This is a genomic window from Paenibacillus solisilvae (assembly GCF_042656405.1).
Classification (GTDB): Bacteria; Bacillota; Bacilli; order Paenibacillales; family Paenibacillaceae; genus Paenibacillus_Z; species Paenibacillus_Z solisilvae.
Map to the genome: position 1 here is coordinate 1 of NZ_JBHSOW010000127.1, position 93,501 is coordinate 93,501.

The window sequence follows — 93,501 nt, forward strand, 5'->3', positions numbered from 1 at the left end:
CACCTCTCCTCGTTAACGTAATTATCTATCTACACTTAACAGGTGTCCACTTTTTATTCTAGCTCCATCCATACAGTTATATCGCCCCAAATAAGCTTATGGAGCTCATTTGGGCTTTTTTAACTGGAAATTTCCAGTATAGCGCTATTTTGAACGTCTAAAGCCCGAAATAGATGTAAAAATCCAGTATAGATGCAGCACGCGTCGCTCGGTTGACTGCGAACACGGTTCGCTCCGCCAAGTGTGCGGTTGATTACGAACACGATATCGCCCGGCCAAGTGTGCGGTTGACTGCGAACACGGTATCGCTCCGCCAAGTGTGCGGTTGATTGCGAACACGGTATCGCTCCGCCAAGTGTGCGGTTGATTACGAACACGATATCGCCCGGCCAAGTGTGCGGTTGACTGCGAACACGGTAGCGTTCCGCCAATCGTGCGGTTTGACTGCGAACATAGTATCGCCCGGCCAGTCGTGCGGTTGATTGCGAACACGGTAGCGTTCCGCCAATCGTGCGGTTTGACTGCGAACACAGTATCGCCCGGCCAGTCGTGCGGTTGACTGCGAACACGGCATCGCTCCGCCAAGTGTGCGGTTGATTGCGAACACGGTATCGCTCCGCCAATCGTGCGGTTTGACTGCGAACACAGTATCGCTCCGCCAATCGTGCGGTCGATTGCGAACAAGGTATCGTTCTGCCAATCATGCGGTTGATTAGCTTCTGCCGAGCCCATATCTCGATTCTAATATATTGCGGTGATGCTTCTCATGGCCGGCAATAACATAGGCGGCCGCATTTACGGTCAGCTTCGTGTCATACAATGTACCCTTCCGATACCAGGCTTCTTCCTTCAGGCCCTTTAGCAGCAGGATCGTAGAGCGTCTTACCAAGGTGAATTCCTCTATCAGGCTGCTGATTGGCTGAAGGTTAAATGCAGCTTCGGCGACAAACTGATTCTCATCATAGCTCACACAATTGTATTGGTCCCCGCGCGCGATGCGCAGCATCCGGTAAGACCAGATCCGCTCATTATCCGTAATATGACCCAGAACCTCTTTAATGCTCCATTTGCCCTCCGCATATCGGTAGTCCGCTTGCTCTTCCGTTAATTGCCCGAGCAGGGTGACCGTTTCACTTAGATGATCAGTCAGCAGCCCGATAATGCTGCCATCAGGTACGAGATTAATATATTGGCCAAAATACGGGGCAAATTCATTTTGCTGCGGTCTAGCGCTCATCGTCAGCACCTCCGGTTTATCGTTTTTTACCATTTTATACGAGAGCTGCCAGGGTGTAAACTGTAAGGAAGAAGGAATGAAGAAGGCATGAGAAGAATGATTAAAGGATCAATCAAGACGATAAATATAGGGAGCGTATGAACATGAGTGAATTTAGCGAAAGCTATCACCTGAAATCGGATAATCAGCAGGAAGTGATAGAGCTTCTTAACCGTGCAAAGGTCGGCGGGTATGTGTTTCCAGTAACAAACGGCTGGGTTACCTTCGTTATAGATGGAGGTACATATCAGTCTGTGCCTTCTTTGTTCGAAGCGAACACAGGTCTGCTCTTCCATTACGAGTATGCGGAGGATCACGGGTGGGGATTCGGCCTCTGGGCAGGCCAAAGCTGTCTGAGCCAGTATTCCTGTGATTGGAATGAAGATCTGGTCATTGATGACAGTAAACTGAATCTCGAACAGCTGTCACAATCAACGGGAGCGGCTCTTGATGAACTTAAAGAACTGCTGTATCCGGCAGACATCGATTTCATCTTCGAGAGCACTCCCGCTTATGCAGCAGCCGAACGAATAGGCCTCGTAAACTTTGAATGGTTATCCGGTGATTATATGGATAGTGATGAACGCCTGGAAGGTGTTACAAGGGTGTAAGCTCCGGCTGGAGACATCCCAAAAATAGGCTGCCCCGCGAAGATTTCTGATCAACTTGCCGCGGGAGCAGCCATGTCGTGCATGCAGCTATTCGTTTAGATACGTGTTCAACCGGTTGCCAAGCGATTTGGCGACGGCATCGGCCGATTTGCTGCCGGAGAAATAAGCTTCGGATTCCTCGGTGATCATGATGAGCACTTTCGGATCCTGGTTGCTGTACTTGCCGACAGAAGGGATCAGGTCCGACAGCTTGCTCAGGTCCTCTTCGGTTAGCGTAGGTTGAGTGGTTTCGCCGTCCGGACCCCTTAACATGATTTTCGCTCCCTTGCCTTCGCCGCTGCCTTTACCCTCTAAGATTTGCTTCGTCTGCTCGAGCCCGGCTTTAAGCGCAGCTTTGTTGACGGGAAAACTCATCATGCTTCTGGCTTTGTTCTACTCCCGGGACGGCGGCGAATGGCGCTTCTGCGTCCATAATGAAGGAGAGCCGATCCCGGAGGAGGAGCTCCCGCGCATATGGGGCCAATTTTACCGTGTCGACAAAGCGCGCACCCGTGAAAGCGGCGGAACCGGTATCGGGCTCGCCATCGTGAAGCAAATTCTCGAATTGCACGGCAGCCGTTTCGAGGCGCACAATGAACGGGGAGGCGTGTCGTTCACGTTCACGCTTCCGGCGGCGGAATAGAAGGATTCAACTGAACCCGCGTCAAACACGGCTTTTTTATTCGGGAGCACTCCAGCTTATGCGGCGACTGAACGAATGAGCCTCGCAAACGTTGAATGGTTATCCTGCGATTATATGAATATTGACGAACGCTTGGAAGGCGTTACAAGGGTCTAAGCCTCCGGCTGTCATCTTTCAATGAGCTGCTCCCGTCTTGGACCGACTGAAATCCAGCGGACGGGCACCCCGATTCTTTCCTCGATATAACGGACATAGTGCTGCGCATTCGGCGGAAGCTCGTCAAACTGTCGAATATGCGAAATATCCTCCAGCCAGCCAGGCAGCATCTCCAGAATCGGCTTTGCTTTCGCAAGCTCTGGAGTCGCCGGGAATCGGGTAACACGGGCACCCTCTATCTCATAGGCGGTGCAAACCGGAATAGACGCCAGGTAGCCAAGTACATCCAGGTTGGTCAAAGCAGCCTCGGTCGCGCCTTGCAGCTGGCAGCCATATGCGGTTGCGGCTGCATCGAACCACCCCATGCGTCTTGGACGGCCTGTTGTCACCCCGAATTCTCCCGCATCTCCTCCAAGCCTCCGCAGCTCAGCGGCCTCATCACCTTCAATTTGAGAAACAAAGGGACCTTCACCGACAGCGCTGGAATAAGCCTTCGTTACGGCAATGATGCGATTGATGGCATGCGGGGGAACGCCCGCCCCAACCGAAGCGTAACCAGCAAGCGTGGAAGATGAAGTGGAGTAGGGATAGATGCCGTGATCGGGATCTCTCAGAGCGCCGAGCTGTCCTTCGACAAGGACAGAATCTCCTCTTCGCAGCGCATCCTGAAGGAGCTGCGAGGTATCGCATACATAGGGATGAAGCCGTTTGCCAGCTTCGAGCAGACCGTCTACGAGCTCATCAGCATCAATTGGAGGCCTGTCGTATAAATGCTCGAGCAGCACGTTCTTCGCTGCCAGCGAAGCTTTCAGCCGTTCTCTAAGACGCCGCTCCACGTATAGATCGGCTACCTGAATACCGAGCTTGGCGGCTTTATCCGCATAGAATGGCGCTATTCCTGACCGGGTTGAGCCGAATTGATGCTCCCCGAGACGCTCCTCCTCAAGCACATCGAACAGCTTATGATAAGGAAGCAGCAGCTGGGCGCGATCGGATACGCGTAAATTCGGTTCTGGAACACCTCTGGCCAGCAAGCTGTCCCATTCGCTGAACAGGTCCTCCATATTGAGGGCGACTCCCGTGCCGATCACATTCGTAGTCTCCGGATAAAAGACGCCGGAGGGCAGCAGGTGAAGCGCGAACTTCCCATACTCATTAATAATGGTATGACCGGCGTTGCTGCCGCCCTGATACCGGACGACATAGCGCGCATTCCCTGCCAGAGCATCCGTTATTTTGCCCTTGCCCTCATCTCCCCAGTTCGCACCCACAATAGCTGTTATTGTCATGTCATTCGTCCTTTCTATTGGAAATCTTTTGATAACTCCATTATAATTCGCTTAAATGTCATTAATAAAATGAATAATAGTTATACCTCATATAAAGGTGGTTAATGGATGGCGGAGAACTTGGATTGGTATCGCGTTTTTTATTACACAGCTGTCACCGGGAGTTTATCCACAGCGGCAGAGGCGTTATTCATTACTCAGCCCGCGGTTACGCATACGTTAAAGCAGCTGGAATCGAAGCTTGGCGGGCAATTATTCTTCCGGACTTCAAAGGGGGTCAAGCTGACAGCTGAGGGCGAGGCTCTCTTTCCTTATATTGAGCAGGCGTATCATTTTATTGAAAATGGCGAGCGGAAAATAGCTGACATGCATCAGCTTCTGGGCGGCGACATCAAAATCGGGGCAGGCGATACGCTTTCCAGGCACTATCTGCTGCCGTATCTGGCTGCTTTCCACGACAAGTACCCCGCTATCAAAATCCAGGTCACGAACCGCACCACGCTGGAGACGCTGGCATTGCTGAAGCAGGGCAGAATCGATCTTGGAATCGTGAATTTACCTGTCACGGATCCGGATATTGAAGTCCAGGAAACGCTTGTCATCGAAGATTGCTTCATAGCAGGGCCGGAATTCAAGCACTTGTCGGAGCGTCCGGTCTCTTGGGGGGAGCTGATGGAATATCCTATCATTTTGCTGGAGAAAGGAAGCGTTACTCGGGCTTATATCGATGGGGTTGCGAAGAAACAGGGGGTGAGGATAAACCCGGAAATCGAGCTTGGGAGTATTGATTTATTGGTAGAGTTCACCCGGACCGGGCTCGGAATCGCTTGCGTGATCAAGAATTTTATTAAGGCAGAGCTTCTTCACCATGATCTCTATGAAATCGAATTAGAGCAGCCGATCCCCTCTCGGAGAGTCGGCATTGCCAAGCTGAAAAAATTGCCTTTGACCGCAGCTGCGCATGCCTTTATCGCTTCAATGCTTACAGAGCTTGAGCCTGATTAGGACAACTAGTTGCCTGCTGCCGTGTGACGATGCTAAGGAAGCCATGATAATTCTCCTTTTGACTCTTTGGTCGGTATTGCGAATCGGCTCAAAAAAACGCTTTGCTGGATGCTCTACGGATTAATTTTAACGTTGAACCGCATAAAAAGGAGGTAAAGAATCTATTACAAACCTATAAAAATAAAATAAAAATGCTTACCCTCTCATTCATCAAAAAAGTCGTTGAAAAATCGGAAGGGCACTACAAATGACTAAAACGGAAGTAAGCCTAAGCATTTATATTGAAAATGAATGTGTTCTCTAATTGGATCCGCTTTCATCTCGAAAAATAAGTAAAAAAAACCGAAATAAGTCTCTCCACAGCGTTTTACAACCCTTGCTAGAAAGCGTAACATTCGGTGCAACAACTTCACATCAGGAATCAAAACGTTGAGTCCCCGCAAGGGGAACGGGGGAACCAACCAAAAGCCGTTTGAATGTAAAAAACGGTTCTCGGGGTGAATCCAGAGCAAGCGCTGCTTGCCGAGGTAGGGCACTTCCAAGCCCGAATCCGACAGCTAACCTCGTAAGCGTATTGGGAGAGAACCACCTTCGATCGTGCCTTGAACAGCTCGTTTATTGACGCTGCAAAGAAGCCCGGGAGCAGAGATTCTCTGCTCGTAGGCTTCTTTTTGTTTTCCAAAAATTGAGGAGAGTGAATCTATTATGCACCAACCCCTGTCTCTATTAAAAGAAGCTGATGAATGTACCAAGGAATGTAAGGTCACCCGAATTGAATGTTTTCAATTTGACTGTGAGCTATCAGATAAGCTGATGCCTGGACATGGCGCCGATTGTCATTGCGGCATACTTACGATCTCAACAAATCTCGGAACATGCGGTTTAGGGGAGTTCGTCATTCCATGCGGGAGCTTGAAGGGGGATTTCGTTCAATGGGCATCTGTTTTTCAGCGGATCAAAGGCCTCACCCTTACGGAAGGTTTGCATTACGTTCATCAGAAACAAGAGGCATGGGGAGACGTAAGAACCCATTTAATTGAATCGGCTTTAACGGATCTAGCTGGAAAATTTGAATACTCATCTGCAGGCAAACAAGAACTAAGCTTCCTATTGGATCGCACTTATTTATTTGACCATTCTCAAGCCTATATCACTTTCTAGGATAAAGCATTTTTATGTTTTTTTTATACAGTTGCTATAGATTCTTTACCCCCTTTTTATACGGTTCGGCGTTACAATAGCTCAGGGAAGGAGGGCGGTGTTCCTCATGCAAAGTGATTTTTTGCTGATAGCTGCGCCGACCAAGGCAGGCGATGACTTTATGCAGCAAGCAAAGTTGAGTGGGTTACCTTTTATTGCATTAATCAACAACAAGATGGAAAGACTCAGGCTAGAAGGGCGAGGTGTGAAACAAATTATCCAAGTGAATACGTCGGAACCGGGAACAGCGGCCATTCCCGAGTATCCGATCGGAAACGTAATTCTGTTCGAGGAGAGCCTGCCATTATGCTGCCGGGTTATCCAGATATGCCGCAGCTGGACTTCCAAGCCCATTTATGTCGTCACCCAAAGCTTCAATCCAAGATTAATTTACAAAGGGCTGGGCGCTGACTATGTCATTTATTCTAAAAATGGGGATGTCAGGTTTCTGCTGCCATCCTTTAATAACGACATATAGGTTCTGCCCTGAGTTGAAGGAGGTGTGTTATGAACAACGATGTAACCATGGTCTTTTTATTCGCCGTATCATTTCTGGCGTTTTGGGGATTTTCTAAATATTGCGAAAAAGCGTAAATGATGCTTTCGAAGTTTTTGATAAGACTTATAGGAGGCAACCTCATGATTGTTATTGGACTGATTGCATGTGCCATTGTGGTGTATCTCGGTTTTGTATTAGTGAAGCCAGAGAAATTTTAATTGCAGCAATTGAACTTAAGTATGCAAGGGGAGAACTGGCTATGGGTATGGGATTGTTACAAGTAGTCATCACACTGGTCATTATCATGCTTTTGGTTAAGCCTGTGGGTAGTTACTTGGTGAAAGTATTTGGGCATGAAAAGAGTGGTCTTGATCGTGTTTTTGCTCCATTTGAGCGTGTAACCTATCGCATAATGGGTGTGCGAGAAGATGAAGCGATGGGCTGGAAGAAGTATTTAGGATCCGTTTTGTTAGTCAATTTTGTTATGATGCTTCTGATTTATCTTGTATTTCGTCTTCAAAAATTTCTGCCTCTAAATCCGGATGGTATTGGTAATATGCCGCCTGCTTTAGCTTTTAATACGGCTGTTTCCTTTATTACCAATACGAATTGGCAAGCATACAGCGGTGAAAATACATTGTCTTACTTCTCTCAGATGGTGGCCATTACCTTCCCGATGTTTACATCGGCTGCAACCGGATTCGCTGTGGCGGTAGCTTTTATCCGCGGGTTGGTTGGCCGTCAAGATAATCTCGGAAACTTTTACGTAGATATGACCAGGGCGATTACACGCGTATTTCTGCCGCTTAGCTTCATTATTGCCCTATTTTTAGTCTTTCAAGGTATTCCGCAAACCTTGCTGGGAGCCGTGGAAGCTTCAACGCTTGATGGAGCCAAGCAAACCATTACGCGCGGGTTAGTTGCTTCGCTGGAATCAATTAAGCATATAGGCACGAACGGTGGCGGATGGTTCGGTACAAATGCTGCGCATCCTTTTGAGAATCCGACACCCCTGTCCAATCTCATCCATATTATTTGTATGATGCTGCTGCCTACATCTCTGGTGTACGCATTCGGTCTAATGATTAAGAATAAAAAGCAGGGTTGGACCCTATTTGCCGCAATGGGAATGATCTTCTTAGTGATGGTCGCTACAGTTTTCTATGCGGAGTATCGCGGTGTTCCTGCGTTAGATGCAATGGGCGTGCATGGCAACATGGAAGGCAAGGAAGTCAGATTCGGACTGTCCGAGACGGCTCTATTTACAGCAGTAACCACTGCTGCAACAACCGGCAGCGTCAATGCGATGCATGAATCGCTAACACCGCTCGGAAGCATCGTTCCTTTTGCAGAAATGATGCTGAACAATGTGTTTGGCGGCAAAGGGGTCGGTTTATTAAATGGCTTACTTTACCTCATTTTATCGGTATTCATTTGTGGACTTATGGTTGGTCGTACGCCTGAGTTTTTGGGGAAAAAGATCGAAGGCAAAGAAGTGAAATTAGCTGCCATCGCCATTCTGATTCATCCGCTCATCATTTTGGCACCGACGGCTCTGGCGTTGTCACGTCCCGAATCCATTGCTTCGATATCCAATCAAGGACTTCACGGGCTTTCTGAAGTGCTTTATGCTTTCACTTCGGGTGCGGCTAATAATGGCTCTGCATTTGGTGGTTTAAGTGCCAATACGAACTTCTATAACGTGAGCATCGGTATCGTAATGCTGGTTGGGCGTTACATTTCAATGATCGCGATGATGGCTATTGCCGGTTCTCTTGCTGTGAAGCGTGTAGTTCCTGTAACGTCAGGTACACTTCGGACGAATACACCTTTATTTATGGGGATTTTAATTATGATTATTCTAGTTATCGGTGCTCTAACGTTCTTCCCGGCGCTGGCATTGGGGCCGATTGCTGAACATTTGGCGGCGCAATAAGGTGAGGCGTAGAGAGGGAGGATTTGAATGGCTGTGGAACGTAAAAAAACAATGACAAAAGAAATTATGAATCAAGCTATCGTTGATTCGTTTAAAAAATTAAATCCTTTGAGCATGATTAAGAATCCGGTTATGTTTGTTGTCGAAGTAGGTACGGTCATTACGTTACTTCTATCACTTTCACTTGATCTATTTGGCACCACGAACGTAGGCCGGGGTTATAATATCACTGTTTTCTTGATCCTGCTCTTCACGCTGCTGTTTGCTAACTTCGCAGAAGCATTGGCTGAAGGGCGGGGTAAGGCACAGGCGGACTCCCTTCGGAAGACGAAATCGGATACGAAGGCTCGATTGGTTCAAAAGGATGGTTCTTATAAGGAAGTGTCTTCAACTTCGCTGCGTAAGGGTGATTTGGTTCGCATTGAAATTGGAGAGATCATCCCGTCTGACGGCGAAATCATTGAAGGTTTAGCATCGATTGATGAATCAGCCATTACAGGTGAATCCGCCCCGGTTATTAAGGAAGCAGGCGGCGACTTTTCTTCGGTAACAGGCGGTACACGGGTAGCTTCTGACTATATCGTTGTCAAAGTGACGACCGATCCAGGCGAATCGTTCTTGGATCGCATGATCGCTCTCGTTGAAGGCGCCAAACGGCAGAAAACGCCGAATGAAATTGCTTTAACAACGCTGCTTGCTGTTTTGACACTGATTTTCTTAATCGTCATTATGACCATGGTACCGATGGCACAGTATTTGGATGTGAAATTGGAGATTTCCACACTGATCGCGCTGCTCGTCTGTCTCATTCCGACGACAATCGGCGGTCTCTTATCAGCAATTGGTATCGCTGGCATGGATCGTGTGACACAGTTTAACGTGCTTGCCATGTCGGGTAAGGCTGTTGAGGCTGCTGGTGACATTGATACCATGATTCTCGATAAAACGGGGACGATCACATTCGGGAATCGGATGGCTTCGGAGTTTGTACCTGTAAACGGCGCAGCCGCCAAAGAGATTATTTTTACAGCTCTGCAAGCATCCGTGAAAGACGAAACGCCTGAAGGACGCTCTATTGTGGAGCTTGCCAATAAACTTGGTGAGACGTGGCAAGCCGAAGCGTATGATGGAGCGGAAGTGGTTGAGTTCTCAGCTGACACGCGTATGTCTGGTCTTAATTTAGCGGGTGGCATACAAGTCCGCAAAGGTGCGGTTGATGCGATCAAAAAATATGCGGCTGCTTTGGGCGGCAAAATTCCTAATGATTTGGAGACGATAACCAGCCGAATCGCAAAAGCCGGAGGCACTCCGCTTGCTGTAGCAGTAGGCGGTCGAATTTATGGCGTTATTTACCTCAAGGATACGGTAAAACCGGGCTTGAAGGAACGATTTGCCGAATTGCGGGCTATGGGTATCAAGACAGTCATGTGTACAGGAGATAATCCACTTACAGCAGCGACTATTGCCCTTGAGGCCGGTGTAGACGAGTTTATTGCCGAGGCGAAGCCGGAAGATAAAATCGCAGCCATTAAAAAAGAACAGCAAGAAGGTAAACTCGTCGCTATGACAGGCGACGGCACGAATGACGCTCCTGCACTTGCTCAGGCTGATGTAGGGCTCGCGATGAACTCAGGAACGATGGCTGCAAAAGAAGCTGCCAACATGATCGATCTTGATTCCGATCCGACCAAGCTGCTCTCGGTGATCTCTATTGGTAAACAACTGCTGATCACCCGCGGAGCCCTAACGACGTTTTCCATCGCGAACGACATTGCCAAATATTTTGCGATCATTCCGGCGATGTTTATTATTGCTATGCCGCAGCTGCAAGCCATGAATATTATGAATCTGGCTTCGCCGGAATCGGCCATCTTATCAGCGCTGATTTTCAATGCCATCATCATACCACTGCTGATTCCAATTGCGATGAAGGGTGTTAAGTACCGGGCGATGTCGGCTGATAAATTATTGTCACGTAATGTTCTGCTGTATGGTCTAGGCGGTGTGGCCGTGCCATTCTTTGGTATTAAAATCATCGATATGGTGCTTCATGGATTAAACATCGTATAAAGAGAAGGAGAAACGAGGAGATAGCGTTATGAAATCGGTTATTACAGCTGTTCGAGTGTCTTTATTGTTCATGATCCTCTGCGGGATCATCTATCCTTTGGCAACGACAGGCGTTGCTCAAGTTTTATTCCCTAAACAAGCGAATGGAAGTCTCATAGAATCGGCCGGTGTCGTGATTGGATCGGAATTGCTGGCTCAAAATGTAGAGTCACCGAAGCTGTTTCATCCAAGAGCATCGGCAGCCAAATATGATCCAACTGCTTCATCAGGCTCCAATGTGGCGGTTGCTTCCAGTGATTATGCGCAAGGAATTGCGGATAAGATTGACGCCTTGAAAAAGTTAAATCCAGAGCTAACAGATATCCCTGCTGATTTGATAACCGTTTCCGGCTCCGGTTTCGATCCTGATTTGTCCCCGGAAGGGGCCAAAGCGCAGGTACCGAGAATTAGCAAGGAAACGGGGATTTCTGAGAAGTCCCTAGGCGATCTCATTGACCGGTTTACAAAAACCAGGCAGCTCGGGGTTTTCGGTGAGCCCAGGGTGAATGTAACCGAATTAAATATGGAGCTGCTAAAGCAAATCAAATTGTAAGAAGCAGACAACCACTCTCGTTTATAATGAGAGTGGTTTCTGCGTCATATTAGGGATTAGGAGAATGATGCCATTTGGATGGTTTCAAAAGAAAAACCCCGGAAGAGATCCTATTTTCGATCTCCAAACTGCACCGCGGCAGCTTGAAAATTTATATCGGTGCAGTCAGCGGATCAGGTAAAACCTATCACATGCTTCGGGAAGGGCATAATCTCAAGCAGCAGGGGATCGATGTGGTCATTTGTGCCGTATCGACGCTCCAAAGACCGGAAACCGTAGAACAATTGGGGGATTTGGAAAGGGTACCGAGCATTCATTGGATCAAAGACGGGGTCGCGCAAAAAGATTTAAATTTGGATGCGATAATCGAAAGAAATCCGGAGGTTGTCCTCGTAGACGGTCTAGCCCATCTTAATCGTTCCAGCGCCAGCTTTCCAACTCGGTTGGAAGATATCAAGTTTTTACTTTCCAACAACATTAGTGTAATTACCACAGTGAATGTGTATGAGCTGGAAGAGGCGATGGAGGTTGCCCATAAGCTAACAGGCATTGAAGTGGAACACTGTGTTCCCTCGGATACGCTAGAATTGGCCGATGAGGTAAGATTAATTGATGCAACGCCGGAAATGATATTAAATCGACTGGAAGAAGGCCACTTAAAGGGAAATAAAGATTCAGCTTTATTCAAGAGAGGCAATTTAGGAGTGCTGAGAGAATTGGCACTCCGCCTTGTTGCAGAGGACGTTAACGATTCATTGGAAGAACATCGGGAACAAATGGGCTTTATGGGTCCATCTGGGGCGACCGAGCGTATTCTAGTAACGACGCAGTATCATTGGAACGGTTCTATTTATGTGCGCAGAGGACAACAGATTGCTAAGCGATTGAACGGTGATCTTCATGTTGTAACGCTGCGTAAATTCAATAAAACACTTACGAAAGAAGCAGCTGCTTTTCGCAGATCCATCATGAAGCTTGTTGAAAAAGTCGGCGGCAAATTTGAAGAGCTGCCTCTCAGGTGGCGTCGCTCTATCGCTCAAACAATAGTCAACTATGCGATCGATCATAAAGTAACACGCATTGTTATGGGTCATTCGAAACAAACCAAATGGCAAACCTTTTTACAAGGCTCTGTCATCAATGGTTTATTAAAACGAACCAAAAAAATCGATGTGTTCTTGCTTGCCGATCGTGCTTCTCAGGAGGGTGAGCGCATTCTTCCCGCCCATATGCATCCGCTGAAGGAACCTTACAAATATAAGCGTCTGAGCAAGCAAGAAGTCCAAGCGAAAATCGAAAAAATCAAACGCGGCAGATTTAAAGTCTACATTGGAGCTGCCCCTGGCGTTGGTAAAACCTATACGATGCTCCGGGAAGGCAATGATCTGCTCAAAAAGAGGATCGATGTGAAGATTGGACTACTCGAAACGCATGGTAGAAAAGAGACACTCGAACAGATAGGTGAACTCGAAATCATTCCGCGGTCAGAGATTCAGTATCAAGGTGTAAGGCTTGAGGAAATGGATACAGAAAGCATCATCCGTCTGAGACCTGAAGTGATTTTGGTTGATGAATTAGCGCATTCGAATGTACCCGGCAGTAAGAATAAAAAGCGGTATGAAGATGTGCTGGAAATTTTGGAAGCGGGTATATCGGTGATTGCAACGGTTAACGTTCAACACTTGGAGAGCTTAAATGATGCCGTGGAACAGATTACAGGTATTCGAGTTCGGGAAACCGTTCCAGACAGTATTCTTCGTGCTGCGGATGAAGTACAGTTAATCGACGTTGCACCTATAGCCTTGCAGCTTCGCATGAGGGAAGGTAAGATCTATGCGATGGCAAAGGTAGATCAAGCGTTGAATAATTTCTTTAAAACTGGAAATCTGATCGCCTTACGGGAGCTCGCATTACGCGAAATTGCTGATGATGTAGATGAACGTTTGGAATCTATGGAGCGCAAAAGCTCGCTTCGCGGCCCATGGCGAAGACAAGAGGTTATTTACGTATGCGTCACGGAAATCTCACAAGCAGATCGCTTAATACGTCGGGGCTTTCGGATCGCGCATCGGCTTAAAGCCACTTGGCACGTAAGCTTTATTGCGATGGGAAGTGCAGATGAGTGGAGTCAAAAGCTGGATGCTTTAGAGACGCTGACCGTTAGGCTCGGAGGCGAGTTTTCGTATCAAGAAGTTGCGGGCCGCAGGCAAATCCCCTATGTTTTTGCTTCCAAAGCAAGTGAGGCTGGAGCTACGCAAATTATCGTATGGAAAGACGCCGGTGTTAAAAAACTTTTGCAGCTTGCCAATCATATGGATGTACTCATTGTTGCAGACTATGATTCGTGGAAATCTTCGGGAAATAAGGTAAAATAAAAACATGGAGACTCAAAAAAATGAATTTGTAAGCTGGAAGTCGTATTTGATTACAGCTCTGTTTATTGTCCTACTGACGATACTGTTAAAAGCTTTCGGTCTTTTTTTTGATTTGATAAATATTTCGCTTCTTTACTTATTTCCTGTTCTGTTTAGTGCTGTACGTTTAGGGAGGGGGCCTTCCTTTTTTGCTGCGGGAATTGGTGTGTTGGCTTTTGATTTCTTTTTTATTCCTCCTACCTTAAGCCTAACGGTTTCAGATTTGCGTTATTTGATTTCTTTTATTGTGTTTCTATCTGTCGCGGCCCTTACGGCAAGCTTGGCTGACAAACTGCGGAATCAATTCCATCAAGCGCAGCAAAGAGAAGCCAGTACGGCTGCTCTGTACGCGCTAAGTCGTAAGATTACAGCCATTTCAGACTTAGACGTCTTATTGAATCAGATTGTCCAGCATGTTTCAGATACGCTTGATGCGAAGGCAGCTATTATTTTGCCAAACCTGATGGGTGAACAGCAGTTAGAAGCCTATTCGAAGGATGCTGAAGGATGGGCCAGTGATGAATCCCACCTGTCTATTGCAGCATGGGTGAACAAACATAATACGATTGCAGGTCGAGGGACTCAGACATTGGGTGAGTCATCGGATCTGCATGTCCCCTTAGATACAGATCAACAGGTACATGGCGTGCTTGCTGTTTATGTAGGCGATAGAAGGTTGTCGGATATGCCGGAGCTTATTCGGATCATCGAAGCTCTTTCCGATCTTGCAGCCGTTGCGATATCTCGCGTTAAACTCGCTAATGATGCCAAGGTGGCGCAATTGACTGCGGAATCGGAGAAGCTGCGGACCGCGCTGCTGGACTCACTCTCACATGAATTACGAACGCCGCTAGCAGCGATCATAGGCTCAGTGACGGGACTCCTGGAAGGTGAGAATGTCTTTAGTCCTGAAGATCGACGAGAGCTGCTGCTTACGACGCGCGAGGGAGCTACGCGGATGAACAGGCTCGTAGGAAATTTACTGGGCATGGTTCGGATCGAGAGCGGCATGCTGCGGCTGAACAAGCAATGGTGCGGCATAGAGGATATTGTGGGTGTTGCGCTTGCGCATCTGAAGGACTCTTTGCAGCATAGAAAAGTAAGCATACGTCTTGATCAAGAACTTCCATCCGTTCCCTTGGATGATGTGCTTATCGAACAAGTGCTGATTAATGTAATCAGCAATGCCATCAAGTATTCGCCTGAAGGAAGCGAAATCGTGATCGAAGCCGAGCAAAACCGACAAATGCTTGTTTTGACCATTAAGGATGAAGGAACAGGCATTGCTCCAGGCGATTTGGAACGGGTATTTGAAAAGTTTTATAGAGGGCATTTAACCAAGCATATCCCAGGAACAGGACTAGGGCTTGCCATCTGCAAGAGTATTGTGGAAGCGCATGGCGGGCATATAACAGCGATGAAGAACGGAAATCGGGGAACGGCTATTATAATCAACTTACCTTTACAATTCGCTGAGAAAGATGGGGATGGAAATGACAACTTCTGGGGCGAAAATATTAATTATTGATGACGAACCGCAAATTCGTAAATTATTGCGAGTTACCTTAAACGCGCATGGCTTTGAAGCGGCTGAAGCCGCCACCGGACAAGAGGGCTTGCTGCAGGCAACGATGGTACGTCCTGATCTTATCGTACTAGACCTGGGGCTGCCTGATATGACCGGTATGGAAGTCCTTCAACATATTCGTGAATGGTCGCAGGTTCCGATCATTATTCTTACCGCCCAAGATCAAGAACAGGATAAGGTGGCCGCTTTAGACCGCGGTGCTGACGATTATGTTACGAAGCCGTTTGGCATGGGGGAATTTATGGCCCGCATGCGTGTTGCTTTACGGCATATCGCCAAAACGCAGGACGAACCGGTGTTGAAACTCGGTCATCTAGTCATTGATTTATCCCAGCGCAATGTAGAGCTCAGTGGTGAGAAACTCAAATTGACACCCACCGAATATGATTTGTTAAAAGTGCTCGCACTAAATGCCGGACGTGTAATGACACATAAACAATTACTCAAACAAGTTTGGGGCGGCCAGCAGTATGAATCAGACAGCCAATATCTTAGAGTGTACGTCGGTCATTTGAGGAAAAAGATCGAGGTGGACCCGACAAGACCAATGTATATTCTTACGGAGCCAGGGATTGGATATCGATTTGCTTGGCAGGAGTGAGAAGGATAGGACTGTCTGCATATGCGCTCTGTGGGCCCGGAAGTGCGCCACATCAATAAAAATCAAGTTGAGATGCATGAAACTCTTTTGGACCTTCCTCTTGGAGGTCTCTTTTTTTTGAAGGGCTAATGGTCCAAGCATCTCTATCGAACAAGCATATGTTGATAAAAAAGTGAGGAGTGGTCCCACTGGCCGTTTATTCAACAGGTGTGATACAAAACGTAGAAAATCCGAGAACAACCAAGGTGACTATCCATCTTGCAAATGATGGAAAGCTGCCGGCGCTTGCCGCAATCATACTATTTTCCTTGGTTCCGGGTGCGGGAGGGTTCAGCAGCGAGGCGGTTAATTTTACTACTCAGGTGGGGTTAGCTCCGCAGGGAACGTCGAACAGTGTCTTCTCTGTCGTCGACCTATTCGCGAATTTCGATCGATATGGGGTTCGTGTCATTACTGGAGGGCGCGGAGGCTCCAATGTTTCGGTAACGGTAATGGAAAAAGATGCCTCCAATCAGGTTATTAACAAACATATCCTAAGCGGGGAAATGGCGCAGCTTCCCGATCGGCTGAATGTGTATACGGCCAATGTGACGGGAAGAAGTGTTTCCGTTATTGATAAATCCACACAGTCGGTCCTGGCCGAATCCATCATTGTCGGGAATATACCGGCGGAAATCGCGATAACTCCCGATGGCAGAAGAGCGTACGTCACGGTGTCCGGCGACAATAAAGTCGTTGTTCTTAATACGTCGACGAATGCGATACTGAGTACGATAACGACGGGAATTTTCAATCCACAAGGGATTGCCGTTACCCCGGACGGATTGCTTGTCTATGTAGTGAACTTCGGGACCCCGAGCTCCATAGCGGTCATCAGCACCTTTTCCAATACGGTCGTCGCCTTGTTTGCCATCGGTAATCTGGCAGTGGGCACTGCCATAACGCCGGACGGAATGAGGATTTACGCAGCCAATTCGGGCTCGAATACGGTGTCTGTCATCAATCGGGCTACGAATACGGTCATTGCGACGATTCCGGTGGGCGCTGAACCGCAAAATATTGTGTTCACGCCGGACGGCAAGAATGCTTATGTCACGAATTTGGCCAGCAACACGATATCCACCATCAGCACGACTAGCTTATCCGTAGTCGGTACCCTATTCACTGCGGCATCCCCGAATGGAATAGCGATTACACCTGACGGCTCAAGATTGCTCGTAGCTAATCAGGACGCGGGTGTGGTCACGGTCATCAGTACATCGAATGGGATCAGCGTCGGCACCATCCCGGTTCCAAGCCCAATCCGTATTGCCGTAACGCCGGACGGGAAGCTTGCCTATATCACGAATGTTAATGATAATCTGATCACGGTTGTCAGCTTATTAAACAACTCGATCATTGCAAGAATCCCTACGGGGCTGGTGCATCGGGGGGTTGCCATTACACCGATATTATTGGCATAACCGCTTACAAAGCCGCTAACCGGTCATGAGCGCCATGCATATAATGAGTCTTAGCAGGGCAATGTGCAAATGATTGGAGTGTTGACATATGGCACAAGGAGATGCAGCTCATGTTGAAGGTTATCATACAGCAGCCAGCGGGGATGCTTCCCATGCGGAAGGAGGAGGAAGCCGGGCATTTGGCCTATACGCTCATGCCGAAGGCCAGGATACGACGGCGGCTAGCGCAGCATCGCACGCTGAAGGCTATACCACAATAGCCGAAGGGCCGTACTCCCATGCGGAAGGACAAGAAACTCAAGCAAAAGGACATGGCTCCCATGCCGAGGGATTTAAATCCGAAAGCGATGCAAGCGCATCACACGCGGAGGGAGACAGCACGGCCGCCCGGGGCAATGCCTCGCATGCCGAAGGGGGATTCACTTTAGCTGAAGGCGATTATTCACATAGCGAGGGTTTTGAAAGTGCGGCCAAAGGCTTTGCCTCGCATGCCGAGGGGGATACCACGACTGCTGCAGGAGCATACTCCCATGCCGAGGGATCGGGTACGACTGCAAAGGGGGATGCTTCACATGCACAAGGCGAAGGTACTCATGCACAAGGCAAAGCTTCCCATGCGGAAGGGAAGGGGACTTCTGCTCATCAGTTAGCAGCACATGCCGAAGGGATACAAACGGTTGCAAGCGGAGTCGGAGCCCGGGCGGAAGGGTATCAAACAACCGCCAGCGGACATTTGTCAACCGCCGGAGGAAAAAAAACAAATACATCGAAATTATCCGGAGCCAGCATCGTCGGCAAGTTTGGGAATGCACTGGAGAGCTATGCATGGCATCTTGCGAATGGAATTGATGAAGCAAATCCTGGACTTGCAGCTAAAATTAATCAATCGGGCGAAGCGGCAATCGACCGCGCCTGGCTCGCCGGAGGACAGCATTATGCAGAAATGTTCGAAACGGCCAATAAAGAGGCAATCGATTACGGGTTTTTTGTAACCTTTGAAGGAACAGAGGGGAAAATTCGCAAAGCTGGAAAAGACGACCGTTATATCTTAGGGATCACCAGTAAAAGCCCTTCGCTTATCGGTAACGCCATGGAGCTCAGATGGTCGCAGAAATATGTGACCGACGAATGGGGCGGCATCCGGTATCAGCAGGTGACTGTTCCGCCTCTATATGATCGTACCGGTTCTCTTATTGAGCCGGGACATGTAGAGGATCAGCCCGTTCTCAATCCCAAATGGAATCCCAAACAACCCTATCTGCCTAGAAGGCTTAGACCGGAATGGGCCGCTGTGAGTTTATTAGGTCAAGTGTTAATTCGGGATGACGGAAGCTGTGTGCCGGGCAGATCCTGCAGGCCGAGTGCGGCTGGAGTCGCTACAAATGCGGCTGACGGTTACCGGGTGATGACAAGAACGGGGAAGAATCAAGTCTTGATATTGTTCCGCTGATTCTTGGTTTTTCAGAAAAAAGTCTTCTGAGTCATCGGATGGATGACAGAAGACTTTTCTGCTTTTACTTCCGTTTTTTATAAATTTGCTCCAGGGTGTCCACCAGTTTTTGCTCGAAATCATGCTTTCTGAACCGGCTGGCTGATTTAAGTCCGCCGGCAGCCAGCTTCTGGTACAAAGCTTCATTGGTCAAAACGGCCTTTAGCGCACCCGCTAATTCACTTGGGCGGCGCGGCTTCGTAATAAAGGCACTTTGCATATGTTCGGCAAAATCCCGGATTCCCCCTGAATCGGTTGTTACGACCGGTGTCCCGCAGGCCATTGCTTCAAGCGGCGGGAAACCGTAAGCCTCTATCCACGAAGAAGAGACAAAAACATCGGCCTCCCGGTAAAGCTCGGCAAACTGCTTGTCGCTGATGGCCCCGTATGTGCGGTACGGAATTCCGGAGGGCAGCTTCAGTATCTTTTCGGGGCAGACCATATGAACAATGTATTTTCCCTGGTAGGCGCTGTTAAATAAAACCATGCACCGAATGAAGTCATGGAACCCTTTAATCTCATAGCCCGAATCCGGGTCCCGCGCCAAATAGAGGATGATTTTGCGTTTTCCAGGGATGAGTTTTTTGGGGATAGGCGAAGGATAGAAGACTTTAGGATCGATACCGGGATTAATGACATGGGTTCTTTGTCTAACATCCTTATAAATTTGTTCATCAAGCCAAGAGGACAGCGTAATAACGGGGACACCCTGAGAATACGTCCATACAGCGAAGTCCCGGTTCCACACCCATGAGGGCTCATAGGCCTGGGAGAAACGTATGACTTGTTTGGGCCAAGCCTCGTAACAGGCGCTGAACGTCGTGTAGAAATTGGCAATGACAATATCGCCATAAGGGATATAAGAGGCACGCAGAGAAGGAATTCTAGTTAATTTGCAATGAATATCATAGACGACCGGTGCCTCTTCCGGTACGAGAACTTCAGTATCATGACCTCTGGCATGCAGCGCATTTGCCAGATCGGCCAAATTCTTACATCCCCCACCAAGATGCAGGGCACCTACTGGAATAACAACCTTCATGTTTGTCCCCCTTCAGTGAAATTCCCAACCATACCTACATCAGTATATAAAGCGAGGCTTCCAAAAGTAAGGGACAGGAGTTGAGATCTGCAATTATCATGACAAGCGTCTATACCTCTTTTATCAGCGTGAATAACCTAGTAGGACATAAAGAAGAGGTGACGTTCTATGCCGGATGTCGGAATTGTAATGCCCGTATATAAGCAAAAGCCGTCTTACCTGCGTGCAGCCATTCAATCCATCCTGAAGCAGTCTTATTCAAACTTCAAATTCATCATTGTTATCGACGGCGCGCCGGAAGTACGCAGTATTATCCAGCAGGAAACGCAGCATGACAAGCGGGTAACGATTATTATGAATGAACGAAATCAGGGTGTGGCCAAAACGTTGAACTGCGGGTTTGAACACCTCTATGCGGATACCGGAATTCAATATTTGACCTGGGTTTCCAGTGATAATATTTATTACCCCGATTACATCCGGCTTCAGCGCAGGCATCTGAGGAATGGACCGGAGCAGCTGGGGTTAATTTATACCTGTTTTCGCGAAATTGACGATAATGACCGCCCCGTTTATGACGATTTTCATACCGAAGAGATGAAAGTCTATCAAAAGAAACCGAAAGAAGAGCTTCTGGATTTCTGTCTGATCGGGCCTTCATTCATGTATAAGAGCATGTATGCGAAAGCCATCGACGGTTATGGCACGGAGCCTGTTGAAGATTACGAATACTGGCTCCGCCTGACGGAGCTTTGCGACATTGAGTACATTCCCCAAGTGCTTATGGATTATCGGGTGAATTCTGCTTTTAGCGTTTCTGCGCAGCTGCAGTCCAATCAGCAGCACCGCCGGTGGAGAAATGCCTATCAGATGGCCAAATTATCAGCCCGGCAGCGAAGGAATATACCTCTGGAGACTACGGTTTTGCATCCGGTAACAGACGGTTCGTCGAAATCTATCGATTTCATCGAACATTTGCTGGAGCAGTACTACAGCAACTTCCGTTTCATTGTGCTCGATTTGACTCCGGGTCGTCTTATCAAGAAGCCGCTTTCCGACATACCGGATCCGAAAATTCAGTATAAAACGATGCCGGGAATGAGTGAAAGGGAGGCGATCCTGCAAACCCTCCGTACCGTTCAGACTCCATTTACGATGGTATATGGCAAAGAGAAGCTGAGCATGTTTGATTTGCAGCGGTTAGCCATCCAATTGAGAAAATCGTCTGTCCCGTTCCTATCCGCTTATTTCACGCTAGGCGGTGATGCGATCGAATGCCGAATAAAGCCGAAGCCTGTGCCCTTAGAACCTGTTTTCAATGAGCTTTACAAAACGATAGTACTGAAAAAAGTGCTGGGCCTTAAATCATACTAACGAATAAATGAGGATTGCAAATGGCGAATTATCAAGTTACTCCAGGCGGTAATACGAAATTCGAACCGAGTGTGGCCGTTCATTTGCTTAGCCCCAATATCATTGTTGCAACAGCCACCGATAACACAACCGGCAGTCCGCTGGTAGGCTTATACAGGTCCATTGACGGGGGCGTCAACTGGGTAAATACGCTGCTGCCTATTCCCGCCGGATTTGCCGGCGCGGAAGCGGCGTTTGTCGCCTATGGCTTCGGCGATCTATTTATTGTCGTGGCACATGCTTTCCCCGTTGGCGCAGCAGGGACGGTAATCGTATATCGGTCGACGGACAGCGGAGCCACCTTCTCTGCTCCGGTGATCGTAAATCAAGGTTATGGAACGTTTATCAATAACGATGCGACCAGCATCAGGATAGACCGTGCGCAAAAGAGTCCCTACCAGGGGAATGTTTATCTTAATTATACCCGACAGACCAATATCGATTTTAACGGAAAATCCCTCGCCTTTTACCAGCGGTCTACGGATCAAGGCGTATCCTGGGATAACCCGAAGCTGATGTCGAATCCGGATGACACGGTGACGGAACGCCCGTTTACGGCAGTCGATTTGAACGGGAACGTCTACTTCTCGTGGATCGACGCTCCGCCCTCTGCACCGAGTTTCTACATCCGCCGGTCGTTTGATGGCGGAGGCTCTTTCGGACCGCAGATTTTGGTTTCGCCGGTGTCGTTTGTCCCGAGCCCGCTGCCGGTTTCGGGCTACGCCTTTCGCTGCCTGACCTGGCCGGCCATTGCGGTGGATACTTCCTTGAATCCCCTGACAAGCAACACGATCTATGCAGTTTGGCAGGATAACCGGCAGGGATATGCGGATATTTTCATGTCCAAGTCGCAGGACCTCGGAACGACCTGGAGTACGCCAAGGAGCGTAACCAATGCTACGTCCGGTTCGCAAAACTTCTTCCCGGCGATCGACGTATCCTCCCAGACGGGTGCGGTCAGAATCATCTACTACACGAACAAGCTGGACGGTTTTTTGCTGAATGTGTTTGTGGCCGAATCCAATGACGGCGGCGCTACGTTTACGAACAGGCAGGTAACGACTGCATCCTCTAACCCGAACGCGGGAAGTCCGACGCCGGTCGTGCTCATCGGGGATTATATCGATGTCAGCATCGTTCCGACGGAAAGATTTATTGCGGTTTGGATGGATACGCGAACAGGCACCCAAACGATATTCGCCGGAAATTTGGATCCGTAATGGGAGAAGAGGTGATGAAATAAATGGTCAATGTTTTAGTAACCCCAAGCGCAAATATTAAGCAGGAACCGAGCGTGGCTGTCAATTATTTATCCCCGAACATCATGGTTGCCACCGCCACCGATTTTCTCAATGGTCCTCCGGCAACTGGCGTGTATCGCTCCTTAGACGGGGGAATGACTTGGAACAGCACGATTCTCCCGTTCCCGGCCGGGTTTACCGGAGCGACTTCGAACGTTGTCGCCTACGCTTTTCCTACTACGTTCATTGTAGCTGCTTATGTATTCTCGCCGGCGCTCAACGGTTCGGCCGTCATTTACCGGTCTACGGACAATGGCGCGACCTACTCGGCGCCCACCATCGCGGCACCGGGCTACGGGACGTTTACCAATAACGCGGAAGTGAATCTCACGATCGATAAAGCGCAGGCCAGCTCCTTCCTGGGATTCGTTTATTTAACGTACACCCATCAAGTGAATATCGACATCGTCGGAGGGAGTGTGATCTTCTTCCAGCGATCGGTAAATGCAGGAGTCACCTGGCAGACGCCGGTCCTTATCTCGAATGAAGCGGACTATGTCTCAAGATCGCAAACGGCTGTCGGCTTTACGGGAATCGTCTACGTCGCTTATATTACGTTAAGTCCGACCGTGACCTTTAAAGTGCGCCGTTCGCTTAACGGCGGCGTCAGCTTCGAACCTACTGTATCGGTGTCGCAAGTCGATCTTGTTCCGACTACGCTGCCCGTTCCCGGATACGCCTTCCTGGTGCTGACGTCGGCCAACATCGCGACGGATACGTCGTCGATGCCAACCAACGGTAACGTCTACGCCGTATGGCAGGACAACCGCCTCGGTTATGCCGACATCTTCCTGTCGAGATCCGTCAATGACGGACTTACCTGGAGCACGCCGATTAGAGTGACGAACGCTCCTGCGGGATCGCAAAATTTCTTCCCGTCCATCGACGTATCGCCGAAAACCGGAGAAATCAATATCATCTATTACTCCAACCAGTTAAACGGGTTTCTGCTGGATGTCTTTCTCTCCCAATCTACCGACGGCGGGCTAAACTTTATTAACACCCGGATTACGACGACCTCATTCGATCCTAATGCAGGCAGTGCGATCCCCACGGCATCCATCGGAAACTATATAACGGTGTCCGTCATTCCCCCCAGCCAGCGTGTGGCGGTATGGACAGACACCAGAACGGGTCAACAGAAAATCTTTGCGGGACCATGAAAAAGGCGATCGAACCGGGGCCGGCACCGGAGCTCGATCGCCGCTTCATTCGCCTTAATTGGGACAAGCGAGCAAGGCTTGTCTCTTTTTAGAACAAAGCTTGACTGGTGTGATTAGGAAGGTGAAAGCGCGGAAATCGTGTTAAGCTCGGAATGAAGTACCCGCTGTTCTTGAACGATATTGCCGAATTCATCCAATCCGTACGATGATAGGATAACATCATTTGGTGTCGCGCTCGATACATTGTACTGAACTTCGTATGCCAGAACCCCCTGTACGAAGAATACAGCCCGTCTGATGGAATTGACAGGAAGGGTAAATGCGTTGACATACAGCGGAATTTTCACATCCGGTGATTGCGAGTAAAAAATTTTAACCAGCACCGTAGCTGCGTTGGACTGGTTTTCGTTGACAAGATTGAGTACAACGTTCGTAGCCGCGGTACCGGTATTTCTTGTATTTGTAATATAGCCTGTTGTTAATGCCATTTTGTCTCACCTCCTTTACCGGTTAGTGTCCGATTGTTAGTCGGAGAATACTTGGATGTTGAAACTTTCAGGACCGACACGAATCGTGCCAAGAGCACTAGATTCAGATTCTGCGCTTCGGAAAAAATAATAAGGTCAGAAGGCGTGGTTCCTCTTACTGCCGTTATAGTAGGGATGTTTTTGCGTATCCTCCTTTCTGCTATAGCATATGAGAGAAAGAGGGGAAAGTGTGGGTAAGCGCGGTGAATCCAGACCTATTTATAGTAAAATTTGCTATTTTACAAGACGGTTTGCCGAAATGTCCAAGCGCATGGGGAGAAACGGGGATGACCGACTTCGGCGAAAGGGAGTGAGATTGTTTTCTCCTATCGGACGGTCGGCACTTGATGGATCAGCCAGCCCCGATCTATTGTCAACGATGAGGTAATCTGGCATATTGAGAGTGACGGATGCGCTCAAATGCCATAGGCCATCCGCTTACTCCGAATGACTGCAGAATTAGGAAAGGGGATGAGAACCCATGCTCAAGGGGAATCCACAAGTGCTTCCGGCGGTTCGGAAAATAAAGGATATGGAGGCACTGCTAGACTCGCCTTTTGAGTATATGGTGCTGCTAGGCGGCCATTTGGGCCAGCTCAAAAGCATGGTTGATTTGGCCCGGCAGAACGGGAAACACATACTGCTCCATGCGGATCTTATCGATGGCTTAAAAAATGATGAGTATGCTGCCGAATTTCTGTGCCAGTCCATCAGACCGGCGGGGCTAATCTCCACTAGAGCCAGCGTTATGAAACGCACGAAGCAGAACAAGCTGATTGCGATACAGCGGCTGTTTCTCATTGATTCCGATGCGATTGAGCATAGCTATGCTCTTCTTGAGAAAACGCAGCCTGACTATATTGAAGTGCTCCCGGGCATTATGCCGACTATGATACAAGAGGTTAAGGAGAGAACCGGAATTCCCGTCATTGCGGGCGGACTGATTCGTACCCAGCAGCATATTCACGATGCGCTTGGTGCAGGAGCATCGGCGATAACGACCTCCCGCAGAGAACTGTGGACAGAATGGCTGAAGGCAGATAAAACGGTAAAATAACGTACTCTGAACATGGAGAGGGGATCGATGATTTGGAAACCTATATGCTGGCGCTGGATCAAGGAACGACCAGCACACGCGCTATGCTGGTGGATCGCCAAGGACTTATCGCATGCATGGTTCAGGAGGAGCTTAAGCTTCAATATCCCGAACCTGGCTGGGTAGAGGTTGATGCGGATGTTATATGGGAGTCGGCCCAGAGCGTCATAAGGAAACTGCTTGCAGAATCGGGCGTCGACGCCAGCCGGATCATGGGCCTTGGCATCACCAATCAGCGTGAGACGACTGTGATTTGGGACCGGGCAACAGGCAAGCCCATTCATCCTGCGGTTGTATGGCAGTCAAGACAATCGTCGGGTATTTGCGACCAGTTGAAGGCGCAGGGGCATGAGCAGACCTTTACCGAGCGGACTGGTCTGCTCATCGACGCTTATTTCTCGGGTACGAAGGTGACCTGGCTGCTGGATCAAGTACAAGGCGCCCGGGAACGAGCGCAGCGGGGCGAGCTGTTATTCGGCACGATCGATACCTGGCTCATCTGGAAGCTCACGGGCGGAAACGTTCACGTAACGGATGTGTCGAATGCCTCGCGCACGCTGATGTATAACATTCATGAGCGGCAGTGGGATGTAGAGCTGCTTCGTCTGCTTGACGTTCCGGCGGCTGTACTGCCGAAGGTATCCTCCTCCTCTGAAGTGTACGGATATACAGAGCCGAGCTTATTCGGTCATCCGATACCGATTTCCGGAGCAGCAGGCGATCAGCAGGCGGCGCTGTTCGGACAGAACTGCTTTTCCGCCGGAAGCGCCAAGAATACGTATGGCACCGGCTGTTTTATGCTTATGAATACGGGGACAACCGCAATCGCATCGAAGCGCGGGCTGCTGACGACTATTGCCTGGGAGCTGGACGGACGCTTGGAATATGCGCTTGAGGGGAGCGTATTTATTGCGGGGGCAGCCATTCAATGGCTCCGGGACGGGCTGGAAATTATTGATTCAGCCGCAGAGTCGGAGAGCGTTGCTGCAGAGGCTGCCTCGTCGGAAGGCGTATACGTCGTACCGGCCTTCGTAGGGCTGGGCACCCCTTATTGGAACAGTGACGTTCGCGGTTCAGTATTCGGCTTGACCCGCGGCACGACGAAGGCGCATTTTGTCCGTGCGGTGCTTGAGTCGCTTGCCTATCAGACGAAGGATTTGCTCGTTGTTATGGAGGAAGAGGCAGGGATTACGCTGGAGGCGCTCGCAGTCGACGGCGGTGCAGTTGAGAATAATCTGCTCATGCAGTTCCAGAGTGACATGCTTGAAGTACCGGTGGTGCGGCCAGTGATTGGCGAATCGACCGCGCTGGGAGCAGCTTTCCTCGCAGGGCTTGCAGTCGGATATTGGGAGAGCAAGGAAGAAATCGCCAAGCTGCGCCAGGTCGACAGGGTGTTTCAGCCGGCGATGGACCAAGCACAGCGGCAAGCCCTTTATGGCGGATGGAAGCGAGCGGTGCAGGCGGCCATAGCTTTTGCTTAATACAGGTGTTATACTACTTATAAGTTAATACGGGTTGGAGACATGGAGAAACCACGAAGACCGCTTTCGCGCCTGCCAAGGTGACGATAGCCGTTTTTGTGGTTTTTTTGTTTGTTGACACATTCACCAATGCGTTACAGGAGGCAAATGATGACCGTTACGAAGATTAAAGCAACTTCTTTTACTGCAAAGGAAAGATTGGGGCTGCTTGCTGAGATGGAGCGGGAGCCTGTTGATGTACTTATTATTGGAGGCGGCATAACCGGCGCTGGAATTGCGCTTGATGCGGCGAACCGCGGGCTGCGTACGGCGCTCGTGGACATGCAGGATTTTGCAGCGGGCACTTCAAGTCGTTCGACGAAGCTGGTGCATGGCGGGCTCCGTTATTTGAAGCAGCTTGAAATAGGCGTTGTAGCTGAGGTTGGCAAAGAAAGGGCGATCGTATACGAGAACGGTCCGCATGTCACGACACCGGAATGGATGCTGCTCCCTCTGTATGCAGGCGGGACATTTGGGCCGTTATCCACATCGGTCGGGCTGCGGCTGTATGATTTTCTTGCAGGTGTCAAACGCAAAGAACGGCGCTCGATGCTGAGCCCTAAGGAGACGTTATCCAAAGAGCCGCTGCTGAAGAAGGAGGGCTTGAAGGGCGGGGGGTATTATGTCGAATACCGGACCGATGATGCGCGTCTGACCATTGAGGTGATGAAGAAAGCAGCGGAATGCGGAGCCCTTGCCGTCAATTATGCAAAGGTGGAATCCTTCATCTACGAGCAGAGCGGCCGACTAACAGGCGCGGTCATTCGCGACGAAATCAGCGGCAGCACCTGCCGGATTACAGCGGCCAAGATCGTGAATGCGACGGGACCTTGGGTCGATAATCTGCGTGAGCTTGACCGCTCCAAGCAGGGGAAGACGCTGCGCTTGACCAAGGGTGTTCATCTCGTATTCGACGGCAGGCGGTTCCCGCTTCAGCAGGCTGTCTATTTTGACACACCTGACGGACGCATGGTGTTCGCGGTTCCACGCGGGGGCAAGACTTATTTTGGCACGACGGATACGAATTATAAAGGCGATACGGCTAATCCGCGGATGACTATAACAGATCGAACATACTTGCTGGAGGCAGCTAATTTCATGTTTCCAGGTCTGAAACTGGATGAGAAGGATGTGGAGTCCAGCTGGGCGGGACTTCGTCCTCTGATTCAGCAGGAGGGAAAGTCGCCCTCGGAGATTTCCCGAAGAGATGAGATATTTGTATCCGAATCCGGGCTGATTTCCATTGCAGGCGGGAAGCTGACCGGGTATCGCAAAATGGCTCAGACCGTCGTCGATAAGGTATCTGAGCTGCTTGCTCAGGAAGGCCGTATTCCGGCTCAAGCTGAAGCTGGCACAAAAGATTTACGGATCTCCGGCGGTGATGTCGGAGGATCGGAAGGCTATGAAGCATTCGTCAAAGCGAAGATGCAAAGTGGTGCCAGCCGGGGGTTTGCAGAAGAGGAAGCAAGGTTTCTGGCCGCCCGTTACGGCTCGAATGTCGATCAGCTGTTCGAACTGGCTGATCAGGTTCGCCAGGAGGAAGCGGCCTATGGGCTTCCGCTCGTGCTGGCGGTTCAACTGCGCTACTCGCTGGAATATGAGATGGTGGTGAAACCAGTCGATTTCTTCATCCGGCGGACGGGTGATATGTTTTTCCATATTGATCATGTGAAGCAGTGGAAGGAGCCTATTCTTGCCGCGATGGCGGACCGGTTAGGCTGGACAGCAGAGCAGCAAACGCTGTATGCCCGGGAGCTTGAAGAGAAGCTCACAGAAGCGGTTGAACCGCTGGCTGAATAAATAAGGCAATAAAGAGATGGAGCAGCAATTTTGCGTTTTTTCGGGGCAATATCCATAATGGATGATGACCTCGAATATAGCTACAAAGCAACTTTGCAACTGAGCAACTTAGCAACTGGGCAACTCAGTAACTCAGTAACTCAGTAACTCTGGAACAAAGTAACCTAGCAATTCGGCAACTTAAGAACTCAGCAATATAGTAACCTAGCAATTCGGCAACCCAGCAACTTAGCAACTTAGCAACTTAGCAACCTAGCAACCTAGCAACCCAGCAACTTAGCAACTCAGCAGCTCAGCAACTCAGCAACTCAGCAGCTCAGCAACCCAGCAAACCAACAAACCAACAAACCAACAAACCAACAAACCCAATAACGCAGCAGCTCGGCTTCCACGTCTGCTGCAAGAACAGCTCCATACTGGATATATACAGTTATTTTGCCCTTTAATTGATTGGAAAGAGCCCTATACTGGATTTTCGCAGTTAAAATGCCGTAATTTGCCTCAGAAAGCGACAATGGTCTGAAATAACTGTATGCAATGCAGTATAGCTGCCTAAAGGTGTTCAATATGGCTCTCTATACTGTACGGAATCCAGTTTAGATTTCCATCACGCAAGGACAAAGAGTGCAGGGGGTTGTTAACATAGAAACAAAAGAATCTAAAAGAATCGGAAACAAAAGCGGCTGCGCAGGATATCCTGTGCAGCCGCTTTTTGTTGAAAATAAATGTTCAGTTTGTAAGGTCCAGGTATGTCGGCAAACGGAGTTTTTTCGCTAGTCTGACACCTTTTCTTTTGCCTGCTGTCAATCTTATTGAAATCCTCGTTTGGTCCCGTTGGTGAGAATCGGGAGCGTTTTAATTCCGCTAATCATGCTTGAGCTGCAAATAGGACAGGAAGGCTGCTCCCCGAATGAGAAATCATCCCTCATCCAGCACGTACACCCATCATTACTGCATGTCCATATGGACGTATCTTCCTCGGGAATTGGCTCAATATGCTTCTTAGAGAAATGGATGATCATGACCTCCTTAAAGTTTTACGAAGTAAAGCGACTCCGTAAGCATGGGCTTAGTTTCTGCGGGGCAACCGCCTGCTGATGCCGCGCCGGATTTTCAGAAACATCCAGCAAAAACTCGCACCGAAAGACAGCGCTCACCCCGCATGCATCAGCTTCTTTCTAATATGTGTTCAGCTTGCCATAATTATGCATCCCATGCATCCGCCTTAGGGTTAAACGCCAATTTTTTTACTCTGACGGACAAGTGACCATGAGCCTTGCCTGTCACTAGCATATATATGAAGACAGAAAGTAGATAAGGCAGGGGAGTGTGCGATGTTAGTAAAGAAACAAGCTTTCTCCGCTGCGGCGGAAAAAGGATATCTCTTAGGCTATGAGCAGGGACTGCGGGATGGGGCATGCGAGTCGCTTGTTCGCCTCATTCAGCCCGCTGCGCCTATTAAACATGATGTGTGTATCCTCTATATTCCGCAAGGCTTCGAGGCTATTGATCAAGGGATTTTGGAGGCCCTCCGGCAATCTGTGCGGGAGGTTCATGTGGCGGATTCGAAACAGATGGCAGAGCAGGCATCGCTCATTCGCCCGGATTGGATGCTTGTATTGAATGGGCTGCATGTTTTTCCAGAGAATCATCTGGAACAAATTGATCAGATTCGTGCAATGGGCATTCAAACCGCAATATGGTTTGCAGACGACCCCTATGTAACGGAAGAAACGATTACCATTGCCCCTCGCTATGATGCGGTGCTCACCCATGAGCTAAGCACCGTTCAATTATATCTGGATCTCGGCTGCCGATCCGTACATTACATGCCCCTCGCCGTTCATCCGGGCTGGTTTAAGCCGATGAGAGTTGAGGAGAAATACCGCAGTGATATTTGTTTTATTGGGCAAGCATTCTGGAACCGCGTGGAATTATTCGACGCTCTGGCTCCTTACTTGGCAGGTAAACGCGTATTCATCGCTGGCGGGCTGTGGGACAGGATGAAGAACTACTCCATGCTAAAGCCATTCATTCGGATGGGATGGCTGCCTGTGGAGGAATCGATTCGCTATTACAACGGCGCCAAAATCGTCATTAATCTGCATCGAACGACGGAAGCGGGGAGCGATAACCGCAATACATTGAATTTGCCGGGAAGGTCCATTAATCCAAGAACCTATGAAATTGCCGCCTGCGGCACGCTTCAATTAACTGATCAGCGCGAAGATTTACCTCATTATTATCGAGTGGGCTTAGAGCTGGATACCTTCAAGACAGCAGAGGAGCTTCAATCGAAAATGGCCTATTACCTGAAGCATGAAGATGAGCGCAGAGCAATGGCGCTGCGCGGACTGAGAAGAACGCTGCAGGAGCATACGTTCACGACCAGGGTGCAGCAGCTTGCTGCAGTGCTTTCCTGGTGAAGGTACGGATTCGTAATAAGAGCAGGAAAGGAGTGAAGGTAATGGCAGCATCAACACAAAAACGCCGCCATGTTGTTCCGGTTTCCAAACCAAGCTCCAGGCTTAGAGACGTAGCCAAAGGCAGAGCGGATGGTTACCGGCTTGGCTGGGAACACGGTCATTGGTATGGGAAATGCGAGTCCGTCCTCATACCTGCATTGTCACAGCAGCCAGCGCAAATGCGGCCTATACATGTGCTCTTCGTCGCTACAGGCAAGGGATTTCCTTACTCGCCGCTCGATGAGGCCATATCCTCCACATTGAGAGGACTCGTTACACAATTAACCATTACTGATTCCAAACAGCCGGTGGCTGAGATCGCAATACGCATTCGCCCTGACATCGTCATTGTTCTTGACGGACTTATGTTCGATGTGGCGCAAATCAGTGCCATTCGGAGCCATGGCATTCGGACCGCAATCTGGTTTACGGATGATCCCTATTATACGGATATGACCTCGTCAATTGCTCTCCACTATGACGATGTATTTACGCTGGAGCTGAATTGCGTGGATTTTTACCGCAATCTTGGCTGCAATCGCGTCCATTATTTACCCCTCGGGACTTATCCGGCGGAATTCAGACCGCGTAATCCGGAGCGCAAACTTCGCCATGATGTTTGCTTTATTGGATCGGCGTATTGGAATCGTGTTGGCTTCTTTGATCAAGTGACGCCCTATTTGGCCACAAAGGACACTCATATATCGGGTATTTGGTGGGAGCGGCTGCGTGATTTTAACCTGTTGAAAAATAAAATTGAGCTCGGCCGCTGGATGGGACCGCAGGAAACGGCAGGCATGTATAACGGGGCGAAAATCGTCATCAACATGCACCGGTCGCATGATGATGAAACGTTCAACAATAACAGCGCGGGGATTATGGCTGTTTCGCCAAATCCGCGAACCTTTGAAATTGCCTCCTGCGGAACTTTGCAGCTAACGGACGTTCGGGATGATCTCGTATCCTTCTATACGCCTGGGGTGGATATCGTAACCTATTCATCGCCGCAGGAAATGATAGAGAAGATTGAATATTACCTGAATCATGAAGACGAGCGGCGTGAAATCGCAATTCGCGGGATGGAACGGACACTGCGCCAGCATACCTATGCAAACCGGCTGGATATGATGCTCAATCTGCTGTATCCGGGTTAGGCAATATCACTCCGGTGTTTGATGCGGATGGGGGCAATGGCGACATTTGTGCGCTTGTAAAGGGTTCATCTGTCGTGCCGATTCAATTGCCCTCGCAATATATTGTAAGAAGTAGTTTGCTTACGCAAACGAAGCTGATGCTTCCGAAGTATTCTGATTTTGCAAACCAAGCTTATGCTTTCGAAGTCGTTTGCTCCGCAAACTTTTAGGAGGTGAGAGCCAGCTCGTTGATCACGGGTGTGGCGAGCCGCTTGAAATCGATAAAGCCCAAGGTGCTTGTATTCTCGCATATTTGCAGTCCGCAATTCGTTACGGGTGCTGAGAAGCTTCTGCTGTTCATGCTGCGTGAGATGCTGCCCTCCTTCTCGTGTACGCTCATCGTTCCGAATGAAGGAATTATTGCGGAGCAGGCCAGAAAGCTGGGCATCCGTGTTATCGTTCAGAATATTCCTCTAGTTGTGTCCCTCTATCTAGCACTCTCTCATATGAACGACGAAGTTTCTAAGAACACACAAGGCCCGGAATGGGCGGAGCTCCTCTTCCTGATTCACAGAGAGCGGCCGGATGCCATCATTACGAATACCTGTGTTCATCCGCTGCCGGCGATGGCTGCCAAATCACTCGGCGTCCCGGTTATCTGGACCGTGATGGAGGCCCTTCGCGAAACGCCTTATACATCGATGGCTGTGGCCATCTTCGAACAATATGCCGATTACGTCATCGGTATTTCTGAAGCGACACTCGCCTCGCTCCGAACCCCGGTCTTACTGCCCAAAACGACCTTAATTCCCCCCTCTTGGGACCATGCGGAGCTCAGGCCGGATACTTGGACCGAGCAGCGGCATTTACGCAGAAGCAGGCTTGGGATTTCGGAGGGGCATAAGCTGATCGGTTATATCTCCTCTTCTATTTTCGAGGCGAAAGGCCTTGAGCATTTTATGCAGATGGCGGTGCCAGTTGCTGAACGGTTTCCGCAAGCGATGTTTCTCATCGTCGGTAACCCTGTAGACAGCGGCTACTTCGAACGGTGCTTGGATCACGCCCGGGCGAAGAATGTATTGGAACGGTTCAGATGGATTCGGTTTGAAGAGCAGGTCGAGACCATTTATCCGGCTATGGATATATTGGTTGTTCCCAGCCTGACCGTCGAAGGTTTCGGCATGACGGCGCTTGAAGGCATGGTCTTCGGAAAGCCAGTCGTCGTATACGGCTCAGGAGGTTTGACTGAAATTGGAGCGGCGACTGGTAATATGGCTTACGTTGTTCCGGTAGGTGAGACGGACGGATTGTTCGGCAAAGTCAGTGAACTGCTTGGGGATGAGGCGCTGTTCTTGTCAATCGGAGCCCGGAATGCGCAGATGTCGATCGCAGCATTCGGTGTCGATGTATATCGCAAGCGATTGCGTAAGTTTATCGAATCGTTGAAGCTTCAGGGCTATAATCCGCCGCGTATCGTGCGGGGCAGTACGCCGAACGTCTATCTATTCGAGAACGGAGTGCTTCGTCCGTTTAATTCCGAGCGCGCTTTTCTGCTTAAAGGCTACAGCTTTGATCAGGTGTATCAAACAATGGATGCTTTCATCGCGGCGTTTCCGCACGGTGCCCCGATCGGGAAGCTACTGCACCGGGCTGCGAGGGGGAAAAGAAGTAAACTCCGAAAAGGCTCCCGGACCCGAAGAAGGCGCTTATCAGCCAAACGCAGCTCAAGACGGGTCGCCAGACGCATTACCAGATCCTCACCCGGGCGAAAGCAGGCAGGACATAAGCGGGCAGGACGCAAGTCACGATAAATTTCTACAGGCAGGAGGGAGCTTTCATGCGCGTTGTAACAATCTTGGGCACGCGCCCAGAAATTATTCGACTGAGTCTTATCCTTCAGAAGCTGGATACGCTTGCCTCTGAGCATGTGCTCGTGCATACAGGGCAGAATTTCTCGCCTGCACTTAGTGATATTTTTTTCCAGGAGCTCGGATTGAGGCAGCCTGATTATCTGCTCAGCGGGTCCAGACAAACGCTTGGCGGCCAGCTGTCTATCATGTTTGGTGAGGTCGAACGGATTCTATTGACCCATAAGCCGGATGTCGTGCTGCTGCTCGGCGATACCAACAGTGCGCTCTGTGCCATAATCGCAGAGCGAATGGGGATTCCGGTGGCGCATATGGAGGCCGGGAACCGCTGCTTCGATCTCTCGGTACCGGAGGAGAAGAACAGACGCATTATCGACGCAGTATCTTCAATCAATATGCCTTACACCGCGTACAGCAAGAACAATCTGCTCCGCGAAGGATTCCCGAGCAATCGAATTATCCTTACCGGTAATCCGATTCATGAGGTGATAACCCATTATAAGTCCCATATTGACAGCAGTGACGTGCTGGGCAGACTGGGGCTTGAACCGGGCCGGTATATGATCGTAACCGCACACAGAGCTGAGAATGTGGATGATCCGGAGCGGTTAACCGGTATTCTGGATGGGCTTAATCGATTGGCCAGGCGTTTCGATGTTCGGATGATATGCAGTGTTCATCCGCGCACCCGTTCACGAATCGAAAGCGGCAGCGTACAGGTGGAGATGGACAGCAGGGTTGAATTTTACGAGCCATTCGGATTTTTTGATTTTGTCAAACTGGAGCAGCATGCCGTATGTGCAATTACGGACAGCGGGACGGTTCAGGAGGAATGCTGCCTCTTCGGCGTTCCGACAGTGACGATCCGCCAGACGACGGAACGTCCGGAAACCATTGATTGCGGCAGTAATGTGGTATGCGGCCTGAAGGCGCAGCGGATTGAAGAAGCGGCTGCTGTCATGATGGCAGTTCCTGCTCATTGGAAGTGTCCGGATGGTTATTTGGATACGAATGTGTCGGATAAAGTGGTTAAATTTGTGCTTGGAGGGAAATGGGATGTTTACTAATCAGCGGATTTTAGTAACGGGCGGTACCGGTTCATGGGGGTATGAACTGATCCGGCAGCTGCTTCAACTGCAGCCGAAGCAGATTATCATATTCTCACGCAATGAATCCAGTCAGGTGACGATGAGCCGGACATTTGAGGATCCGAGGCTTAGCTTCTGCATCGGTGATATCCGCGACAAGGAAGCGTTAATGAGAGCATGTGAGCGTGTCGATTATGTGTTCCATCTGGCTGCGCTTAAACATGTGCCTGTCTGCGAGGATCAGCCTTACGAGGCGCTTAAAACAAATGTCATCGGCACGCAGAACGTTATCGAGGCAGCAATTGCCAACCACGTGAAACGCGTCATCTATATCTCGACTGATAAAGCAGCCAATCCTTCTAACTTCTACGGAATGACCAAAGCCATCGGCGAGAAGCTGATCGTCTATGCGAACCTGCTTCATTCGGATACCACCTTTGTCTGTGTGCGCGGCGGCAATGTGCTTGGCACGAACGGAAGCGTGATTCACCTGTTCATGAATCAGATTAAGACCAAGCAGCAGGTCAGCATTACAGATATGAAAATGACCCGCTTCTTCTTGACCCTTCAGGATGCGATCGGTCTGCTCTTCAAAGCGTCGGAGGAAAGCCGGGGCGGTGAGATCTTCGTCATGACGATGCCGACCTGCCGGATTGTGGATCTGGCTGAGGTGCTGATGGATGCGATGGGTGTACAGGCGGCTATGGTCGAGAGCGGCATTCGGCCAGGTGAGAAAATACATGAAATTCTGCTGACCGATCATGAGAGCACGACGACGATTGTGTACGACGAGGAATACTTGGTCATACTGCCGACCATTGACATCCCGGGCCTTCGCCAGCATTACAGCAGCTATCCGAAGGTGGACTTCGAAAGCTACAGCTCCAGCCAGTCTCTGCTCAGCAAAGAAGAAATCCATTCCATGCTCGTTCGCGGAGGGTTCTTGGTATGAAACTCCTGATTATCGGTGGGCGCGGAATGGCGGGTCATGTGCTGGTCCGGTATTTTCAATCCGAACCGGGCTGGACGGTAGATTACACGACAAGGTCGCCGGAGGATCGCGACGGTCACTTTCTTGAAGCGACAGACAGCGAAGCGGTGGCTGTCCTTCTAAACGAGCTGAGGCCGAATATTATCATCAATGCAGCCGGAGTACTCAACCAAGATGCCGAAGATCATCCGCTGCTGGCGTACCAGGTGAACGGTTTGCTGCCGCACTGGCTGCGCCATCAGGCCGATCAGATCGGTGCGCGTCTTATTCACATCAGCTCTGACTGCGTGTTCAATGGAATACGCGGTCAGTATTGCGAGGACGACCGTCCGGACGGAACGAGCGTATATGCGCGTTCGAAGTCGCTTGGCGAAATCCATGACCAGCGCCATTTGACGATTCGGACTTCTATTATCGGTCCGGAGATCCGCATGTACGGAATCGGACTGCTGCAGTGGTTCCTCAGTCAGAGGGACACGGTTAACGGTTACGGCCGGGTATGGTGGAATGGGGTAACTACGCTCGAGCTGGCCAAAGCCATTGAGTATGCAATTGAAAGGCCGAAGATCGGCGGCCTTATCCATCTGACAGCTTCGGAAACCGTCACGAAGCTGGAGCTGTTAACTTTATTCCGTGATGTGTTTAATCGTTTCTCTGTGATCATCAAGCCGGATTATCGCGTGAATATTGATCGTACCCTTCAATGCACGCGTCAAGACTGGCATTATGAAACGCCGAGGTACAGAGTTATGCTGGAAGAGTTGGCTCGATGGATGAAGAAAGCATGAGCCGCCCGCGCCTCGTCATTACGGGCGCTGGCGGCTTTAGCGGCGAGCATGCTTGCCGTCATTTCTCTTCGCAGGGCTGGGAGGTAACGGCTGTACTTAGGGAGCAGGCATCGGATCAGGCGCCGGCCTGGCTTCAGCAGGTAGAGACTGTTGCTTACTGTGATTTGTCCTCGCGTCAGGAGACGGAGACGCTGATCCAACTCACGCGTCCTGAATATGTTCTGCATCTGGCAGGCATGAATGCCGTCGCTTCCTCCTGGAAGGATCCGATTGCCGCCCTTCAGAGTAATGTTATGGGAACCGTTCATCTATTGGAAGCTGTAAGGCAGCTGAATGAATCCCTTCATCAGAAGAGTTCCAGCGGTAACGGCAGTCAGGCTTCACAAGCGTGCCGAATATTGGTCATCGGCTCGATGCTGCGGTTCAAATTGCCTTTGACGGCAGACTCGGAAGGTCCGCCGCATCCCTACAGCCTGAGTAAAACCATGCAGGTATTGGCTGCCCAGAGCTGGGCTTCCCTATACGGGCTGGAGGTTATCGCCGCAGAACCGGCTAATCTCATCGGCCCGGGCCGATCCACCGGCTTATGCACGCTGCTTGCCCGTTTCGCTGCGGAGACGGAGCGTGCCGCAGCAGGCGGCATGCAGCAGCCCGGACCGTTTAAACTCTCATCGCGAACCGAAACACGGGATCTGCTTGATGTTCGCGATGCCGTCCGTGCTTACGAGCTGCTGCTCCGATCGGGTGTTCGCGGCCGCGTTTATCCGGTTACATCCGGAAGGCTGCGGACGATCGGCGAGCTGGCGGACCGATTCGATCAGATTGCAGCGGTTCCCCTTCACTGGGAGGTGGGACAGTCGCAGGCCCCGTCACCGGTTCCCGATTCGCCTGCTGCGATCCGGGAGCTTGGCTGGCATCCGCAAATTACCATTGAGCAATCGATCAGCGATGTGCTGGAATACGCAAGAAGTCGTCATTAACTAACTTTAAGGGGGCTCGTGAATGGGAGCACATCACCCGAAAGTAACGATCGTCATTCCTTTTTATAATGATCCTTATATACGGGAAGCCGTAGAAAGCGCGCTGTCACAAACCTATCAGAATGTGGAGATCATTGTGGTGGATGACGGTTCCACCCTTCATGCGGATAAGCTGGACAATTACAAGCAGCATATTTATTATTTGGGGAAATCCAATGGCGGTACGGCAAGTGCGCTCAATTACGGTTTTCGATATGCATCCGGAGAATATATCGCATGGCTTAGCTCGGATGACCGCTTCTATCCAGGCAAAATAAAACGTCAGGTTGAAGCTATGCAGCAGCAGGGAGCGCTGATTTCCCATACAGGCTTTGACATTATAGACGCAGGCGGGAAAATGACGCAGCTTAATGTGATTCCACCCAGAAGTGAAAGCGGCGACTTCTACCGGGCACTGCTCAGCAGCAATCCGATTAACGGTTGTACCGTCATGATGAGCAAAGCCTTATTTCGTAAGGTAGGAGATTTCGATGAATCGCTGCCTTTTACGCATGATCTGGATTATTGGTATCGCGTGCTGCTCAGCGGCGTTCCGTTTCTTCGGATAGCCGAGCCGCTCAGCGCGTACCGCCGGCATACGGAGATGGGGTCCGTGCGTCACAAGGATGCAATCGGGCTTGAAGTGAAAATGACGTTTGCTAAATATGAGAAGCGATGGCAGGCTTACACGAAGCAGCTTGGCTTTCTGCAGGAGCCTGCACGAGCCTTGTCCCAAAAAAGAAAACGGTAAAAGAAAGCTGCAGCGATCGAGGCATAGGAAGCCGGGTATGCCCTTCGATGCGCTGCAGCTTTTTTTGGCCGATTAAGGCTGTTCACCGGGTTTCCCGCTGACTCCGGAGCGGGAGGGACAAGCTCAACTTATCAGGCATCCAGGAATGCCCAGGCTCTTTTGCGCCGCTCAGAAGCTCATCTAAGCCCCTGAATCATAAAGAGAACCGGATCGCTGTCATCAATCTCCGGAGCTGCCGCAGCGCGCAGAAGGAAGTGATGACGGCCTTATCGCAGGGTTCCGCCCCGCCTCCGATCACGCCCCTGCTGCACATCCCCCCGCAGCCGCTTACCCCAGCTTCATCATCCAGGCAGCTGTGCCAGCAGGGCATTCATCTGAAATGCATACTGTTGGCTGACATTCTGAGCTTCTAACAGAATAGTGTTGAAATGCTTAGCTGTCCCCATCTGTGTATGGCGGCGATAAACGGTAAGCGGCTCATTGATATAATGAAAATCAACCTGTGACAGCACCACTCGAACCCATAGCTCATAGTCATGCGTGTAAGGAAGCGATTGGTTGAACCAGCCAATCGATTCGATGAGATGTTTAGTCATCATTACCGTACAGCCGTTTACAGGACAGCCATTCTTCAGGGAGTTGATAAAGGCTTTGGCTGTCGGGTATTTCATCGCTGCCGCTCTTTGCGTAACCGTGCCATGCTCATTCATTATATCGTAATCGGTATGGCTGATTTGCGCATTCATCTGTTCCATATAAGCGACCTGCTTCGTAACCTTATCCGGCATGAAGCGGTCATCTGAGCTCAGCCAGGCGACGTATTTGCCGCTTGCCATCTGGATACCGTAGTTGAGTGCACTTGCGGTGCCCCCGTTAGCTTTGCCTAAGTAAATAATGCGGGAACGATAAGGATCGAGCCTGCTTTGATGCTCGGTCGAACCGTCATCTACGACAATAATTTCAATGTTCGGATACGTCTGATAGAGTGCGCTGACAACCGCTTGATCGATAAAAGGATCGTTATAAAAAGGGATAATAATAGACACTTTAGGCAGCATGACTTTTCACCTCGTGAATTCATTTCTTCTCTTCTCTTACTATATGGGGACAGGGCATTTAGAGACACGTCAAATGCTCGCATGCAGATGACTATTTTGAGCGAAATGGCGCAAAGCATAGGCAGAATCCAGTACATTTGCAATCCGTTTTCATAGAATAGGGTAAATCAAAGTGAGGAGAGGGGATATGCATGAAAGCAGTAGTGACGGGCGGCGCTGGTTTTATTGGATCACGATTATCTGCGGCTTTACATAAAGAAGGCCACGAGGTCATCGTAATCGACGATTTATCCAGCGGTTCACCTAAGGATCTGCCAAACGGTCTAAGGCTGGTGAAAATGAATATCTGTGATACCGCTCTTCCGGCGATTCTAGCGGATGAGCACCCTGATATTGTTTACCATTTGGCATCACAAGGAGAAATGAGCCGGACTATTCTTGATCCGATCGCGGATCTGACGACGAATATAGTCGGTACGCTGAGAGTTCTGGAAGGATGCCGCCAAGCCTCAAGCTGCAAAATTGTACTAGCCTCCACAGCAGCGGTATTTGGAGAGGTTAAGCCATTTCGGGTAAGTGAAGATACACCTGTCTGTCCGGTATCACCCTATGGCCTGTCGAAGCGCGCAGCTGAGCGGTACACGAGCTGGTATTACCAGCTTTACGGCGTCCCGTTCACGATTCTGCGATTTGCCAATGTGTATGGGCCGGGTCAGAAGCCTAAAGGGGAAGTTGGCGTCATTGCCGTTTTCATGGAGCGGCTCAAGCTCGGGCAGCCGCTTCCGATTCATGGGAACGGTGAGCAGCACCGAGATTTTGTCCATGTCGATGATGCCGTACAAGCCTGCCTTGCTTCAAAAGGCCGGGGTGATAATGAAATCGTGCATATCGGAACGGGGGTTTCCCATTCCATAGCCATGATTGCCGAGGTACTGACGGACCTGCATGATGCCCCTATTGAGATTTGCTATACGGAGGTACGGGAAGACGATCCATGGAGCAGCGCGTTTATTCCGGATAAGGCATCCAATGTACTCGGATGGACGCCTAGAATCCCGTTTCTGGAAGGGCTTCGCTCGACTTATGAGGAGCAGTTCGGAAGCCGCCCGCCCGTTAATGATAGGGACGAAGACCAAGAGCAACCATAATGTTCACCATATCGGCTGCATAGCGGCTGAACGAGAAATGAACCTGAATATGCTGTTTCGCCTGAGCGCGGATTTGATCGGTGGCCAATCGGTTATCGAGAAACGCGCCCGCTTCCCTGACACCCTCTTCAACCGTTCCTGTTCTGAAGAATTTGCCGGTCCGGTTATGGTCGATAAAGGATCTAACCCCATCAGAGTCCGTGGATAGGACGGGACAACCGCAGCTCATCGCTTCTGCGACGGCATAACCAAAGCCCTCCACATAGGAAGTCGACAGCAGCATGCCGCCGGAATCCCCGATCACGGATAAATAATGCGGCATATGGTCATGCGGAACGTTAGAACGAAGCGTCAGAATAGGGAGCAGATTCCGTTCATTCACGAGATGGTTGAATTTCTCCCGCTCTCCAGGCTCCGATATATTGGCGTCCTCAAACATCCAAATCCGTAAATTGTTCCGCTTGCGTGACAGTGCAGCGGCGATCTCCAGGAACAGCGGCCAGTTTTTATTATGCTCCAGTCGGCCAATCCATCCGAGTATGAGGTTTCCGGCGGGGTTGAGCCAATGGGCATCCTGGTAGGTGAACCGATCGGTGTCGATCAGATTTTGCACGAAGAATGGATGAATGCCAGATAGATAGGTTTGAAACAGCTCCATTAAATGAGAGGTTGGCGGGCTGATGGCAGCTTGAGCATATAATTTAATGAATAGTGATGCGGCTTGGAGCGTTCCTCTGGCTTGTTCGCGGGTGCCGAGCCCTTGCGTTTCGTAAATGAGCACGCCTGAATAACCCAGACCCCTTATGCGCTGAAGCATCAAATGGTCACAGGTAACGATGATCGCGTCATAGTGATTTGCCGTTAATATAGTACGGATTTCATTATCGTCATTCGTGATGAAATGGCTGATATCGGACATGTTTTGCCTGCCCGCGCCATCCCATAAATAAAGTACATGAGCGTCAATGCCGACTTGTCTAAGCGCTCGGCAGCGAAGCCGATTCAGCGTCTCAATGCCGCCGCTTGCGATAAAATAAGTAAATAGAATCTTCATCTTTTGTTTCTCCCTTTCTATAGAGCCGCTTCGTGTTAGTTTATGTTCAGAGAGCGGCTCCCGATTGGGTACTTGTCTTTCGGGGAGAGGATGGATCCATTCGTCTATAAATAGAGTAAAGGCGCAGTCATAGAGTATAGGGAACTCTGACTGCGCCTTTATTTGTTGATTCTATTTGGCAGCTGCGTATTTTTCGATCAAATGAAGCGCACTGTCAAGCTTCTTGGTATCGAAACGGACACCAGCTATATATTCTTTACCGTGAATCGGCAGATCTTTAAAGAGCGGACTTGCGGTAATATCGTACCCATAGACATGTTCCTCTGAAGGATTGTCTTTCGTTGCTGTTTTCATTAATTTATTCTTATCCAACGCCTGGAGCTTGTCATCCAGCGGAAGCAGCCCTCCATCCATCGCAAGTTTCATAAAGTTAACCTTGTCCAAGATATAGATATCCGGTTTGTTCGTGATCAAGTCCAGCATGCTTTTCTGAAGGAGGGCCGAATCCTGCTGACTCTTCATCTCCGACGGTACATAGGTCATGAAGACGACAACGCGTTTCCATTCCGGGAACTGAGCGAGCAGTTTATTCTGCATCGGCTCGATGTCATCACTGGATGGATAAGAACCCTGATCACTGATATAGTCGCCAAAAAAAGAGACGGTTACATCAGCAGGAGGCAGCTTGGCAAGCTCGGCTTGCTCATGGCGGTGATCGACATAGGCCTTGATTCCGAATACCAGAATGAGAATAACGGCTATGGCGCCAAGCAGGTGAAATTTATAATAGCTGAAGAAATGATCGACCTTTTCTGCGGAACCAGCCATTTTCTTATACTTCCCATAGGCAGTTTCATTAAAGGCTTCTTGTGTCTTCTGATCCTCTGCGGCAAGAATGAGCTTGTAAGCGTGATTAACATCTTCCAGATTAGGGGCTGAAGAAGACAGATCTGCCTCAGCATCAGACTCTACGCGCTGTTTGCTGCTTCTTGCACGCCGAATTAATAAAAAATAACGTTTCTCGACATCTTCTCTGGCGGCGCCTTCCTCCAGACCAAGTAACTCATAGGCTTGTTTTAAGTCTTCCATGGCATGTCCCTCATATTCTGTAAGTTCTTACACCCTAGTATAAACGGTCTGAACTCAAATCACTAGTTTTTGCAAAGAAACATTTACTGCTACAAGGTCCAGCGCAGGAGAAGCGCCGCTTCCGTTAATCCGCCCCCAAAGCCGTAAAGCAGGACGAGGTCATCGGTTTTTATGCGGGAATCCTGCATGGCCAGATTAATGGCTAGCGGAATGGATGCCGCTGATGTATTCCCGTATTGTGCCATGCTCGTTAACGTCCGCTCAAGCGGGATGCCTGTTTTCTCACATATGGATTCGACAATGCGCATATTAGCGCTGTGCGGAATAAACCAGTCAATGTCCGCTCCCGTTAATCCGTTCTTCTCCAGGATGGCTTTAATTCCTTTTGGGACATTGCTGACAGCCCAGCGATATACTTCACGTCCGTTCTGAACGATTTTACCATGTGTCAAAATGGGCTGGCCGTCGATAGAGGAAGCCAGACTCGAACGGTACAAATGATGACCGCTGCCGCCGTTTGTTGACACATAGGAGCCGACAAAGGAGCCTTCGTTGCTGCGTTCAAGTAAAGCAGCCCCCGCACCGTCACCAAACAAAATACAAGTCGAGCGGTCCGTATAATCGGTTGCCTTAGACAGGGTTTCGGCTCCGATGACTAAGATCTTCTGATGAACACCTGAGAGGAGAAGTCCGTTTGCCAGCTGGAGAGCGGCTACGAAACCCGAACAAGCAGCTTGGATATCGATCGCGCCGCAGGTCAGAATTCCGAATTCCGCCTGGACTCTTGCAGACATGCTGGGGAAGAAGGTGTCAGGAGTCGTAGTTGCGACGATTATATAATCGACATCCGTTAGATCAACTGTATATCTGGATTGAAGGTTCCGAACCGCCTCGAAGCATAGATCACTGCAAAATTGCTCGTCAGATGCGATTCGGCGCTCTACAATCCCTGTTCGCTGCACAATCCACTCATGATTGGTGTCCACCATCTGCTCCAAATCTTCGTTAGTAAGAACAGTTTCAGGCACATAGGCGCCAAAAGCGGTGATTTTGGATTGAGAATGCAAAGTTGGATGATTCAAGCTATTCATCTCCTTATGATCAGGTATTAGTACCAGATACTAATACATTCACTCTACCTAAAAAGATTGGTACTGTCAACGTTCATGAGGTAAATCTGCCTTATATGGCTGCCTGCATTAGGGAACAACTGCCCGTTCATATTTAAAATCCAGCTGCCAAGGTCATAAAAAGTTGCCAGCATAACCGGGTCCCGTTCAGCAAACGCTATAAGCGAATCGCCGACTTTAACAAGATGAACGGAGGATGGGAACATGCAGCGCAAATGGCTATTGCTGGCAGCTGGCGCACTGGTAGGTACCATGCTTACCGGCTGTATGGAGAATCACGGGGAGCTGGGTAACCGCAATATTCGTGAGCAGAGCGTTCGGTATGATGGAAACGGGAATGCCATTGTGAACAAACGGTTCGCGAATGATCAGATGAATGAAATGAACCGCATGAACGGCATGAGACTGAACAGCAACAATATTATCGGCCTGCATAAGAATTATCGCCTCGAAATGAGCAAGGATATTGCGGATCGTTTGGCGTCAATGAAAGAAATTAACAAAGCTTATGTCATGATGACGGATAACAATGCTTACGTGGCGGTTTCCTTAGATTCAGCGACGATTCAAGGCGGCGCCAAGGGGACTTTAAAATCCGCCTCGATGGATTCAACGGTACCGATTAGCCGGACGAATCAAGCCTACATGCGGCCGTCCAGTCATGCGCTGAATGACGGCAGGTACGAATCCCATAACATCGGTACGGGAATGGGCATGACCCGCGGCATGAACAGAGGAAGAACGGCTGCCGAATACGACATGTACGGCGCGCCGGGCGGCAGCATCTCCATGAAAGAGATCAATCGTTTCAATACGGATGAAGTAACGGCGGAGCTCAAGGAACGCATTGCAGCTGAGGTGAAAAAAATGGCTCCTCAGATCGATCATGTATATGTCTCTGCTAACCCGGATTTCGTAAGTCGAATGACGTCCTACATGGAGGATGTACGGCTCGGGCATCCCATTCAAGGCTTTATCGTTGAATTTAATGCTCTAGTTGAGCGCATCTTTCCAGCCAAAGCCGGCTGATCAACATGGCCGGCAGTTGTTAATATCCGCTAAACTGGAACAACTGATTCGCAAACCTGCGAAATCAGTTGTTCTTTTCGTTAGCACCAGTTAATCCGCTACAAGCGATGAGCAGAACTGGCTGAAGCTGGTGCCCATTTTATTCTTGAACATCCGGCCGAAAGTGTGGACATCCGCATAACCCACTGTGCTTGCAATTTCCCCGATCGACATATTCGTTTGTACAGCCAGCTCCTTTGCACGTTCGATACGGACGCGTGTTAAATATTCAAAGGGTGTCATGCCGAATGCTTTTCGGAACTTCACGATGATGTAGTTGCGGCTTAATCCCGATAAAGATTCCAGCTCCAGGTGGCGGATATTCCGGTTGTAATGGCTCGCGATATGGTTGCGGATTAGGACGATTTTGGTTTTGATTTTTTGCTGTCCTTCTGTTTTGGTTTCCCGTTCCTGTTTACTGCCGGATAACGAGGCCAGAATCTGCATGAGCAGGCCCTGGCACTGCGCATGGTGCATAAGTCCAGGCTGGTGATAGTGGCTGATCAGCTGTGTGAGCATTTTCTCTATGGATTGGCCTGCAAAATTACCTAAATAGCGGTCAGCGCCAAGCAGCTGCTCGACGGGATATTGGGTTTCGCCAAAGTGGAACAGAATCGAGATGCAAATATAGGGTTCACCTTCAACCGTCCGAACCTGATGGGGCTGCATCGGCGAATGGTAGATGAGGTCCCCTCGTTTGGTAACGATCAATCTGCCGTCGATTTCATATTCCGCAACTCCCTCTACGACATACTGGAGCTGGTAATTATTCAGCATTCGGGGAGCGATAGACCATTGTTCAGGAGCGTTGAACAAGTGACCTAACGTGATATAAGGGGGATGAAAATACATATTGGCGGCATGCTCCGGCAGGGAAATTTGGTGAAGCGGCAAGTTTGCGGTCTGCATCTTCAAACCCTCCGACTCTGGAATAGAACGCTTTCAATCTTGAATCCATTCTAAACAAAATAAAGTGATATAGGCAACTGAATTGTTACTATAAGCTAAATACTTCCTGACGTATATCTCTTATACTTGCAACTATGAAGGATGTTATTAAGGAGAAGGAGTGAGCGAAGTGGATGTTAACCAGATGGAGCTGCCGGTTGTGGATGCCAGAACGCAGGACCGTATTACGGACGAGCAGGCACAGTTTTTCTTGGATAACGGGTTTCTGGTCATACGGAATGTAGTTGTGGGGGAAGAGCTCAGCCTTATACAGGCGGAAATGATGAAGCTGTATGAGAAAGGTGTAAACGGCGCATCGGACGATAACGACTTCATGTATGGAAAAGGTGTGAAATCAGGCCAATCCGTATTGAAAAGGGTTGAATATGTCATCGATAAGAGCGACCCTATGAAGGTGCTGCTGGGTCATCCATTTATTCTTAGGTCCGTAGAGAAGCTGCAGGGACCGAATTTCATTCCGACTTGGGATTCCATGGTGCTTAAGGCTCCTAATGAAGGTATCGTTGTTCCGTGGCACCGCGATGCTGCGGTTCCGGATGGCTGCGAGGACAAACATCCTATCTTTAACGTTGACTTCTATCTGGATCAAGCGGATCTCAGCACCTGCTTATGGGTGATTCCAGGCAGCAACAAGTGGAGCAAGGAAGCATATGAGGAGCGCTGCAAACGTCCGGGGTTCTCCACGGAAGAAGCGATTCCGGTTCCGATGCAGCCCGGCGACGTTATTTTTCACGATATCGAGGTGCTCCACGGCTCGCCTGACGGTGATGGAAACCCGCTGCGCCGTACCGTCTACTACGAGTTCCGCCCTGGTGAGATCGAAGCAGGCTTCGGTCCTCATACACTTGAATATCTCTCACTCAAGCAAAATATGCTGCTCGATTGCATTGAACGCCGCAAGCAGGCTGCTTACACACAGGGCGAGAATGCTTACGCCTATCGTCCGAATGGCGGATTCGCGATAAGGGAGCCTAAGAAGCCGCAGCAGTATCGCTACGCGCATGAGCAGTATTGGCGCAGGTAGCTTCAGAAGTGCAGGTAATGAAAGCTTATTGGTAGTGAAAGCAAGCTGCTGAACCGGATCGTTTCTGAAGCGGTCGTCAGAAAGACAAAAAAGAGCCTTCAAGCCTTTGCTTCCGGGAAGCAAGGCTTGAAGGCTCTTTCAGGTTGTTAAAATAAACGAAGATATGTCCAGTAGCCCACTTTTTTGTTGAAATCAGCCGCGCTGTGAGGCACGACTCTCCAATAAATTGTAGTTCCGGCAGGCACTTTCACAATAGGCGTAATATCAATTTTCTCTCCTATGCCGGTATCCTCAGCCGTTTTTTTAATAAAGTTACCGTCATTACTTTTGTAGTAGTAGTCGACATCGTAGTTATTGAAAACCGGATTAGCCATAAAAACGCGAACGGACTTGGTGCTTGAAGCTGTATTCGTCCATTTATACCATTCCATGTGTGAAGAACTATCCTTGATGAACCCCATATAAAACTCGTTGGCTGCTGCAGGCTGCCCGTACTCGAACGGCAACCCGGGCTCTGCGGAAACTGAGGAAGAGAAAGACAACAAAGCTACTGTGACCATGGTTAATAACAATACCTTTATGCGCATCTTTTGACCTCCAAATTTTAATTTCAACCTTTCTTAATTATGGTTCAGATTTCCAGTTTAGTTAATAGTACTTTGTAAGTGATTTGGAGTAGAGGCCATACAAATATTGTCGAATACCGGCTAATCAACGCAATCGGCTTAACCCGCTTACTCCCCAGAAGTGCGTGGCGTGTTCCCCTTTTTGAAACCTCTCAAAATTAGCGTGAAAATTTTGTCCATTCCCGTTTCATTCACATAGGATGGAGAAGAGCCCCGGTTGTAACTGCAACCGCAGCAACCGCCCATTTTTTCTAGGTCACCGCACCACTACAGGCATGCGCTCATACTATAATTTGACTGTATCCCTTAACCTTGTTAAACCATAAAAACCCGTGCAAGGAGGGGTGACAAACATTATATGGGTAGCGACCAGAAGAGCAAGTTCTTATTAACTCATCGTGAACGCGAGGTTTTTGAGCTGCTGGTACAGGACAAAACAACCAGAGATATTGCACAGCAGTTGTTCATCAGCGAAAAGACCGTTCGTAACCACATTTCGAACGTGATGCAAAAGTTGAACGTAAAAGGTCGTTCGCAAGCGGTTGTCGAGCTTATCAAGCTTGGGGAATTAAAGATTTGACAAATCGCCTACCTTGCTGAGCCTTCTGGCTGCGCTTCTGAATTGAAGCGAAGCTTGAAGGCTTTTTGACGTGAACGAACATGAGGACCATACTCACTCGTGCGGTGAGTGCAATCCAAACGCAGCTATTTTGTATAATGGTCTTGTTCTTCCTCTAGTTGATAATAACGTATGCACCTCCATGGACAAGCAGGAATACACTATCACATCATGAATATGGAGGTGATAGAATGTCAAAGTTTCTTGATACACGAACCTCGCAAAATGCCAATACCGGTGGATCAATTGAAATAGCTCTTGCTCCCATGACACCGACTGCGATAGGGGTTGTCGGACTTAATGTTACTGGTGCCGATGGCGAACTAAGAGTGACTTTTAGCGGTATCGCCGCTATTAACCTGCCAGACGCGCCGCAGCCAGAAGGTTCAGTTATCGTCCTCGCTGTTGTACGTGGCACAACTTTAGTCCAAGAAGCATTAGTCGGTGACGTCGTACTGCCGTTACTCCCAACGGATACCGGTGTGAAAATCCTTAATTTAACTATATCTGATTATAACGTGCCGTATCCATCTTCTAATCAGCTAGTATATTCGCTTGCAGTGTTTTCCTCTATTGGAGGCACACGAGCAGGTCCGGAAAGTTTCTATGCATCAGCTTATTCGGACTAGCCTGGCTGTCAAGTGGTGAAAGTATAAGTGGGTCACTCAATTGCGAGTGGCTTTTTTTTGTTTAATAGAGGAGTTGGCATTAATGTGAAGTTAATCGTGTTAAATTGGACAATTGAACGGACAACCTCAGTTCCTCATCATATGCTATTGAGAAGGAGTATGAAGGGAGAGTGAAGTTATGCCAAACATAATCGTATGTTCCTTGACAGCCTTGGTAGGTTCAGCACTGTCATTTTCTTTCGGAATATGGTCGGAGTCTTTCACCCTGCTCCTTGTGGCAATGGGTATTGATTATATAACAGGTGTTGCGGCTGCAGTTAAAGAAAAGAGGTTAAATAGTTCAACGGGTGCATGGGGGCTAGCGAGAAAAGGGATCATGCTGCTCGTCATTCTGCTTGCCCATCGCGTTGATATCTTACTGGAACTAAACAGCTTAACTATGGGCGGTGCTATTTTCTTCTATCTAGCAAACGAACTTATTTCCATTACGGAAAATCTCGGCCGGATCGGTATTCCAATGCCCGATCGCCTACGCCAGTTTATCGAAGTGCTCAAAAACAAAAAATAAAATTTCACAGCGATCAAAGATTCCGCACCAAGAAAGCTAAAAAAGCTGCCTCCGACAGCGTATCGGAAACAGCTTTCAGCTTAGGTGTTTTTTTCAATGTTCATTAAATGGGTTCTTGACCGGGTGCTTCAATAAATGCACAAAAGACCCATAGGATGGGCCTTTTGCGGGAGATTATTTTGGGGGGATTCGGCACATCTGAATGCATGGTGGGACATTCAGAGGTTTACTTAGTAACCCTTACCATAACCGCCGAATACTCCGCAGCTGCAAGCAACAATCACCAATAATATGAATAGCACCAGTATTGTACCAGCGTTTGTAAAAGCACCACCTACATGACCGGACATTATTCAATGCACCTCCTTCATTCGTTGACTACTCTGTAATTTATGCAAGATTCATGCTGCGTGACTGGGTGTTTGTTACCGAGACATTTGAATAATGTCATTAGCCTAATGAATGAATACATGAGGAGGAGGTTACGATCAAAGATTCAACGATTTATATGGAGCAGCTGCTCGATTATGTATGAAATGACAAGCCGATCGGCATTGGGACCTCAAAGCACTGGTTAAAACAAACGCGTCAGCTTTTTTTAAAAAAAAAGGCCCTCTAGAGCGGTCATCCGACCACTTTAGAGGAGCAGAAGAAAAGGTTATGTAAGTATCGTACACAAGTAGTCCGGGTAATGCCAATTAGAAAAAATTAAGCTGGATTAGAATACACTTATTTCTGAAAGACGTTTCCGGAGATCTGTATTTTAGGAATACGATCGTTTTCGTGTAGAACCTATCCTTGATCGTTACAGCTGCGTGTGTTGAATGAGGCAGCGGTATTCGGCCATTTCACCATCTCTTGAAATTAATAATTTTAATTTTAAGTGCCATACATCTGGCATCCTGGCATCTTGCTCTCTTTGATCATTTTGATGTTTGAGAAATTTTGTATGCTGGTTAAATTAGGTATATAGCGCCTGAAAAAATTGGAGGGGATTTTTTGAAATTTATAAAATGGTTTGTTTCTGCATTTGTCGGGGTCAGTTTATTGGTGTCAGCTCAATCTGCTTTTGCAGCATCGCCGGCTGTAACATCCTCTCCTTGGACGAACGCTAACGGGCTGGGTCCATACGGGTTTTCGACTGTCTCAGCGACTCAATACTTTAAGTGGACTAATAATACCGGCAGTTTAAAATGGGTCTCTGTGTACAGTTTACAACCAAATGGTGCGCGAATTGAGCTTGAAGTTAAATTGCCAAAGGGCTCTGTTGTTGTGAAGCCGCCGATTAACAAAGGTGACAGGTTGTTGACTCTACCTTATGGAGCTGTCGCGCCTGGTGAAACCATTTACTGGCGCATATTCTTCGAAGGCGGACCTACTCAAAAAACAATTTGGACTTATATGCGCTATTAAGCGAAAACGAATGTCTACCTGTAAGTGTTTATAAGATCATAGGGATAAGAGAAGGTCACTCAAATGCGAGTGACCTTTTTGATTTGCAGGAATTTTGGTTTGCAGTTATGTACGTTATTGTAATCAGGAAGCCCCCCAATCCTGCCATGAAAGAGGGGCTAACTGGCTAGAGTCTCTTGGTCGAGTGAGGAGGGTAATGGACAGCCGTGTCAATGACGACCACACGGCTTCCTTTTTTAAACTTTTGAATCACTTGTGGAATTAGCCTTCCTTTTGGGGTGACATTTGTCAGTGTGACGCTTGAACGGTTTGAGATGGCCGTATAAATGGCTCTTCCGCCCGAGAATGACCGTTTCCAACGGCTGTCGAAATAGAGTACTTCGTCTTTCAGATCATGCACAGTATAATTTCTGACTGATTTGGTTGCCATGATCGGTCACTTCCTCTTTTATTGAATTGGTTTTGCACATGACAATATATGCGATCCAGTAAGTTTCACCTGTTCAGCTACCTAGGGATACGGAAGTATCGGTTCCAAAGGATCTTATGATAAACCTTCTGCTCCTTCATAATATCTTTCAGCCGGGCAATATGCAGACCTAGGCGATCGTGATGATTTCCGTTTCGGTGAAAATTAAACGAATGGTGAAGCTGCAGCCAGCATGACTCGCCACTGAAGGCGCGGCGGCATTCTAATAATGGCGTAAATCAAAGAAAGTCCTCTTTCTCTGCCAAATAGCAGAAAATGAGGACTTTTTGATTTTACGGGTCGCGCGAAATCCAATTGGGGAGGTCGGATGAGAGCTTAATAAGCAGCAGCTTTATCAGCTTTTTGACCGCTTCTCCAGATGATCCATGCGAGAATGCCCATAGATATGACGCCGCCCAGAAACGCTAATGCCATGTCTTTGTGCGTGTCGAAGATATCACCCTGAAGGCCGACAAATTTGGCCTCTCCACCTGGACCAGCCGCTAAGGCGGCCAACATTTCAAGGATTTCGAAAAGTGCGCTGCAGCTGAGAACAACGTTTAGGGTCAGAACATATAACCAAATCCCGGTCAGCTTAACTTTGTATTTTAAAATCTCGCGGAAGGGGAAAGCACAGAACAATCCGAATGCGAAATGAACGACCCGGTCGTAATAGCCTCTCTTCGTATGAAAGGTTGTTTTTAGCCAATGATCGAACGGTGTGCCTTGATAGGTATAATGTGCCGCATAGGTATGCAGACAAAAGAAAACGAACATCAGGAAGTAGGACAGATTTGTAAAATGAAACCACTTGTAAGTAATGGCAAGGGTAAGGATAACTACGACAAGCGGCAGGCTGTCAGCGAACCATATCCCCCGATTGGTTGGAAATATGGCCATAAAACCGAAAAAGACGATGAAAAGGATGATCAACACATGCAGAAACCTATTTTGAGCGAAAGGGATGCTGGTACTGGTCCATTCCAATCGGGTAGAAGTCACGGGGTTCCCTCCTTACGTTGATGACAGTAGGGTTCCCAATATTAGGGATGAAATACGCATAAGCATGCATTTTTCGAATGTCCGGGGGAGAGAACCGGATGTTATTTGCGGCAGCTTAAGGGAGTGCATAATATGGAAGCTTTATTATCATAATATTCCAAATGAGACGAAACGGAAGACAAGTGAGGGGAGGTAGTGGAGATCGATGAGCAGCAACAATAACACGGAGTCTAACGGCAGCAACGCATCTGATAATAATACTAACAGCAGCAACGCGTCCGATAACAACAAGGAGTCTGACAGCAGCAACGCGTCTGATAATAATAAGGAATCTAACAGCAGCAACGCGTCAGATAACAACAAGACCAAAAACAATCGATCAAGAGTGATTACCAAATCGTCGAAGCCCGTATTGGAAGAAAACCTAAATGTGAATATAACGAGCAGCATGGAGGATACGACAGCGGTCATTCAGAGCATTATGATGGATGACGGTGACTTCATGATGCGCCGGTTTCATGTGTTTGGTCATTATTCAGCAGTCATGTTTTATTACTGCAGCATGACGGACCAAACGATGATCAACAACAATATTCTAAAACCGCTTATGCATGTACCTGTTCATTTGGAAGGGAAGAACATCGAACAGCATCAACTGCAGGATTATTTGCTTAATGAAACGCTTTACCACAGCGCACTAAGACCGGAAAGAAAGCTTGCCGCGATTATTGAGAGCTTGCTTCGCGGTAATACCATCGTCGTTATTGATGGATTGGATGAGGCACTCTCAATCAATACCAGCAGTATTGAGAAGAGGGCCGTCGACCAGCCGGCAACGGAGCAGGTCATTCGGGGGCCGCGCGAAGGCTTCATTGAACTGTTAGAGAAGAATATCGCTTTGATTCGATACCGGCTGCAAACACCGGAACTGCGGATCAGTACGATGGAAATCGGTCGCAGAACGAGGTCGCGAGTGGCCATTTGTTACCTGGATGGCATAACGAAACCTGAGCTTGTAGAGGAAGTGAAACGCCGACTATCCAATATTGATGTCGATGGGGTGCTGGATTCAGGTTATTTGGAGCAGTTTATCGAAGATAATCATTTTACCCCTTTTCCGCAGGTGCAGTATACGGAGCGGCCGGATAAAGTCGTTGCGAACCTGCTCGAAGGGAGAGTTACGATATTGGTTAACGGTTCCCCTTTAGCCTTGATCGTCCCTACCGTGTTCAGCCAGTTCTATCAAACGGTCGAGGACTATACGGAACGGTTTCTGTTGATGAGCGCGATTCGCTTGGCCAGGCTTATAGCGCTTGTGTTTTCGCTTGTTTTTCCTTCTATTTATGTCTCGATCATTTCCTTCAATCCGGAATTAATCCCGACTGAATTCGCAGTCGCGGTTGCCGGCGGACGGGCGGGCGTGCCTTTCCCGGCGGTCATTGAGGTTATGATCATCGAGATATCGATGGAGGTGCTGCGGGAAGCTACGATACGGCTGCCGCAGCAGGTTGGCGGCGCACTCTCCATTGTCGGCGTGCTGGTTGTCGGACAAGCCGCTGTCGCCGCAGGCTTTGCAAGTCCCATTACCGTCGTCATTATCGCGCTGACGACAATCGGTTCATTTGCAACGCCAGCCTACAATGCAGCATTGGCCCTGCGGCTGCTGCGCTTTCCGCTAATCATCTTAGCCGGCATTTTCGGGTTGTACGGCGTTGTAATCGGATTGATCCTTATCGCCAATCATTTACTTTCGTTAAAGTCATTTGGCGTTCCATACTTGAGTCCGTATGTACCGGGAAGCTTCCAGGGAATGAAGGATCTCATCATCCGCGGACCCTTATGGTGGATGACCGAAAGGCCTTCCTTCCTGCAGCCCGAGGGTAAACAAAGATTGCCTAAGGACGCTGCGGCCAAAGCGAAAGAGCTTCCTCGAAATGTGCTCGATCCGATGGAACTTGATAAGCAAAAGGAGGAGTCTTAAGAGATGGAAAATCCCCGTCAAATTACGACGATTCAATCAGCTGCCATTCTGGTCAGCACCATCATAGGAGTTGGAGTGCTGCCGCTTCCTCTGTTCGCTGTGCGTGCAGGGGATGCGGGAGCCCCGCTTGTTACCCTTCTGGGCATGATCGTAGGTTTTGTTGGGTTAGCGTTGATAAGCGTGCTGGGTATGCGGTTTCCGAATCAATCCATTATACAGTACAGTGAGGACATCATCGGAAAATGGCTGGCCGCAATCGGCAGTCTCTTTATCATCGCCTTCTTCGCGGTGCTAACCTCACTTGCCGCACGCGAATTCGGTGAGGTCGTGGTAACTTCGGTACTTAAGAAAACGCCGCTCGAGGTTACCGTTGTCGTCATGCTGCTGCTTGCAGCCGTCTCCACTCGTAACAACCTGACGACTTTTGCATATATGCATCTTTTTTATTTCCCGTTTCTAATTGGTCCGGCTATATTGATTGTCGCGCTGTCCTTGAAAAATGCGGATTCCATTAATCTTCTGCCGATTTGGGGAAATAATCCTCAGCATATGCTGCCGGGCATTCTTACAGTAGCTTCTTTATTTCAAGGCTCTTTCATATTGACGATCGTGATTCCGGCCATGAGCAGGCCTGATAAAGCGATGAAAGCCAGTATCGGGGGGATGCTGATTGCCGGTGGTCTATATGTTGTGATTGTCGTCGCGGCAGTCGGTGTATTTGGAGCTGAAGAGATCAAAAATTTACTCTGGCCGACCTTGGAGCTGGCCAAAGCAACCTCTTTACCGGCGAATGTGCTGGAGAGGCTGGATGCGGCATTTCTAGCCGTATGGGTTACGGCTGTGTTTACCACCTTATTTTCGAGTTATTATTTGACCATTCGCGCCATTTGTAATCTGTTTCGCCTGAAGGATCAGAATATGTTTTCCTTTTTCCTGCTTCCGATTGTTTTTATTATGGCGATGCTTCCTCAAAACATCTTGCAAATGTACGCCATCATTGAAGATGTCGGTCGTATCGGCTTATTCATAACGATCGGCTATCCGGGACTCTTGTTCATCCTCTCACTAATACGCGGGAAGAGAGGCGATCACGTTGGGGAAAATCCAGTGGAACCCATTGGTTAAGCTCATATTCGCCATGCTCATTATTACGCCTCTTCTGACAGGATGCTGGGATCGTCTTGAAATTGAAGATCGCGCCGTCGTATTAGGAATCTCGATTGACGAGGCGGTATCCAAATCCAATGGGGATGAGGTTGCGCAAGTCAGAACCCCGCCGCTTCAGACAGGTTTGATTCGGGTCGCTATCCAAATTGCCCTGCCGGGACGGATTGCCCTTGGACCGAGTGAAAGCGGAGGAGGCGGGAAGGGAAGCTCGCAGGATACACTCTGGATTATCGATGTGGTCGGTTATTCCATCGATGATGCGATTATGAATCTGCAGCAGCAGATATCCAGTCCGCTGTTTTTCGGACATCTGCGGGTTATTGTTGTATCGGAAAAGGTAGCGAAAAAAGGCATTGAGAATGTGAACGATTACTTTCACCGCAATTCAGAGGTTCGAAGAATGGCTTGGCTGATGATTTCAAAAGGCAAGGCGATGGAGTTAATGAAAGCAGCACCTAAACTGGAGAGGGTTCCGACGCTTTATTTGATTTCCACGCTTGATGAAAGCATCAAAATGGGCAAATTTCCGATGGATTACATCGGTATTTTCTGGAGCAACTCTGCAAAGAAAGGGCAAGAAGGCTTTCTTCCTTATGTGGATATGAAGAAAGAACAAAACGTCGAAGTTATGGGAATGGCTTATTTTAGAGGCTATCGCATGGTAGGTAAAACGAAACCGCTGCAAATCGGTGCCTATATGGGCATAAAGGGGTTAAACCCCGCAGGTTATCGGGTTTTTGTAGACCTTGGCGGACCGTCGAAAACAGTCATGACTGCGACAACTCATCGGGATTCGAAAATGGCTGTCCAAATTATAAACGGTCATCCCCATTTCTCGATAAGAATTGCATCCGAAATTAATCTGGAGGAAAAAATAAGCGAGGCGGTTAACATAAACGTTAGAGTCTTGAAACAGATCCAGCAGAGTCAAAAGGTACAAGCGACTAAACTGTATGAGGCACTAATTAAAAAGACACAGGAGAGCGGCTCCGATATTTTCGGATTCGGTGAATTTGTCCGGGCCAAAAAACCAAGATATTGGAATACGCAAATCAAAACCAAAGAACGATGGCAGGAGATGTACAAGGAGGTTACCTTTGATTTTTACGTTAAGGTAAGCGTTCGACGGGTCGGCATGAAATCGAAGTAAGGGACAGGCAATTCCAAAACGTAGGATAAGGGGGTTACATACATGGTTAATGGGGGCATTACCGCTGTCAGTTTTGTCACTTACTCCATCCCCTTATTGTTATTAACCGGGTTCTTGATCATTCATATCGATATCAAAGCTTATGGAGAAAAAGAGATGTACAAGGAGCAGAAGGTGTCGCGATTTCTCGGATGGACCAACATAGTTCTAGGGTTCGCAATGTTTATCGTGAGCATATTCCTTAAGTAACTGTCCGGTTTCTGTCCTGAGAAACTGGCGATGTTTCAAGAACGAGCTCGCAAATATTATAGAGGCTGTATCTCTCTATAGAGATATGCCTCTTATTTTTATCGATACCATTTAAGCTAATTGCTTTTGCCGCCCTAACTAAAAAAGCCGCATTTCTGCAGCTTCTTCAGTCAAGCCAAAATAATGGAATTTGTAAGACTTCGGACAACCTCAGGAAAATTCCGATTAGCGATTGTGCAGCATTTTGACTTCTTGGTAATCTCTAATTCGAAAAAGGCCATTTTTAACTTTTGGTCTAATCTTACAATTTTATCCATATGGACCGCGCTGTTCCGATCCACAAGTTTGAAGTCGAAGCCGCTTGCATTCAGTCCTTCAACAAAATACTTTAATGTACCCATGGTATAGAATACATCATTGATTGTGTGGACATACACCCTGTTGACAATTCCATCATATTCGATGTAGATAATTTCACTAATGTCGACAAGGATGAACCCGTGTTTTCCGTCAATATCTCTACTGACAGAGAGTTTTCTCATAGGACCATCTCATCTCCATAATTTTTACTTCAGAAGCTCTTCAGGTGTGGGCTCCTGATGCACATAAAACCAACTAGCGGTTGATACTACTAAGACGGCAGCACCGGCAAGAAAAGTTGCAAGCAATGAAAAAGTTCTTTTTTTCATATGGATTCACCTCCTTCCGGGAACTTGTCTGATCAAAGTAAGGGACTGTGCAAGAAAAGTGGCAGCCAGTACCGATGAACCAATAAGGAAGTTGGAGCCGACCATGACGATCGAGAGAATTTTTAGCAAGGGATAATAGGTTTCTTTAATTCGTGTTTGCTGTTCGATTCGCGAGGGTGCGAAGAGAGATACGAGCAGCAGGGATGCAAGATTCGTCCAGAGGATGGAAGAATCATTCATAAACGACATAAACGATAGGACGGTAATGATTGCTGTAGAGACGACTACACAAAGCGTCCCTGATTTTAAATGTGCGCCGCCTGATACCTGGCGAAGGGCGGCGAAGGCAACGAGGACAATTCCTGCTTCCGGAACTCTGTGCGTCAATAGAGCTATGAGAAGGGAAAGTAAGATAATGAACAGCGCATTCAGGAAAAAAGAGATGGAATATCGTAGTACATTAACGCTTGCGGGGTGATCAGGAACGACAAGCTTAATTCGAACGGCAATAAGCTGAGCCAGGCTGTTAATCATCTGATAGGTTCCTGCTCCTTCCGGATGGAGTAATACAAGAATATGATCAGCAATACGACCAGCAGGATGGAATTAAGGTAGAAATCCTTGAAGTAAAGCATGCTTCCAATTGAAATGAAGAAGATAACCATTAGAATGATGATGAGAGGCTTTTCCCATTTATATCGCTGTTGTTTCTCGAACTCGAATGTGAAGCCGTACCCAAGCTTGTAGATCTTATAGCCTATAAAGGTTCCAATCGCTCCTGTCAGCGTTTGGAGTAAATAGCCTTTGTAAGCGACAGTCTGAACTTCATTAATGGACAGAAATCCGAATGAGGCAAAGACAATAACAGATTGCAAAAGCGCAAAAGCCGCATAGCCTAAAGCGGATATGATCATCGACCAAATGATTGGAATGCGGGCAATGGTTGTTAAGAACAACATGACGGTTACCAATGAGAGAATAGGCGAAATATAAGAGATTGAAAGTTCTTCGCGAGTAATATAACTTTGCAGGTTAACAAGCTCGATCATAAGCAGGGCATGCCAGAAAAATCGCTTCAAATCATATCTGAAAATGTAAAGAATTAAAGCATAAACAGCAAATCCTTCGATGGTCGAAAAAAACATGTAGCCTAGAAATTCAAACACATCCAACATTCCTTCCCGCAGTGGGTATCTATCGTAATTATTCCTTGGTTGTTCTCCACTTGTTGAGGTCTTTTTGCCTACATAGAGCGTGGGCTCGAGAAAGAAATTTGTCCATTTATGTAAACGAAACTTGAAGAAGATGCCATTCAATCTATTAATATAGTTAATGTTAATATACGGTAATACCGTAGGTTATTCAAGATAAAAAAAGAGGCTCTCCCGAGCCTCTCGTCCTTATTTCATTTTTTGTAAAAGTAATAAGCGGCAAGTAGGAAAATAGTTACAGTTCCAAGATAAAACAGGACCGATCGAAGCTCGCGTTTCCAGCGTAAATAGTCGGCATCTTCCTGAACCTGAGCGACAGCATTCTTGTTTTCTTCCTCCATTTGTACCCCTCCAGAATTAGTATGATTGAGGTTAGGGTACATAGGCCGACGTAGGTGGTCCTATATTTATTCGGTTTAAGCCACTGCGCAAGCAGCTGTTTATAAATATCCGTTTGATATTTCCAGACGGTATAAGCAGCAGAAATGATGATATAAATCAGCAGGCTGATGAGAAGAACGAAATTCACAGCCATTGGGAGGACGTGATGATGATGAGCAGGAGTAAGCGGGATACTTATCTTTTCCTTGCTGACTTGGGTTAAGTGTATCTGATGTTCACTATTGTCGACCTTGATGTCTTGAAGAGGCAAAGAAAGGACCGACAGCGCCAGAACAAGCAACAGCTTGCATATAAAGGAATGATAGCGATTCATACGCATAGATATTGCTCCTCTCAGGCGGTTTGGGAACGTTAATTATAGCATAAAGGCAAACTGGCGGGTAGAAGGGCTCTTTTCATTGGATGTAAGGGGGGTTCCTGACCGGGGAAAAACGGATTCGATTGCTGAATCGGTTTTTTTGTTTTTTTAAGATTTAGCATGATTTAAAAATTATTGTTGTGTATTAAAAAAGAATTATGATACATTATTTATTGAATAAGACGTCACAAATATCGAATAGACTGTGCATTATCGATATAAGATGTCAGGGGAGTGGTTTTCATCACCTTATCAGCGAGACAACGCGAAATATTGAAATTAGTGAAAACACATGCCCCGATTACAGGTGATCAGCTTGCGGAGATGATGGGGATTGGCAAACCTACACTGCGTGCTGATCTATCGCTGCTCGTCATGCTCGGTCTGCTTGAGGCTAAGCCAAAGGTCGGTTATTTCCCAGGCGAGGCAGCCAGCGGCAAGGAGCTGGGACTGAAACGCTGGGAAAGTGCAAAGGTTAAAGACGCTCAGGGATTGCCTGTCAACATATCAGAGACCCTCTCTGTACATGATGCGGTCATTTCGCTATTCATGGGCAACGCAGAGGCACTGACTGTCGTCGATGACAAGCAGCATCTAATTGGGGTTGTAACGCCGAAGGATCTGTTAAAGGTAACGCTTGGAAATTCAAATGCAGCTTCGATTCCGATCAGTATCGCTATGAATCGACTGACGGCAATTGCAGCTGTTCGGCCGGAGCAGCCTTTACTGGAAGCTGTTAATAAGCTTCTTGTTCATGAACTTGACGGTCTGCCTGTCGTATCCGGAGAAGGTACATCGCGGGTAGAGGTTATCGGTTGGATTAGCAAAACAAATATCCTCCGCTGGATGACGGAATAAGGGGAGCTAAGGGGGATGCACAATTTGGAGGAGCTGGGGAAACAGCCGCATTATATTTATATTTGTTCCGATGCGGTCGGGGAAACAGCTGAAGCGGTAGCCAAAGCCGCTATGCGTCAATTTACTTTCGAGCAGATCAAGCTCAAACGCTTCAGTTACTTGAAAACAGAGGAGGAAGTCATCCAAATCGTCGATGAAGCGGTTGTAAATGGCGGTTTTATAGCATTCACGCTTGTCCAACCTGAACTTAGGGAGACGATGAAGGAAGAAGCGCTGCGTAAAGGTGTTCGGGCGGTTGATGTGCTCGGACCGATGCTGCAGGCGTTCATTGATACTTTCAATGACTCACCCAAGCGAACACCAGGGCTGCTGCACACGCTTGACGAAGACTATTTTCGCCGCATAGAAGCTGTAGAATTTGCTGTGAAATATGATGATGGTAAGGATACCCGGGGCTTACTGCTGGCGCAGGTCGTATTGGTGGGGGTATCACGCACCTCAAAGACACCGCTCAGCATCTATCTGGCTCATAAAGGAATCCGGGTTGCCAATTTGCCCTTGCTGCCTGAGGTGAAATTACCATCTGAACTGCAAAGCGGCAGGAAGCAGCTGATTGTCGGTCTGACGATGAAGCCCGAACAGCTGGCCAGCATAAGAACGGAACGGTTGAAGGCGATGGGTCTGCCTTTCTCCGCGCAATATGCATCCACAGAGCGAATTCAAGCCGAGCTGCAATATGCGGATACGATTATGAAGTCGCTTCGCTGTCCTGTTATTGATGTTACCGAAAAAGCGATTGAAGAAACAGCAGGTACGATCACGCAGTGGCTGCAGGAGCTTTAATTCTGCCGCATGAAGAAACGGTCACCGAAAATTATACTGAGTTTTCTGAAGGGAGTCCTTGCTTAATGGAACGCGAGTTGGCACTAGAGATTGTAAGGGTGACGGAGCTTGCTGCTTTGGCAGCAGCGCCGTGGATGGGAAGAGGCGATAAGCATCATGCCGACGAGGCGGCGACGAATGCCATGCGGGGGATGCTGGATTCAGTCTCCGTTAAGGGGACAGTTGTCATTGGTGAAGGCGAAATGGACGAAGCTCCCATGTTATATATAGGAGAAGAAGTAGGAAGTCTGCAAGGACCTGAAGTCGACGTTGCGGTTGATCCGCTTGAAGGAACGGAGCTTGTAGCACGAGGACTGAACAATGCATTGGCCGTTATTGCTGTCGCACCCAAAGGGAATCTGCTGCATGCTCCGGATATGTACATGGAGAAGTTAGCTGTCGGGCCGTCCTTGGCTGGCAAGCTTAGCTTATTTGATCCGATCCGCACGACTGTGGAGAAAGCCGCTCTTGCACTGAACAAGCAGGTTTCGGACTTGACCGTGATGATTCTTGACCGGGAGCGCCATCAATCGCTCATCGCTTCCCTGCGTGAAGTAGGCGTGCGAATTAAGTTTCTGTCCGACGGTGATGTAGCAGGCGCTATTGCACCGGCGTTCGCGGAGACCGGAATTGATTTGTATGTGGGATCAGGAGGTGCGCCTGAGGGCGTGCTTGCAGCCGCGGCGCTCAAATGTCTGGGCGGCGAAATCCAGGGCAGACTTATGCCTGAGAACGAGGAGCAGAGCCAGCGCTGCATAAGCATGGGGCTAACCGATCCGCGCAAGCTGCTGCGGATGGAAGATATGATTGGCACGGGGGATGTCATATTCGCTGCAACGGGAGTAACGCCAGGTGAATTCCTTGGCGGGGTTCGCATGCTGGAAGGCCAGCGTGCGGAGACGCATTCCATCGTTATGCGTGCCCAAACGCGTACCATCCGTTATATTAAATCACTGCACTACCTGCCAAACAAGCCTATTCTAGGAGACCTCAAGCACTAAAGGGTGATTATTAGTATTCATAATGAGGTAAGTTCTAGGATGGAGTCCATACTTTGATACAGGGAATGTGGCTTAAAGTGAAGTTTTTTCTTGATACCGCTAATGTTGCTGAAATCAAACGTATAGCTAGACTTGGACTTGTAGACGGCATTACAACCAATCCGTCTCTTATCGCCAAAGCAGGCCGGAATTTTAAAGACGTCATTCAAGAAATTTGCAGCATTGTGGACGGACCCGTCAGCGCGGAGGTTATTGGAACCAAAGCGGAGGAGATGCTGAAGGAAGCTTATGAAATCGCGGCATGGGCACCTAATATCGTAATCAAGCTTCCCATGACCGAAGACGGCTTGTACGCTTGCAACGAGCTGTTTCATAAAGGAATTAAGACGAATGTGACGCTGGTATTCTCAGCCGCACAAGGTTTGATGGCTGCTAAGGCGGGGGCAACGTTCATCAGCCCGTTTATCGGCAGGCTGGATGATATCGGTACGGACGGTCTGCAGCTTGTCAGTGATTTGAAGAAGATTCTGGACAACTACGGGTTTACTACGGAGATCATTTCCGCGAGTATCCGTAACATTGGACATGTGGAGAAAGCAGCCCTCGCAGGTGCGCATATTGCAACCATTCCGGGATCACTGCTTCCTGTATTGTGGAAGCATCCGTTAACGGATATTGGGATTGAGAAATTCCTCAGCGACTGGAACAGCGCCAAGCTCAAATAGCCGTATTCCCCGTGCACTGTTCCAGCTCAAGGCCATTAACCAGACGCTGCTACCCGTCTGTATGGAAGAGCAGAGACAAGAGCCGGCACCTAGGGTGCCGGCTCTTGTCTCATTTACAGCCAGATTGCTGTTTTTTCGAGGAATCCAGCCTGCTGGTTCCCGCAAACATGGGCTTAACGAGACCGATGCCTTGGGGCACATTTGCTGAGGATAAAGCCGTAATGAATGGCTGCTCCATGCACAAGCTTAAGCTCAGCGATGATATCCACTGCCGTACTTGTCATTGTTGTCATTATCGACAACTTTAACATGACATGATATATTATTATATATAAGAGTTTGCATAAAGTAGGGAGGTTGCGCTGCGGTGAACGAGACATCATCAAGGCCGATGTATGAGAAGATTTTCGATGAAGTAAAACAGCAAATCGTTACCCAAGTCTACAAGGTGGGAGAGCGAATTCCTTCCGAGAAGGAGCTCGCTGATGCTTACAATGTGAGCCGCATTACGAGCAAGAAGGCGCTGGAAATGCTGGCAGGTGAACAGCTTATCGTGCGGAAGCCGGGAAGAGGCTCCTTTGTAGCAGATCCTGCTGTGGATTTCAACGAGGCTGAAGAGCTCAACTCTGTGCAGTATAAGACACCGGCAAGAGCTAACAAAGATATAACCACGATAGGGGTGGTGATCACCGATTTCGGCAATAGCTATGGGACGGGCTTGATCTACGGAATGGAGAAAGCTTCCAGAGATCATGATTGCTTTCTTGTGCTGCGGCGCTCGTTAGGCATTCCTGCCAATGAGGAGGTGGCTATCCAGAAGATGCTGGACCATGGTGTGGACGGTCTAATTGTATTTCCAGCGCAAGGCGAATACTTCAATGCAGAAATATTGAAGCTCGTCATTCAACGGTTTCCGCTAGTGCTTGTTGACCGTTACCTGAAGGGCGTAGCGGCAGCATCGATCAGCACCGATAATGCGGCAGCGGCTGCGAAAGCAACCGAGTATTTGTTCGGACTAGGTCATACCCATATTTCATTTTTATCTCCGCCTCCGGATGATACGACTGCTGTCGAAGACCGGATTGAAGGGTTTATTCAAGCGCATGCTCAGCGCGGGGTTATTGTCGATAAGGGGCTGTGGGTGAATGACTTGATGTCCACCCTCCCGGATTCTTTTAACGATCCCAATAATGTGGAACGCGATATCGAAAGGTTAATTGATCATTTGAAGCAAAATCCCGCTATTACCGCATTATTCGCGATTGAATATAACATTGCCTTGCTGGCAAAAACAGCGGTAGAGCGATTGGGGCTGCAGATTCCTCAAGACATATCCATAGTCTGCTTCGATAGTCCGCCCACTCATCTGGGAGGCGGCTATTCATTCACACATATGCGGCAAAATGAGGAGGAGATGGGAGGGATTGCCGTTGAGAACGTGCTGAGCATTATGAACGGGCAGTCCGTACCTAATAAAATAAAACTTGAGGCTACCCTGGTAATCGGTGAATCAACGGGTCCTGCCAATATCAGCCGTTTGTAGTAATAAATCGATTATACAAACTCTATCCCTAGGATAGAGTTTTTTTGTTGTCCGGATGCTTATATTAAAAGCAAGTTAATTATATTAGCATACTAGTATAAAAACTTATTGACATATAGATATCATACCAATATACTAAGTTTATGAAAACGGTTCATTCACGAATGAATGGTTTGCCCGACTCTAGGGTTGGGGGCAGCGTTCAATCACGAATGAATATTTAACAAGATTGGGGGGGGGACATCTGAGCTCAACTTTAGTATTACCAGAAACGTTAAAGCAGTTGATTGCACGCGTTAAAAGTCAGCTGTTGCCAGACCGCGCGAAATTGGCAGCGATGTTCGAGCAATGCATTAGCAATACGTGGAACACGACCATCAAGCGGCTGCCGGATGGATCGACCTTTGTCATTACAGGAGACATACCCGCCATGTGGCTTCGGGATTCGGCGGCGCAGCTTCGGCCTTATCTTATTCTTTCCTCGGAAGACGAACAGATAGCCGATCTGATTCAAGGACTCGTTGAGCGGCAATTTGAATTTGTTAACCTTGATCCTTATGCGAATGCTTTTAACGAAACGGCAAACGGACATGGTCACCAAGAGGACTTAACAGAGATGACCCCGGCGGTTTGGGAGAGGAAATATGAGATCGACTCTCTATGCTATCCGATCCAGTTAAGCTATCTGTTATGGAAGAACGCCGGAAGAACGGCCCAATTTAATGAGACGTTCCGCCTTGGTGTGGAGAAGATCATGAAATTATGGCGGACGGAGCGACGACATGAAAGCGCTTCCGAATATAGATTTCAGCGGCTGAACTGCCCGTCAACAGATACCCTTACACGCGATGGTAAAGGTTCCTTAACGGCTTATACGGGAATGACATGGTCAGGTTTCCGTCCGAGCGACGATGCGTGTACCTATGGATATCTGATTCCAGCTAATATGTTCGCTGTCGTTGTGCTGCGTTATGCAGCCGAAATAGCGGAGCAGGTACTGCAGGATGAAGCGATGGCTATGGAAGCGAAGCAGCTGGCTGACGAGATCGATGAAGGGATCCGGAAGCATGGAACGGTGGACCATCCGGAGTTCGGCAAAGTATTCGCTTATGAAATCGACGGATTTGGAAATTATAACTTTATGGACGATGCCAATGTCCCAAGCTTGCTGTCCATTCCGTATCTCGGATACACAGATGCGGAAGATCCTGTTTACATCAACACTCGCAGTATGATTTTAAGCCGCCACAATCCTTATTATTTTGAAGGGACAGCAGCTTCAGGTATCGGCAGCCCGCATACACCGCCTCATTATATCTGGCATATCGCTTTGGCAATTCAAGGAATGACAGCGATATCAAATGAAGAGAAGGATCACCTACTTGATCTAATGGAACATACCGATGCGGGAACGGGGTATATGCACGAGGGCTTCCATGTGGACGATCCTTCAGCATTTACGAGACCTTGGTTTTCATGGGCGAACATGATGTTCTGTGAGTTTCTCCTTCAGCAATGCGGCATTCAAGTGAAACGGTAACCAAGGTTATCTCAGGGCGGCTGAGCGGCCCTGCAACAAAGCCATGCACTTAAACATAAGGGGATGAAAGCATGAAGAAAAAATGGCTTATCAGTTTACTGACTCTCTCCATGATGACAGCAGTCGCAGCAGGCTGCGGCGGCAGCGGCAGCAAAGATGGGAATACCGGCAGCAAAGATGGGAATACCGGCAGCGCCAATGGGGGCGGCGAGAAAACCGAACTCACTTTCTGGGGCGATTGGGGCGGTGAAGGTCAGAAGCAGTTCGAGACGATGATCGACGCTTTCAATAAATCGCAGAATAAAATTCATGTGAAATATGTGCTTCAACAGGACATGATCACGAAGTTTCTAACGGCTGCGACTTCGGGCGGCGCCCCGGACATTCTGTTCTGGGACCGCTGGCGGACATCGCTGTACGCACCGAAAAACGTCCTTCATCCGATTGATGAGTATTTATCACGCGATAACATATCGCGCGATGATTATTACGGTGAATCACTAAGAGAGCTCTCCTATGAAGATAAATTATACGGTCTACCTCTGACAGTCGATGCTAGGGCTTTATTTTACAACAAGAAGCTTCTGGCCGACGCAGGCTTGCAGCCGCCGACAACATGGGCTGAGCTGGAAACTGCAGCTACGAAGCTGACCAAGTGGAATGGCAGCAAGCTCGAAGTTTCCGGATTCTCGATGGGTGATCTCGGATTGTTCAACATGTACTTGCAGCAAGCCGGAGGCCAAATGCTGACGGAAGACGGCAAAACCAATTTCAACAATGATAAAGGTAAACAGGTGCTCCAATTCTGGTCTGACTTGATGAACAAGGATAAAGTCTACAAGGTCGGCTTCGAGCAGGGTCTTGGAAAGGGAACGGATGCGTTCGTAACGGGCAAAGTTGCCATGCTGTATTCCGGACCGTGGATGCTGAGCACTTATAAGAAATACGGCAAAGACTTAGACTTTGGAATTGTTCCTCCGCCTGCAGGTCCAAGCGGCGATAAAGGCAGTGTGATGGGGGGATTCGGTCTGGTTATGCCGGAAGACTCCAAGTATCATGACGAATCTTGGGAATTTATCAAATGGTGGCTGGCAAACAAGGACAATGCGATGCTTTGGGCCAAAACCAGCTACAACATTCCAGCTTACAAGCCAGCGCTGGAAGACCCCTTCTTCAAGGAAGATCCGCATTGGAAGCCGTTCATGGAAACGCTTGAATTTGCCAAAATCCGTCCCGCGCACCCTGGTTATTCCGTCATGGAATCCGATGCGCTGACGCCTTACCTTCAATTGTTCCAGCAGAACAAACAAAGCATCGAGGATACGCTGAAGAAAGCCCAAGAACAGGGCGATAAGCTGCTCAAAGACAATGAGATTGCCAAATAGCACGGAAATGCAGGAAAAGGGGAGGCTCTGCCTCCCTTTCCAACAAACGAATGAAAATAAAAGTATTTTGCTGTTAGGGGGAGTTCGGGTGGCTACCGTCAGAAAGATTGAGAGGCATCAAGCGAGGACCGCTTATTTGTTCATAACGCCGACGGTGCTGTTGTTCGCCGTATTTACGGTCATACCTGTTATCATGGCTTTATATCTGAGCTTCACTAATTACGATGTTCTGAACAAAAATGATTGGATCGGACTGGAAAATTATCGCGGGTTAATCCATGATGCACTCCTTTGGACGACGTTTAAAAATGTATTTTTGTATGCGGTCATTTTTGTCCCTTTGAATATTCTCATTTCGTTGCTGCTGGCGATATTGCTGAACCGGGCATGGCGTGGTGTTAAAGTGTTCCGGACGCTTAATTATTTGCCGACGCTTACCTCATCGGTCGCAGCAGCTACGGTATGGATTTGGCTGCTGCACCCTGAGTACGGCCTTGTAAACGGAATGTTATCTTATGTAGGCATTACGGGACCTGCCTGGGTTTCACAAACCGAAACGGCGATGCTCTCTATTATCATGGTCACGTTGTGGCAGTCGGTTGGCTCCAATATGGTCATCTATTTGGCCGGACTTCAAGGAGTACCCGATTATTTGTATGAATCGGCTAGGCTTGACGGTGCAACGAAGTTCGATTGCTTCCGCTTTATCACATGGCCGCAGCTTCGTCCGACTACGTTTCTTGTCAGTACAATGTCGATCATCAGCGCACTGCAGCTGTTTGATCAAGCGTTCGTGCTGACGCAGGGCGGACCTGCTAACGTGACCAAGACGCCGGTCTATTTAATCTATCAGCAGGGCTTCAATCAGCTGCAAATGGGCTATGCCTCTGCGCAGGCGTTTGTGCTCGCGATTGCGATTCTTATTTTCTCATTAATCAACATGCGGATAACGAAAGCGGAAGAATCCGTTATATAGGAGGTAGATGTAAATGGATTCAATCGGTCATTCTGCGTTGAAGCAGACGCTGACAAAGTCGCTTTTTTATTTATCGTGTACGGTCATTGCCATCGTGATGTTCCTTCCTTTTTATTGGAGTGTTCTGACATCCATCAAGCCGGATGATGAAATATTTGCAATGCCGATTAAATGGATTCCGAAGCATATTACGTTCGAGCATTATAGGAAAGCCTTTAGCACAGTGCCTTTCGCCTTATATTTTTGGAACTCGTTCTTCTTGGCCGCAATGGGGGTATTGGCGAATTTGTTTTTCGGTTCGCTGGGGGGTTACGCCTTCGCCAAGCTGAATTTTAAGCTGAATAAACCGATATTCCGCGTGCTGCTGGCTGCTATGATGATTCCAGGCATCGTAACGATGATTCCAAGCGTGTACGTGCTCCGCCACCTGCCTCTGCTGGGAGGCAATGATATTCTCGGACATGGCGGCATGGGCCTGATGAATTCCTTTTGGGGCATTATTCTGCCGGGCGCTTCCGGAACATTCGCAGTGTTCTTCATGCGTCAGTTCTTCCTTACCCTGCCGAGCGACATGATGGAAATGGCTAGGATCGAAGGCTGCGGGGAATTTAAGATTTTCTGGCGTATCTATTTGCCGCTCACCAAGCCGGCACTTGCGACGCTGAGCATCTTCACTTTTCAGGCAGGCTGGAACAGCTTCCTCTGGCCGATGATTGTGCTTAACGATCCTAACAAAGCGACGATTCAAATGGGGCTCCAGGCATTCTCTTACAACTTCCAGACGGACTTTGGTCCAATGATGGCTGGCGCGCTTGTCGCTATTTTGCCGATTCTCGTGTTATTCCTTGCCTTGCAGCGGTATTTTGTACAGGGTATTGCGTTCAGCGGTACGAAGGGATAAATGAGGATGGTTATGCTGCTTAGCAAGCAGTCCGATTAGAAGCAATGGAATACCAAAAAACTAGTCGTTCAGGGAGAGAAAATAATGATGAAACAAGCAGAGCTGAGCTTATGGGAGAAACGCGCCGATGAAGCGCAGGAGGCGCTCGATCGCCTTTTTTGGAATGATTCCATTCGCATGTATAACATTGAAACCCCCTGCCAAAACGGGGAATGCAATACGATCTTTCATTATTGGTGGATGGCGCATGCGGTCGACGTGCTGGTTGACGGCTATATTCGAACACAGGATGTCCGATATATCAAGCGGCTGGAAACCTTCCACGAAGGGATTATAGCGCGCAACGGCGGGGCATTGCCCAATGAGCTGTATGATGACATGGAATGGATGGCGCTGGCCTTTCTTCGCGCGTATCAAGTGACTGGCAATGAAAGCTATAAGCGTTCGGTTCTCATCTTATGGGAAGATATTAAAACCGGCTGGAATGACCATATGGGTGGAGGCATTGCCTGGCAGAAGCCCCAGCTCGATTACAAGAACACGCCGGCGAATGGACCGGCTGCCATATTAGCGGTCAGATTATATCAAGTATTCGGAAACGAAACGGATTTGAAATGGGCGCTAAAAATCTATCATTGGCTGAAGGAGTACCTCGTTGACCCGGAAACAGGCTTCGTATGGGATGGGATGAACCGGAATGGGGACGGTCGAATCGATAAAGAATGGAAGTTCACTTACTGCCAGGGCGTTTATATTGGGGCTGCTGTGGAATTGTACCGCATAATCAAAGATCAGGCTTATTTGGATGATGCGGTCAAAACATATACAGCTGCCAAAGCGGAGCTGGCTGATCCTGCAAGCAGCGTCCTGCCTGACGAAGGGAACGGGGACGGAGGACTTTTCAAAGGGATTCTTATCCGATATACCGCAGAGCTTGTCAAGGAAGCTTCAACGGCAGCAGATGCAGCAGCTTTTATCGCTGCGAATGCAACTCTGCTCTGGGAACAAGGGAAATCGGCTAATGAGACATTATTCGGAACAGACTGGTCTGAAGCATCGGAAGGAGTGGTCTCGCTTAGCGCGCAATTAAGCGGAATCAAGCTGCTCGAACAAGCAGCGGAGCTCTCGAGGTTAGGACTGGTCAAGTAACAGGAAGGAAAGGAATGTGAGCTAATATGTCTGTACACACAGCGGAATCGGTAATCAGGCCGGAAATTGCGGAGGCCATGCAAGCTTCTCTGCTGCAGCATTATATGAATGATCAAACCGGTATTATGAACCAGTGGTATCCGAGGAATGCAAGTGTTAAGGGAGAGAACTGCTATTACTGGTGGCAGGATCATGTCCTGGATGTCCTTATCGACGCTTACGAGCGGACAAATGATGCGTCCTATGCGGCAAGAATAGAAGCATTTAGCCGCAGCCTGAGCTTCCGGTCCAGCTAAGTGTACAGTTAAGCGGTCTGATGCTCTTGGAGGCAGCAGCTGCAATATGGCAATCATAAACAAAGACGCTTCCAGGCGTTCGCAGCATGCGAACCTTCGGGAAGCGTCTTTGTTTGCAGAGTAAGGGCTGCCATTAAGGGTTCCTGAAGAGCAGCTTCCAATAGAAATTAATAAAATGTTCTTTAATTTGCTCCGGTGTCAGCTTTTGATCACTGTACAAGAATAGAAATGATTCCGGGCTCAATGAGGAAGCAACGTTGAATGCCGCGAAACTCGTATTAACGGGAACGATCGTTTCTGTCTGGATTCCCTCATCCAGCAGCTGCTTGATGACACCTGTTACATAGGTAAACGGCGGTGAACGATAAATTCTCAAATGGTCGTCCGAACAGAGAGAGCTCGGCTTGATGGCATTCAGCCATTGAACTTTATCGGCTATATAATCGATCCATTTGGAGAGAAAGGTTTTGAACCGCTCGTGAACGGGACGCTCGGCCGCTGCAGATAAATATTGATCATTCGCTTTCACGAACTTCTCAAAGCTGTCCATCAGCAGTTCAATGCACAGCTCTGCCTTGCAGGAATATCGGCGATAGAGCGTCCCTTGCCCGATTCCGGCGGTCTTCGCGATTTGGTGCATGCTGACACTGTCGACACCTTGCTTGTTGAATAACTGAGCAGCAGTTTGCAAAATAAGTTCACGATGCTTGGCGGCATCTTTACGTTCCGTACGCTGCAGCATGTTTACACGCCTCCTAAAAGTTTTTGCAAGCTCTGCTCAGGTCCCAAAGCAAAGGCTAAGTTTGAGGTGGATCCGCCTGCTATGCATGTCTAAAACATAAACAAGCCGAACTCTATTCGGAAGACCAAATTAAGGAAATAAAAATCGAAAAATGACTTGGCTTTCATTGACAATGAAGTGGCAGTTCGGTAAGCTTATGAAAACGGACAATTGTCCGCATAGAAAATAAGCCAGTGGTTCCGGCAGGATGCCTTGAACGTCTTCATTGTACTCCCGTAAATGTTACGGGTCAATGTTGACCGCCTGGGGGTCAGAAGGAATTACCTAGGCATTATAGGGTAGGAGGATCCGATATGACTGCAAAAGCAACATCTGCCGCAAGCACGGAAGAGCCGTTTTCGATTAAGAAGATTTTGGCGCCGCTTGCTGCAATTATTGTCGGTATTTTCATGGTTGTTCTCGATGGAACGGCGGTGAATGTAGCGATTCCGGGATTATTGCAAGAGTTTGCCACCACGTATCAGGTCGTCCAATGGACAGTTACAGGCTACGCGCTTGCTCAAGCGGCGGTTATTCCGCTTGCCGGCTGGTTATCCGATCGTTTCGGGGCCAAACAGGTATTTATTATTTCCGTTATTTTATTCACGCTGGGATCGCTTCTGTGCGCACTTTCCACATCCGTTGAAATGCTGATCATCTTCCGTATTCTTCAAGGACTTGGCGGGGGGATGGTTATGCCGATCGCGATGGCGTTCACGTACCGCCTCAGCCCTCCTGAGAAAGTGGGAGCGGTTATGGGGATGATGGGGATCCCGATCCTTCTTGCTCCTGCGCTTGGACCGGTTCTAGCCGGCTGGCTGGTCGATTATGCGAGCTGGAAATGGCTGTTCCTCATTAACATTCCTATCGGGATCGTGGGTACGATTCTCGCTGTCCGCACATTGCCAAGAGTAGAGCGTCAAGCCGTTGCAGCGCTTGATAAGCTGGGCTTCATCCTCGCTCCGATTGCGTTTGCCGGGCTTTCTTACGGCGTGAGCGAAGGCGCGAACAGCTGGACGGCTGCGAAAACGATTATCGGTATTGCAGTAGGTGCGGCTGCGCTTATCTTGTTCATTATTGCCGAGCTTTCGCGCAAAGAGCCGCTTCTGGAGCTGCGTGTATTCCGCTCCGGTGACTTCTCGCGCGGCATTATCGTACAGTGGATCTCACAAATTGCGTTGTTCGGCACGATGTTCCTTGTTCCTCTGTTCCTGCAGCAGGCGAAAGGCTACAGTGCGTTTGATACAGGGCTGATTATGCTGCCGCAAGCGATAGCAGCAGGCGTATTTATGCCGATCGGCGGTAAGCTGTATGATAAAATCGGTGCGCGCCCGCTCGTCTTGATCGGCATGCTGCTCGTAACGTTAGCTGCATTCATTCTGTCGAATGTGGATGCGGACTCCGGCTTATCCATGATCATGATTCCGCTGGCTCTTCTTGGCGCCGGTATGGGTCTTTCCATGATGCCGCTGAATACACATTTGATGCAGTCGGCTCCGAGGGATCTCGTCAGCCGCGTAACTTCATTGACCAATGCGGCGCAGCAGGTTATGACTTCCTTCGCTGTAGCAGGTCTCTCTACCATTCTGGCAAAAAGAATTCTCATCTACAACCCGACACCCGAGAAGCCGCCGACCTTGGAAATTTGGTCGCTGTCCTTCGGCGATACGTTCCTCGTTCTGACGTTTATCGCTGTGTTCGGTGCGCTTCTGGGCCTGCTGCTTCGCAGACCTGCCGGCCAGGCCGGTGAAGAAGAAGGTAAGCAGCCTGAGATGATGATGCATATCGGATAATCCATGTATACGACAAAACGCTATCCACAGCCTCATAACGCGGCTGCATGGATAGCGTTTTTTTATCTACATGATACTCCAATCAAGCTCGGCGGACATCGTTTCAAGCAGATGAACGCCTGCTGTGCTGTTGCCCTTGCTGCCTAGGGACGGACCGATAACGCCGATTCCAAACTGCCCGGGAACAACCGCCATAATTCCGCCGGAAACGCCGCTCTTCGCAGGAATGCCGGCACGAATCGCAAATTCGCCGGATGCGTTATACATACCGCACATCACCATGAAGGTTTTGGCGATCTGAACATAACGCCGGGGAATGAGCTCCCGCCCGGTTAAGGGATCGGTGCCGTCAAATGCGAGCACAAGCGCCATACGGGACAGCTGCTCCGCATTAATTTCAATGGCGCAGTGCTTGAAGTAAACCTGCAGCACATCCTCGACGGCGATCTCCTCGCCAAGCACCTCGTTGTCTTTCAGGAAATAAGCGAGCGAACGGTTGCGGTGGGCGGTTGCCGACTCAGATCGGAATACGGAATCATTGAATCTTAGTGAAGCGCCGCCTGAAATCTCTTGGAAAAAACGCAGAATCCGTTCGATTTGAACAGGCGGCGAATCGCCATGAATGAGTGAGCTTACAGCAATCGCACCGGCATTAATGAGGGGATTAAAGGGCTTTCCCGGCTCTACAAGCTCGAGTTTCAGCATCGAATTGAAATCATCACCGGTGGGCTCCATACCAACCTTGTCGAACACGCCATCCTCGCCATTATCGATAAGGGCAAGTATGAGCGTGAACACCTTTGAGATGCTCTGCATGGTGAACGTCAGGCCGCAGTCCCCGGCAGAAGCCGTTTCTCCGGATTGTCCTGTAATGAAGATGCCCAGAGCATCTCGGGGCGCTTTGGCCAGTTCAGGTATGTACGAGGCTACTTGCCCGTCGCATGTATGTACCCGGCTTGCCTCTACCCAATAGGGCAGTTTCTTGCGAAGCTGTTCAATCATCGCTGTCATCCTCCGTATAAATGGCTGTATGCAACCAGTGTACGGCTCCGTTCGTACCAGTTGCAAGAGCCAAAATATAAACTATTCCCACTTATTTGATTCGTGTACAATAAGGAGTGAATTTCCAAATCCAATCAATCATATTCATAATGGAAAGAATCGCAAACGTTCAGGAGGCACTATGATTAAAGTACTCGCATTCTTTTTGCTTTGGCGGCTGCTTGGTAACCCATTTCTAGCCATTATCGTCCTGCTCGCCGTTTTTTATTTATTAGATCGCCGCTATGTCGGAATTACACCCAGCATTGTTAAACCGCTTCGCCGCTTGGGACTCATCAAGCGTCTAAGGCAGCAGGTGTACATGAATCCCAATGATATTCCTGCCAAACACGAGCTCGCCCGTCTGCTTATTGAACGGAAAAGATACAAGGAAGCGAAGGAGCTGCTGATGCCGCTGCAGGATGCACTGGAGCATTCAGCCGAATACTGGGATGATCTGGGTGCCTGCTTGGCTCACTTAGGCGAGACAGAAGCGGCGGAGGCGGCTGTTCACAACGCCTTATCGATTAATCCAAGAGTCAAATACGGCAATCCGTATCTGCGGTTTGCTGCCCTGCATGCCAGAACAAACCCGGAGAAAGCTATTGCTCATCTCCAGTCGTTTCGCTCCATCCAATCATCCTCATGCGAGGCCTACTACAGGTTATCGAAGCTGTACACGCAGCTAGGCCAGAGCGGCGATGCCAAGCAGGCGCTTGCCGAGTGCAGCCAGATCTACCGGTCACTGCCGCGCTACAAGAAGAGGCAGGAGCGCAAATGGGCGCTGCTCGCTTTTTTCAGCCGCATACGCTCTTGACACAAACCGCCTTCTTTCAGGCGGTTTTTTAATATGATATACTTTCCAAATTTGTTCAATTCTATCATTGTTCTTCCTCTTGAAATCATTCATAATTGGAATAGTTTCAACAGAGAGAGAACATACAACAAGGAAACAGGAACGGGGAGTCTATTTGAATGCGTCGTAATGTCTGGCTATTAGCGCTTATATTGATAGCTGTGTTATTAGGTGTGAATAATACCATCTATTATTTCACTACAAAAAGCTCGCTGGAAAGCAATCTTCGGCATGAACTGGAAACGGTTGCGAAGCAAATTGCAATTTCCATTGAAACGTCAAGAAACGGTTCGGAGAAATATCAAGATCAAATTGGGCGTGAGCTTCGGGCAGCCTCGATTGCCGCACAGTATGCTTTGAATCCAGATATCGAGAAGGTAACCAATGCTCAGCTTGTTGAGCTGAAGAGCAAACTCGATTTATATGATTTGACCTTGCTTAAACGCACGAAGGACAATATTGTGCTGTACCGGTCGTCGGACAATAAGCAGCTTAATTATCCGACAAGCTCATGGGATCCATGGTACAAGGCGTTTAATCAGCTGTTTGATCAGAAGAAAGTAACGGTGAAGTGGGGGCAGTCTTTAACCAATTTCTGGACAGGACCCTTTGAATTCTCAACCGTTCAGACGAAGGTCATCAATAAGTGGGGCTATTATTACGATGGTACGACCAACTATATCCTGGATCCGTACATAAGTTATGATGATCGGCAGCGTGACTATGATAATGTTACGGGCGTTAATCACATGATCTCGGAGACGCTCAGCCAGAACGACACGGTGCTTGAAATCGGCGTATTGAATCCGGAAACCTTCGATTCGGGCCCGAGAGTCACCATCAATGAAAATGGCGAAGAAGTCACTCATATGACTCAAAATCCGATATTGAACGGAACGAATGCCTTTAAGCACGAGAATGACAGCCGTAATGTTCAATTAGCCAATGAAACGAATAAGTATGTCTGGCTCAATACGACCATAAACGGCAAGCATGTTTTGAAACTGTATATTCCCGTGAATATCAATAAAGTAGCCAGCATGTTAGACGGGAATGGCGATGCAATCGACCGTTACGTCCTTACTTTGGTTGCGGATTACCAGACGATCCAAGATAAACTGGATAAGCAGTTCGTTAATATCGGGATCATTGTTGTCATTGTAACCGCACTTAGCTTTATAATCGTTTATTGGACGGCAACGGGCTTCAGAAAATCCCAGGACAAACTCGTCCGTAAAGCGCAGGAGACGTACGTGGAGGAGATCAATCAGCTGTTTCAATCGATAAGGGCGCAGCGGCATGATTTTTTGAACCATGTACAAACCATTCATTCGCTTGCGGAAGTTAACAAGATCGATGAGCTTAAGGCTTACACCGCTGAATTAACGGGTGAGATCCGTCAGATGAATGATATTATTAATATTGGCAATCCAGCCATAGCCGCGCTCATCCGGGCCAAGATTTCGCAAGCTGAGTTACTGAGAGTGCAGCTGGAGACAAGCATTAGTGATATGAACAAGATGGAGCTTGGCGTGAAGTCGCTCGATATGACGCGGATATTGGGCAATCTGATCGATAATGCTTTCGATGAAGCGTTGAATTATTCTGAGGAAGAACGTTTCGTCCGTATTTTCATCGGCCAGAAACCGGGATATCTTGAATTTGCGATAAGCAATACCTGCTTGCACGCGGAGACATTGGCAGCCAAACCGCTCTTCGAATCGGGCTATACGTCCAAGGACGGTACGCATTCGGGGCTGGGTCTATCCATTGTCAAATCGATTGTGGATCAATATAAAGGGCTGGTCCGCATCGCGATCAATGAGCCGGGGATGATTACATTTATAGTGAAAATACCGGATTGATCATGACAAGGCTCCTTATTCGAACTTCAAAGTTCGCATAGGGAGCCTTTTTTACAAGCATCTGACAAAGAACTTATCTGGTCTGAATCCTATATTTATGTAAGTAGGCGTCTAATACTCGGCGAAAACGTTTACGCTTGTGGTATAATAGATGGAATGCATATGGATGAACGGAGGACGACGGATGAGCACATTTTTTCAACTGGATGAGCAGCGTCTGCGCGGACTGGAGACTATGCTCGCAAGCAGCATGCCCTTGCCCAACATAGAGCAGGGCTGGGATTACTACCGCCGTGAAAAGGTGCTCTCTGTTCAAGTCATGGATGGAACGGCGATCTATGGAACGGTGCGTGATACCGATATTTATGCGGTTACTTTGGATACAGATGATTTTGCATTCAGTACATGTACATGTCCCTATAACGGGTACTGTAAACATATGGCCGCCGTGTTTTATGCTTATAACGCCTACGCAGGCAAAAGCCCGGATGAGGTTCATAACCGGCTTCTCTATGGCACTGAATTGATTGAGGCCGATCAGGATTCAGAGGGCAAAACCTCAGCCGTTCTTGGAACAGCCGATTCAACCGAAGGGAAGCTGGAGGATACCTCCGAGCATTGGCTGGAGGAAATGGAGCAGCTGCACGGTGAGGTATGGCGGCAGTGCCGTCATTCCCTGCATCCTTTGCAGTCTGTGCTCTCGGCCTTGAAAGGCTTATCCAAATCATGGGATGAAGGCCTGCGCCGGCTTCATTGGATGCATGCCATACTCTTCGTGATTGATCAGTCGGAGAGAGCTTACTCGGCAACGGACAGCTACAGCCGATATTATTATGAAATGGCCTTCGCGCGGATGACGGAGCCTTGGCTGAACCATTACCATGAGCTGGCTGCGGAGCTGATCCCTGATCAGCTATCCAAGGCGGAGCTTGCGGCAGTCGATAATCTCAATCAGATCTTCCATGAACGGGATATGGACCGGGAACAGCAGCTGCACCGCTGGGAGACGCTGTATTTTTCCCTATGGGCGAAGCTGGTTGAACATAAAGCTTGGAGAGCAAAGGAAGAAACGTGGCTGAGGAAGAAGCTGAAGGCTGGCAGCCAAAACGGGCATCCGCTTTTCTTCTATCCGATGGCGCTTGCTTTCCTCGCTTTCGCTGAGAACCGGGATGAAGAAGCTATTGAGCTGCTGAGCAAAACTGTGTTTAACCGGACGGCATTGCTGGCAAGCGATTGTGCGCTGCAGCGGTTAGAGGAACGGGATTGGAAGAAGCTTGAGGAGTGGCTTTCTTATTTGTACGCGGGTCTGACGATTGAACGGAAATCGCGTGCTTTCGGCCCTTTTCTCAGCATGTGCCGGTTAGCGGATGTACAGCAGCCGGATAACCCGGCATGGCAGGAGTATCTGATTTCGTTCCTCCCTTTCTCCTACTCCGCCCTGTCGGAGCATTGGCTGGACCGCCGCAAATACGAGCAGTGGGCTGATTTGCAGCTTTTGCTAGGCATAGAGCCGGATGAAATGGATATTCAAGTGGTGCGGGAGATTGCCAAGGATGCGCCGCGGACGCTGTATCCGCTCTACCATCAAGCTATCGAAGGAGCGATCCGGCTGCGCAATCGGCAAGGCTACAAGCAGGCTGTGAAGCTCATGAAGAAGCTGGAGAGGCTGTACAAGGCAGAGAAGCAAGCTGACAAATGGAGCCGTTACGTGAATGGCGTTGTACGGAAGCATCAACGTCTGCGCGCACTGCAGGAAGAGCTCTGGAGGGGAAAAATCATCACATGAGAGGCTACACAGGTGCTGAAACTATAACGATAGATGGCTATTGGAAGGATGGTGACGGCATTGTGCTTGCCGTTCATCATGCTGCCGGTTTAACGCTTCGGCTGCGCCAGCTGTTGTTCGCGTGGCACGAGGCTTCCTGGTATGGTTCTGAAGTTGAAGAGAGAATTGACGAGCGTCTGAAGCAGACGGAGATGATTATTTCACCGCTTCAAGCGATGGACTATTTGGCTGCGCCCGAGTCTGTCCGATTACTCAAGACCGAATGGACGGAGCGGGCCAGCCTTCTGCGGGAATTGGCTAAGCTGCTGCGCCAAGCTCTGCAGAAGGGCTGGTATGCGCCGGACTGGTCGCGCTGGACGGCTGAGAGCCGGGCATGGAAGCTGGATATTCCTGCCTCAGAGCTTGAGGCATGGGCCCAGATCAGAAGGATCGTGCCTGCGATTGAAGAGCAGGGCGATCTGGGGGCGCTGCAGCTTTGGTTCAGTATGATCGTCGAGGAATTGATTGAAACCGATGAGAACGTCGCTGCTGTGTGGAGCTCGACTGTTGCTGCATTGGGGACAGGAGCGCTCGTTACGAAGGCGGCCGATGAAGAGGATTGGCTGGTTTCAATTGGTCTGAAGCAGGATAATATGCCTTTTCGTACAGCGCTTCAGCTGCTTGAGCCAACTGCGGAAGAGGGCTGGCGGCTTCGTCCTGCTGTACAGGATCGAGCAGAGGGCGGCCGCTGGATTATGTTGGAGCTGGCAGCTAAGGGGCAAGTCACTGAGGGGCATGAAATTGGCGCTGGAGATACCCCTTTGCGGTTTAAGCTTCATGAGGATGCTCCCAAAGAATGGCAGCCATTCTTTGAAGAAAGAATGCGTAAAGATGAACATAAATGGGCGGCCGCACTGCCTGATTGGGTAGAATCGACTGCGCCGGTTGTTCCCGCGGAGTCAGCTGAGAAGAGAGCAGGAGGCGCACAAACACAGGCCGCCGAGCGCATTAAAATTAATTTATCGGACAGTGAAGCGTGGGATTTTCTGGAGCGGGCAAGTGTCAGGCTGCTTGCCGCCGGAGCCTCTGTACTGCTTCCGAGCTGGTGGGAAGCTGTCCGCAGCCGCAAGCTGCGTCTGAAGGCGAAGGTCAAATCATCGGTTGGCTCGTCGGAGCAGTCGATGTTCGGCCTGCAGCAGATCGTCGATTTTGACTGGAAGCTGGCCGTTGGCAATGTGAATATGAGTGAAGCGGAATTTATGCGGCTGGCTGAAGAGAACCGGCGTCTTCTGCAGATCGACGGCGAATGGGTGCATTTGGATCCGGATGACGTTGAGCGTCTGCGCAAATGGCTGAAGAAGAACGGCGGCAAGAGCAGTTTAACGATGCGTGATGTGATGGAGATGCATCTTCGCGGAGGGACGGAGCTTGAGCCGGAGCGTGAGGATGATGAAGACGCACTAACCGCAGAGGTGGAGCTCAACGAGCATTTGACCGCATGGATCAGCAAGCTAAATGAATCCTCCGACTTACCTCTAGTTGAGAAGCCGGAGGCCTTCCAGGGCGAACTGCGCCATTATCAGCTGCAGGGTGTTTCCTGGCTTGCATTTCTGCGCCGTTTCGGACTGGGTGCCTGTTTAGCCGATGATATGGGTCTGGGCAAAACGATTCAATTCACAGCCTATCTCCAGCATGTTCTGGAAACCGGCGTGACAGGACCTTCCCTTCTGATCTGTCCGACCTCGGTAATCGGGAACTGGGAGAAGGAGCTGGAGCGGTTTGCTCCGGCGCTTCGCGTGCTTGTTCATTACGGTCCCCGCCGGGCCAGAGGAGAAGAGTTCGCCGCGGCTGCGGCTGAGGTTGATCTTGTCATTACCTCTTACGCACTGGCCCCTCTTGATGAGGAAGAGTTAGCTGGAATGAGCTGGGACGTTGTTTGCTTGGATGAAGCTCAGAATATTAAGAACTATTATACCAAGCAATCTGCAGCGATCCGCGGATTGTCAGCGAATCACCGGGTTGCATTAACGGGAACGCCGATGGAGAATCGGCTGACGGAGCTGTGGTCGCTGTATGATTTTACAAATCCGGGTTATCTGGGCAGCCTGAGTGAATTCAGGAAAGCCGTTGTACTGCCTATTGAACGGGAGCGTAATGAGACGCTTATCGGTGAGCTGCAGCGCTGGGTCAAGCCGTTCATGCTGCGCCGGGTGAAGAAGGATCCGGCCATTCAGCTTTCACTGCCGGAGAAGAACGAGATGCGTACCTATCTGTCTCTCACCGTGGAGCAGGGGGCGTTGTATGAGAATATCGTTTCTGATCTGCTTGGTAATTTGGAATCGGCGGGGGGCCTGCAGCGGCGGGGGATGATTCTCTCGGCTCTGACCCGGCTCAAGCAGGTGTGCAACCATCCGAGCCTCCTGCTTAAGGAGGAGGCCGACGCTGTTCAATCGGCTTGGGATCCGGATCGCTCCAATAAAGTGCTGCGCGTGCTTGAAATGGTGGAGGAGATTGCCGCGGAAGGTGAACGCTGCTTGATCTTCACTCAATATGTGGAGATGGGTATGACGCTGAAACGATTGATTGAGGAGCGCATTGGCATCCCGACCCCGTACCTATATGGCGGCGTGCCAAAAGCTGCGCGTGATGCGATGATTGAAGGATTTCAAGATGAGAAGCAGCCTGGCTGCGCATTTGTTCTATCGCTTAAGGCCGGCGGAACGGGGCTCAATCTGACGGCAGCCAATCATGTTATCCATTTTGACCGGTGGTGGAATCCTGCGGTTGAGAATCAGGCGACTGACAGGGCATTCCGTATCGGTCAGACGCGAAATGTCCAGGTGCATAAATATGTAACCCTGGGCACATTGGAAGAGAGAATCGACGATATGATTAATCGGAAGCAGCTTATGAATGATCAGGTCGTTGGTCAGTCGGAGAACTGGATTACGGAAATGTCCACTGACGAGCTCCGGGAGCTCTTTACTCTCCGCAAGCAGCGTCTAAAGGGATAGGGTTTCGTGAATGAAGGATGGAATAGAGCAGAGATACGCATAAGCATCATGATAGAAATATTTCTAAAATGCGAGGTGCTACGATGGAGCGAAAAGTCAGGGAGCCGGGCTCATTAATCTCTTCGGAAGAAGCAGAAGCCCAGGCGCCGGAGGTCACCAAAGAGACTCAAATCGGGCCCGCAGATGCATCTCCTCATTGGGGTGGCTTCTACAAGGCAATCCGGGATGCCGTTGAAGCATTGCGTTCGGAGTGAAAAAGTCGAAGCCCTCAAAAGGGCACAAGTCATGGCAATCACGCCTTAGTTTGTCCCCCCTTATGCAAAATGGCTGTACAGGTCATCGAACCTGTACAGCCATTTTACTGTTTGCATCCGCCGCTGCCTTAAGGTACTCGTGCGGATCTGATGCGCGGCTGCCTGAAGATACTCGTGCGGACCAGATCCGTCGCAGCCTGAAGGTACTCGTGCGGAACAGATCCGCCGTGAAGCGCGGCTGCCTGAAGGTACTCGTGTGGAACAGATCCGTCGCAGCCTGAAGATACTCGCGCGGACCTGATGCGCGGCTGCCTGAAGATACTCGTGCGGATCTGATGCGCGGCGGCTTGAAGGTACTCGTGCGGATCTGATGCGCGGCTGCGTCGTTGACGATACGGATGAGATGGTTTTGCAGCATATCTTCTTGCAAGTCCGTTAGACGGGTAGGTTGATCCATGGCCCTGCCAACATCGCTCTTCGCTTCCATCAGTGGCATAAGAGTTACAAGATACCTGATAAACCTAAACCTTGGCCTATACTGGAATTCATACAGTTAAAACTGTGCTCTCCGCTTGAGGCTGCCTCTATACTGTAATCCATACAGTTAAATCGCCCCAAATGAGCCTTTTGGAGCTCAATTCGGCAATTTAACTGGAAATTTCCAGTATAGCGCTAGTTTGAACATCTAAAGCCCGAAATAGCTGTAAACATCCAGTATAGATGACGATGCGATGACGATGCGATGACGATGCGATGACGATGACGATGCGATGACGATGACGATGCGATGACGATGCGTCGTGTGGTTGGCCTGCAAACACTTATCGCTCCGCCAAGCGCCGGGAGCTGGTCGCGGTGCAGAAAGGAAGCCACGAATGCCGAAGACGCTTCCATTCGAGGATCGATTCGATATTTGGATGTTATTTCTTTATAATGTAAGAGGGACGGTTTGATCATTCCGCAACCGCTTTGACAAGCCGGCTACATAATCAGTTGAAGAAGGAGTTGTTAGAAGAAGATGAAATACACGTATTTGGGACGCTCGGGCTTGAAGGTAAGCAGATTATGCCTTGGAACGATGAATTTTGGGGTGGATACGGACGAGCAGGAAGCATTCCGTATCATGGATGCAGCGCTTGACGCAGGTATCAACTTCTTTGATACAGCGAATATATACGGATGGGGCGAGAATGCCGGCCGTACCGAAGAAATTATCGGACGATGGTTTGCCCAAGGCGGAGGACGCCGTGAGAAAACCATTCTTGCCACCAAGTTCTACGGTGATATGTCCGACAAGCATGATGGCCCGAACGGCGAAGGCGGATTATCCGCTTATAAGCTGAGACGCCATCTGGAAGGTTCCCTTCGCCGCCTGCAAACGGATCATATCGAGCTTTATCAAATGCATCATGTCGATCGTAATGTGAGTTGGAGCGAGCTGTGGGGCGGGTTTGAAACCGCTGTGGCGCAAGGCAAAATCGGCTATGTGGGTGCCAGCAACTTTGCGGGCTGGGATCTGGCCGTTGCGCAGGGCGAGGCTAAAGCCCGCGGCTTCCTTGGACTTGTAGCCGAGCAGCATAAATACAATTTGCTCTGCCGGCTGCCGGAGCTTGAAGTGCTTCCTGCAGCGAAAGGACTTGGAATTGGCGTTATCCCATGGAGCCCGCTGGATGGCGGCTTGCTTGCAGGCAATGCCCTGCGAGGCGGAGCGGGTAAACGGAGCAATGATACAAAGCGCGTCGAACAGCACCGTTCACAGCTTGAAGCATTCAAGGAGCTAAGCGATGAGCTGGGCGAGCGCGAGGACATCATTGCCCTGGCGTGGCTGCTTGCTAATCCTGCGGTAACGGCACCGATTATCGGCGTCCGTACGCTGGAGCAATTCGAGCGTTCCCTTCGCGCAGTTGAGCTCGAGCTGGATGAGAGAACGATGAAACGCTTGGATGAAATCTTCCCTGGACCAGGCGGAGATGCACCTCGCGCTTATGCTTGGTAAGCATTAAGCGAACGCAATTATAACATCAAGGATATTATTACCCTGATTGAAACCGCTGCCCACAGGATATTCTCCTCCTGTGGGCTTGTTATTATGACCCGCAGCTGACATCTCCGTCGAAAAGTCACCCTGACTCGTTGTATTTTCGACCTCCTTCCATTCGTCCGTTCTGATTATAATCAAATTGTAAAGAAGCTTGCCGGGCGGGATCAGAACAAGTGAATGTTTCCGGCCGGTTAATCTGCTTAAGCAGCAGGTGGCAGCGGAAGCAGGCACAACAAATTATCGGGAGGTCATGTTCATGAAGAAAGGTTTAACGTATGCGGCAACGATGCTCTTATCCCTGTCGTTTGTTCTCACTGCTTGCGGTTCAAAGGATGAAACAGGCAACAACGCGAGCACTAACGCCAGCTCCAACAATACCGGCAACATTAACGCTGGAGACAACCAAGAAACCGGTACTGACAATGCCGGGGAGCCCGCTGCTAAAGACGTAACCCTCACGCTTCGGCACACGCAAATCAAAGAAACGAGCAAGGTCCGTTTGAAAATTTTGCAGGATGTTGTGGCGAAGACTGAACAAGAAAACGCCGGCCTCACATTCAAATTAGAAGGCATTGACGAGGTCGTTAACCGCGATCAGAAGCTGAAAGCCGAAATGGCGGCAGGCAACCCGCCCGATATCTTCGAAGTTTTCGGCGGTGCTGATCTGAACCTCTACGTCAAAGCAGGCCGCATGCTTGACCTGACGCCGATTATTGATGAATTGGGCCTTAAAGATAAATTTGCAAGCCTGGATGAGTTTACGATTGACGGCAAAGTATATGGACTTCCTTTCGGAGGCTACAGCGAAGGCGTCTTCTATAATAAAAAGATATTCACCGATCTCGGTTTATCCGTTCCAACCACATGGGATGAACTGCTGAAGGATGCTGACGCGATTAAAGCCAAGGGCATCACGCCATTCGCACTTGCAGCCAAAGATGGCTGGGTAAACGGCATGCTGTGGAATACGGTCATGGAGCGCCACGTTGGAATCGCAGCATTCGATAAGCTCGTTACCGGCGAAATGAAATGGACCGACCCGGATTTCGTTGCCGGCTTCACAAGCTATGCGGAGCTGGTGAACAAAGATTACTTCACCAAAGGCTCGCTTGGGCTTGCCTATGCGGAGCAAGGCGCGAAATTCCTTAAAGGCGACGCCGCGATGGTATTCACAGGCACATGGGATGCCAATCGTTTCACCGGCGACGAAGCCGGAGACCTTAAAGGCAGCATCGGCTACTTCTCCTTCCCGTCGATTCCAGGCGGCAAAGGCGACCAAACCTCCATCAATGCCAGCTACTCCAACGGCTTTGGTTTCTCATCTAAACTAAGCGACGACCAGAAAGCGATGGTTAAAGCCTTCATCAAAAACTTCTTCAGCGAAGAAGTGCAGAAGCGTACGCTGGTGGAAGACAAGGTTCTGCCTTCGATGAAGCTGTCCGACCTATCCGGCATTGATCCGTTGATCTCCGAGGTTCTTCAAGTAATGGCCCATGCATCCTCGTCATGGAAAGCATTCGATGCCATCGTTCAGCCAAGTGTAGGCGCAGATGTCGGCGTTGGCCTGCAGGAGCTGATCGGCAAAGTGAAATCACCGCAGCAAGTAGCCGAGAAGATCCAGGCGTCTCAAGATAAAGCAAACGCGCAGAAGTAATCTCCGCCGATAAAGCAAGCCGATAAAGCAAGCAAGAGAGGGTGCCCAGCCTTAACAGGCACCCTCTTTCTATTCCATTTGCCCTTATCTGCGACAATTTTCAAGGAGGATCCTATGAACAAAGCGCTCAAGAACCCCTATACCTACATCGCGTTCATCGTCCCGACATTGCTGCTGTATGCGCTGTTTTTCATTTATCCCGTCATCGTCTCCTTCGTATACGGCTTCTACCAATGGGACGGCGTCTCAGCGAAAGTTTTTATCGGGTTCGATAATTTCATGAGGTTGATGCAGGATGAGATCTTTGTTAAAGCCTTCATCAACAATATGTATTTCATGGCGTTTTCCCTTCTCGTCAACATCCCGCTTGTGTTCCTGATTGCCATTATGATCAGCAAAATAAGACGGATGCGCGGCTTCTATAAATCAGCGGTATTCGTGCCGGTGGTGATCTCGACTGCAACGGTGGCGATATTGTTCGGCGTTCTCTACGATCTGGATTCCGGCTTGCTCAATCAAATTCTTCGGGCTGCCGGGCTGCCTGAGCAGGAATGGCTGTCGAATCCGCATTTGGCGATGATCTCGATTCTGCTCGCGAATGCATGGCAAAATATCGGCTTCTTCATCGTGCTTTGCTTAGCGGCCATTCTGAACATTCCGAAGGAAGTCGGCGAAGCGTCTCAGATTGACGGGGTTAACGCATGGAATGAAACGTGGAAGATCACGCTCCCGCTCGTTCGGCCAGTCTTGTTCGTCATGCTGCTGTTAACCGTATCCGGAACGCTGAAAGTGCTTGATATCGTGCAAATTATGACTAATGGCGGGCCGTTTCAATCCACGGAGGTGATGTCCACTTACATGCTTAAGGTCGGCTTCCGCTCCATGGAGCTTGGTTACGGCAGCGCGATTGGCGTCGCTATGTTCGTGATCACCATTATCATGACCGGTATCTTGCAAAAAGTGTCCAAATCCGAGGAGGTGCAGTACTAATGGAGCGAATGCTGCCGTCACACCGTCTGGATCAACGTGCTTCTCTCATACGCAGGCTGCGCCTCTTGGATCGGCTCCGAAGAAGCCAGTGGCCGATTCATCTGGTTCTGCTGTTGTATGTCATTTCGATTCTGTTTCCTTTATTGTGGCTGCTGCTTTCCTCCTTCAAGACCAATCGTGAGATTACAGTGAATACCTGGGCGCTGCCTGCTCACTTCAATTTGGACAATTATCGTGCGGCTTGGGAATCGGCTCATATTGGCGGATATGCGTTTAACAGCTTATATGTAACGGTTATCTCCTGCGCGCTTACACTTGTGCTGTCGGCTGCAGCGGCATTTGCCTTATCCCGCATGAAATACAAACAGCTGAGCAGGAAGTTTTTCGCGTTTATTCTGCTCGGGCTGATCGTACCGCCAGGCGCTCTGTTCATACCGCTGTACAGGCTTATCAATTTGATTCATATCTATGATTGGCATCTGTACAATACGCATTTATCGTTGATTTTGGTATACTGCACATACGCACTCCCAATCACGATCTTCATCCTGCATGCGTTTATGCAGTCCATTCCAAGCGAGCTTGAGGAAGCCGGAATTATGGATGGGCTAAGCGCATTCGGTTTATTTGCAAGAGTCATTATTCCCGTGTCCATGCCCGCATTGGTTACGGTCTTTATACTAGCGTTCATCAATAACTGGAACGAATATATTTTCTCGCAGCTATTCCTAACAACGGAATCCCTGCGCACGCTGCCGACGGGGATGGCCACGTTCAACGATGGCTACCGGACCAACTTTTCTTCCCTGTCGGCTGCAGTCATTATCAGCATCCTGCCTGTGCTTGCCGTGTATATGTTCCTCCAGCGTCAGATTATCGACGGGATGACAGCAGGCAGTGTGAAGGGCTAGCTGCCCGTATAATCCGCTCTGGCAAGCCCCCCGGCGAGTCGAAACCTAACTGTCATAAAGGAGCCGTACCGCCATGAATTTACGCCCGAAGCTGCTGCTTGCTTTCATTGGCCTTATTGTTGTTCCGCTCATTGGTCTTGGGATCGTATCCTTTCTCAATTCGGAGCATCTGCTTGAAAAAAAGTACAGCGAGCAAACGGAGATCACACTTAAGGCGGTAGGCGGCAATATTCGTTACTTCTTCAAGGAGCTCGACCAGCTGACAGACTCCAGCATAACGAATGCAACCGTTCAAGAGGCGCTGCGAAGCTTGCGCGACTCCAGCGGAGATGCAAGCACGCTCATTGCGATCAGCCAATATGAGAAATCGCTTGGGCGTATTTTATTTCAGAATCCTGCGCTCAGTATGGTCGTGCTGTACGGCATGGATGGGACGATGCTCCGGTCGATGAGGAATGATCCGACGACTTTCCTGCCTATTGCGTATGACCTGCTGCAGAGCCATCCGATCTACCGCGATGTTATGGAGGAAGGCGGCCGTCCTGTATGGATCGGGCCTTATGAGCAGCCGGAGCTGACGGGCAACGGAGCGGCGCTTTTTACCCAGATGAGGCTCGTGAAGGACATGGATACGCTCAATAATATGGGGATTATGGTCACTCAGGTGAAATCCAATGAAGTGAGCAGCATGCTCCAGGATTTCACGGTGTCCGGCGAGAAGCAGACGGAAACCAGGTATTTAATTATCAACAAGGACGGACTTGTCATGCTCGACAGCCGTCATAAACTCGAGGGCAGACACGCCGGTGCGCTGACTGCAGCGCCGATTGAGCAAACACAGCGGTATGACAGCCTGCGGGCTGATTTTGGCGGGCAGGATTCGCTGGTTTCTTCGTATAATCTCGACCGCAACGGCTGGGTGCTCGTATCGGTTAAATCCTGGCAGTCACTGACGAATGAGAACGTCCGTTTCGTCAAATGGATTGCGGTGATTACGCTGCTATGCTTGCTGTTTGCGATCCTGTTCAATATGTTTTTCGTGAACCGGGTGGCCAAGTCTATTATTCGAGTCGTGCGCAAAATGCGGCTCGTTGAGCAAGGCATGCTTGATATTCGCGTTCAGGCGCGCGGCAAAGATGAGACGGTGCTCCTGGCACACAGCTTCAACAGTATGGTCGACACGATCGGCAATCTGCTCAGCGAGGTCAGAACAGAGCAGGAGCGCAAGCAGCGTGCCGAGATGATGCTGATGCAGGCGCAGATCAAGCCTCATTTTCTATTCAATACGCTGGAGTCGATTAACGCGCTTGCCGCTCAGAACGAAGGCGGGAAGATTATGCAGATGGTTCGCAGATTGAGCAATTTATTGCGCACGAGCATGCATCAGTCGGAGATTATCACCGTCAGCCAAGAGATCGAGCATGTCCGCAGTTACCTGGAAATTCAAAAATACCGGTTTGAAGATATGTTCAGTTATGAGCTGGATATTCCGGACACCGTTCTGGATTATACGATACTTAAGCTGACGCTGCAGCCGCTTGTGGAGAACAGCATTCAGCATGGCTTCGACGGCCTGGAAGGAATGGGGATCATCACGATTGCCGCTGAAGTTGAAGAAGGCGCTGTTCTGTTCACGATCCGGGATAATGGGGTTGGGATGAACGAGGAAGCGCTCATGCGGCTGAATGCCATGCCTAATCTGCAGTCGGCCGGCATAGGAGCTGTCGATGAAGCCGCGCAGGGTGAGCGCAGAGGTCTTGGATTGCGCAATGTAGCGGACCGGCTCCGCATTCACTATGGCAGCCATTATGGATTGCGGATCTGCAGCCAAGAGGGTTATGGTACCGTTATCCGGATTAACATCCCGCGAAGCAGAGGTGAATGAGCATGAACGGCAAAGTACTTCTGGTGGACGACGAACCGCATATAACACGAAATCTGGTGAAAGTCATTCCTTGGAGCATGCTTGGGTTAGAAATTACCGGTACGGCCAAGAACGGGGTTGAAGCACTGGAGCTGATGCAGGCTGATCCGGCCGACCTCGTGCTGTGCGATATACGGATGCCCGTGATGGACGGGCTTGAGCTGGTCCGGCATATCCGCAAGCAGGGACTGCCATGCGAGATTATTATGCTGTCGGGCTACCAGGATTTCGCTTATACCCGGGCTGCCATTCAATATGGGGTGAAGGATTATATACTCAAGCCGATTCCCTATGATGAACTGACCGGAGTGATCGCCAGAGTCATGTCCGAGCAGAGGAACAAACGCCTTCAAGTAAAGGAGGAGCAGCGCAGGCTCGGCCGGATGATCGATCTTGCCAGTGAGAAGGTGCTCTATGATGTGCTGATGGATTACACCGATATTACGCCGGACAACTGGTTGATGGCGGCTCAGGAGCAGCACCTTGGCAACCCGCGGTACACGTTGATCCTGCTTGATATTGATGTCGGGTCGGAGAATGCGCGTGATTGGCGGGAGTGGCCGGATAAGGAACGGAAGATGTGGAATTTCGCCGTCTGCAACGTGCTTCGGGATACCCTTCAGCTAGCGGGTCTGCTTCATGCGGTCATCCAAATGCGTGACGGTGAATGGTGCGTCTTGATTCAAAGCCGGGAAGATGAGGAGCCAGTGGGGGAGCGGCAGATCAAAGCTTGGACAGAGCTGCTGCTTCATTCCGTTCAAAACAATGCGAAGCTGAAGCTTCAAGCCGGCGTGTTCAGCAAGCAGGCAGCCATTACGGAGCTGTCCTTTGCTTACAAGACGGTTCAGCGCGGCATACAGCTTACCACGGAAACGGTACCGTTCACCATATTCAGCGGTGAACAGACGGGCGGGATCGAAGCTGGGCGCGCCTTATGGGATATTGCCGAGCGGCTTATCGGCGCGATGAAACGAGGCGATGCCGCAGGCGTCGATGAGGAGCAGAAGCGGATTGCCGAGCAGCTCCAGCAAGCAGGCGGAAGCGCGGAGGGCAGATTAAAGCCGCTTCTGCATTTTCTTGCTCTCCATCTGATGCGCGAGCTGAAGGAAGCGGATCTGCTGCCGCCTGGTCAGGAAGAGTCGCTGTGGCGGAAGATGGATATGCGCTTATGCGTGAAGGATCTGTTCGCCGCTATCCGGCAGGCTTCCAGTGAAGGAGCTGCACGGTCCACCGATAAGCGGAAACAATCGGAGCGTCAGCTGGCCGACGCCAGAACGTATATGGACCGCCATTTATTCCGCGACCTTAGCGTAGAAGAGGCCGCATCGCATGTCGGTCTATCTACATCGCATTTTAGCCTGTTGTTCAAGCAGTCTTTCGGTGAAACCTTCATTGAATATGTGACGCGGCAGCGGATGGAGAAGGCCAAATCCTTGCTGCAGGATACCCTGAAGAGCGTTGCTCAAATCGCCAAGGAAGTCGGTTATTCTGAGCGGCGGTATTTTACCAAGGTATTTATGAAGTATGCCGGTCAAATTCCGACGGAGTACCGGGCAGCTCTCCAAGGCAGCACAGCTTCTGCTTCGGACGAGGAACCGGAGGAATAAATGCGGTGTGGGTGGAATTATGATCCCTAGTCAGCTTGAAAATTATTAACTGACATCATCGTTTGGACAATAAACCAATTCTGCGTGAAGGCATATCAATAACTTGGGGGAATTTAAAACAAGATTGAAGGGCGATTGCATATGAAAAGCTATCAGGTTTGTTGGGATGGTCCTGTTTATCGAACAAGCGGGATTGGCATTGCCAGCAGGGAATATGCCCTTGCCTTGCACCGCAAGGGAGTAAACGTAAAGATAATGACCGCTCGCGGAGCGCGATTTAATTCAACCTTACGCCGTTTAGCCTTGAAGCCTCTCGCTAGGGACAGAAAGAAAGTTCTCGTTTTTCACGGAACACCAAACTCCCTTCCCATGATAAAAGCAAGAAAACAGTTCAAGTACATTTTGCTGAATACAGTCTGGGAAACGACAAAAATACCTAAACAATGGTTCCCGCAAATCAATCGGTTCGATGCCGTATGCGTCCCTTCCGTGCAAAACAAAAGGGCCATGAAAAGAAGCGGGGTTAAGAAACCCGTTTTTATCGTGCCGCATGGTGTCAATACCCTTGCTTACACTCCTTCTAATAAAAAATTATATTTAGGTTTGCCAAAAGGAACCTTCGTCTTCGTCTCCGTTTTTACCTTTCAACACCGCAAAAACCCGGAGACGTTATTAAAGGCCTATTGGCAGGAGTTTACCTCCAGGGATAAAGTTGCTTTGGTCATCAAGACCTCAGGGTTCGGAAAGGATACGGGCGCTGTGATTAAAGCCCGAATTCAGGCATACAAGAAGAAACTCGGCTACGGACGAAATGCGGCTCCGGTCCGCATTATCACGGGGACAACGGGTTCCCGGATGATAAAAGGAATGTATACCGCCGCTAACGCCTTTGTACTCCCTTCCCGGGGGGAGGGTGTCGGATTGCCTTATTTAGAATCGTTATCCAGCGGGGTTCCCGTCATCGCGACCCGTTGGGGCGGTCATATGGACTTTCTGAACGCCCGTAATTCTTTCCTAGTCGGCTATAGACTGGCTCCACCCGCCCGAAGTATGAATCGCTCCATCTCCTTTAATTTCCGTTCCTTGTTTGCCCAACAAGGACAACTTTGGGCGGAGCCCAGCCTGGCCAGCTTAAAAAAACAAATGAGATTTGCGTATGAACATCCAGCGCTTTGTCGCGCCAAGGGTATTCAAGGCCGGCGCGATATGCGCCGCTGGACGTGGAGCCGAGCCGCGAGTTCGATGAGAGTTGCCATCGAGAATACGTTACGAACAAAGCGCGGCTAGCTATTCTTTCGGCTTGCCGGCAGATTTCCAAGCTGCCGCAGTAAGACAGCGGCTGGAACATTACGAAGAGGCTGTCCCAAAAGTCATCGAAGATGACCGAGGGATTGCCCCTTGGTATTTTTAAACCAAAAAGAAACCGTTCTTTGGTAAAATGGAAGTGCGACCCACCATTTACGAAAGGAACGGTTTCTTTGTACATTCAATATACCATGGACCAACTTACCCTGCCAATGGACTTGGAGGAAGACATTCCCGAAAATCACCTCGTTCGCGTCGTCAACGCAGCTGTTAATCGTCTCAGCGACGACCTCTTTGCAGACGCTTATCCCGGCGGTGGCCGAGATAGCTACCATCCCAAAATGCTTACCAAAGTCATTATTTATGCCTACATTGCAGCGAATGTACTCATCTCGCCAAATCGCTAAAGCTGTTCGCGAAAACATCATGTTCATGTGGATTGCAGGTCGACAACGGCCGGATTTTCATACACTCAATCGTTTTCGTTCCGAGCGGATGAAGACGGTCTTGCAAAGCGTGTTTACAGCGGTGCTTC

The 93,501-nt window shown here is 49.2% G+C and carries 86 protein-coding genes, 1 pseudogene and 1 riboswitch; of the genes and pseudogenes, 63 read left to right on the forward strand and 24 right to left on the reverse strand.

What is annotated here, in order from left to right:
• Window positions 1–119 precede the first annotated feature (119 nt).
• Together ACFPYJ_RS30955 and ACFPYJ_RS30960 are read right to left on the reverse strand one after the other, a co-directional pair.
• Window positions 120–704: a hypothetical protein gene (locus ACFPYJ_RS30955; protein ID WP_379192117.1), complete on the reverse strand. Its 585-nt coding sequence runs from the start codon at window positions 702–704 to the stop codon at window positions 120–122.
• An 8-nt stretch (window positions 705–712) separates the two neighbouring features.
• Complete coding sequence (locus ACFPYJ_RS30960) at window positions 713–1,237, reverse strand: DinB family protein (protein WP_379192118.1); 525 nt, start codon at window positions 1,235–1,237, stop codon at window positions 713–715.
• 143 nt (window positions 1,238–1,380) lie between these two features.
• Between ACFPYJ_RS30960 and ACFPYJ_RS30965 the strand changes: the two genes are divergently transcribed.
• Window positions 1,381–1,887 carry a hypothetical protein gene (locus ACFPYJ_RS30965; RefSeq protein ID WP_379192119.1) on the forward strand — a complete coding sequence of 169 codons (507 nt, stop codon included), beginning with the start codon at window positions 1,381–1,383 and terminating at the stop codon, window positions 1,885–1,887.
• An 87-nt stretch (window positions 1,888–1,974) separates the two neighbouring features.
• Here ACFPYJ_RS30965 and ACFPYJ_RS30970 read toward each other — a convergent pair whose 3' ends face one another.
• Window positions 1,975–2,304: a hypothetical protein gene (locus tag ACFPYJ_RS30970; RefSeq protein ID WP_379192120.1), complete on the reverse strand. Its 330-nt coding sequence runs from the start codon at window positions 2,302–2,304 to the stop codon at window positions 1,975–1,977.
• Between ACFPYJ_RS30970 and ACFPYJ_RS30975 the strand changes: the two genes are divergently transcribed.
• Window positions 2,303–2,569: a sensor histidine kinase gene (locus ACFPYJ_RS30975; protein ID WP_379192121.1), complete on the forward strand. Its 267-nt coding sequence runs from the start codon at window positions 2,303–2,305 to the stop codon at window positions 2,567–2,569. The genes ACFPYJ_RS30970 and ACFPYJ_RS30975 overlap by 2 nt on opposite strands.
• A 167-nt stretch (window positions 2,570–2,736) precedes the next feature.
• On the opposite strand, the gene ACFPYJ_RS30980 is transcribed toward ACFPYJ_RS30975, so the two are convergent.
• A complete protein-coding gene (locus ACFPYJ_RS30980; RefSeq protein ID WP_379192122.1) occupies window positions 2,737–4,014 on the reverse strand; it encodes an adenylosuccinate synthase in 1,278 nt (425 codons plus the stop codon).
• A 108-nt stretch (window positions 4,015–4,122) separates the two neighbouring features.
• Here ACFPYJ_RS30980 and ACFPYJ_RS30985 point away from each other — a divergent pair, with 108 nt between their 5' ends.
• The 11 genes from ACFPYJ_RS30985 (at window position 4,123) to ACFPYJ_RS31040 (ending at window position 18,832) form a co-directional block, all read left to right on the forward strand.
• Complete coding sequence (locus ACFPYJ_RS30985; RefSeq protein WP_379192123.1) at window positions 4,123–5,019, forward strand: LysR family transcriptional regulator; 897 nt, start codon at window positions 4,123–4,125, stop codon at window positions 5,017–5,019.
• 417 nt (window positions 5,020–5,436) lie between these two features.
• Window positions 5,437–5,607, forward strand: a riboswitch (cyclic di-AMP (ydaO/yuaA leader).
• 117 nt (window positions 5,608–5,724) lie between these two features.
• Complete coding sequence (locus ACFPYJ_RS30990) at window positions 5,725–6,180, forward strand: hypothetical protein (RefSeq protein ID WP_379192124.1); 456 nt, start codon at window positions 5,725–5,727, stop codon at window positions 6,178–6,180.
• A gap of 106 nt (window positions 6,181–6,286) precedes the next feature.
• Window positions 6,287–6,697: a hypothetical protein gene (locus ACFPYJ_RS30995; protein ID WP_379192125.1), complete on the forward strand. Its 411-nt coding sequence runs from the start codon at window positions 6,287–6,289 to the stop codon at window positions 6,695–6,697.
• A gap of 286 nt (window positions 6,698–6,983) precedes the next feature.
• Complete coding sequence (kdpA, locus tag ACFPYJ_RS31005) at window positions 6,984–8,654, forward strand: potassium-transporting ATPase subunit KdpA (RefSeq protein ID WP_379192214.1); 1,671 nt, start codon at window positions 6,984–6,986, stop codon at window positions 8,652–8,654.
• A 27-nt stretch (window positions 8,655–8,681) separates the two neighbouring features.
• Entirely contained in the window at window positions 8,682–10,724 is a 2,043-nt protein-coding gene (gene kdpB / locus ACFPYJ_RS31010) for a potassium-transporting ATPase subunit KdpB (protein WP_379192126.1), read from the forward strand.
• Between the two features lie 28 nt (window positions 10,725–10,752).
• Entirely contained in the window at window positions 10,753–11,316 is a 564-nt protein-coding gene (gene kdpC, locus ACFPYJ_RS31015; protein ID WP_379192127.1) for a potassium-transporting ATPase subunit KdpC, read from the forward strand.
• 74 nt (window positions 11,317–11,390) lie between these two features.
• Entirely contained in the window at window positions 11,391–13,691 is a 2,301-nt protein-coding gene (locus ACFPYJ_RS31020) for a histidine kinase (RefSeq protein WP_379192128.1), read from the forward strand.
• Window positions 13,692–13,695: 4 nt separating this feature from the next.
• Entirely contained in the window at window positions 13,696–15,258 is a 1,563-nt protein-coding gene (locus ACFPYJ_RS31025; protein ID WP_379192129.1) for a DUF4118 domain-containing protein, read from the forward strand.
• Window positions 15,224–15,919 (forward strand): response regulator, encoded by a 696-nt coding sequence (locus ACFPYJ_RS31030; protein WP_379192130.1) that lies wholly within the window; start codon window positions 15,224–15,226, stop codon window positions 15,917–15,919. Before ACFPYJ_RS31025 ends, ACFPYJ_RS31030 begins: the two co-directional genes overlap by 35 nt.
• A 245-nt stretch (window positions 15,920–16,164) precedes the next feature.
• The gene (locus tag ACFPYJ_RS31035; RefSeq protein ID WP_379192131.1) at window positions 16,165–17,382 is read left to right on the forward strand and encodes a beta-propeller fold lactonase family protein; all 1,218 of its coding nucleotides are present in this window, start codon (window positions 16,165–16,167) and stop codon (window positions 17,380–17,382) included.
• Between the two features lie 88 nt (window positions 17,383–17,470).
• Entirely contained in the window at window positions 17,471–18,832 is a 1,362-nt protein-coding gene (locus ACFPYJ_RS31040) for a peptidase G2 autoproteolytic cleavage domain-containing protein (protein ID WP_379192132.1), read from the forward strand.
• Between the two features lie 64 nt (window positions 18,833–18,896).
• On the opposite strand, the gene ACFPYJ_RS31045 is transcribed toward ACFPYJ_RS31040, so the two are convergent.
• Entirely contained in the window at window positions 18,897–19,913 is a 1,017-nt protein-coding gene (locus tag ACFPYJ_RS31045; protein WP_379192133.1) for a glycosyltransferase family 4 protein, read from the reverse strand.
• Window positions 19,914–20,081: 168 nt separating this feature from the next.
• On the opposite strand from ACFPYJ_RS31045, the gene ACFPYJ_RS31050 reads away from it, so the two are divergent.
• The 3 genes from ACFPYJ_RS31050 to ACFPYJ_RS31060 are packed head-to-tail and all read left to right on the forward strand — an operon-like array spanning window position 20,082 to window position 23,790.
• Window positions 20,082–21,287 (forward strand): glycosyltransferase family 2 protein, encoded by a 1,206-nt coding sequence (locus ACFPYJ_RS31050; RefSeq protein WP_379192134.1) that lies wholly within the window; start codon window positions 20,082–20,084, stop codon window positions 21,285–21,287.
• Between the two features lie 20 nt (window positions 21,288–21,307).
• The gene (locus ACFPYJ_RS31055; RefSeq protein ID WP_379192135.1) at window positions 21,308–22,546 is read left to right on the forward strand and encodes a sialidase family protein; all 1,239 of its coding nucleotides are present in this window, start codon (window positions 21,308–21,310) and stop codon (window positions 22,544–22,546) included.
• Window positions 22,547–22,569: 23 nt separating this feature from the next.
• A complete protein-coding gene (locus tag ACFPYJ_RS31060) occupies window positions 22,570–23,790 on the forward strand; it encodes a sialidase family protein (protein WP_379192136.1) in 1,221 nt (406 codons plus the stop codon).
• Between the two features lie 113 nt (window positions 23,791–23,903).
• Here ACFPYJ_RS31060 and ACFPYJ_RS31065 read toward each other — a convergent pair whose 3' ends face one another.
• Entirely contained in the window at window positions 23,904–24,278 is a 375-nt protein-coding gene (locus ACFPYJ_RS31065) for a hypothetical protein (protein WP_379192137.1), read from the reverse strand.
• Window positions 24,279–24,798: 520 nt separating this feature from the next.
• On the opposite strand from ACFPYJ_RS31065, the gene ACFPYJ_RS31070 reads away from it, so the two are divergent.
• The 3 genes from ACFPYJ_RS31070 (at window position 24,799) to ACFPYJ_RS31080 (ending at window position 28,733) form a co-directional block, all read left to right on the forward strand.
• Complete coding sequence (locus ACFPYJ_RS31070; RefSeq protein ID WP_379192138.1) at window positions 24,799–25,374, forward strand: glycerol-3-phosphate responsive antiterminator; 576 nt, start codon at window positions 24,799–24,801, stop codon at window positions 25,372–25,374.
• 32 nt (window positions 25,375–25,406) lie between these two features.
• Window positions 25,407–26,894 (forward strand): glycerol kinase GlpK, encoded by a 1,488-nt coding sequence (gene glpK, locus ACFPYJ_RS31075; protein WP_379192139.1) that lies wholly within the window; start codon window positions 25,407–25,409, stop codon window positions 26,892–26,894.
• A gap of 150 nt (window positions 26,895–27,044) precedes the next feature.
• Window positions 27,045–28,733 (forward strand): glycerol-3-phosphate dehydrogenase/oxidase, encoded by a 1,689-nt coding sequence (locus ACFPYJ_RS31080; protein WP_379192140.1) that lies wholly within the window; start codon window positions 27,045–27,047, stop codon window positions 28,731–28,733.
• 809 nt (window positions 28,734–29,542) lie between these two features.
• On the opposite strand, the gene ACFPYJ_RS31085 is transcribed toward ACFPYJ_RS31080, so the two are convergent.
• Complete coding sequence (locus ACFPYJ_RS31085) at window positions 29,543–29,755, reverse strand: cold-shock protein (protein WP_379192141.1); 213 nt, start codon at window positions 29,753–29,755, stop codon at window positions 29,543–29,545.
• A 312-nt stretch (window positions 29,756–30,067) separates the two neighbouring features.
• Between ACFPYJ_RS31085 and ACFPYJ_RS31090 the strand changes: the two genes are divergently transcribed.
• The 8 genes from ACFPYJ_RS31090 to ACFPYJ_RS31125 all read left to right on the forward strand — a co-directional run bounded on the left by ACFPYJ_RS31090 (window position 30,068) and on the right by ACFPYJ_RS31125 (window position 38,836).
• A complete protein-coding gene (locus tag ACFPYJ_RS31090) occupies window positions 30,068–31,159 on the forward strand; it encodes a CgeB family protein (protein WP_379192142.1) in 1,092 nt (363 codons plus the stop codon).
• 41 nt (window positions 31,160–31,200) lie between these two features.
• Window positions 31,201–32,352 carry a CgeB family protein gene (locus ACFPYJ_RS31095; RefSeq protein WP_379192143.1) on the forward strand — a complete coding sequence of 384 codons (1,152 nt, stop codon included), beginning with the start codon at window positions 31,201–31,203 and terminating at the stop codon, window positions 32,350–32,352.
• 227 nt (window positions 32,353–32,579) lie between these two features.
• On the forward strand, window positions 32,580–34,142 hold the full coding sequence (locus ACFPYJ_RS31100) for a glycosyltransferase family 4 protein (protein WP_379192144.1): 1,563 nt from the start codon (window positions 32,580–32,582) through the stop codon (window positions 34,140–34,142).
• A gap of 26 nt (window positions 34,143–34,168) precedes the next feature.
• Window positions 34,169–35,266 carry a non-hydrolyzing UDP-N-acetylglucosamine 2-epimerase gene (wecB, locus tag ACFPYJ_RS31105; protein WP_379192145.1) on the forward strand — a complete coding sequence of 366 codons (1,098 nt, stop codon included), beginning with the start codon at window positions 34,169–34,171 and terminating at the stop codon, window positions 35,264–35,266.
• Window positions 35,256–36,239 carry a polysaccharide biosynthesis protein gene (locus ACFPYJ_RS31110; RefSeq protein ID WP_379192146.1) on the forward strand — a complete coding sequence of 328 codons (984 nt, stop codon included), beginning with the start codon at window positions 35,256–35,258 and terminating at the stop codon, window positions 36,237–36,239. The genes wecB and ACFPYJ_RS31110 overlap by 11 nt, the downstream gene beginning before the upstream one ends.
• The gene (locus ACFPYJ_RS31115; RefSeq protein ID WP_379192147.1) at window positions 36,236–37,066 is read left to right on the forward strand and encodes a dTDP-4-dehydrorhamnose reductase family protein; all 831 of its coding nucleotides are present in this window, start codon (window positions 36,236–36,238) and stop codon (window positions 37,064–37,066) included. The genes ACFPYJ_RS31110 and ACFPYJ_RS31115 overlap by 4 nt, the downstream gene beginning before the upstream one ends.
• A complete protein-coding gene (locus ACFPYJ_RS31120) occupies window positions 37,048–38,046 on the forward strand; it encodes an NAD-dependent epimerase/dehydratase family protein (protein ID WP_379192148.1) in 999 nt (332 codons plus the stop codon). Before ACFPYJ_RS31115 ends, ACFPYJ_RS31120 begins: the two co-directional genes overlap by 19 nt.
• A gap of 22 nt (window positions 38,047–38,068) precedes the next feature.
• A complete protein-coding gene (locus ACFPYJ_RS31125) occupies window positions 38,069–38,836 on the forward strand; it encodes a glycosyltransferase (RefSeq protein ID WP_379192149.1) in 768 nt (255 codons plus the stop codon).
• A 341-nt stretch (window positions 38,837–39,177) separates the two neighbouring features.
• Here the strand turns inward: ACFPYJ_RS31125 and ACFPYJ_RS31130 are convergent, their stop codons facing one another.
• Entirely contained in the window at window positions 39,178–39,894 is a 717-nt protein-coding gene (locus ACFPYJ_RS31130; protein WP_379192150.1) for a glycosyltransferase, read from the reverse strand.
• 191 nt (window positions 39,895–40,085) lie between these two features.
• Between ACFPYJ_RS31130 and ACFPYJ_RS31135 the strand changes: the two genes are divergently transcribed.
• The gene (locus tag ACFPYJ_RS31135; RefSeq protein ID WP_379192151.1) at window positions 40,086–41,042 is read left to right on the forward strand and encodes an NAD-dependent epimerase/dehydratase family protein; all 957 of its coding nucleotides are present in this window, start codon (window positions 40,086–40,088) and stop codon (window positions 41,040–41,042) included.
• On the opposite strand, the gene ACFPYJ_RS31140 is transcribed toward ACFPYJ_RS31135, so the two are convergent.
• From ACFPYJ_RS31140 to ACFPYJ_RS31150, 3 genes are all read right to left on the reverse strand, one after another.
• Entirely contained in the window at window positions 41,008–42,096 is a 1,089-nt protein-coding gene (locus tag ACFPYJ_RS31140) for a glycosyltransferase family 4 protein (RefSeq protein ID WP_379192152.1), read from the reverse strand. The two genes, ACFPYJ_RS31135 and ACFPYJ_RS31140, sit on opposite strands and share 35 nt — an antisense overlap.
• 171 nt (window positions 42,097–42,267) lie before the next feature.
• The gene (locus tag ACFPYJ_RS31145; protein WP_379192153.1) at window positions 42,268–43,185 is read right to left on the reverse strand and encodes a J domain-containing protein; all 918 of its coding nucleotides are present in this window, start codon (window positions 43,183–43,185) and stop codon (window positions 42,268–42,270) included.
• 89 nt (window positions 43,186–43,274) lie between these two features.
• On the reverse strand, window positions 43,275–44,267 hold the full coding sequence (locus ACFPYJ_RS31150; RefSeq protein ID WP_379192154.1) for a ketoacyl-ACP synthase III: 993 nt from the start codon (window positions 44,265–44,267) through the stop codon (window positions 43,275–43,277).
• A gap of 252 nt (window positions 44,268–44,519) precedes the next feature.
• Between ACFPYJ_RS31150 and ACFPYJ_RS31155 the strand changes: the two genes are divergently transcribed.
• Window positions 44,520–45,344 (forward strand): YhcN/YlaJ family sporulation lipoprotein, encoded by an 825-nt coding sequence (locus tag ACFPYJ_RS31155; RefSeq protein WP_379192155.1) that lies wholly within the window; start codon window positions 44,520–44,522, stop codon window positions 45,342–45,344.
• Window positions 45,345–45,434: 90 nt separating this feature from the next.
• Here ACFPYJ_RS31155 and ACFPYJ_RS31160 read toward each other — a convergent pair whose 3' ends face one another.
• On the reverse strand, window positions 45,435–46,292 hold the full coding sequence (locus tag ACFPYJ_RS31160; protein WP_379192156.1) for an AraC family transcriptional regulator: 858 nt from the start codon (window positions 46,290–46,292) through the stop codon (window positions 45,435–45,437).
• A 169-nt stretch (window positions 46,293–46,461) separates the two neighbouring features.
• Between ACFPYJ_RS31160 and ACFPYJ_RS31165 the strand changes: the two genes are divergently transcribed.
• Window positions 46,462–47,376 carry a phytanoyl-CoA dioxygenase family protein gene (locus tag ACFPYJ_RS31165; protein ID WP_379192157.1) on the forward strand — a complete coding sequence of 305 codons (915 nt, stop codon included), beginning with the start codon at window positions 46,462–46,464 and terminating at the stop codon, window positions 47,374–47,376.
• Between the two features lie 146 nt (window positions 47,377–47,522).
• On the opposite strand, the gene ACFPYJ_RS31170 is transcribed toward ACFPYJ_RS31165, so the two are convergent.
• Window positions 47,523–47,963 carry a hypothetical protein gene (locus tag ACFPYJ_RS31170; RefSeq protein WP_379192158.1) on the reverse strand — a complete coding sequence of 147 codons (441 nt, stop codon included), beginning with the start codon at window positions 47,961–47,963 and terminating at the stop codon, window positions 47,523–47,525.
• Window positions 47,964–48,360: 397 nt separating this feature from the next.
• Here ACFPYJ_RS31170 and ACFPYJ_RS31175 point away from each other — a divergent pair, with 397 nt between their 5' ends.
• From ACFPYJ_RS31175 to ACFPYJ_RS31190, 4 genes are all read left to right on the forward strand, one after another.
• A complete protein-coding gene (locus ACFPYJ_RS31175; protein ID WP_090641524.1) occupies window positions 48,361–48,582 on the forward strand; it encodes a helix-turn-helix domain-containing protein in 222 nt (73 codons plus the stop codon).
• A gap of 230 nt (window positions 48,583–48,812) precedes the next feature.
• Window positions 48,813–49,250: a hypothetical protein gene (locus tag ACFPYJ_RS31180; RefSeq protein ID WP_379192159.1), complete on the forward strand. Its 438-nt coding sequence runs from the start codon at window positions 48,813–48,815 to the stop codon at window positions 49,248–49,250.
• Window positions 49,251–49,428: 178 nt separating this feature from the next.
• Complete coding sequence (locus ACFPYJ_RS31185; RefSeq protein WP_379192160.1) at window positions 49,429–49,818, forward strand: phage holin family protein; 390 nt, start codon at window positions 49,429–49,431, stop codon at window positions 49,816–49,818.
• Between the two features lie 999 nt (window positions 49,819–50,817).
• Window positions 50,818–51,231, forward strand: coding sequence for a hypothetical protein (locus ACFPYJ_RS31190; RefSeq protein WP_379192161.1), 414 nt, complete (start codon window positions 50,818–50,820; stop codon window positions 51,229–51,231).
• A 166-nt stretch (window positions 51,232–51,397) separates the two neighbouring features.
• On the opposite strand, the gene ACFPYJ_RS31195 is transcribed toward ACFPYJ_RS31190, so the two are convergent.
• Window positions 51,398–51,661, reverse strand: coding sequence for a hypothetical protein (locus ACFPYJ_RS31195; protein WP_379192162.1), 264 nt, complete (start codon window positions 51,659–51,661; stop codon window positions 51,398–51,400).
• A gap of 375 nt (window positions 51,662–52,036) precedes the next feature.
• A complete protein-coding gene (locus tag ACFPYJ_RS31200) occupies window positions 52,037–52,702 on the reverse strand; it encodes a DUF2238 domain-containing protein (RefSeq protein WP_379192163.1) in 666 nt (221 codons plus the stop codon).
• 205 nt (window positions 52,703–52,907) lie between these two features.
• On the opposite strand from ACFPYJ_RS31200, the gene ACFPYJ_RS31205 reads away from it, so the two are divergent.
• From ACFPYJ_RS31205 to ACFPYJ_RS31220, 4 genes are read left to right on the forward strand one after another with little or no spacing between them, the layout of a single operon-like run.
• A complete protein-coding gene (locus ACFPYJ_RS31205; protein ID WP_379192164.1) occupies window positions 52,908–54,683 on the forward strand; it encodes a spore germination protein in 1,776 nt (591 codons plus the stop codon).
• 3 nt (window positions 54,684–54,686) lie between these two features.
• Window positions 54,687–55,808 carry a GerAB/ArcD/ProY family transporter gene (locus tag ACFPYJ_RS31210; RefSeq protein WP_379192165.1) on the forward strand — a complete coding sequence of 374 codons (1,122 nt, stop codon included), beginning with the start codon at window positions 54,687–54,689 and terminating at the stop codon, window positions 55,806–55,808.
• A complete protein-coding gene (locus ACFPYJ_RS31215; protein ID WP_379192166.1) occupies window positions 55,777–57,000 on the forward strand; it encodes a Ger(x)C family spore germination protein in 1,224 nt (407 codons plus the stop codon). Before ACFPYJ_RS31210 ends, ACFPYJ_RS31215 begins: the two co-directional genes overlap by 32 nt.
• Window positions 57,001–57,042: 42 nt before the next feature.
• Window positions 57,043–57,249 (forward strand): CLC_0170 family protein, encoded by a 207-nt coding sequence (locus ACFPYJ_RS31220; protein WP_379192167.1) that lies wholly within the window; start codon window positions 57,043–57,045, stop codon window positions 57,247–57,249.
• 170 nt (window positions 57,250–57,419) lie between these two features.
• Here ACFPYJ_RS31220 and ACFPYJ_RS31225 read toward each other — a convergent pair whose 3' ends face one another.
• The 5 genes from ACFPYJ_RS31225 to ACFPYJ_RS31245 form a co-directional block, all read right to left on the reverse strand.
• Entirely contained in the window at window positions 57,420–57,791 is a 372-nt protein-coding gene (locus ACFPYJ_RS31225; RefSeq protein ID WP_379192168.1) for a LytTR family DNA-binding domain-containing protein, read from the reverse strand.
• A gap of 24 nt (window positions 57,792–57,815) precedes the next feature.
• The gene (locus tag ACFPYJ_RS31230; protein ID WP_379192169.1) at window positions 57,816–57,938 is read right to left on the reverse strand and encodes a cyclic lactone autoinducer peptide; all 123 of its coding nucleotides are present in this window, start codon (window positions 57,936–57,938) and stop codon (window positions 57,816–57,818) included.
• Between the two features lie 6 nt (window positions 57,939–57,944).
• The gene (locus ACFPYJ_RS31235) at window positions 57,945–58,472 is read right to left on the reverse strand and encodes an accessory gene regulator ArgB-like protein (RefSeq protein ID WP_379192170.1); all 528 of its coding nucleotides are present in this window, start codon (window positions 58,470–58,472) and stop codon (window positions 57,945–57,947) included.
• Window positions 58,469–59,104 carry a hypothetical protein gene (locus ACFPYJ_RS31240; RefSeq protein ID WP_379192171.1) on the reverse strand — a complete coding sequence of 212 codons (636 nt, stop codon included), beginning with the start codon at window positions 59,102–59,104 and terminating at the stop codon, window positions 58,469–58,471. Before ACFPYJ_RS31240 ends, ACFPYJ_RS31235 begins: the two co-directional genes overlap by 4 nt.
• 239 nt (window positions 59,105–59,343) lie before the next feature.
• The gene (locus ACFPYJ_RS31245) at window positions 59,344–59,490 is read right to left on the reverse strand and encodes a hypothetical protein (protein WP_379192172.1); all 147 of its coding nucleotides are present in this window, start codon (window positions 59,488–59,490) and stop codon (window positions 59,344–59,346) included.
• 653 nt (window positions 59,491–60,143) lie between these two features.
• Here ACFPYJ_RS31245 and ACFPYJ_RS31250 point away from each other — a divergent pair.
• The 11 genes from ACFPYJ_RS31250 (at window position 60,144) to ACFPYJ_RS31300 (ending at window position 71,165) form a co-directional block, all read left to right on the forward strand.
• On the forward strand, window positions 60,144–60,767 hold the full coding sequence (locus tag ACFPYJ_RS31250) for a CBS domain-containing protein (RefSeq protein WP_379192173.1): 624 nt from the start codon (window positions 60,144–60,146) through the stop codon (window positions 60,765–60,767).
• Window positions 60,768–60,782: 15 nt separating this feature from the next.
• On the forward strand, window positions 60,783–61,610 hold the full coding sequence (locus tag ACFPYJ_RS31255; RefSeq protein ID WP_379192174.1) for a pyruvate, water dikinase regulatory protein: 828 nt from the start codon (window positions 60,783–60,785) through the stop codon (window positions 61,608–61,610).
• Between the two features lie 65 nt (window positions 61,611–61,675).
• Window positions 61,676–62,650 carry a class II fructose-bisphosphatase gene (gene glpX / locus ACFPYJ_RS31260; RefSeq protein WP_379192175.1) on the forward strand — a complete coding sequence of 325 codons (975 nt, stop codon included), beginning with the start codon at window positions 61,676–61,678 and terminating at the stop codon, window positions 62,648–62,650.
• 77 nt (window positions 62,651–62,727) lie between these two features.
• Window positions 62,728–63,375, forward strand: coding sequence for a fructose-6-phosphate aldolase (gene fsa / locus ACFPYJ_RS31265; protein ID WP_379192216.1), 648 nt, complete (start codon window positions 62,728–62,730; stop codon window positions 63,373–63,375).
• Between the two features lie 367 nt (window positions 63,376–63,742).
• Entirely contained in the window at window positions 63,743–64,918 is a 1,176-nt protein-coding gene (locus ACFPYJ_RS31270) for a GntR family transcriptional regulator (RefSeq protein WP_379192176.1), read from the forward strand.
• 337 nt (window positions 64,919–65,255) lie between these two features.
• Window positions 65,256–66,458, forward strand: a complete 1,203-nt coding sequence (locus ACFPYJ_RS31275) for a glycoside hydrolase family 125 protein (protein WP_379192218.1) — start codon at window positions 65,256–65,258, stop codon at window positions 66,456–66,458.
• Window positions 66,459–66,529: 71 nt separating this feature from the next.
• Window positions 66,530–67,843, forward strand: a complete 1,314-nt coding sequence (locus tag ACFPYJ_RS31280; protein WP_379192177.1) for an ABC transporter substrate-binding protein — start codon at window positions 66,530–66,532, stop codon at window positions 67,841–67,843.
• A gap of 88 nt (window positions 67,844–67,931) precedes the next feature.
• Window positions 67,932–68,819, forward strand: coding sequence for a carbohydrate ABC transporter permease (locus tag ACFPYJ_RS31285; protein ID WP_379192178.1), 888 nt, complete (start codon window positions 67,932–67,934; stop codon window positions 68,817–68,819).
• A gap of 13 nt (window positions 68,820–68,832) precedes the next feature.
• Window positions 68,833–69,720, forward strand: coding sequence for a carbohydrate ABC transporter permease (locus tag ACFPYJ_RS31290; RefSeq protein WP_379192179.1), 888 nt, complete (start codon window positions 68,833–68,835; stop codon window positions 69,718–69,720).
• An 84-nt stretch (window positions 69,721–69,804) separates the two neighbouring features.
• Window positions 69,805–70,869 carry a glycoside hydrolase family 76 protein gene (locus ACFPYJ_RS31295; protein WP_379192180.1) on the forward strand — a complete coding sequence of 355 codons (1,065 nt, stop codon included), beginning with the start codon at window positions 69,805–69,807 and terminating at the stop codon, window positions 70,867–70,869.
• 26 nt (window positions 70,870–70,895) lie between these two features.
• A complete protein-coding gene (locus ACFPYJ_RS31300; RefSeq protein WP_379192181.1) occupies window positions 70,896–71,165 on the forward strand; it encodes a hypothetical protein in 270 nt (89 codons plus the stop codon).
• A 133-nt stretch (window positions 71,166–71,298) separates the two neighbouring features.
• Here ACFPYJ_RS31300 and ACFPYJ_RS31305 read toward each other — a convergent pair whose 3' ends face one another.
• Window positions 71,299–71,907 (reverse strand): TetR/AcrR family transcriptional regulator, encoded by a 609-nt coding sequence (locus ACFPYJ_RS31305; protein WP_379192182.1) that lies wholly within the window; start codon window positions 71,905–71,907, stop codon window positions 71,299–71,301.
• Window positions 71,908–72,260: 353 nt separating this feature from the next.
• Between ACFPYJ_RS31305 and ACFPYJ_RS31310 the strand changes: the two genes are divergently transcribed.
• Complete coding sequence (locus ACFPYJ_RS31310; RefSeq protein WP_379192183.1) at window positions 72,261–73,739, forward strand: DHA2 family efflux MFS transporter permease subunit; 1,479 nt, start codon at window positions 72,261–72,263, stop codon at window positions 73,737–73,739.
• Window positions 73,740–73,805: 66 nt separating this feature from the next.
• Here ACFPYJ_RS31310 and glsA read toward each other — a convergent pair whose 3' ends face one another.
• Window positions 73,806–74,750, reverse strand: coding sequence for a glutaminase A (glsA, locus tag ACFPYJ_RS31315; RefSeq protein WP_379192184.1), 945 nt, complete (start codon window positions 74,748–74,750; stop codon window positions 73,806–73,808).
• Between the two features lie 172 nt (window positions 74,751–74,922).
• Here glsA and ACFPYJ_RS31320 point away from each other — a divergent pair, with 172 nt between their 5' ends.
• The 5 genes from ACFPYJ_RS31320 (at window position 74,923) to ACFPYJ_RS31340 (ending at window position 82,534) form a co-directional block, all read left to right on the forward strand.
• Entirely contained in the window at window positions 74,923–75,597 is a 675-nt protein-coding gene (locus ACFPYJ_RS31320) for a tetratricopeptide repeat protein (protein ID WP_379192185.1), read from the forward strand.
• Window positions 75,598–75,755: 158 nt separating this feature from the next.
• On the forward strand, window positions 75,756–77,501 hold the full coding sequence (locus ACFPYJ_RS31325) for a sensor histidine kinase (protein ID WP_379192186.1): 1,746 nt from the start codon (window positions 75,756–75,758) through the stop codon (window positions 77,499–77,501).
• Between the two features lie 184 nt (window positions 77,502–77,685).
• Window positions 77,686–79,287, forward strand: coding sequence for an SWIM zinc finger family protein (locus ACFPYJ_RS31330; RefSeq protein ID WP_379192187.1), 1,602 nt, complete (start codon window positions 77,686–77,688; stop codon window positions 79,285–79,287).
• Complete coding sequence (locus tag ACFPYJ_RS31335; RefSeq protein ID WP_379192188.1) at window positions 79,284–82,280, forward strand: DEAD/DEAH box helicase; 2,997 nt, start codon at window positions 79,284–79,286, stop codon at window positions 82,278–82,280. Before ACFPYJ_RS31330 ends, ACFPYJ_RS31335 begins: the two co-directional genes overlap by 4 nt.
• An 83-nt stretch (window positions 82,281–82,363) precedes the next feature.
• Window positions 82,364–82,534 (forward strand): hypothetical protein, encoded by a 171-nt coding sequence (locus ACFPYJ_RS31340; protein ID WP_379192189.1) that lies wholly within the window; start codon window positions 82,364–82,366, stop codon window positions 82,532–82,534.
• A gap of 82 nt (window positions 82,535–82,616) precedes the next feature.
• Here ACFPYJ_RS31340 and ACFPYJ_RS31345 read toward each other — a convergent pair whose 3' ends face one another.
• Entirely contained in the window at window positions 82,617–83,030 is a 414-nt protein-coding gene (locus ACFPYJ_RS31345) for a hypothetical protein (protein WP_379192191.1), read from the reverse strand.
• A 189-nt stretch (window positions 83,031–83,219) separates the two neighbouring features.
• Window positions 83,220–83,351 carry a hypothetical protein gene (locus ACFPYJ_RS31350; protein ID WP_379192193.1) on the reverse strand — a complete coding sequence of 44 codons (132 nt, stop codon included), beginning with the start codon at window positions 83,349–83,351 and terminating at the stop codon, window positions 83,220–83,222.
• A 201-nt stretch (window positions 83,352–83,552) separates the two neighbouring features.
• Between ACFPYJ_RS31350 and ACFPYJ_RS31355 the strand changes: the two genes are divergently transcribed.
• The 8 genes and pseudogenes from ACFPYJ_RS31355 to ACFPYJ_RS33240 form a co-directional block, all read left to right on the forward strand.
• Entirely contained in the window at window positions 83,553–84,530 is a 978-nt protein-coding gene (locus ACFPYJ_RS31355) for an aldo/keto reductase (RefSeq protein ID WP_379192195.1), read from the forward strand.
• A gap of 301 nt (window positions 84,531–84,831) precedes the next feature.
• Window positions 84,832–86,229 carry an extracellular solute-binding protein gene (locus tag ACFPYJ_RS31360; protein WP_379192197.1) on the forward strand — a complete coding sequence of 466 codons (1,398 nt, stop codon included), beginning with the start codon at window positions 84,832–84,834 and terminating at the stop codon, window positions 86,227–86,229.
• A gap of 114 nt (window positions 86,230–86,343) precedes the next feature.
• Window positions 86,344–87,219, forward strand: a complete 876-nt coding sequence (locus tag ACFPYJ_RS31365; protein WP_379192199.1) for a carbohydrate ABC transporter permease — start codon at window positions 86,344–86,346, stop codon at window positions 87,217–87,219.
• Window positions 87,219–88,130 (forward strand): carbohydrate ABC transporter permease, encoded by a 912-nt coding sequence (locus ACFPYJ_RS31370; RefSeq protein ID WP_379192201.1) that lies wholly within the window; start codon window positions 87,219–87,221, stop codon window positions 88,128–88,130. Before ACFPYJ_RS31365 ends, ACFPYJ_RS31370 begins: the two co-directional genes overlap by 1 nt.
• A gap of 73 nt (window positions 88,131–88,203) precedes the next feature.
• Window positions 88,204–90,015, forward strand: coding sequence for a sensor histidine kinase (locus ACFPYJ_RS31375; protein WP_379192203.1), 1,812 nt, complete (start codon window positions 88,204–88,206; stop codon window positions 90,013–90,015).
• Window positions 90,016–90,017: 2 nt separating this feature from the next.
• Window positions 90,018–91,661 (forward strand): response regulator transcription factor, encoded by a 1,644-nt coding sequence (locus ACFPYJ_RS31380; protein WP_379192205.1) that lies wholly within the window; start codon window positions 90,018–90,020, stop codon window positions 91,659–91,661.
• A gap of 141 nt (window positions 91,662–91,802) precedes the next feature.
• Window positions 91,803–92,948, forward strand: coding sequence for a glycosyltransferase family 4 protein (locus ACFPYJ_RS31385; RefSeq protein WP_379192208.1), 1,146 nt, complete (start codon window positions 91,803–91,805; stop codon window positions 92,946–92,948).
• Between the two features lie 191 nt (window positions 92,949–93,139).
• Window positions 93,140–93,501, forward strand: a pseudogene (locus tag ACFPYJ_RS33240) (transposase); the annotation flags it as partial.

Bases quoted from the DNA above. Each gene is read 5' to 3' on its own strand.
- ACFPYJ_RS31115 (WP_379192147.1), top strand. From the start codon at position 36,236: ATGAAACTCCTGATTATCGGTGGGCGCGGAATGGCGGGTCATGTGCTG.
- ACFPYJ_RS31290 (WP_379192179.1), top strand. From the start codon at position 68,833: ATGGATTCAATCGGTCATTCTGCGTTGAAGCAGACGCTGACAAAGTCG.
- glsA (WP_379192184.1), bottom strand. From the start codon at position 74,750: ATGACAGCGATGATTGAACAGCTTCGCAAGAAACTGCCCTATTGGGTA.
- ACFPYJ_RS31070 (WP_379192138.1), top strand. From the start codon at position 24,799: ATGCTCAAGGGGAATCCACAAGTGCTTCCGGCGGTTCGGAAAATAAAG.
- ACFPYJ_RS31110 (WP_379192146.1), top strand. From the start codon at position 35,256: ATGTTTACTAATCAGCGGATTTTAGTAACGGGCGGTACCGGTTCATGG.
- ACFPYJ_RS31185 (WP_379192160.1), top strand. From the start codon at position 49,429: ATGCCAAACATAATCGTATGTTCCTTGACAGCCTTGGTAGGTTCAGCA.
- ACFPYJ_RS31030 (WP_379192130.1), top strand. From the start codon at position 15,224: ATGACAACTTCTGGGGCGAAAATATTAATTATTGATGACGAACCGCAA.
- ACFPYJ_RS31295 (WP_379192180.1), top strand. From the start codon at position 69,805: ATGATGAAACAAGCAGAGCTGAGCTTATGGGAGAAACGCGCCGATGAA.
- ACFPYJ_RS30965 (WP_379192119.1), top strand. From the start codon at position 1,381: ATGAGTGAATTTAGCGAAAGCTATCACCTGAAATCGGATAATCAGCAG.
- ACFPYJ_RS30975 (WP_379192121.1), top strand. From the start codon at position 2,303: ATGCTTCTGGCTTTGTTCTACTCCCGGGACGGCGGCGAATGGCGCTTC.
- ACFPYJ_RS31025 (WP_379192129.1), top strand. From the start codon at position 13,696: ATGGAGACTCAAAAAAATGAATTTGTAAGCTGGAAGTCGTATTTGATT.
- ACFPYJ_RS31085 (WP_379192141.1), bottom strand. From the start codon at position 29,755: ATGATCATCCATTTCTCTAAGAAGCATATTGAGCCAATTCCCGAGGAA.
- ACFPYJ_RS31245 (WP_379192172.1), bottom strand. From the start codon at position 59,490: ATGGAGGAAGAAAACAAGAATGCTGTCGCTCAGGTTCAGGAAGATGCC.
- ACFPYJ_RS31175 (WP_090641524.1), top strand. From the start codon at position 48,361: ATGGGTAGCGACCAGAAGAGCAAGTTCTTATTAACTCATCGTGAACGC.
- kdpC (WP_379192127.1), top strand. From the start codon at position 10,753: ATGAAATCGGTTATTACAGCTGTTCGAGTGTCTTTATTGTTCATGATC.
- glpX (WP_379192175.1), top strand. From the start codon at position 61,676: ATGGAACGCGAGTTGGCACTAGAGATTGTAAGGGTGACGGAGCTTGCT.
- ACFPYJ_RS31340 (WP_379192189.1), top strand. From the start codon at position 82,364: ATGGAGCGAAAAGTCAGGGAGCCGGGCTCATTAATCTCTTCGGAAGAA.
- ACFPYJ_RS31280 (WP_379192177.1), top strand. From the start codon at position 66,530: ATGAAGAAAAAATGGCTTATCAGTTTACTGACTCTCTCCATGATGACA.
- ACFPYJ_RS30960 (WP_379192118.1), bottom strand. From the start codon at position 1,237: ATGAGCGCTAGACCGCAGCAAAATGAATTTGCCCCGTATTTTGGCCAA.
- ACFPYJ_RS31300 (WP_379192181.1), top strand. From the start codon at position 70,896: ATGTCTGTACACACAGCGGAATCGGTAATCAGGCCGGAAATTGCGGAG.
- ACFPYJ_RS31090 (WP_379192142.1), top strand. From the start codon at position 30,068: ATGTTAGTAAAGAAACAAGCTTTCTCCGCTGCGGCGGAAAAAGGATAT.
- ACFPYJ_RS31130 (WP_379192150.1), bottom strand. From the start codon at position 39,894: ATGCTGCCTAAAGTGTCTATTATTATCCCTTTTTATAACGATCCTTTT.
- ACFPYJ_RS31195 (WP_379192162.1), bottom strand. From the start codon at position 51,661: ATGGCAACCAAATCAGTCAGAAATTATACTGTGCATGATCTGAAAGAC.
- ACFPYJ_RS31275 (WP_379192218.1), top strand. From the start codon at position 65,256: ATGTTCGAGCAATGCATTAGCAATACGTGGAACACGACCATCAAGCGG.
- ACFPYJ_RS31225 (WP_379192168.1), bottom strand. From the start codon at position 57,791: ATGAGAAAACTCTCTGTCAGTAGAGATATTGACGGAAAACACGGGTTC.
- ACFPYJ_RS31140 (WP_379192152.1), bottom strand. From the start codon at position 42,096: ATGAAGATTCTATTTACTTATTTTATCGCAAGCGGCGGCATTGAGACG.
- ACFPYJ_RS30985 (WP_379192123.1), top strand. From the start codon at position 4,123: ATGGCGGAGAACTTGGATTGGTATCGCGTTTTTTATTACACAGCTGTC.
- ACFPYJ_RS30995 (WP_379192125.1), top strand. From the start codon at position 6,287: ATGCAAAGTGATTTTTTGCTGATAGCTGCGCCGACCAAGGCAGGCGAT.
- ACFPYJ_RS31320 (WP_379192185.1), top strand. From the start codon at position 74,923: ATGATTAAAGTACTCGCATTCTTTTTGCTTTGGCGGCTGCTTGGTAAC.
- ACFPYJ_RS31040 (WP_379192132.1), top strand. From the start codon at position 17,471: ATGGCACAAGGAGATGCAGCTCATGTTGAAGGTTATCATACAGCAGCC.
- ACFPYJ_RS31180 (WP_379192159.1), top strand. From the start codon at position 48,813: ATGTCAAAGTTTCTTGATACACGAACCTCGCAAAATGCCAATACCGGT.
- ACFPYJ_RS31385 (WP_379192208.1), top strand. From the start codon at position 91,803: ATGAAAAGCTATCAGGTTTGTTGGGATGGTCCTGTTTATCGAACAAGC.
- ACFPYJ_RS31210 (WP_379192165.1), top strand. From the start codon at position 54,687: ATGGAAAATCCCCGTCAAATTACGACGATTCAATCAGCTGCCATTCTG.
- kdpB (WP_379192126.1), top strand. From the start codon at position 8,682: ATGGCTGTGGAACGTAAAAAAACAATGACAAAAGAAATTATGAATCAA.
- ACFPYJ_RS31235 (WP_379192170.1), bottom strand. From the start codon at position 58,472: ATGATTAACAGCCTGGCTCAGCTTATTGCCGTTCGAATTAAGCTTGTC.
- ACFPYJ_RS31370 (WP_379192201.1), top strand. From the start codon at position 87,219: ATGGAGCGAATGCTGCCGTCACACCGTCTGGATCAACGTGCTTCTCTC.
- ACFPYJ_RS31120 (WP_379192148.1), top strand. From the start codon at position 37,048: ATGGATGAAGAAAGCATGAGCCGCCCGCGCCTCGTCATTACGGGCGCT.
- ACFPYJ_RS31305 (WP_379192182.1), bottom strand. From the start codon at position 71,907: ATGCTGCAGCGTACGGAACGTAAAGATGCCGCCAAGCATCGTGAACTT.
- ACFPYJ_RS30955 (WP_379192117.1), bottom strand. From the start codon at position 704: ATGATTGGCAGAACGATACCTTGTTCGCAATCGACCGCACGATTGGCG.
- ACFPYJ_RS31145 (WP_379192153.1), bottom strand. From the start codon at position 43,185: ATGGAAGACTTAAAACAAGCCTATGAGTTACTTGGTCTGGAGGAAGGC.
- ACFPYJ_RS31220 (WP_379192167.1), top strand. From the start codon at position 57,043: ATGGTTAATGGGGGCATTACCGCTGTCAGTTTTGTCACTTACTCCATC.
- ACFPYJ_RS31125 (WP_379192149.1), top strand. From the start codon at position 38,069: ATGGGAGCACATCACCCGAAAGTAACGATCGTCATTCCTTTTTATAAT.
- ACFPYJ_RS31380 (WP_379192205.1), top strand. From the start codon at position 90,018: ATGAACGGCAAAGTACTTCTGGTGGACGACGAACCGCATATAACACGA.
- ACFPYJ_RS31205 (WP_379192164.1), top strand. From the start codon at position 52,908: ATGAGCAGCAACAATAACACGGAGTCTAACGGCAGCAACGCATCTGAT.
- ACFPYJ_RS30970 (WP_379192120.1), bottom strand. From the start codon at position 2,304: ATGATGAGTTTTCCCGTCAACAAAGCTGCGCTTAAAGCCGGGCTCGAG.
- ACFPYJ_RS31095 (WP_379192143.1), top strand. From the start codon at position 31,201: ATGGCAGCATCAACACAAAAACGCCGCCATGTTGTTCCGGTTTCCAAA.
- ACFPYJ_RS31080 (WP_379192140.1), top strand. From the start codon at position 27,045: ATGACCGTTACGAAGATTAAAGCAACTTCTTTTACTGCAAAGGAAAGA.
- ACFPYJ_RS31065 (WP_379192137.1), bottom strand. From the start codon at position 24,278: ATGGCATTAACAACAGGCTATATTACAAATACAAGAAATACCGGTACC.
- ACFPYJ_RS30990 (WP_379192124.1), top strand. From the start codon at position 5,725: ATGCACCAACCCCTGTCTCTATTAAAAGAAGCTGATGAATGTACCAAG.
- ACFPYJ_RS31330 (WP_379192187.1), top strand. From the start codon at position 77,686: ATGAGCACATTTTTTCAACTGGATGAGCAGCGTCTGCGCGGACTGGAG.
- ACFPYJ_RS31375 (WP_379192203.1), top strand. From the start codon at position 88,204: ATGAATTTACGCCCGAAGCTGCTGCTTGCTTTCATTGGCCTTATTGTT.
- ACFPYJ_RS31230 (WP_379192169.1), bottom strand. From the start codon at position 57,938: ATGAAAAAAAGAACTTTTTCATTGCTTGCAACTTTTCTTGCCGGTGCT.
- ACFPYJ_RS31310 (WP_379192183.1), top strand. From the start codon at position 72,261: ATGACTGCAAAAGCAACATCTGCCGCAAGCACGGAAGAGCCGTTTTCG.
- ACFPYJ_RS31360 (WP_379192197.1), top strand. From the start codon at position 84,832: ATGAAGAAAGGTTTAACGTATGCGGCAACGATGCTCTTATCCCTGTCG.
- ACFPYJ_RS31345 (WP_379192191.1), bottom strand. From the start codon at position 83,030: ATGCCACTGATGGAAGCGAAGAGCGATGTTGGCAGGGCCATGGATCAA.
- kdpA (WP_379192214.1), top strand. From the start codon at position 6,984: ATGGGATTGTTACAAGTAGTCATCACACTGGTCATTATCATGCTTTTG.
- ACFPYJ_RS31155 (WP_379192155.1), top strand. From the start codon at position 44,520: ATGCAGCGCAAATGGCTATTGCTGGCAGCTGGCGCACTGGTAGGTACC.
- ACFPYJ_RS31170 (WP_379192158.1), bottom strand. From the start codon at position 47,963: ATGCGCATAAAGGTATTGTTATTAACCATGGTCACAGTAGCTTTGTTG.
- ACFPYJ_RS31060 (WP_379192136.1), top strand. From the start codon at position 22,570: ATGGTCAATGTTTTAGTAACCCCAAGCGCAAATATTAAGCAGGAACCG.
- wecB (WP_379192145.1), top strand. From the start codon at position 34,169: ATGCGCGTTGTAACAATCTTGGGCACGCGCCCAGAAATTATTCGACTG.
- ACFPYJ_RS31055 (WP_379192135.1), top strand. From the start codon at position 21,308: ATGGCGAATTATCAAGTTACTCCAGGCGGTAATACGAAATTCGAACCG.
- ACFPYJ_RS31135 (WP_379192151.1), top strand. From the start codon at position 40,086: ATGAAAGCAGTAGTGACGGGCGGCGCTGGTTTTATTGGATCACGATTA.
- ACFPYJ_RS31255 (WP_379192174.1), top strand. From the start codon at position 60,783: ATGCACAATTTGGAGGAGCTGGGGAAACAGCCGCATTATATTTATATT.
- ACFPYJ_RS30980 (WP_379192122.1), bottom strand. From the start codon at position 4,014: ATGACAATAACAGCTATTGTGGGTGCGAACTGGGGAGATGAGGGCAAG.
- ACFPYJ_RS31045 (WP_379192133.1), bottom strand. From the start codon at position 19,913: ATGAAGGTTGTTATTCCAGTAGGTGCCCTGCATCTTGGTGGGGGATGT.
- ACFPYJ_RS31160 (WP_379192156.1), bottom strand. From the start codon at position 46,292: ATGCAGACCGCAAACTTGCCGCTTCACCAAATTTCCCTGCCGGAGCAT.
- ACFPYJ_RS31050 (WP_379192134.1), top strand. From the start codon at position 20,082: ATGCCGGATGTCGGAATTGTAATGCCCGTATATAAGCAAAAGCCGTCT.
- ACFPYJ_RS31325 (WP_379192186.1), top strand. From the start codon at position 75,756: ATGCGTCGTAATGTCTGGCTATTAGCGCTTATATTGATAGCTGTGTTA.
- ACFPYJ_RS31335 (WP_379192188.1), top strand. From the start codon at position 79,284: ATGAGAGGCTACACAGGTGCTGAAACTATAACGATAGATGGCTATTGG.
- ACFPYJ_RS31355 (WP_379192195.1), top strand. From the start codon at position 83,553: ATGAAATACACGTATTTGGGACGCTCGGGCTTGAAGGTAAGCAGATTA.
- ACFPYJ_RS31365 (WP_379192199.1), top strand. From the start codon at position 86,344: ATGAACAAAGCGCTCAAGAACCCCTATACCTACATCGCGTTCATCGTC.